Annotated in this window: 78 protein-coding genes and 1 pseudogene; 35 read left to right on the top strand and 44 right to left on the bottom strand. The window is 70.7% G+C overall.

Translation table 11 applies throughout. The annotated features are described in order from the left end of the window. The first annotated feature begins 310 nt into the window (after positions 1 to 310). Complete coding sequence (locus IEZ19_RS11090; protein ID WP_189310944.1) at positions 311 to 1,192, top strand: DUF4389 domain-containing protein; 882 nt, start codon at positions 311 to 313, stop codon at positions 1,190 to 1,192. A gap of 458 nt (positions 1,193 to 1,650) precedes the next feature. Here the strand turns inward: IEZ19_RS11090 and IEZ19_RS11085 are convergent, their stop codons facing one another. From IEZ19_RS11085 to IEZ19_RS11065, 5 genes are read right to left on the bottom strand one after another with little or no spacing between them, the layout of a single operon-like run. Next, positions 1,651 to 2,904 carry a styrene monooxygenase/indole monooxygenase family protein gene (locus IEZ19_RS11085; RefSeq protein WP_189310943.1) on the bottom strand — a complete coding sequence of 418 codons (1,254 nt, stop codon included), beginning with the start codon at positions 2,902 to 2,904 and terminating at the stop codon, positions 1,651 to 1,653. Positions 2,905 to 2,929: 25 nt separating this feature from the next. After that, positions 2,930 to 3,574 (bottom strand): GTP-binding protein, encoded by a 645-nt coding sequence (locus IEZ19_RS11080; protein WP_189310942.1) that lies wholly within the window; start codon positions 3,572 to 3,574, stop codon positions 2,930 to 2,932. Further along, entirely contained in the window at positions 3,555 to 3,968 is a 414-nt protein-coding gene (locus tag IEZ19_RS11075) for a DUF742 domain-containing protein (RefSeq protein WP_189310941.1), read from the bottom strand. The genes IEZ19_RS11080 and IEZ19_RS11075 overlap by 20 nt, the downstream gene beginning before the upstream one ends. Then, positions 3,965 to 4,468: a roadblock/LC7 domain-containing protein gene (locus tag IEZ19_RS11070; protein WP_189310940.1), complete on the bottom strand. Its 504-nt coding sequence runs from the start codon at positions 4,466 to 4,468 to the stop codon at positions 3,965 to 3,967. The genes IEZ19_RS11075 and IEZ19_RS11070 overlap by 4 nt, the downstream gene beginning before the upstream one ends. Continuing rightward, entirely contained in the window at positions 4,465 to 7,206 is a 2,742-nt protein-coding gene (locus tag IEZ19_RS11065) for a sensor histidine kinase (protein ID WP_189310939.1), read from the bottom strand. The genes IEZ19_RS11070 and IEZ19_RS11065 overlap by 4 nt, the downstream gene beginning before the upstream one ends. 373 nt (positions 7,207 to 7,579) lie before the next feature. Between IEZ19_RS11065 and IEZ19_RS11060 the strand changes: the two genes are divergently transcribed. After that, the gene (locus IEZ19_RS11060) at positions 7,580 to 8,368 is read left to right on the top strand and encodes a protein phosphatase 2C domain-containing protein (protein ID WP_189310938.1); all 789 of its coding nucleotides are present in this window, start codon (positions 7,580 to 7,582) and stop codon (positions 8,366 to 8,368) included. Positions 8,369 to 8,380: 12 nt separating this feature from the next. Here IEZ19_RS11060 and IEZ19_RS11055 read toward each other — a convergent pair whose 3' ends face one another. After that, positions 8,381 to 8,872, bottom strand: a complete 492-nt coding sequence (locus IEZ19_RS11055) for a MarR family winged helix-turn-helix transcriptional regulator (protein WP_229840179.1) — start codon at positions 8,870 to 8,872, stop codon at positions 8,381 to 8,383. Between the two features lie 214 nt (positions 8,873 to 9,086). Here IEZ19_RS11055 and IEZ19_RS11050 point away from each other — a divergent pair, with 214 nt between their 5' ends. Next, on the top strand, positions 9,087 to 9,911 hold the full coding sequence (locus IEZ19_RS11050) for a lysozyme (RefSeq protein WP_189310937.1): 825 nt from the start codon (positions 9,087 to 9,089) through the stop codon (positions 9,909 to 9,911). Positions 9,912 to 9,990: 79 nt separating this feature from the next. Here IEZ19_RS11050 and lon read toward each other — a convergent pair whose 3' ends face one another. Together lon and IEZ19_RS11040 are read right to left on the bottom strand one after the other, a co-directional pair. After that, the gene (gene lon / locus IEZ19_RS11045) at positions 9,991 to 12,414 is read right to left on the bottom strand and encodes an endopeptidase La (protein WP_189310936.1); all 2,424 of its coding nucleotides are present in this window, start codon (positions 12,412 to 12,414) and stop codon (positions 9,991 to 9,993) included. A 141-nt stretch (positions 12,415 to 12,555) separates the two neighbouring features. Beyond that, positions 12,556 to 13,434: a rhomboid-like protein gene (locus tag IEZ19_RS11040; protein WP_229840178.1), complete on the bottom strand. Its 879-nt coding sequence runs from the start codon at positions 13,432 to 13,434 to the stop codon at positions 12,556 to 12,558. Between the two features lie 167 nt (positions 13,435 to 13,601). Between IEZ19_RS11040 and IEZ19_RS11035 the strand changes: the two genes are divergently transcribed. From IEZ19_RS11035 to IEZ19_RS11020, 4 genes are all read left to right on the top strand, one after another. Beyond that, on the top strand, positions 13,602 to 14,279 hold the full coding sequence (locus tag IEZ19_RS11035; protein ID WP_189310935.1) for a spermidine synthase family protein: 678 nt from the start codon (positions 13,602 to 13,604) through the stop codon (positions 14,277 to 14,279). Between the two features lie 113 nt (positions 14,280 to 14,392). Continuing rightward, positions 14,393 to 15,130 carry a response regulator transcription factor gene (locus tag IEZ19_RS11030; RefSeq protein WP_189310934.1) on the top strand — a complete coding sequence of 246 codons (738 nt, stop codon included), beginning with the start codon at positions 14,393 to 14,395 and terminating at the stop codon, positions 15,128 to 15,130. Continuing rightward, positions 15,127 to 16,236: a sensor histidine kinase gene (locus IEZ19_RS11025; protein WP_189310933.1), complete on the top strand. Its 1,110-nt coding sequence runs from the start codon at positions 15,127 to 15,129 to the stop codon at positions 16,234 to 16,236. Before IEZ19_RS11030 ends, IEZ19_RS11025 begins: the two co-directional genes overlap by 4 nt. A gap of 281 nt (positions 16,237 to 16,517) precedes the next feature. After that, positions 16,518 to 20,327, top strand: coding sequence for a multifunctional oxoglutarate decarboxylase/oxoglutarate dehydrogenase thiamine pyrophosphate-binding subunit/dihydrolipoyllysine-residue succinyltransferase subunit (locus IEZ19_RS11020; protein ID WP_189310932.1), 3,810 nt, complete (start codon positions 16,518 to 16,520; stop codon positions 20,325 to 20,327). 87 nt (positions 20,328 to 20,414) lie between these two features. Here IEZ19_RS11020 and fxsT read toward each other — a convergent pair whose 3' ends face one another. The 8 genes from fxsT to IEZ19_RS53420 form a co-directional block, all read right to left on the bottom strand. Next, positions 20,415 to 23,426: an FxSxx-COOH system tetratricopeptide repeat protein gene (gene fxsT, locus IEZ19_RS11015; RefSeq protein WP_189310931.1), complete on the bottom strand. Its 3,012-nt coding sequence runs from the start codon at positions 23,424 to 23,426 to the stop codon at positions 20,415 to 20,417. A 128-nt stretch (positions 23,427 to 23,554) separates the two neighbouring features. Next, entirely contained in the window at positions 23,555 to 24,973 is a 1,419-nt protein-coding gene (locus tag IEZ19_RS11010; protein WP_189310965.1) for an aKG-HExxH-type peptide beta-hydroxylase, read from the bottom strand. After that, positions 24,973 to 26,163, bottom strand: coding sequence for an FxsB family cyclophane-forming radical SAM/SPASM peptide maturase (locus tag IEZ19_RS11005; protein WP_229840176.1), 1,191 nt, complete (start codon positions 26,161 to 26,163; stop codon positions 24,973 to 24,975). Before IEZ19_RS11005 ends, IEZ19_RS11010 begins: the two co-directional genes overlap by 1 nt. Positions 26,164 to 26,268: 105 nt before the next feature. After that, positions 26,269 to 26,433 carry an FxSxx-COOH cyclophane-containing RiPP peptide gene (gene fxsA, locus IEZ19_RS11000; protein WP_189310929.1) on the bottom strand — a complete coding sequence of 55 codons (165 nt, stop codon included), beginning with the start codon at positions 26,431 to 26,433 and terminating at the stop codon, positions 26,269 to 26,271. A gap of 22 nt (positions 26,434 to 26,455) precedes the next feature. Continuing rightward, complete coding sequence (locus IEZ19_RS10995; RefSeq protein ID WP_189310928.1) at positions 26,456 to 29,809, bottom strand: SAV_2336 N-terminal domain-related protein; 3,354 nt, start codon at positions 29,807 to 29,809, stop codon at positions 26,456 to 26,458. Positions 29,810 to 29,816: 7 nt separating this feature from the next. Further along, positions 29,817 to 30,839: an AAA family ATPase gene (locus IEZ19_RS10990; protein ID WP_189310927.1), complete on the bottom strand. Its 1,023-nt coding sequence runs from the start codon at positions 30,837 to 30,839 to the stop codon at positions 29,817 to 29,819. 144 nt (positions 30,840 to 30,983) lie between these two features. Next, entirely contained in the window at positions 30,984 to 33,110 is a 2,127-nt protein-coding gene (locus tag IEZ19_RS10985) for a VMAP-C domain-containing protein (RefSeq protein ID WP_189310926.1), read from the bottom strand. Further along, positions 33,107 to 33,985 carry a CU044_2847 family protein gene (locus IEZ19_RS53420; protein WP_373296948.1) on the bottom strand — a complete coding sequence of 293 codons (879 nt, stop codon included), beginning with the start codon at positions 33,983 to 33,985 and terminating at the stop codon, positions 33,107 to 33,109. Before IEZ19_RS53420 ends, IEZ19_RS10985 begins: the two co-directional genes overlap by 4 nt. A 203-nt stretch (positions 33,986 to 34,188) precedes the next feature. Here IEZ19_RS53420 and IEZ19_RS10975 point away from each other — a divergent pair, with 203 nt between their 5' ends. Next, entirely contained in the window at positions 34,189 to 34,368 is a 180-nt protein-coding gene (locus IEZ19_RS10975; RefSeq protein WP_189310925.1) for a DUF6104 family protein, read from the top strand. A 251-nt stretch (positions 34,369 to 34,619) separates the two neighbouring features. Here the strand turns inward: IEZ19_RS10975 and IEZ19_RS10970 are convergent, their stop codons facing one another. Beyond that, a complete protein-coding gene (locus IEZ19_RS10970) occupies positions 34,620 to 35,471 on the bottom strand; it encodes a hypothetical protein (RefSeq protein ID WP_189310924.1) in 852 nt (283 codons plus the stop codon). Between the two features lie 153 nt (positions 35,472 to 35,624). Between IEZ19_RS10970 and IEZ19_RS10965 the strand changes: the two genes are divergently transcribed. Both IEZ19_RS10965 and IEZ19_RS10960 read left to right on the top strand, forming a co-directional pair. After that, the gene (locus tag IEZ19_RS10965; RefSeq protein ID WP_189310923.1) at positions 35,625 to 36,605 is read left to right on the top strand and encodes a DUF4097 family beta strand repeat-containing protein; all 981 of its coding nucleotides are present in this window, start codon (positions 35,625 to 35,627) and stop codon (positions 36,603 to 36,605) included. Between the two features lies 1 nt (position 36,606). After that, entirely contained in the window at positions 36,607 to 37,695 is a 1,089-nt protein-coding gene (locus IEZ19_RS10960; RefSeq protein WP_189310922.1) for a PadR family transcriptional regulator, read from the top strand. 92 nt (positions 37,696 to 37,787) lie between these two features. On the opposite strand, the gene IEZ19_RS10955 is transcribed toward IEZ19_RS10960, so the two are convergent. The 4 genes from IEZ19_RS10955 to IEZ19_RS10940 all read right to left on the bottom strand — a co-directional run bounded on the left by IEZ19_RS10955 (position 37,788) and on the right by IEZ19_RS10940 (position 41,125). Then, positions 37,788 to 38,372 (bottom strand): Clp protease N-terminal domain-containing protein, encoded by a 585-nt coding sequence (locus tag IEZ19_RS10955; protein ID WP_189310921.1) that lies wholly within the window; start codon positions 38,370 to 38,372, stop codon positions 37,788 to 37,790. Beyond that, positions 38,372 to 38,581, bottom strand: a complete 210-nt coding sequence (locus IEZ19_RS10950; protein ID WP_121405930.1) for a helix-turn-helix domain-containing protein — start codon at positions 38,579 to 38,581, stop codon at positions 38,372 to 38,374. The genes IEZ19_RS10955 and IEZ19_RS10950 overlap by 1 nt, the downstream gene beginning before the upstream one ends. A 113-nt stretch (positions 38,582 to 38,694) precedes the next feature. Next, the gene (locus tag IEZ19_RS10945) at positions 38,695 to 39,660 is read right to left on the bottom strand and encodes a zinc-binding dehydrogenase (protein ID WP_189310920.1); all 966 of its coding nucleotides are present in this window, start codon (positions 39,658 to 39,660) and stop codon (positions 38,695 to 38,697) included. 241 nt (positions 39,661 to 39,901) lie between these two features. Then, complete coding sequence (locus IEZ19_RS10940; protein ID WP_189310919.1) at positions 39,902 to 41,125, bottom strand: NAD(P)-dependent malic enzyme; 1,224 nt, start codon at positions 41,123 to 41,125, stop codon at positions 39,902 to 39,904. Positions 41,126 to 41,656: 531 nt separating this feature from the next. Between IEZ19_RS10940 and IEZ19_RS10935 the strand changes: the two genes are divergently transcribed. From IEZ19_RS10935 to IEZ19_RS10925, 3 genes are read left to right on the top strand one after another with little or no spacing between them, the layout of a single operon-like run. Continuing rightward, a complete protein-coding gene (locus IEZ19_RS10935) occupies positions 41,657 to 42,613 on the top strand; it encodes an ABC transporter substrate-binding protein (protein ID WP_189310918.1) in 957 nt (318 codons plus the stop codon). Positions 42,614 to 42,642: 29 nt separating this feature from the next. Next, on the top strand, positions 42,643 to 43,572 hold the full coding sequence (locus tag IEZ19_RS10930) for an amino acid ABC transporter permease (protein WP_229840174.1): 930 nt from the start codon (positions 42,643 to 42,645) through the stop codon (positions 43,570 to 43,572). Beyond that, positions 43,569 to 44,357, top strand: coding sequence for an amino acid ABC transporter ATP-binding protein (locus IEZ19_RS10925; protein ID WP_308428944.1), 789 nt, complete (start codon positions 43,569 to 43,571; stop codon positions 44,355 to 44,357). Before IEZ19_RS10930 ends, IEZ19_RS10925 begins: the two co-directional genes overlap by 4 nt. Before the next feature lie 65 nt (positions 44,358 to 44,422). Here the strand turns inward: IEZ19_RS10925 and IEZ19_RS10920 are convergent, their stop codons facing one another. The 3 genes from IEZ19_RS10920 to IEZ19_RS10910 form a co-directional block, all read right to left on the bottom strand. After that, on the bottom strand, positions 44,423 to 45,166 hold the full coding sequence (locus IEZ19_RS10920) for a hypothetical protein (protein ID WP_189310917.1): 744 nt from the start codon (positions 45,164 to 45,166) through the stop codon (positions 44,423 to 44,425). Then, positions 45,163 to 45,657 (bottom strand): sigma-70 family RNA polymerase sigma factor, encoded by a 495-nt coding sequence (locus tag IEZ19_RS10915; RefSeq protein WP_189310916.1) that lies wholly within the window; start codon positions 45,655 to 45,657, stop codon positions 45,163 to 45,165. Before IEZ19_RS10915 ends, IEZ19_RS10920 begins: the two co-directional genes overlap by 4 nt. A 132-nt stretch (positions 45,658 to 45,789) precedes the next feature. Then, positions 45,790 to 46,560, bottom strand: a complete 771-nt coding sequence (locus tag IEZ19_RS10910; RefSeq protein WP_189310915.1) for a class I SAM-dependent methyltransferase — start codon at positions 46,558 to 46,560, stop codon at positions 45,790 to 45,792. 115 nt (positions 46,561 to 46,675) lie between these two features. Between IEZ19_RS10910 and IEZ19_RS10905 the strand changes: the two genes are divergently transcribed. After that, positions 46,676 to 47,305, top strand: a complete 630-nt coding sequence (locus IEZ19_RS10905; protein ID WP_189310914.1) for a CGNR zinc finger domain-containing protein — start codon at positions 46,676 to 46,678, stop codon at positions 47,303 to 47,305. On the opposite strand, the gene sodX is transcribed toward IEZ19_RS10905, so the two are convergent. After that, positions 47,209 to 47,643, bottom strand: coding sequence for a nickel-type superoxide dismutase maturation protease (gene sodX, locus IEZ19_RS10900; RefSeq protein WP_189310962.1), 435 nt, complete (start codon positions 47,641 to 47,643; stop codon positions 47,209 to 47,211). The two genes, IEZ19_RS10905 and sodX, sit on opposite strands and share 97 nt — an antisense overlap. 145 nt (positions 47,644 to 47,788) lie before the next feature. On the opposite strand from sodX, the gene sodN reads away from it, so the two are divergent. Next, a complete protein-coding gene (sodN, locus tag IEZ19_RS10895; RefSeq protein ID WP_004983535.1) occupies positions 47,789 to 48,184 on the top strand; it encodes a superoxide dismutase, Ni in 396 nt (131 codons plus the stop codon). A gap of 7 nt (positions 48,185 to 48,191) precedes the next feature. On the opposite strand, the gene IEZ19_RS10890 is transcribed toward sodN, so the two are convergent. Then, a complete protein-coding gene (locus tag IEZ19_RS10890; RefSeq protein ID WP_189310913.1) occupies positions 48,192 to 49,346 on the bottom strand; it encodes a tyrosine-type recombinase/integrase in 1,155 nt (384 codons plus the stop codon). A 24-nt stretch (positions 49,347 to 49,370) separates the two neighbouring features. Further along, positions 49,371 to 49,871: a helix-turn-helix transcriptional regulator gene (locus IEZ19_RS10885; protein ID WP_189310912.1), complete on the bottom strand. Its 501-nt coding sequence runs from the start codon at positions 49,869 to 49,871 to the stop codon at positions 49,371 to 49,373. A 121-nt stretch (positions 49,872 to 49,992) separates the two neighbouring features. Between IEZ19_RS10885 and IEZ19_RS10880 the strand changes: the two genes are divergently transcribed. From IEZ19_RS10880 to IEZ19_RS10865, 4 genes are all read left to right on the top strand, one after another. Continuing rightward, positions 49,993 to 50,187 (top strand): helix-turn-helix transcriptional regulator, encoded by a 195-nt coding sequence (locus tag IEZ19_RS10880; protein ID WP_189310911.1) that lies wholly within the window; start codon positions 49,993 to 49,995, stop codon positions 50,185 to 50,187. Between the two features lie 700 nt (positions 50,188 to 50,887). Next, complete coding sequence (locus IEZ19_RS10875; RefSeq protein ID WP_229840203.1) at positions 50,888 to 52,063, top strand: DUF3631 domain-containing protein; 1,176 nt, start codon at positions 50,888 to 50,890, stop codon at positions 52,061 to 52,063. 315 nt (positions 52,064 to 52,378) lie between these two features. After that, positions 52,379 to 52,954 (top strand): MobC domain-containing protein, encoded by a 576-nt coding sequence (locus tag IEZ19_RS10870; protein ID WP_189310961.1) that lies wholly within the window; start codon positions 52,379 to 52,381, stop codon positions 52,952 to 52,954. Further along, positions 52,944 to 54,656 carry a relaxase/mobilization nuclease domain-containing protein gene (locus tag IEZ19_RS10865; protein WP_229840172.1) on the top strand — a complete coding sequence of 571 codons (1,713 nt, stop codon included), beginning with the start codon at positions 52,944 to 52,946 and terminating at the stop codon, positions 54,654 to 54,656. Before IEZ19_RS10870 ends, IEZ19_RS10865 begins: the two co-directional genes overlap by 11 nt. 26 nt (positions 54,657 to 54,682) lie before the next feature. Here the strand turns inward: IEZ19_RS10865 and IEZ19_RS10860 are convergent, their stop codons facing one another. Beyond that, positions 54,683 to 55,492 carry a leucine-rich repeat domain-containing protein gene (locus tag IEZ19_RS10860; RefSeq protein ID WP_229840171.1) on the bottom strand — a complete coding sequence of 270 codons (810 nt, stop codon included), beginning with the start codon at positions 55,490 to 55,492 and terminating at the stop codon, positions 54,683 to 54,685. 111 nt (positions 55,493 to 55,603) lie between these two features. Here IEZ19_RS10860 and IEZ19_RS10855 point away from each other — a divergent pair, with 111 nt between their 5' ends. Further along, entirely contained in the window at positions 55,604 to 56,737 is a 1,134-nt protein-coding gene (locus IEZ19_RS10855; RefSeq protein ID WP_229840169.1) for an SMI1/KNR4 family protein, read from the top strand. A gap of 2 nt (positions 56,738 to 56,739) precedes the next feature. Here the strand turns inward: IEZ19_RS10855 and IEZ19_RS10850 are convergent, their stop codons facing one another. Both IEZ19_RS10850 and IEZ19_RS10845 read right to left on the bottom strand, forming a co-directional pair. Then, positions 56,740 to 57,558, bottom strand: a complete 819-nt coding sequence (locus IEZ19_RS10850; protein WP_189310909.1) for a class I SAM-dependent methyltransferase — start codon at positions 57,556 to 57,558, stop codon at positions 56,740 to 56,742. Further along, positions 57,555 to 58,892: a helix-turn-helix domain-containing protein gene (locus IEZ19_RS10845; RefSeq protein ID WP_189310958.1), complete on the bottom strand. Its 1,338-nt coding sequence runs from the start codon at positions 58,890 to 58,892 to the stop codon at positions 57,555 to 57,557. The genes IEZ19_RS10850 and IEZ19_RS10845 overlap by 4 nt, the downstream gene beginning before the upstream one ends. A gap of 104 nt (positions 58,893 to 58,996) precedes the next feature. Here IEZ19_RS10845 and IEZ19_RS10840 point away from each other — a divergent pair, with 104 nt between their 5' ends. The 4 genes from IEZ19_RS10840 (at position 58,997) to IEZ19_RS10825 (ending at position 61,659) form a co-directional block, all read left to right on the top strand. Then, a complete protein-coding gene (locus tag IEZ19_RS10840; RefSeq protein WP_189310908.1) occupies positions 58,997 to 59,497 on the top strand; it encodes an ATP-binding protein in 501 nt (166 codons plus the stop codon). Beyond that, complete coding sequence (locus tag IEZ19_RS10835; RefSeq protein ID WP_189310907.1) at positions 59,494 to 60,609, top strand: hypothetical protein; 1,116 nt, start codon at positions 59,494 to 59,496, stop codon at positions 60,607 to 60,609. The genes IEZ19_RS10840 and IEZ19_RS10835 overlap by 4 nt, the downstream gene beginning before the upstream one ends. Next, the gene (locus IEZ19_RS10830; protein ID WP_189310906.1) at positions 60,606 to 60,959 is read left to right on the top strand and encodes an ASCH domain-containing protein; all 354 of its coding nucleotides are present in this window, start codon (positions 60,606 to 60,608) and stop codon (positions 60,957 to 60,959) included. Before IEZ19_RS10835 ends, IEZ19_RS10830 begins: the two co-directional genes overlap by 4 nt. Before the next feature lie 112 nt (positions 60,960 to 61,071). Continuing rightward, positions 61,072 to 61,659 (top strand): Imm21 family immunity protein, encoded by a 588-nt coding sequence (locus IEZ19_RS10825; protein ID WP_229840165.1) that lies wholly within the window; start codon positions 61,072 to 61,074, stop codon positions 61,657 to 61,659. Between the two features lie 1,139 nt (positions 61,660 to 62,798). Here IEZ19_RS10825 and IEZ19_RS10820 read toward each other — a convergent pair. Further along, entirely contained in the window at positions 62,799 to 63,029 is a 231-nt protein-coding gene (locus IEZ19_RS10820; RefSeq protein ID WP_189310904.1) for a hypothetical protein, read from the bottom strand. A 16-nt stretch (positions 63,030 to 63,045) separates the two neighbouring features. Further along, positions 63,046 to 64,200 (bottom strand): inorganic phosphate transporter, encoded by a 1,155-nt coding sequence (locus IEZ19_RS10815; protein WP_189310903.1) that lies wholly within the window; start codon positions 64,198 to 64,200, stop codon positions 63,046 to 63,048. A gap of 107 nt (positions 64,201 to 64,307) precedes the next feature. Here IEZ19_RS10815 and IEZ19_RS10810 point away from each other — a divergent pair, with 107 nt between their 5' ends. The 3 genes from IEZ19_RS10810 (at position 64,308) to IEZ19_RS10800 (ending at position 65,995) form a co-directional block, all read left to right on the top strand. Then, positions 64,308 to 64,706 (top strand): helix-turn-helix domain-containing protein, encoded by a 399-nt coding sequence (locus IEZ19_RS10810; RefSeq protein ID WP_189310902.1) that lies wholly within the window; start codon positions 64,308 to 64,310, stop codon positions 64,704 to 64,706. Positions 64,707 to 64,785: 79 nt separating this feature from the next. Next, entirely contained in the window at positions 64,786 to 65,202 is a 417-nt protein-coding gene (locus tag IEZ19_RS10805; protein WP_189310901.1) for a VOC family protein, read from the top strand. A 43-nt stretch (positions 65,203 to 65,245) separates the two neighbouring features. Continuing rightward, positions 65,246 to 65,995 (top strand): VOC family protein, encoded by a 750-nt coding sequence (locus IEZ19_RS10800; protein WP_189310900.1) that lies wholly within the window; start codon positions 65,246 to 65,248, stop codon positions 65,993 to 65,995. A gap of 15 nt (positions 65,996 to 66,010) precedes the next feature. On the opposite strand, the gene IEZ19_RS10795 is transcribed toward IEZ19_RS10800, so the two are convergent. From IEZ19_RS10795 to IEZ19_RS10775, 5 genes are all read right to left on the bottom strand, one after another. Beyond that, positions 66,011 to 66,343 carry a DUF952 domain-containing protein gene (locus IEZ19_RS10795; RefSeq protein ID WP_189310899.1) on the bottom strand — a complete coding sequence of 111 codons (333 nt, stop codon included), beginning with the start codon at positions 66,341 to 66,343 and terminating at the stop codon, positions 66,011 to 66,013. A 9-nt stretch (positions 66,344 to 66,352) separates the two neighbouring features. Then, positions 66,353 to 67,570, bottom strand: coding sequence for an RNA polymerase sigma factor (locus IEZ19_RS10790; protein ID WP_189310898.1), 1,218 nt, complete (start codon positions 67,568 to 67,570; stop codon positions 66,353 to 66,355). An 8-nt stretch (positions 67,571 to 67,578) separates the two neighbouring features. Further along, positions 67,579 to 67,992 carry a YciI family protein gene (locus IEZ19_RS10785; protein ID WP_189310897.1) on the bottom strand — a complete coding sequence of 138 codons (414 nt, stop codon included), beginning with the start codon at positions 67,990 to 67,992 and terminating at the stop codon, positions 67,579 to 67,581. An 85-nt stretch (positions 67,993 to 68,077) separates the two neighbouring features. Next, positions 68,078 to 68,272, bottom strand: coding sequence for a hypothetical protein (locus tag IEZ19_RS10780; protein WP_189310896.1), 195 nt, complete (start codon positions 68,270 to 68,272; stop codon positions 68,078 to 68,080). Positions 68,273 to 69,023: 751 nt separating this feature from the next. Continuing rightward, positions 69,024 to 70,430 carry a family 2B encapsulin nanocompartment shell protein gene (locus IEZ19_RS10775; protein WP_189310895.1) on the bottom strand — a complete coding sequence of 469 codons (1,407 nt, stop codon included), beginning with the start codon at positions 70,428 to 70,430 and terminating at the stop codon, positions 69,024 to 69,026. Between the two features lie 256 nt (positions 70,431 to 70,686). On the opposite strand from IEZ19_RS10775, the pseudogene IEZ19_RS10770 reads away from it, so the two are divergent. Together IEZ19_RS10770 and IEZ19_RS10765 are read left to right on the top strand one after the other, a co-directional pair. Beyond that, a pseudogene (locus IEZ19_RS10770) lies at positions 70,687 to 71,040 on the top strand (N-acetylmuramoyl-L-alanine amidase); the annotation flags it as partial. A gap of 58 nt (positions 71,041 to 71,098) precedes the next feature. Then, positions 71,099 to 71,998: a 1-aminocyclopropane-1-carboxylate deaminase/D-cysteine desulfhydrase gene (locus tag IEZ19_RS10765; RefSeq protein WP_189310894.1), complete on the top strand. Its 900-nt coding sequence runs from the start codon at positions 71,099 to 71,101 to the stop codon at positions 71,996 to 71,998. 383 nt (positions 71,999 to 72,381) lie between these two features. Here the strand turns inward: IEZ19_RS10765 and IEZ19_RS10760 are convergent, their stop codons facing one another. Beyond that, positions 72,382 to 73,977, bottom strand: coding sequence for a Na+/H+ antiporter (locus IEZ19_RS10760; protein WP_189310893.1), 1,596 nt, complete (start codon positions 73,975 to 73,977; stop codon positions 72,382 to 72,384). A 60-nt stretch (positions 73,978 to 74,037) separates the two neighbouring features. Between IEZ19_RS10760 and IEZ19_RS10755 the strand changes: the two genes are divergently transcribed. The 3 genes from IEZ19_RS10755 to IEZ19_RS10745 all read left to right on the top strand — a co-directional run bounded on the left by IEZ19_RS10755 (position 74,038) and on the right by IEZ19_RS10745 (position 76,066). Beyond that, positions 74,038 to 74,298: a UBP-type zinc finger domain-containing protein gene (locus tag IEZ19_RS10755; protein ID WP_189310892.1), complete on the top strand. Its 261-nt coding sequence runs from the start codon at positions 74,038 to 74,040 to the stop codon at positions 74,296 to 74,298. 263 nt (positions 74,299 to 74,561) lie between these two features. Next, on the top strand, positions 74,562 to 74,975 hold the full coding sequence (locus IEZ19_RS10750) for an ATP-binding protein (protein WP_006136266.1): 414 nt from the start codon (positions 74,562 to 74,564) through the stop codon (positions 74,973 to 74,975). 17 nt (positions 74,976 to 74,992) lie between these two features. Next, entirely contained in the window at positions 74,993 to 76,066 is a 1,074-nt protein-coding gene (locus tag IEZ19_RS10745; RefSeq protein WP_189310891.1) for an RNA polymerase sigma factor SigF, read from the top strand. A 28-nt stretch (positions 76,067 to 76,094) separates the two neighbouring features. Here IEZ19_RS10745 and IEZ19_RS10740 read toward each other — a convergent pair whose 3' ends face one another. Further along, positions 76,095 to 76,553: a hypothetical protein gene (locus IEZ19_RS10740; protein ID WP_189310890.1), complete on the bottom strand. Its 459-nt coding sequence runs from the start codon at positions 76,551 to 76,553 to the stop codon at positions 76,095 to 76,097. Positions 76,554 to 76,669: 116 nt separating this feature from the next. Here IEZ19_RS10740 and IEZ19_RS10735 point away from each other — a divergent pair, with 116 nt between their 5' ends. Continuing rightward, entirely contained in the window at positions 76,670 to 77,638 is a 969-nt protein-coding gene (locus IEZ19_RS10735; RefSeq protein ID WP_189310889.1) for a diacylglycerol/lipid kinase family protein, read from the top strand. A gap of 320 nt (positions 77,639 to 77,958) precedes the next feature. After that, positions 77,959 to 78,216, top strand: a complete 258-nt coding sequence (locus IEZ19_RS10730) for a WhiB family transcriptional regulator (protein WP_016639615.1) — start codon at positions 77,959 to 77,961, stop codon at positions 78,214 to 78,216. Positions 78,217 to 78,430: 214 nt separating this feature from the next. On the opposite strand, the gene IEZ19_RS10725 is transcribed toward IEZ19_RS10730, so the two are convergent. Next, a complete protein-coding gene (locus tag IEZ19_RS10725) occupies positions 78,431 to 79,897 on the bottom strand; it encodes a sensor histidine kinase (RefSeq protein WP_189310957.1) in 1,467 nt (488 codons plus the stop codon). A 599-nt stretch (positions 79,898 to 80,496) separates the two neighbouring features. Between IEZ19_RS10725 and nagB the strand changes: the two genes are divergently transcribed. After that, complete coding sequence (gene nagB / locus IEZ19_RS10720) at positions 80,497 to 81,282, top strand: glucosamine-6-phosphate deaminase (protein WP_189310888.1); 786 nt, start codon at positions 80,497 to 80,499, stop codon at positions 81,280 to 81,282. 80 nt (positions 81,283 to 81,362) lie between these two features. Here nagB and IEZ19_RS10715 read toward each other — a convergent pair whose 3' ends face one another. The 4 genes from IEZ19_RS10715 to IEZ19_RS10700 form a co-directional block, all read right to left on the bottom strand. Beyond that, positions 81,363 to 82,889, bottom strand: coding sequence for a glycoside hydrolase family 3 protein (locus tag IEZ19_RS10715; protein WP_189310887.1), 1,527 nt, complete (start codon positions 82,887 to 82,889; stop codon positions 81,363 to 81,365). A 9-nt stretch (positions 82,890 to 82,898) separates the two neighbouring features. Continuing rightward, positions 82,899 to 83,750, bottom strand: a complete 852-nt coding sequence (locus IEZ19_RS10710) for a carbohydrate ABC transporter permease (protein ID WP_189310886.1) — start codon at positions 83,748 to 83,750, stop codon at positions 82,899 to 82,901. Further along, positions 83,747 to 84,733 (bottom strand): carbohydrate ABC transporter permease, encoded by a 987-nt coding sequence (locus tag IEZ19_RS10705; protein WP_189310885.1) that lies wholly within the window; start codon positions 84,731 to 84,733, stop codon positions 83,747 to 83,749. Before IEZ19_RS10705 ends, IEZ19_RS10710 begins: the two co-directional genes overlap by 4 nt. A 130-nt stretch (positions 84,734 to 84,863) precedes the next feature. Next, positions 84,864 to 86,144, bottom strand: a complete 1,281-nt coding sequence (locus IEZ19_RS10700) for an extracellular solute-binding protein (protein ID WP_189310884.1) — start codon at positions 86,142 to 86,144, stop codon at positions 84,864 to 84,866. Positions 86,145 to 86,194 lie beyond the last annotated feature (50 nt).

Here is an 86,194-nt window from a genome sequence, read left to right as displayed (position 1 = left end):
GTGCCCGCCCACAATATCTGATCATTTCGGGGCGTCTCACCCGACGATGTCAGAGAGGGTCCTGGTCAGCGCGCCTTGGGTCAGGGTCTTGAAAGCCGTCGTGTGGCGCGTGCCAGTGAACCTTGGGTTATTGACAACGAAGCTCTTGCGCGCAGGCCCGAAGCCTGCGCGATCCGCCGGGGCGGTTCGCACCCTCAACCGGGAGCAACCCGGTCACCCGGTTGGTCCTCACCGCGCGTGCACCGGGCCGACCGGCGTGATCCTGAAGCCCTGAGCCGAGCGACAGTCGCGGACCCGACAGGAACTGGCTATGGCAGACCATACGTGGGCGCCGCGCCCCGCTCCCCCGCCGGAGGTACTCCCGGAGTTGGATCTCCCCGAGCCCGGCCGGCAGCGCCGCTGGACCGTGCTGCTGCGCTGGCTCCTGCTGATCCCCCAATACATCGCCCTGCTCTTCCTGTGGGTCGCCGCGTCCGTCGTCTTGGTCGTCGGCTGGTTCGCCGCCCTGATCACCGGACGGCTGCCCGAACCGATCGCCTCGTTCCTGACTGGCTACCTCGTCTACTCGACCCGCGTCACCGCCTACGCGATGCTGTTGGTCGACGCCTACCCGCCGTTCGCCTTCCTGGCGCCCGACTACCCCGTCCAGGTCGAGGTCCATCCCGGGAAGCTCAACCGCCTCGCCGTCTTGTTCCGCATCATTCTGCTCATCCCCGCCACCGTCGTGGTGGAGCTGCTCATCTTCGGCTGGTACGTGCTCTCCCCCATCTTCTGGCTCATGGTGCTGATCCGCGGCCGGATGCCGCGCACGCTGTTCGAGGCGACCGCCGCCACCGCCCGCTACGACATGCGTCTATACGCCTACCTGATGATGCTCACCGCGGCCTACCCCAAGCGGCTGTTCGGCGACGCGCCCGCCCCTAGCGAGCAGCCCGGCTCAGCTACCCGCCCGCTGCTGCTCAGTGACGCGGGCAAAGCCCTGGTCGTCTGTTTCCTCGTCCTTGGGGCCGCGCTCTTGATCTTCAACAACTTCATCAGCGCCACCAACAACACCAGCACCACCTCACAGCCTTCAGCCGCCTCCCAGGCCAGCCCCAGTGAAGGAGTGATGACACGACTTGGCGTACGCCAACCCGTACGCCAACAGCAGCGCACAACCACGGCTGTCGGCCCTCCCCGGCTTCCTCTATGATCAGGCCGCGCCCCGCCAGGACGCGGCCTGAAAAGCGGAAGGTCGCCGGTCCCTGGCCGCAGCTACCTGCGCGGTGCGTCGAGCACTTTCTCTGACGCGCGAGGGTGATCCGGACGGTTGGCGACGCCGTCTATCAGCTCGAAGGAGACTGGGGAGCCATCGAGGTCGTGTCTCAGGAGCCGATCGTGCGGATCATCGGCAGTTGATCTGCGGTACAGCAGAGAAGTACAGCAACGGTGGCGACCGCAGGCGAACGTCCCTACTCGTTGCCACCCCTGTAATCAGGTCGGGAGACCTCAGCGACCTCCCCGCCCGTAGTTCGCATCGAGGGGCTGAGCCCCAGTGAGACACCGACGGCCCCGGCAGAACAACCGGGGCCGTCTCTGGGCCGTCCGAGCGCGACCAGCAGCGACCGACGACGACAGGTGACGACGGTCGAATCGCTGGTCATAAGCCCATCAGACTCCCGCGACCGAGGCCAGGTACGCGCCCGTCTTCTCCGACTCATAGAAGAAGTTCTCGAAATCGGCCGGGTCGTTGAACGCGTTGGCGAATCGATCCGCCACCGGCTGGAGCTGCCCGGCGGCGCCGATCAGATTCAGCACGTGCTCCGGCGGCGGCGCCAGCATGGCGTTCGTCCACTTGGTGACGTGCGCCGCCGTCTCCCAGTACCGGTCGAAAGCACCCCGCATCCACGCCTCGTCGAACTCCTTGTCCCCGTGCTCGAGGATCGACGCGAGATACGACGCGGCGCACTTCGACGCCGAGTTGGACCCCTGCCCGGTGATCGGGTCATTGGCCACGACGACATCGGCCACACCGAGGACCAGCCCACCTCCGGGCAGCCGGCCAACGGGATTGCGAACCGTGGGCGCGTAGCGCCCGGCCAGCGTGCCACCGGCGTCCGTCAGCTCGACGTTCTTCGTCCGCTCGTGCTCCCAGGGCGTGAACTTCTCCATGAGTTCCAGGGTCAGGGAGAGGTGCTCGGCAGGGTCCTTGACGCCGTTGAAGACGTCGAGCGGGCCGCCGGGTATGCCCTCCCAGAACAGGATGTCCGCACGTCCGGAGATGGTGAAGGTCGGCATGATGAACAGCTCGCCGACGCCGGGCACCAGGTTGCAGCGGACCGCGTCGAACTCGGGGTGCTCCGGGCGCGGGGCGAGCCCGTGGACGTACGCCACCGCGAGCGCCCGCTGCGGCTCGCTGTACGGCGAACGCGAGGCGTCGCGGCCGAACATCGACACCAGCTCGCCCTTGCCTGCCGAGACCAGCACCAGGTCGTACGTGCGGGAGAAGTAGTCGAGGTCGGAGACCGCCGCGCCATGGATGACGAGCTGACCGCCGCGCTGCGCGAACGTCTCCATCCAGCCGGCCATCTTGACCCGCTGGTCGACCGACTGCGCGTACCCGTCGAGGTGCCCCACCCAGTCGATCGCCCGCTGCGTCGGACCGGGGTCGTGCGAGCCGGGGGCCGCGACCGAGACGCCGAGTCCCTGGATCTTCGGGGCCTGGGACTCCCAGAAGTTCAGCTGGAGATCGCGCTCGTGCTGCAGTGCCGTGTGGAACATGCACTGCGTCGACATGACCCGGCCGGAGCGGATCTCGTCCGCGGTCCGGTTCGACATCAGGGTGACTTCGTATCCGTGCGACTGGAGGCCGAGGGCCAGCTGGAGACCGGACTGGCCGGCTCCGACGACGAGTATCTTCCGCATATGGGTGGTGGCTCCTAAATCGGGACTACTCGGGGGTTTCGTCGAGCGCGTGGCCGACGAGGGCCAGGAGGGTCTCGATCACCGAGATCCGGCGCCGCGCATCCATGATCATGACAGGTATGTGCGGGGGGATCGTGAGGGCCTCCCGCACGTCCTCCGGTTCGAACAGATCGGTGTCGTCGAAGTGGTTGACGGCCACGACGTACGGGAGCCCGCAGCTCTCGAAGTAGTCCAGCGCGGGAAAGCAGTCCTTCAGTCTGCGGGTGTCCGCCAGGACGACCGCGCCGATCGCGCCACGCACCAGGTCGTCCCACATGAACCAGAACCGCTGCTGGCCCGGCGTGCCGAACAGGTAGAGCACCAGGTCGTCGTCGAGCGTGAGACGGCCGAAGTCCATGGCCACGGTGGTGGTCAGCTTGCCCGGCGTGGCGGTGAGGTCGTCTGTGTCCTCGCTCGCCTCGGTCATCAGCGCCTCGGTCTGCAGCGGCGTGATCTCCGAGACGGCGGTCACCAGCGTGGTCTTGCCGACCCCGAAGCCGCCCGCCACGACTATCTTCGTGGCTATCGGGGCACGGGTGCGGTCCGTCTGCCAGGACCTCAGGTTCTCGTCGTCTTCGACGAGGGGGGAGACACCGACGGAGGAGTCGGCATCAGAGACGACGGAGTCCACTCAGCACCCTTTCCAGCAGAGCGCGGTCCGGCCGGCCCACCCCGTGGCCTGTTCCGGTTCCGTACACACGGATCTTTCCCTGGTCCGCAAGATCGCTCAGGAGCACGCGGACGACACCGAGCGGCATCTTCAGCAGCGCGGCGATCTCAGCCACCGTGCGCATACGGCGGCACAGTTCGACGATGGCCCGCATCTCGGGCATCACCCTAAGAGAGCCTGTCGTCAGTTCCTTGCGCTCCTCGGCGGCGTCGAGCGCGGCCGTGCTCGCGACGAACGTCTCGACGAGCAGGACATGGCCGAAGCGGGTGCGGCCGCCGGTGAGCGAGTAGGGGCGGACGCGGGCGGGTTTGCGGTCACCGCCGCGCACCGGGAGCTTCTTGGGCGTACTGCTCATCGGGCACTCCCCGTCGACTCGGACTCCAGGGATTTTCGGAGCTCGTTGCGGAGTTCGGGCGTCAGCACATGGCCGGCCCGGCCGACGAACAGGGCCATGTGGTACGCCACGACGCTCATGTCGCACTCCGCGGACCCGTGCACGCCGAGCAGCGAGCCGTCGCTGATCGACATCACGAAGAGGCTGCCCCCGTCCATCGCGACCATCGTGTGCTTGACCTTGCCGTACTCCATCAGCTTGGCGGCGCCCACGGTGAGGCTGCCGATGCCGGAGACGATCGTGGCGAGGTCGGCGGCGGAACCGCGGGGGCCGCTGGAAGTGGTCGCTCGGGCCTCGCGCGCCTCGGCGATGCGGCTTGCGTCCGAGGACAGGAGCAGCAGGCCGTCGGAGGAGACCACCGCGACCGACTGGATGCCCGGCACCTCCTCGACAAGGTTCGTCAGCAGCCAGTGCAGGTTGCGGGCCTCACTGCTCAGTCCGAAGGTACTGGGCGCGGTCAACTGCTTGCCTCCTCGACTGTGCCCCCCGTGGCTTCTTCGGCTGTGCGCTCCGCGGGGTGGGCCACGGGTTTCCTCGTCCGGCCCGTCCGGTCGGTGATCTCCGCCTCGACGTCGCGATAGCCCGCCTCCGCGCCCCGGCGGAATCCGCCGAGCCTGCGGCGCAGGGCCTCGGCGTCGACGGAGCCGGACCGCTGACGCGGGGCCTGGACCGGTGTGCTGATCCTGGGGGTGCGCTTGGGCAGGCCCTTGTCGGTGACCTGCTCGTCCGTCTCGTCCGCCGCGCGCTCGTGGGTGTCCGGGCCGATGGCGTAGCGGTCCGGAGCGGGCTCCGGCGGCTGCGGGACCAGGAGTTCCATCGTGGTCTCGGCGGGGGTCGGTTCGTCGGCGAGCCGCGGCTCAGGCGCGGCGGCCGGCGTCTCGGTCTCCGGCTCCGGCTCCGGCTCCGGCTCGGGTACGGCCTTCTCCGCTACGGCGTTCTCCGGTTCGGCGTTCTCCTGTACGGCCCGCTCGGCCAGGGCCACCAGCGGGTCGCCGTCGGTCGCGCGGCCGTGCAGCACGTTGGAGTTGACCTCGGCGTCCGCTCCCGGCAAGGAGACGGTGGGGCCGCCGGCCACGGTCGCGGGCGCCGGGACGGCCGTCGTCGGGGCGTCCGCCAGCAGGGCCCGAGGGAGGACCACGACCGCCGCGACGCCGCCCTGCTTCTGCTGGCGCAGCTGTACGCGGGCGCCGTGACGGTGGGCGAGGCGGGCGACGACGTACAGGCCGAGGCCGAGACCGTCCTCGGCCTCCGGGTCGTACGACGCCTCCGGGTCGAAGTCGGCGAGGCGGGAGTTGAGGCGCTCCAGGCGTTCGGAGGTCGTGCCGATGCCCTCGTCCTGCACGGAGAGCATCACCTCGCCGCTCTCGAGCAGCCAGCCGGAGACCTCGACGGGCATGTCCGGCGGGGAGAACGAGGTGGCGTTCTCCATGATCTCGGCCAGCAGATGGGAGAGGTCGTCCGCCGCGAAGCCCGCCACGTGCGCGTGCGGGGGCAACGCGGCGATGCGGACGCGCTCGTAGCGCTCGATCTCGCTGACCGCGGCCCGGACCACGTCCACCAGCGGCACCGGGCCGGGGTTCTGCTGGACGTGCTCGGTGCCGGCCAGGACCAGGAGGTTCTCGGTGTGCCGGCGCATGACCGTGGCGAAGTGGTCGAGCTTGAACAGGGTGGCGAGCCGGTCCGGGTCCTGCTCGCGCTCCTCCAGGCCCTCGATGACGGCCAGCTGCCGCTCGACCAGGCCCAGGGTGCGCAGCGCGAGGTTCACGAAGGTACCGCCGATGCCGGTACGCAGCCGCTCCAGCTGGGCTGCGGAGTCGGCGAGTTCGGCACGCAGTTCCTCGCGGGCGTCGGCCATCTTCTGGCGCTGCCCGACCAGGTGCCTGCGGTCGGTCTCCAGGGTGGCGACGCGCTGGTGGAGTTCGACGGCGTGCGCGTGCAGTGCGTTGACGGAGCGGACGACCTGGGCGAACTCGTCGTTGCGGCCGGTGAACGTCACCGGTTCCTCGGCCGCCGGGTCCTCGGCGTCGGCCAGTCGGGCGGAGCCGCGGCGCAGGACCGACAGCGGGCGGGTCAGGGTGCGGGCCATGGCGGTGGCGATGCCGACGGCGACCAGCATCAGGGCGCCGAGGATCGCGATGCGGATCTCCAGCGCGGTGACGTCGTCGTCGCGCAGCGTGGCGAGGTCCTTGGTTCGGTGGTCGTAGAGGGAGGACTCCACGCCGCGCATCAGCTCGACGCGGGCGGACAGGGCCGCGTCCAGCTTCTTGGTGTCGGTGCCCAGTTCGCCGTCGCCGAGGGCCGGCTGGTCGGTGAGGGCGGCGAGGTACTTGTCGGCGTTGTTGACCTCGGGGCCGGTGACCGTCGAGTCGTACGTCGTCACGGCCGACTTGGGCGCTGTGTCGTGGAAGTCGGCGACGGCCGCGTCGGCGCGCAGACGGGCCTGCTGGGCGGCGGCCGCGAGGGCGTCGCGCTGCTTGCGGTCCGCGTCGGTGGTGATCGTGGTCGTCGTGGGCAGCCCGGTGATCGGGCTGATGATCGTCTGGGTGGTGGACGGCACACTCAGGGCCGCGAGGAGCAGTCCGCGGGCGGCGGCGGACTGCTGGACGGCGGCGTCCAGCTCGGCCAGCGCGTAACTGCCGGAACCGGCCCTGGGCGGCATCTGCTCGGCCAGGTCCTCGGCGAGGCGGTGCAGCTCGGTGATGGCGCCGGAGTAGGCCTGGTGGGCCTCCAGGGCCGTGCTCTTGCCGGTGAGCGCGGAGCGGCGCAGCGCCGCGATGCCGTCCAGGTCCGTGCGCAGCCAGCCGGGTGTGTCCGGATCGGCACGCAGGTCCTCGACCTGCCGGTCGACCCGCGCGCTGCGCTGCTCGGAGGGCGCCTTGTCCTTGGGTCGGCCGGCCGCGACGTAGGCGGTGACCTCGTCGCGCTCGTCCGACAGGGAGTGGGCGAGCGCGAGGGCGTCCTCGGTGCGCCCGGCCAGGGTCACCAGGTCCTGGGAGTCGCTCACCTGACCGGAGGCGGCCAGCAGCGACGGGGTGCCCGCCCCGGCTATGGCGGCGGCCACCACGGCCACCGCGACGATCAGCCGGTTGCGTACGTGGGTCGGGCGGCCGGTGCCGACCGGGGTGCGCTCGGCGCCCCGTTCGGGGGCCGTCTGCCTGCCTGTGCGCCGAGGCCGCTTCATCTGCACCGGTGCTCGCATTCCTGAACTCGTGTACCCATGGGCCCGGGTGGCACCCCGTCACCTCGGTGCCAAGGGTTGCGTACGCCCGGTACGGTCCGTGCCCCGACCCTCCCAGTGCCGGTGGTCAGTGGTCGCGCATCATCTGACCCGCCACCCGAAGGAGTGAACATCGGAGGGGAGTTGGCGGGCAAGTTCCTCGGGTGGGTGCGGGCGCGTCGCGCGGCGGGCCGGTTGGACGCGGACCGCTGGCTTTGGCAGTATTCGCCGCCACGCTTTCGCGGAGCGCGCCATTCCCTCCCAAAACAGGCGCCTGACCTGCGATGCTGCACCATTTCGACAGTCGTTGCGACCCTTTGGCGAACCCTGTGAAGGGCTCGTGCAGACTGGCCGAATGCGTACTGAAGTCGTTTCGGAGCCCGGCGACCCGTCCCGCCCCAACGAGGACTTCGCCGGTGTTGGACTACCGGCCTGCGGACAGGGCGGTTGCGTGATCGTCCTGGACGGGGTGACCCCGCCGAAGGGCGACACGGGGTGCCTCCATTCGGTGCCCTGGTTCACCGCGCGGCTCGGTGGGGCCCTGACCGAACTGACCGTTTCCGGCCGAGATCTGACGCTCTCGGAGATCCTCTCCCGGGCGATCCGCCGCACAGCTGACGCACACGCGACGACCTGTGACCTTTCTCACCCGCGCACCCCACAGGCAACCGTGATTCTGGCGCGCTGGTCGCAGAAGTCGCTCGAGTATCTGGTGCTGTCCGACTCGACGCTTCTGCTGCGCTCCCCCGACGGCACGGTCACGCCGGTCCAGGACGACCGCCTGTCCCGGCTGCCCCGGTCGGCGCTGGCCACGGACGCGCTGGTGGACGCGACGGTCCGGAACCGGGAGGGCGGCTTCTTCACTGCGGCCGCTGACCCCGAGGTCGCGTCCCGCGCGGTCACGGGTACGGTCCCGCGCACCGAGGTCCGGGCCCTGGCCGCCCTCACGGACGGGGCGACCCGCTGGACGGAGAAGTTCCACGAGGGCGACTGGCCGGACTGCTTCGAGGTCGTGCGCAAGGAGGGCGCACGGTCCCTGATCGAGCGCGTACGGGCCCTGGAGACGGCGGACCGGGAGGCGCGGGTGCGTCTCGGCCGCAGCAAGACCCATGACGATGCGACGGTGGTGTACGTGGAACTGTGAGGATCCGGCCGGTCACTTCTCCACGACGCCGTTCAACTCGTGCAGCAGACGGGCCAGTTCCGCGACCTCGCGGCGGTTCCAGTGGGCGAGCTGGCTGACGTAGCGGGCGCGACGGGCGTCGCGGACCTTGCCGACCCGGGTGCGGCCGGTCTCCGTGAGGGCCACCAGCCAGGCGCGGCCGTCGGCGGGATCCGGTTCGCGGGCGATCAGCCCCAGTTCCTCCAGGGCGCGTAGCTGGCGGGACATGGTGGCCTTGCCGACGCCGATGTACGCGGCCAGTTCGGTGGCCCGCTGCGGGCCGTGCTCCTCGAGACGGGCCAGCAGTCCGTACGCCGCCGACTCCAGGTCCGGGTGGACCTCCCGGGCCATCTCCCCCTGGCTCGCCCGGGCGCGGCGCAGGAGTACGGTCAACTCGCGTTCCAGAGCCAGGAATTCCTGGTCTGCACCACTAGGCGACATCTGCCCGGCGCCGTGCGGTCCGTCGCCGTTTCCGTCCTCGTGCACGTCAGCACCCCTGATCGGTTTCGCGGTCCTGAAAGTTTCTGCCAAACGCCGCCATTGCCGCAGCTCCGTCAGTATTTCGCAGGCGTAGACCAACGGCAGCCCCCAGACCCCCTTCCCAGCTCCGGTCTACGTGCGTAGCGTCTCTGGCGGTACATGACATGACCACGCCAGCAAAGCGACCGCGGTCCCCCCACCACTCCCCCGGAGGCACGTCATGCCCGTGCACAGACCCGGTTCAACCCGCCGACACACGCTCACCGCACTGCTGGTGACGCTTCTGTCGGCCCTCGCTCTCACGCTGCCCCTCTCCCCCGCCGACGCCGCGACCACGCCCGCCCGCGGCTCCGCGTACATGGGCATGGGCGTCCTGGCCCACGACGGCCGGGACGGCTCGCCCACCACCGGTGACGCCACCCAGACCGAGGGTGTCGACGTCGCCAGCTATCAGGGCAACGTCGCCTGGTCGACCCTGTGGAGCAGCGGGGTCAAGTGGGCGTACACGAAGGCGACGGAAGGCACGTACTACACGAACCCCTACTTCGCCCAGCAGTACAACGGCTCCTACAACGTCGGCATGATCCGCGGCGCGTACCACTTCGCGACCCCGGACACCACGAGCGGCGCCACCCAGGCCAACTACTTCGTCGACCACGGCGGCGGCTGGTCCAAGGACGGCAAGACCCTCCCCGGCGCCCTCGACATCGAGTGGAACCCGTACGGCGACGCCTGCTACGGCAAGTCGGCGAGCGCGATGGTCAGCTGGATCGCCGACTTCCTGAACACCTACCGCTCCCGCACCGGCCGCGACGCCGTCATCTACACGGCCACGAGCTGGTGGACCCAGTGCACGGGCAACTACAGCGGCTTCGCCTCGAGCCACCCCCTGTGGGTCGCGCGCTACGCGTCGGACGTAGGGACGCTCCCGGCGGGCTGGTCGTACTACACCATGTGGCAGTACACCTCGTCCGGCCCGACGGTCGGTGACCACGACAAGTTCAACGGCGCCCTCGACCGCGTCGTCGCGCTCGCCAACGGCTGACGAACTCCCGCACGCGGACACGCGGAAGGCCCGGGCCCCCCTCACGGGACCCGGGCCTTCCTTCATCCGGTCGCGTCCGTCACGCCGCGACCGGAACCTCCGGCGTCGCGCCGTTCGTGGCCGACGCGAGCGCCAGCTCGAGGACCTGGCGGACGTCGGTCACGGTGTGGACGTCGAGCTTGTCCAGCACCTCGGCCGGGACGTCGTCCAGGTCGGGCTCGTTGCGCTTCGGGATGATGACGGTCGTCACGCCCGCCCGCTGCGCGGCGAGCAGCTTCTGCTTCACGCCGCCGATCGGGAGGACCCGGCCGGTCAGCGAGACCTCACCGGTCATCGCCACGTCCGTGCGTACCAGCCGCCCGGACAGCAGCGAGGCCAGCGCCGTCGTCATCGTGATGCCCGCGCTCGGGCCGTCCTTGGGCACCGCGCCCGCCGGGAAGTGGATGTGCACACCCCGGTCCTTCAGGTCGGCCACCGGCAGTTCCAGCTCGGCGCCGTGACTGCGCAGGAAGCTCAGCGCGATCTGCGCCGACTCCTTCATCACGTCACCCAGCTGACCGGTCAGGGTCAGGCCCGCGCCGCCCGTCTCCGGGTCAGCGAGGGACGCCTCGACGAACAGGACGTCACCGCCCGCTCCGGTCACGGCCAGGCCGGTCGCCACGCCGGGGACCGCCGTACGGCGCTCCGCCGGGTCCTGCGCCGACTCCGGCACGTGGTGCGGCCGGCCGATCAGGCCGCGCAGCTCCGCGTCCGTGACCGTGAACGGCAGCTCCCGCTCGCCGAGTTCGTGCTGGGCCGCGACCTTGCGCAGCAGCCGCGCGATCGAGCGCTCGAGCGTACGGACTCCTGCCTCGCGCGTGTACTCGCCGGCCAGCTTGCGCAGCGCGCTCTCGTCGATCGTGACCTCGTCCTTGCCCAGGCCCGCCCGCTCCAGCTGGCGCGGAAGCAGGTGGTCACGGGCGATGACGACCTTCTCGTCCTCGGTGTAGCCGTCCAGGCGTACCAGCTCCATACGGTCGAGCAGGGCCTCCGGGATGGCCTCGAGGACGTTGGCCGTCGCCAGGAAGACGACGTCGGACAGGTCCAGTTCGACCTCCAGGTAGTGGTCCCGGAAGGTGTGGTTCTGGGCCGGGTCCAGGACCTCGAGCAGCGCCGCGGCCGGGTCGCCCCGGAAGTCGGAGCCGACCTTGTCGATCTCGTCGAGCAGGACGACCGGGTTCATCGAACCGGCCTCCTTGATCGCCCGGACGATACGGCCCGGCAGCGCGCCGACGTACGTACGCCGGTGGCCGCGGATCTCCGCCTCGTCCCGGACACCGCCGAGCGCGACGCGGACGAACTTCCGCCCCATCGCGTGCGCGACGGACTCACCGAGCGACGTCTTGCCGACGCCGGGCGGGCCGACGAGCGCGAGCACGGCACCGCCGCGCCGGCCGCCGATGACACCGAGGCCCCGCTCGCTGCGGCGCTTGCGCACAGCCAGGTACTCGGTGATCCGCTCCTTCACGTCCTCGAGGCCCGCGTGCTCGGCGTCGAGCACCACCTTGGCGCCGTGGATGTCGTACGCGTCCTCGGTCCGCTCGTTCCACGGCAGTTCGAGGATCGTGTCGAGCCAGGTGCGGATCCAGGAGCCCTCGGGCGACTGGTCGCTCGACCGCTCCAGCTTGTCGACCTCCTTGAGAGCGGCCTCACGGACCTTCTCGGGCAGGTCGGCGGCCTCCACGCGGGCGCGGTAGTCGTCGGACTCCTCGGCGGAGTCCTTGCCGTTCTCACCGTTCAGCTCGCGCAGTTCCTTGCGGACGGCCTCGAGCTGGCGGCGGAGCAGGAACTCGCGCTGCTGCTTGTCGACGCCCTCCTGGACGTCCTTGGCGATCGTCTCGGCCACGTCCTGCTCCGCGAGGTGGTCGCGCAGCTGCTGCGTGGCGAGCTTGAGCCGGGCCACCGGGTCGGCGGTCTCCAGCAGTTCCACCTTCTGTTCGGTGGTCAGGAACGGCGAGTAACCGGAGTTGTCGGCAAGGGCGGACACGTCGTCGATGGCCTGTACGCGGTCCACGACCTGCCATGCGCCGCGTTTGCGCAGCCAGGCGGTGGCGAGGGCCTTGTACTCCTTGACGAGTTCGGTCACGTGGCCCGGCTGGGGCTCGGGCGCGCTCTCGTCGATGCGCGTCCCCTCGACCCACAGCGCGGCACCCGGGCCGGTGGTCCCGGCGCCGATCTGCACGCGGCCGCGGCCGCGGATCAGCGCGCCCGGGTCACCGTCGGCCAGCCGGCCGACCTGCTCGACGGTGCCGAGCACACCGGTGCTCGGGTACGACCCGTCGATGCGCGGGACCAGGAGGACCTTGGGCTTCCCGGGCTCGGAGCGGGCGGCGGCCTGGGCGGCCTCCACCGCGGCGCGTACATCGGGATCGTTCAGGTCCAGCGGCACCACCATTCCGGGCAGCACGACCTCGTCGTCGAGCGGCAGCACAGGGAGGGTGAGCGGTGTGGACGTCGAAGCCATGATCTCCCCTTCGGCAGTCAAGTTGAGTTACGCCGACTCAATGCTTGGGCGACGCAGAATGTTCCCCACGCCGCGTTCGCTGTGAGCGATCCCCTCCGGGGGTATCGCTGACCTGCGAAAAGGGGCGCAACCACGGCCTGTTCAGCCGGTGGCCGGGGGGTCGGCGGCGGTCCGCTGCCACCGCCGGACGACCGGCCAGGTGCCGATGCCGACACACAGCGCGATCGGATGCCCCCAGTCGGTCAGCGGGTCGGTGAACGCGACGAGGGCCCCGGCGAGGGCGGCGCCGAGCACGGTGAGGAGCGGCCAGCGCAGCCAGGGGGTGAGCAGCCCGGCGAGGGCGCCGGCGGCCGCGGCCAGGCCGAAACTGACGCCGTAGTCGAGCCGGTGCAGCGAGCTGTCGGGCAGACGTCCGGCGAGAACGGCGAGCCCGACGGGCACCTCGGTGGCAAGGGTGGCCAGGACATGCCCGAGCAGAAAGACGAAGGCGGCACGAACGCCGCCGATCCGCCGCTCCAGCGCGGCGAGCACGACCAGCACCCCGAGCGCGTACGGCGTCAGGGCCCCACCCGCGATCCACAACGCACTGGCGAACAACACGACCACGGGAGTCCGCACGAGGTGCGCGACATCGGTACTGGAGCCCTGCTGGAGGACATGCACGAGACGCGGATCGGCGTAGGCGGCGAAGAGAGAGGTGAAAGCGAGCAGAACGGCGAAGCCGAAGGCGAAGGGCGTGGCGGTGGGGGTGGGCAGGAGCCGCCGGAGGAGCAGGATGCGCGGGAAGCGCGGAGCAGCTGGGTTCGCCGGGGCGGGCCTGGTGGCCGGTGCCGGTTCCGGGGCGGCGCCCATTCCCGCGCCCCGCTGACGCGGCATGGCGTCCAGCAGTCCGCCGCCGTCCGCGACCGCGGCTGCAATCCCGGCGGCGGCCGCACCCGCTGCGGCCCGGTCCGCCTCCGCCGCATCTCCGTCCGGAAGCCGCACACGCGAAGTCGTCGTGGTCCGCGCCGTTCGTTCCACGATGCCGCGCTCCCTCTGCTTCGGTGCCGTACCGGCGTTCCGGGCAACCGCTCGGGCGCCCCCCGTGTTCCCCCGGCGGTGCCCGCTCGCGGGTGAACCAGGGGGACGGTCGTCGGACCTCCGTAATTCCCGTGGTTGCAGTGGGGGGGTTCGTGCAGGATGAAGGCATGACCACCGGCTACGACATCCCCGAAGTCCTGGACCGTCGCGAGGGGCCCTACGGCGAGGTGGTGCTGCGGCGGCACGGAGCGTTGCTGCAGATCATCGCGAACGGATGCTTCCTGATGGACACCTCCGACGGGCGCTCGGAGCGGCTGCTCGTGGACGCCGCGTACGAGGCTCTCGACGGACGGGCGGAGCCTGACGTGCTGATCGGTGGGCTCGGCGTCGGATTCTCGCTCGCACACGCCGCCGCCGATCCCCGCTGGGGGCGGATCTCCGTCATCGAGCGGGAGTCCGCCGTCATCGGCTGGCATCGCGAGGGGCCGTTGTCCGAGCTGACCGCCGTCGCCCTCGCCGATCCCCGCACCCGGATCCTGGAGAGCGATCTGGTGGCGTACGTCAATGAGACTTCCGACACGTTCGACGCGCTGTGCCTCGACATCGACAACGGCCCGGGCTGGACCGTCACGGAGGGCAACGGCGGACTCTACGGACCCGCCGGACTGGCAGGCTGCGCAAGGGTGTTGAGGCCGGGAGGGGTGCTGGCGGTGTGGTCGGCGCAGCCGTCTCCGGAATTTGAAGGATCCTTGCGGAATGCCGGGTTCCAGCAGGTGCGTACCGAAGAGATCCCCGTTGCCCGGGGCGTTCCGGACGCGGTGCACCTCGCCGTACGACCTGGATAGCGGCGCAACCGTCCGTCCCCGTAATGTGCTTCCCTGACGCGGATCATTCAAGCGTCAAGCGCAGTCATGGGATCACCCCACGGGTTCCGGAAAGCACACATCAGGGGCGGGCGATGGAGCAGACACACACCTCGCACAACGGCACGACGGCGACACCGGGCGCGCAGCGCCGAGTTCTGGTCGTCGAGGACGACCCGACGATCGTCGACGCCATCGCGGCCCGCCTGCGCGCCGAGGGATTTCTGGTGCAAACAGCGGGCGACGGTCCGGCCGCCGTCGACACCGCCGAGGCCTGGCAGCCCGATCTGCTGATCCTCGACATCATGCTGCCCGGCTTCGACGGGCTGGAGGTCTGCCGCAGGGTGCAGGCCGCGCGTCCGGTGCCGGTGCTGATGCTGACGGCACGGGACGACGAGACCGACATGCTGGTCGGCCTCGGGGTCGGCGCCGACGACTACATGACCAAGCCGTTCTCGATGCGGGAGCTGGCGGCGCGGGTGCACGTCCTGCTGCGCCGGGTGGAGCGCGCGGCCCTGGCCGCCTCGACGCCCCGCTCCGGCATCCTGCGCCTGGGCGAGCTGGAGATCGACCACGCACAGCGCCGGGTGCGGGTGCGCAGCGAGGACGTGCACCTCACGCCGACCGAGTTCGACCTGCTGGTCTGCCTGGCCAACACCCCACGCGCGGTGCTCTCCCGTGAGCAGCTCCTCGCCGAGGTGTGGGACTGGGCGGACGCGTCGGGCACCCGGACCGTCGACAGCCACATCAAGGCGCTGCGCCGGAAGATCGGCGCCGAGCGGATCCGTACCGTGCACGGTGTCGGCTACGCGCTGGAGACACCGACGCCATGAGCGACGGGCGGTCGGCCGCACGGAGGAGCCCCGGGGCGCCCTGGGGCGGCGTACGCCCGTTCTCGATCAAGACCAAGCTGGGCACGCTGGTCGTCATCTCGGTGCTGATCACCACCGGTCTGTCCATGATCGCGGTGCACACCAAGACCGAGCTGCGCTTCATCACGGTCTTCTCGATGATCGCCACGCTGCTGATCACCCAGTTCGTGGCGCTGTCCCTCACCTCGCCGCTGGACGAGATGAACGCGGTGGCACGTTCCATCTCGCACGGCGACTACACGCGCCGGGTCCGCGAGAACCGCCGGGACGAGCTGGGCGACCTGGCCCAGACGATCAACGTCATGGCGGACGAGCTGGAGGCGCAGGACCGTCAGCGCAAGGAGCTGGTGGCGAACGTCTCGCACGAGCTGCGCACGCCCATCGCGGGGCTGCGCGCGGTGCTGGAGAACATCGTCGACGGGGTCACCGAGGCCGACCCCGAGACCATGCGCACGGCGCTGAAACAGACGGACCGGCTGGGCCGGCTCGTGGAGACGCTGCTCGACCTGTCGCGGCTGGACAACGGCGTCGTCCCGCTGCGCAAGCGGCGGTTCGAGGTGTGGCCGTATCTCTCGGGCGTGCTGAAGGAGGCCAACATGGTCGCCTCCGCGCGGGCGGGCATCGCCTCGGGCTCCGGCAGCCACACGCGGACGGACGTCCATCTGCACCTCGACGTGACGCCGCCGGAACTGACCGCGCTGGCCGATCCCGAGCGCATCCACCAGGTCGTCGCGAACCTCATCGACAATGCGGTCAAGCACAGCCCGCCGCACGGCCGGGTCACGGTCAGGGCGCGGCGCGGGCCGCAGCCGGACTCGCTCGATCTGGAGGTCCTGGACGAGGGTCCCGGCATCCCCAGGTCGGAGTGGCACAAGGTCTTCGAGCGGTTCAACCGGGGCGCCGTCAGCCGTCCGCACGGTCCGGGCAGCGACGGCGGTACGGGTCTGGGCCTGGCCATCGCGCGCTGGGCCGTGGAACTCCACGGCGGCCGGATCGGGGTGGCCGAATCCGAGCGGGGCTGCCGGATTTTTGTCACCCTTCCGGGAGAGCCTCCCGCGTCAAGTTGACGTAAAGTTCGAACCGTAACGACAAGATCCACGTGCGTTCCCGCCGATGGACACGTGTGATCAGCGATGGCCTGCGCCTATGGGGCGCCCAGGTCACGGTCGACGCGTACCCCACACCAGCGAACCAGGCTTGTTTCCCGCCATTTCCAGCCCCGAAACACGCTTTCCGATGTGACTTACGCGACGATGAACCGGCCCGACCTGACCTTCCCGGTCAGGGAGGCGTAGCCTTGATTCCCGCTGTCCATCACCTTGTGAAGCGGAAGAGGGCGGTTGCCGCCGTGTCGCCACAGTCCCCCAGTAACTCGAGTATCTCGACCGACGAACTAGCCGGGAAGAATCCCGCCGCTGCGTTCGGTCCCAACGAGTGGCTCGTCGACGAGATCTATCAGCAGTACCTCCAGGACCCGAATTCGGTAGACCGTGCCTGGTGGGACTTCTTCGCCGACTACAAGCCGGGCGCCGCTGCCGCCCCGGCTCCGGCGGGTACTGCGGCCGCGGGGGCCGCGGAGACCACCACGGCTGCTCCGGCCCCGGCCGCCCAGGCTGCTGCGGCTCCGGCCGCCCCGGCGGTGCCGTCCCCGGCGCCGGCCGCGCCGAAGCCCGCCGCCGCGCCGGCCCCGGCCGCGCCGAAGCCGGCCGCCGCTGCCGCCCCGGCGCCCGCGAAGCCCGCCGCGGCCCCTGCCGCCGCGAAGGCCGCGCCCGCGACCGAGGCCCCCGAGGGTCCGGAGTACGTGACGCTGCGCGGCCCCTCCGCCGCCGTCGCGAAGAACATGAACGCCTCGCTGGAGCTGCCGACGGCCACCTCGGTCCGCGCGGTCCCGGTGAAGCTGCTCTTCGACAACCGCATCGTCATCAACAACCACCTCAAGCGCGCCCGGGGCGGGAAGATCTCCTTCACGCACCTGATCGGCTTCGCGATGGTCCAGGCCATCAAGGCCATGCCGTCGATGAACTGGTCGTTCGGTGCGAAGGACGGCAAGCCGACCCTGGTCAAGCCGCCGCACGTCAACCTCGGCCTGGCCATCGACCTGGTGAAGCCCAACGGCGACCGCCAGCTCGTCGTGGCCGCCATCAAGAAGGCCGAGACCCTCAACTTCTTCGAGTTCTGGCAGGCCTACGAGGACATCGTCCGTCGCGCCCGCGACAACAAGCTGACGATGGACGACTTCACCGGGGTCACGGTCTCCCTGACCAACCCCGGCGGCCTCGGCACCGTGCACTCCGTCCCGCGCCTGATGCCCGGCCAGTCCGTGATCATGGGCGTCGGCTCCATGGACTACCCGGCGGAGTTCCAGGGCACCAGCCAGGACACCCTGAACAAGCTCGGCATCTCGAAGGTCATGACGCTCACGTCGACCTACGACCACCGGGTGATCCAGGGCGCCGCCTCCGGCGAGTTCCTGCGCGCCGTCGCGAACCTCCTCCTCGGTGAGAACGGCTTCTACGACGACATCTTCAAGGCGCTGCGCATCCCCTACGAGCCGGTCCGCTGGCTCAAGGACATCGACGCCAGCCACGACGACGACGTCACGAAGGCCGCCCGTGTCTTCGAGCTGATCCACTCCTACCGGGTCCGCGGTCACGTCATGGCCGACACCGACCCGCTGGAGTACCGCCAGCGCAAGCACCCCGACCTGGACATCACCGAGCACGGCCTCACCCTGTGGGACCTGGAGCGCGAGTTCGCCGTCGGCGGCTTCGCGGGCAAGTCCCTGATGAAGCTGCGCGACATCCTCGGCGTGCTGCGCGACTCGTACTGCCGCACCATCGGCATCGAGTTCATGCACATCCAGGACCCCAAGCAGCGCAAGTGGATCCAGGACCGGGTGGAGCGCGGCCACACCAAGCCGGAGCGCGAGGAACAGCTGCGCATCCTGCGCCGCCTGAACGCGGCGGAGGCCTTCGAGACCTTCCTGCAGACGAAGTACGTCGGCCAGAAGCGCTTCTCGCTGGAGGGCGGCGAGTCCGTCATCCCGCTGCTCGACGCGGTCCTCGACTCGGCCGCCGAGTCGCGCCTGGACGAGGTCGTCGTCGGCATGGCCCACCGCGGCCGCCTGAACGTCCTCGCCAACATCGTCGGCAAGTCGTACGCCCAGATCTTCCGCGAGTTCGAGGGCAACCTCGACCCGAAGTCGATGCACGGCTCCGGCGACGTGAAGTACCACCTGGGCGCCGAGGGCACCTTCACGGGCCTGGACGGCGAGCAGATCAAGGTCTCGCTGGCCGCGAACCCGTCCCACCTGGAGACGGTCGACCCGATCATCGAGGGCATCACCCGCGCCAAGCAGGACGTCATCAACAAGGGCGGCACGGACTTCACGGTCCTGCCGGTCGCCCTGCACGGTGACGCGGCCTTCGCGGGCCAGGGCGTGGTCGCCGAGACGCTGAACATGTCGCAGCTGCGGGGCTACCGCACCGGCGGCACGGTCCACATCGTCATCAACAACCAGGTCGGCTTCACCGCGGCCCCCGAGTCCTCGCGTTCCTCGATGTACGCGACGGACGTGGCCCGCATGATCGAGGCCCCGATCTTCCACGTGAACGGCGACGACCCCGAGGCGGTCGTCCGTGTTGCCCGTCTGGCCTTCGAGTTCCGCCAGGCGTTCAACAAGGACGTCGTGATCGACCTCATCTGCTACCGCCGCCGCGGTCACAACGAGTCGGACAACCCGGCCTTCACCCAGCCGCTGATGTACGACCTGATCGACAAGAAGCGCTCGGTGCGCAAGCTCTACACCGAGTCCCTGATCGGCCGGGGCGACATCACGCTCGAGGAAGCCGAGCAGGCTCTCCAGGACTACCAGGGCCAGCTGGAGAAGGTCTTCACGGAGGTCCGCGAGGCCACCTCCCAGCCGGCGGCGGCGTCGGTGGCTGAACCGCAGGACGGCTTCCCGGTGGCGGTCCCCACGGCGATCTCCTCGGAGGTCGTCAAGCGCATCGCCGAGTCCCAGGTCAACATCCCCGACCACTTCACCGTCCACCCGCGTCTGCTGCCGCAGCTGCAGCGCCGGGCGGCGATGGTCGAGGACGGCACGATCGACTGGGGCATGGGCGAGACCCTCGCCATCGGCTCGCTGCTGCTCGAGGGCACCCCGGTCCGCCTGTCCGGCCAGGACTCGCGCCGTGGCACCTTCGGCCAGCGGCACGCGGTCCTCATCGACCGCCAGACCGGCGACGACTACACCCCGCTCCAGTACCTGTCGGACGAGCAGGCCCGCTACAACGTCTACGACTCGCTGCTCTCCGAGTACGCGGTGATGGGCTTCGAGTACGGCTACTCGCTCGCCCGTCCGGACGCGCTGGTGATGTGGGAGGCGCAGTTCGGCGACTTCGTCAACGGCGCCCAGTCGGTGGTCGACGAGTACATCTCGGCGGCCGAGCAGAAGTGGGGCCAGACGTCCGGCGTCACCCTGCTCCTCCCGCACGGCTACGAGGGCCAGGGCCCGGACCACTCCTCGGCCCGTGTCGAGCGCTTCCTCCAGCTCTGCGCGCAGAACAACATGACGGTCGCGATGCCGACCCTCCCGTCGAACTACTTCCACCTCCTGCGGTGGCAGGTGCACAACCCGCACCACAAGCCGCTGGTGGTCTTCACCCCGAAGTCGATGCTGCGCCTCAAGGCCGCCGCGTCGAAGGCGGAGGAGTTCACCTCGGGCCAGTTCCGCCCGGTCATCGGCGACTCCACGGTCGTCGACCCGGCCGCCGTCCGCAAGGTCGTCTTCGTGGCCGGCAAGCTGTACTACGACCTGGAGGCGGCGCGCACCAAGCGCGGCGCCACGGACATCGCGATCATCCGCGTCGAGCGCCTGTTCCCGCTGCCGGGTGCGGAGCTCCAGGCGGAGATCGCTAAGTACCCGAACGTCGAGAAGTACCTGTGGGCCCAGGAGGAGCCGGCCAACCAGGGCGCCTGGCCGTTCATCGCCCTGAACCTGATCGACCACCTGGACCTGGCGGTCGGCGCGGACGTCCCGCACGGCGAGCGCCTGCGCCGCATCTCGCGTCCGCACTCGTCGTCGCCGGCGGTGGGTTCCGCGAAGCGCCACCAGGCCGAGCAGGAGCAGCTGGTGCGTGAGGTGTTCGAGGCGTAGACCGCACGACACGACAGCCGAGGGGCCCGGTACCGGACCGATCCGGTACCGGGCCCCTCGGCGTGTGCGCCGGCCGCTGAGGCCCGCTCACGTCGTCTGCGGCTCGAAGTCCCAGTACGGCCGGTTGCGGGACCGGGCGGAGATGGTGTGGACGTGTTGGGGGCCGAGGGTCGCCGCCAGGTCGGAGAGGGCCTCCTGCTCGACCTTCTCGGCCTGTTGACGGTCCCTCAGGCCGCGGAGGTCGGCCGCGTGGGCGACACGGGCGGACAGGGTCAGGGGGTGGGTACGGCCCAGGGTCTCGGTGGCGCGGCTGATCGTGCCCCGGCTCAGCTCCGCCGCGGAGTCCGTCTCGCCGACCAGGTTGCGCAGGGCCGAGGCGTTGACGGCGCAGCCCAGGGTGTAGGGGTGGCTGTCGCCGACGGCCGCGGTCATGTCGGCGAGGGACTGCTCGATGAGCACGTGCGCGTGCTCGCGTTCACCGACGCTCCGCAGGACCAGGGCGTGGTTGGCGCGGGCGCCGATGATGAACGGGTGCCCTTCGGGCAGGAGCATCTCGTAACGGGCGATGATGGACTCGCCGGTCTCCCGGGCCTGGTCGATGTCGCCGTGCTCGCGGGCGAAGCAGTTCTGGCTGACGGCGGCGGACAGCGTCTCGAGGGCCGTGTCGCCCAGCTTGCGCTCGTAACCCTCCAGGACGTTCGTGAGGAGTTCCCCCGCGTCGGCGCGGTTCCCGCCACGCAGCAGGCACAGCGCCAGGTTGAGTTCGGCCCGCAGGGTCCCGGGGTTGTCCTTCCCCACGACGATCCGGCACTCGCGCACGTTCTTCGCCTGGACCGACTCTGCTTCGCCGTAGCGGCCGAGGAGTCTGAGGTTGATGGCGTAGGAGCCCTCGGAGAGAAGGGTCCAGGGGTGCCGGGCCTTCAGCAGCAGACGGCGCGCCTCCAGTGTCCTGCGGTCGATGTCCATGGACTCCTCGTACTTGCCGAGGAGCCGGAGGGAGAAGCCCATGTTGTTCAGGGCGTTGAGGGTCCGGGAATCCTGGTCGCCCAGCAGCTCCTGATAGGTGGGGTACAGCCACCGTTCCAGTTCGAGCGCCTCGTCGTAGCGGCCGAGGATCCGCAGGTCGGCGGCGAGTCCGGCGACCGTCCGCAGATACTCCAGGTCACGCTCGCCCCGTTCCTCGCGCAGCTGATCCGCCGCGGCCCGCTCGAGAGCCTCCGTCTCGAGGACCCTGCCCGTCGAGCGCAGCAGGTTGGCGTAGTGGAAGGTGGCCTCCCAGACCCGCGCGTGTGACTCGCCGAGCAGCCGTCGCCAGGTGTCCAGGGTCCGTTTGCCCAGCTTGACGCCCGAGTTGTACTCGCCCGCGAACCACATGTAGCGCAGGCAGTTGAGGACCAGGTTCTGGACGTTCCGGTCCGAGCTCTTGAGGACGTCCGCGTACTTCAGATGCGCGACGATCTCGGCGTAGGCGTCCCAGTTGCGGGTGTCGGTGGGGCGGCCGGGATCCGCCGCGGCCAGGGCCCGGCGGACCACGTCGATGTACTCCCGGCGCTCCTCGTCCGGCATGTCCTTGTGGACGATCTGGTGGACCATGCGGTGGAGGTAGACGGACTCGCCGGAGGCGGAGCCGGTCTCGTCGGCGGGGAACTCGTGGGACTCCAGGCGCACCACGGAGTACTGGCGCAGCTGGTTGACGGCCTTGTTCCACAGGAGCGGGTCGTCCAGGAGTCCGGAGAGCTCCTCGGGCAGGTCGTCGTGCGGCATCTCCTTCAGCAGGCGTACGGGGATGAAGCCCGGGGCGAAGAAGGTGCACAGCCGGAGCAGGGCGACCGACTCGGGGACGGTCTCGCGGAGTTTGTTCAGCAGTATCGACCACGCGGTCTGGAAGGCGAGCGGGAAGTCCGCGGAGACCTTGACGACGTCCTGGTCGATGCCGCCCTCCAGGAGGGCGATGTAGTCGTCGACGGAGAGGTCGGAGTCGTTGAGCCAGCCCGCCGTCTGGTCGAGCAGGAGCGGCAGGTCCTCCAGGGCGTCCGCGAGCTGGTCGGCCTCGGGTTCGGTCAGCCGGGGGGCACGGCGCCTGATGAAGGCCACGGACTCCTCCCGCGAGTAGACCGGTACTTCGAGGAGCTGGCTGTTGTGCTCGCCCCACTCCGGGTTGCGGGAGGTGATGATCACGTGGCCGGGTCCGGTGGGCACGAGGTCCCAGATCTGGTCGGGTTCGTCGGCCCCGTCCAGGATCAGCAGCCAGCGGGAGTACGGGTCTCCCCGGCGCAGGGAGTCGCGCACCGCGCGCAGCCGCTCGCCGTACTCGGCGCCGGTCGACAGGCCCAGCTTTGGGGCGAGTTCGGCGAGGAGGCGGCGGTAGGTCACCCGTTTCTCGGCGTTGACCCACCACACGACGTCGTACTCGGAGCCGAACCGGTACACGTACTCGGCCGCGAACTGGGTCTTGCCCACACCGGACATGCCGTGCAGCGTGAGGACGCCGGCGCCGGGCTCGCTGCCCTGAAGCCGGTGGTAGGCGTCGTTCAGGAGGCCGTCGCGGCCGGTGAAGCGGGTGTTGCGGCGGGGCACGCCGCCCCACACCTCGGGCGTGGCCGCGGGAAAGCGCGGTCCGCGGTGCGCCGCGCCCGTGGCGGGCTGGGCGTCGACCGGCAGGTCGAGCCGGTCGAAGAGCCGCCGTTCGGCCTCGTCCGCGCCCATGTTGGTCAGGTTGGCCGGTGCCAGGACGGCGGTGGCCGTGGGCAGCGAGGCGTTGGTGATCGACACGGCGGCGAACCGGGACGCCTCCGGCGCGACGACCTCGCGCAGAGCGGCGTTCCACTCCTCGTGGGTCCGCGGGCCGAGCTGGAAGTACCACTCGCTGACCAGGATGAGGATCCGTCCCTCGGCGAGGGCCAGATCGCGCAGCAGGTTCACCAGCGGCTCCTCCGCCGGTGAGTCCCAGCGCAGGTACACGACGCGCAGTCCGTGCTGCTCCAGTCTGTCCCCGATCCATGCCGCCCAGGCTCGGTTGAACCCCGCGAAGCTGATCGTGACGGTCTGCCTCGCGTTCCCCCGCCCGGTCGGACTGACCGGGGTACGAGCTTCAGACATGCAGCGGCCTCCAGCGCGTAGTCATAAAATCCTAGAACCTCGGCGCGGCTCTGGGGAGTCCGACGACCTCAAGAACGAACACCTCGGCTCGACGATCTTTGCGCAGTCAGAGGGGCGAGGTCGGCGATTCAGCGATTCGTGGGCGGCGCCAGGGGGTGGCGCTGCGTCCACAGGGCGCGAGCGGCCTTCACATATGCCTGGGCGCGCGCCGTGTGCCCCCGGGGCGCGGGGTTTTCGGCCATGCGCTCGTGAGCGGCGACCATCTCGTCCACGAACGCCCTTCCCTGCACGGTGAGATGGGGCGAGCCGACGAGGGCGGGCAGCGCCGCCCCGACCTGGGCCCGGTAGCGCGCGTGCTCGACCCATGCCGAGGCGCTCCGCTGCCGTTCCCGCTCCTGGCTCAGCGCACGGCGCTGGAAGAAGTCGGCGAGCCCCAGGTGCGCGTACGCGCCCTGGAGCAGTCCCTCGTACGGTCGCGGATCCGGACGCCAGGGCGCGAAATAGCGTGCTGTGCCATCCGATTGATGCAGCGTCACCATTTCCGACAACGCCGCCAGCTTGCAGTGCTGCAACTCGTGCACGAGTGTCGCGGCGAAGGCCACCGGCGTGGCCGGCACGCTGCTCAGGAGCGCGCCGAAGGCCTCGTGCCGGGTCGCACTGCAACCGCCGCCGTCCGAACCCGGAGGCGTCTCCAGCGGAACGAGACAGCGCAGCAGTGCGAGTGCCTCCGAGACCCGGTGTTCGCCGCCCGTCCGCAGCACGGCAGCCGCGCCGGACCAGGCCTGCAGCCAGCGTTTGCGCTCGGTGTCGTCGGGTGCCGCGGGGCCGCTCAGCGCGTACTGGCCGGGCTCACGCGGCGGTACGCGGTAGGGGTCGAGGTCGTCCAGGGGGACGGGTGCCGCTCCGGGGAGCAGTCCGGGCAGCGTGTAGGCCGGTGTCCAGGCGGGTGCGGCGGACCAGGCTCCGGCGTCCCGCTCCAGGTGCACGACCACGTCAGGGGCACCGGACCGGCGCAGGGTCATGACGCCGTTGTCGTGGACGGCTTCGACCGCCGCCTCGTCCGTGTCCGTGCGCAGGACACCCAGGGACGGCAGGGCGAGCAGGCCGTCACGGGGGGTCAGCCGGCTGGTGAAGGCCGTCCCGGCCCGCGCGGCGGCCACCGCGGCGAGCGTGCTGAAGTGGGCCAGGTCAAGGGCGAGTTCACGTCGCTCCGCGACCGTCGCAGCCGCCCTGCGCAACCCGCGCAGACACCGCCCGGCCCACGGTCCCGTCAGGGGCTGGGTGAGCCGCGCCCGCGCCGCCGAGGCCCTGCCCCGCGCCCGGTCCGTGCGGTCGGCCTCCGCGAGCAGGGCCCAGTCCTGCCGTAGCCGTGTCCGCTGGGCGGCGGAGCACACCTCCCGGTCGGCTGCCTCGGCCGCGTCGAGCACGGCACGCAGCAGAAGCAACCGTCTTGTGTCCTGGTCACGGACGAGGAGCGCGAGGGTGCCGGCGCCGCCTTCGGTGCGGCCGAGTTCGGCGAGGGCCCGGTTCGGGACCTCCGGAAGTATCACGGGGTGACCCCCTCGATAGAGACCGGGACCGGACTGGCGACTCCGGTGTCCCGCGCCAGCCGTGCGGCCACATGACGTATGAAGAGCTGCAGGTCCGCGCAGTACACGGAAGGGTTCCGGAAGCCGTGTCCGGCCCGGTAGCGGTGGGCGTAGTGGCCGCCGCCGCACACCTCGACCAGCGGGCAGACCCGGCACCGGTCCGCCAGGGACGCCACGCCCGCCTGCCGGGCGGCCACCCCAGGATGGTCGAGCGCCTCGTCGAAGGCGTGCCGGAAGACGTCCAGACCGGTGCGTGAGGCGCCCTCGTAGGCGGACTTGAGGGAGTCGACCTGCTCGATCGACCCGTCCGTCTCCACGACGAGCGCGTCGAAGGCGGCGAGGCCCAGGTACTCCGTGGCCGCCGGCAGCCCCAGCAGCAGCGCCAGGCACTCCTCGAACAGCCGCACCCGGGTCTCCCGGTGCCCGGCCGTCCACCAGCGGTCGAACACGGCGCACAGCCAGGCGCCGTGGCGCGCGCCCTCCCAATGCGGCGGGGGCGCCGACCAGTTGCTGTCAGGCAACAGCAAGTCCAGTGCGGGCGGACCCAGTTCGAGCAGGGACTCGTATGTCTCCACCGGATCGAGCACAGGGTCGACGACGGTGAGGATTCCGGCGTACGACGCCGGGAACCGCCCGGCGACCAGGCGGGCCCCGCGCACGGCGGCGGGCCAGGACGGGCGCCCGGCGTGGTCGAGTCGACGCGCGTTGTGCTCGGGCAAGCCGCCGTCGAGGCTGATGCCGATCCGGATGCCGTGCCGGGCGAGCACGGCGACGCGCTTCTCCGTCAGGAGTGTGCCGTTGGTCTGGACGGTCGCCTGGACGATGCAGTCGGCGGGAACACGGGCGCGTACGTCGTCGGTGAAGCGGGCGAGGGTGTCCGCGCCCGCGAGCAACGGTTCGCCGCCGTGCAGGACGAGCGAGACGGTCGGCAGGCCGTGGGCGCGGGCGTGCTCGGCGATGCGCTCGGCGGTGCGCGTGAGGACCTCGGACGGGGCGGCGGCGGGACGGGTGCGCCAGGTGTGGTCGGGGCCCTCGTAGAGGTAGCAGTAGCGGCAGGCGAGGTTGCAGCGGCCGTGCACCTTCACGATGAACTGCCGGAAGGGCGAGGGGATGGTGGACGCCGGAACGGGAGCCGTCTGTCCAGACACAACAGCACCCCCATGCCGTCCACCCGTCGTGGCGCGCATTCCCGGTCCGGGTGGGTACGGAAACCCCGCACGTCCGAAGTTGTCTCTTTCCGCTCGTTCTTCAGCTCACATGCACCGGCTGAAGCCCCACAGCATCTCGCTCGGCCGCTCCGCCCGCTCCCGCAGTCCTTCCAGCACCTCACGCAGCACCGGATGCTGGATCGTCCTCAGCTCCTCCAGATCCACCTCCAGCAGATCCGGCAGCACCTCGCCGGGTTCCGTGTCGCTCATCCCTGCCCTCTCCTCGTTGCGGTCACTCCAGTTCCGCCAACCGCGCCGCCGTCTCGGCCGCCGTCGGTCCTCCGGCGCTCACACTGCCCTCCGGCAGCCTGGACCACTCGGTGCGGGCGGCGCGGTACGCCTCGCGGGCGGCCCGTGGGCGGGCGGCCGCCTCGTAGGACATACCCCGCCAGTGGTGTGCCTGCGCACCCAGTTCCACCGCCTCCTGGCGGCGGCGGTCCGTGCGGGCCGTCTCCTCCGCCTCGCGGGCGGACTCCGCGGCCAGCCGGAAGGCGTCCACCGCGTCGTCGAGGCGGGCTAGTCGGGTGGGGCGGCCGAGACCGCGGTAGGCCTCGTACTGGGCCTGTCCCAGCTCGAGCCGGCAGCGCGCGGCCAGGAAGGGCTCCTCCGCGTCGGCCGCCGCGAGGCCGAAGAGGTACTCCGCCTCCCGCAGGTCGACGCGGTCACCGCGCAGCCGGTACCGCAGGATCAGCGCGCGGCCCAGCAACAACAGCCGGTACGCCATGTGTTCGCTGCCCGCCGGGGTCTCGGTACGGCAGTCCCGCAGCACGCGGACCGCCTGGGACAGCGGGTCCCCGGAGCGGACGCCGGCCTCCGACTGCGCCCGGCGCAGGAGCGTCTCGCCCCACTCGGCGAGGACGTCGGGGTAACCGGACGCGTCCCTCGGCATGTCCGCGGCCGCCGTCGCGAACGAAACGGCGGCGTCCTGGAGTTGGCGTGGGTCGCCCGTCTCGGCGTACCGGGCGGCCCGGATCCGTCCGGCGCGGACGTGCAGAGCCGCACGCTGGGTGCGCTTCTGGGCCATGGCCAGTGCCTCCTCGACGCGGTCCTGGGCCTCGTCGAGGTCGCCGTCCGAGCGGAGCAGGGCGTCGACGAGGTCGAGCACCACGCGTACCCGCTCGCGGAACGGATCGGCGGTCTCGGCCGCCAACGCGTCTCGCAGCGAGCGTGCCGCCTGCTCGGCGTAGCCGCGGGCCTGTTCCGGGTCGGTCGTGACGTCCGACAGGCGCAGCAGGATCCGGCCGTGCGCGAGCGGGAGTTCGGGCGGGCGGGCGCGGCGGTCCGGCCAGGCGTCGGCGAACGCCTCCAGCATGCCGACGGCGCCCTGGAGCAGTGCGCTGTCCCCGCCGAGGCGCCACTGCGCGTCCAGGGCGTTGACTCGTTCCAGGGTGAGCCGCAGCGCCTCCTGCTGGTCAAGGCCGGGGGCGGCACAGGCGACCGCGTACTCCCGGTCCGCGCGGCGCAGCAGGTCGAGGGCGCCGCGCGGGTCGCCGCGGCGCCTGCGGTCGGTCGCCGCGGCGTGCAGCACCCGGGCCAGCGCGGCCCGTTCGTGCTGGGCGTGCGGATGGGCGACGGCCCGCTCCGCGGCGGCCTCGGCCTCGCGCAGCAGCTCCGCGCCGCCCTGCACCTCCCACAGCCGCAGCGTGCAGCGCGCGTACTCGGCCCACAGCTCGGGGTCGGCGCCGGGCGGGCGTTCGTGCTCGGTGGCGCCGCGCAGCAGCTGTACGGCGTCGATCAGGTCCTGCACCATGCCCTCGTCGTCGAACCGCGCGAGCAGCGAGCGGGCCCGGGTGACCGCCGGGTGCGTGGGCCGCTCCCCGGTGGCGGTGCCGCCGCCCGTGCTGCCGTACATCCGGAACTGCTCGGGCAGTGGCATGAAGCGCTCCAGGACGCGGGCCGCGACCTCGGCGAAGGGCTGCGGGACGAGCGTGGCGTCGCCGTTGTCGCCGTTCTCACCGGGGTAGCCGGCGCCCGGCGAGTAGGCGCGTCCGGTGCCGGGGCCGGGCTCGCCGCCGAGCTGGGCGAGAGCGAGAGCGGGGAAGTTGGGTCCGCCCTTGCCGAAGCGCTGCTCGATGTAGGCGGAGCAGTGCTTGAGGACCAGGACGGCCTCGTCCCGGCCGAGCGTGGACAGCAGCGCCTCCTGCACGTCGGGCGGCATCTCGTACCACTGCACGCCGTCCGCGCCGATGTCCTCCCCGGCGCGGGTGACCAGGCCGCCGAGCAGGACCTCGGCGAGTTCGGAGGGGCCGGAGTCGGGCAGCATCGTGCGCTGCACCAGCTGCATCACCGGCAGGCACAGCGGGGCGGCCGCGAGGTAGACGGCGAGGCGGCCGGCGGCCGGGGAGGCGGCCGAGCGGAACCTGCTGACCCGCTCGACCGACGTCGGACGGCGGCCGGGGCGGGCCGGTGGCACCAGTGGCTGGTCCGCGCGCACCCAGCCCACGGCGCCCGCCACAGGTCCGGAGCCGGCTCCGGACAGCAGCCGCGCCCACGCGCCGAGCGCCACCGGTTCGGGCGGCAGCACCGGCACCGGGAGGGCGCCGCGCGGTCCGGTGAGCGGGGCACCCGCCGGAGTGCGCACGTGCAGCGCGGCGGCACCCGCCAGGGTCTCGCCACGGGTCAACTCGCCGTAGGTGACGGGCAGTCTGGTGCGGTTCCACAGGCGCTGCGGCAGCGGCTGGAGCACTGCGGCCGGGCCCTGCCGGGCGAGGTGGTGCAGGAGCCGGTGCGCATGGCCGCCGCGCCACAGCGGGCCCGCGCAGTCGCTGACCAGGAGGGTGATACGGCGCCCGGTGGGGTCGCTCAGGCGGTCGGCGGTGTGCAGCGGGGCCGCGCGCGCGTCGGGGCTGCGGCTGACGACGGGTTCGCCGTCCGGGTCCGCGTGCAGATGGCTGATCTGGATGTCGCCGAACGCACCCAACTGGCCGAAGACCTGCTGGAGTTCGTTGAACATCCGATCCCAGACCCGCATCGAGGGGGAGGCGTCGAGCACCAGTTGCAGCCGGGCGTCGCCGCGGGTCACGGCGCGGTGGACGGGCAGGATCAGCCCGCCGGCGCGGGCGCTCTGTTCCGCGGTCGCCGTCTCGTCGAGCTCGGTGCGCAGCGGCGGAGCGGCGCTGCGGTAGGCCTGCAACGGCCGTAGGGCCCGCTGGAGTTCGAGCGGTGCGGGCAGCACGGGGGCGGCGGGCACACCCACCGGCAGCGCCGTCACGTGTGCGGAGCCACGGCTGCGGAAGGCGCCGTCCTGCGGCAGCGGGTACAGGGCGACATGCCGGCCGGGTCCGGCCGTGGCGGGCTGCGGTTCCGGACGCGACGCGCGGCGGCCCTCCTCCGGTGCGGGGTGACGGCGGTCCGTCGGGAGTTCGCCGGGCACGCGAGGGAGCTGTACGCCGGAGCCGGTGTCCGGGTCGTCCGCGTCCCCGGCACCCGCGGGACGCGACCAGCGGGCCAGCCAGAGCGCGTCGCTCAGCCCCTCGGCGTCCGGGTCGAGACCGATCTCCCGCAATCGGAGGACCAGTTCGGCGATGGGGTCGCCGTCCCGGACGGTCACCGGTGGCGGACCGTGTCGCGCGGCAGCGTCGGGCATCGGCGCCTCACCTCGGACGGTCGAGCCGCTGGATGAGCTGGTCGGCGAGGCGTTCGCGGCTGGGCGGGGCGGCCGCGTCGGTGAGGTAGATGGCGTTCAGCAGCTGGTCGGCGGCGAGGAGTTCGCTGCGCGAGCGCTCCAGGAAGCGGCCGATCAGATCGTCGCCGGCGCGGGCCGCCTCGTCGCCGAGATGGGCGCGTACGAACGTGGCGAGCCGGTTGTGGTCGGGCCGGTCCAGCTCCAGATGGATGCAGCGGCGCATCAGAGGGGCCGGGAAGTCCCGTTCGCCGTTGCTGGTGAGGACCACGAACGGGAAGGCGTGGCAGCGCACCCGGCCGTCGCGGACGCGGACCTTGGTGCCGTCGGCGGTGAGCACCTCGGCCTCGCCGTCCGGCAGCCGGTCGGCGATGCGCTGCAGCTCGGGTATCTCGAACTCGCCCTCCTCCAGCACGTTCAGCAGGTCGTTCGGCAGGTCGATGTCGCTCTTGTCGAGTTCGTCGATGAGCAGCACGCGCGGGGTGTCCGAGGGGAGCAGGGCGGTGCCGAGCGGACCGAGCCGGATGTAGCTGCCGATGGCCTCGACGGCCCCCGGGCTGCCGGCCGCCGCGCCGTATCCGCCCTGCGCGGCGATCTGGACGTCCTGGAGCCGCGCGATGGCGTCGTAGTGGTACAGCCCGTCCTGGAGCGAGGAGCGGCTGACGATGGACCAGCGCAGGACGTCGCCGAGGCCCAGCTCGTACGCCACCGAGTGCGCGAGTGTGCTCTTGCCCGCGCCGGGACTGCCGGTGACGAGCAGGGGGCGGCGCAGATACAGCGCCGCGTTGATCATCTCCAGCTCCTCGGCGCCGGGCCGGTGGAGTTCGGCCAGATGCCGGTGCGCGCCCAGCCTGCGGTCCCGGGAGCCGTCGCCGCCGTCCGCCGCGTCCCGGCCGGAGAAGTCCCGCCAGGGCGGCGGCGGGGGAAGCCTGTTCAGTCCGTCGTGGGGTTCCCCGGCGCCTCGGTAGATGAGCCACTCACTGGATTCGGTCATGATCCGGTCCTCGTCGTCACTCGTCCCACCCCGGCAGCCGTAGCGTGTGCGTCACGGTCCGTCGAACGTGCATCACCGTATCGATCCACCGCGAGCCTGGTAAGGGGCCGGAAGGCGCACGCGGGCAGTCGCACGGGCCTCGCATCAGGGGGCCTCCAGCAGATCGCCGGTTCCGGGCAGCGGCTGATGCGGATCGTCGTACAGCAGCGCTATCCCGTCCGCCCAGAAAGCCTCCGTGAGCCCCTCGCGCACCTTCACGCGCAGTCCGTGCACCAGGTCGGGCAGCCGGGCCGCGCCGTCCCCGTCGTCGACCGCCTTCTTGGCACCCCGGTGGAACTCCCCGCACACGACCTCGGGTTGGCTCCGCCACCGGCGCCACAGAACCACCCCGAACCCGGCGTGCACGATCCGGCCGAGCGCGGCCGCGTCGTCCTCGTAGCGCTCATCACCGAAGCGGCAGAGCACGGGGACGGTGCGGGGTGCCAGGCCACGCAGCTCCGCCACGGCCGGCACCGGTTCGCGTACCCCGTCGTCGCAGTCCAGAACCTCGGCCAGCGCGTCGCGCGCGTGCAGCCGGTTCCAGCGGTCACGGCGCTCCTCGTCGCCGTCCTCGGCCGGGTACGCGTGCGTGCCGGCCGCCCGTGCCGCGTCGTCGCCGGGCACCTGGTCACGGTCCGAGCAGCGCACGACGACGGGCCGCTGCGCGCCCAGCGGCGGCCCGCCGGCCCTCGACTCCCATTCGTCGACGGCCAGTCCGAGCAGCCGGTGCGGCAGGGCGGCGTGCAGGGCCACGGGCCGGTCGGGCTCGTCGCAACGCCGAAAGGCTTCCGTGAGGGGGCCCACGACATGGGACGACAGCTCGTCCAGGGGCGTCCGCTCGGCCTCGTGGAGCCGCGTGACCTCGCCGTCGGCGCGAGCCACGGAGATCGACCAGTCGCACCGATCGGGTTCCCAGCCGCGCGGCAGCACTTCCAGCAGGACGCTCAACCGGGCCCCGGCGTCGCCCTTGCCCGTCCGGGCGTGCTCGGGTGTCCCGCCGACATCGAGGTACGTCCGGACCCGGCGCTGCCCCAGATGCCGGGCACGCTGCCGGGCGAGTCGGCTGCGATAACCGGAGTCCAGCCCCGTCGAGGCCTGCTTCACCCAGTCCCACAGGGCCTGTTCGGCGGCGAGGTTGCTGGGCGTGCCGGCGCGTTCGGCGGCCATGACGAGCATCGCGTAGTCGAGGACGAGCTTCAGCGCCCCGCCGCCGCGCGCGTTCTCGTTGAGCAGGCCCAGGCCGTCACGCCAGCCGCGGGGCGCGGGGATCAGGGACGGGGCCTGGAAGTTCGGCAGCGAGTCCAGGAGGTCGAGCAGGCTCCGGGTGGTGTCGGGCGGCGGCAGTTCGGCGAGCCGGCCGAGCAGCTCCGCGCGCTTGTCGGGGTCGAGGGCACGGCCGGGCCGGGCGCTCAGTTCGCCCTGGACGTCGGCCCAGGTGGAACGGCGGGAATCGGAGGGCTGCTGCCGGTCGCGGTGATAGCGGTCGTGTGCGTGGAAGACGGCGTGGTAGACGTCGTCGTGCTCGGTCCGTACGGCGCCGGGCGGAACCTGTAACGTCCGCAGGCGCTCGATGCCGGTGGAGGTGCCGCCCGCCCCGTTGTCGGCGCGGGACTTGAGGACGCCGATGACCTCGCCGTGCACCGGGTCGATCACGGGGCCGCCCGAGACGCCGTTCGGCAGGTCGTTCTGCCCCAGCCTCATCTGCACCCCCGACGACCAGCCACCGATGGTTCCCTGCACGGAGAGGAACCCGTCCAGCATCTGCAGCCGGCCTCCGGTCACGGTCCAGCCCGCGTAGAACACCCGGCCCTCGCCGTACTGCGCGGTGGGGCGCTCGGAGACGTACACACAGTCGTGGCCGACCGGTTCGCGCAGCCGGACGAGAGCGAGGTCCGGCGCGGGCCAGCCGCCGCGTACGCGCCGCCCGACGTGGACGTGGTCCGGGAGGGTCGCTGCCACGCGCCCGGCAACGACGGAGGGCCCCTCTCCGGGCGCGCTCTCGTACACCACCGCCACCTCACCCCCCTCCTCGCCGTCCACCACGTGTGCGCAGGTCAGAACCCAGTTCGGGGCGATGAAGAATCCGCTGCCGAGGAAGGTGTCGGGTTCGTCGAGGGCATACCCGACAGGGGTGCGATGAATGCGCACGGTGGCCGCCATGACGAGTTCACGCAGCGCATGGTGGGCGGCATGAAACCCCCCGGACGCGCCCCCGTCGTGCGGCCCACTCATGCCCCGCCCCCACCGACGGAAGCCCGGGCGCCCCCATGCAACAGGGCGCCGGTGAACGCGCCTGTGTGGGGGTGGTTGGCGTGGGTGGGGGCGGGAAGGGCGGAGGTGGATCTTGGCGGGACCGGGAATCGGGGGTGGGCGGTGACCTGGGTGGCCGGTTCCGGCTGTCCGTGCGGGGTGGGGGCGCTGCCTCCAAGGGGCTGCGGGGCAGGGGCCTGGGGTGCGGAGCCGGGTGGGAGCGGGGCGCCTCGCGGGGGATCGTGCGGGGCCGGGACGCGGCTGCCGGAAGCTTGCGGGGACGGGGGCCGACGTAGGGGCGTCTGCGGGACCGGGGCACCCTGCAGGGGCTCTCGCGAGGCCGAGCCACGAGTCGCGGAGGCGCGCGGGACCGGGACGCCCGGCGGCGGAGCCTGCGGAGCCGGAGTGCCGGTTCCGGGAGACGGCCGGGCCGGGGCGTCGCCCGTGGAGCCCTCCGGGGCGTTGCTTCCCGGCACCGGGTCCTGGGCGTCCGGAGTCGTGGGATCCGGCGGACCGCCGCCGTTCCAGGTCAGGGTCACCGTGATGGCGGCCTTGGCCTCGCCGTCCGCGAGCAGGCCCACGACCTTGCCGGCCTTGGCGGTCAGCTCGATCCCGAACTCGACGCTCACCTCGTCCGGCCGCACCGCGCGCAGCGGACCCGCCAGCGACCGCGCGACACCGGTGACGAGCGAGTGCAGGCTCTCGACGCTCCCCTCCACCCGCTCGGCGAACCCGGTGTCCGTGTACGACAACTCGCCCGACGGCACGGCCAGTTCCTCGGCCCCCGATATCCGGGCCCACACCGACGTACCGTCCGGCAGTTCGACCCGCGCCACCCGCGTCACTTCCCGAACCATGGCGTTCCCCCGTTCCCCCGAGTCCCCACGGAGAAAGACTCCTTCCCCCGCCCGGCGACGCCAACCCCTCCGGCGAGACGCCCCGGGCGCCGGTTGCTCTTCCCGGCCTCGCCCGCCGTCCCTGACGTGCGCGTCTTCCGGGTCCGTCGTCGGCCTAGGCTGGTACGGAGCCGACACGCACGCATCTACTCAGGAGAGCAGCCATGTACTTCACCGACCGCGGCATCGAGGAACTGGAGAAGCGGCGCGGCGAGGAGCAGATCACCTTCGAGTGGCTGGCCGAGCAGTTGCGCACCTTCGTCGACCTGAACCCCGACTTCGAGGTCCCCGTGGAACGCCTGGCCACGTGGCTGGCACGACTGGACGACGAGGACGAGGAGTAGGGATCGCGACGCCGGCGCAGGCGGGAGGGCGGGCGGCAGACGGGCAGACAGGTACGCCGGTCACCGCGCCCCAGGCCGTCCGGCGCACGCAAGCGCCACTGACAGCCGTCCGGCCAGGTGAGGAGCGGGGCGTCTCCGGCGGGCCGACAGGCGTACGGTCCGGCAGGCAGGCGGCGAGCATGCCGGACACCACCCCCTGCCACGTCTCCGCGCACCGGTGACGGCCGCCCGATCAGCCGCGCGCCGCCCGCTCAGTCCCGCGGCCGTACCACCTCGTACGCCAGCCCCACCGCCCCGTACGCCAGCAGCAGCGCCCCCGCCGCGACCCAACCGGCACTGCGTCGCCGTACGCCGAACACGGTGACCGGCACCCCTCCCACCAGCTGCGCCAGCGCGAGCGCCCGGGCGCGGGGCTCGCCCGACCACGGCAGCCAGGGGCCGATGCGGCCCCTCTCCACCGCGTCGAGTCCGGCCCGGACCAGGTCCCGCCACCTCTCGCCCTTGATCCGGCGCGCATCGGACCGGCCAACGAGCACCTCACGGAGCCGCTCGCCGGGTTCGCCGGGCGCGAGGCCCACGGGCAGGGACAGGCCCGCGTGCGTGAGGACGGCGAGCAGCCCGTGCAGCCGGGCGCGCGCGTCGGCCTCGGCGTCGGGCTCCGTCAGCCCGTCGAGGGACTGCACGTCGAGAACGGGATCGAGCCCCAGGCGCGCGGCGAAGGTGCGCATCGCCTCGCTCTCCCCGGCCGGCGTCCCGTCGGCCAGCCAGATGTAGCCGACGGGGCGGCGGAAGCCGGACGCGAGGGTGCATCCGGCGCGGTCGGCGTCCCACCACAGCGCGACGACGGGCCAGGGCACGCCGACGGCCAGGGCGGTGGCCCAGCCGGTCAGCACCCGGTCGACGGGTTCGCCGCCGTGCAGCCACGGCCCGCCCTCGGGGACGAGCACGCTCCACGCGTCACCCGCACGCGTGAGCAGCATGCGTTCGCGCAGCAGTCGGGCGGCGGGGGCGACAGAGTCCGGCTCCGCCCGGCACAGCAGCAGCGCTCCGGAGGCGGGCGCACCCGGGGAACCGGAACCGGCCTGGAACGCATCCCTCGACATGCTCACACGCTAGGCAATTCGCCCCCTTCGCGCCCGATATGAGCCATCGGGCCGTCACGCGAACGAGTGCCTTGACTTTGCGCGGCCACGATATATCGTGTTTCACGGAAGACGCGATATGGCGCGTTGCGCCCCGTCGAGGAGGTCAGCACCATGTCCGAGTGGTCCGTCGCCGAGCCCAGGAAGCTCACCTTCGACGATCGCGTGACCGATCTGCACGTACGCATCGTCAACGGAACAGTCAACGTGGTGGGCACGGACGAGGGTTCCGCTCGTCTGGAGGTCTCGGACATCGAGGGCCCGCCCCTGGTGGTCACTCACGAGCAGGGCACGCTCACCGTGGCGTACGAGGACCTGCCCTGGAAGGGCTTCCTCAAGTGGCTGGACCGCAAGGGCTGGCGGCGCAGCGCGGTCGTCTCCCTCGCCGTCCCGGCGGACACACGCGTGGAGGTGGGCGTGGTCGGCGCCGGCGCGGTCGTCTCCGGCATCCGCGGCACGTCGGTCGTCAAGGGCGTCACGGGCGACACGACCCTGGTCGCCCTCTCGGGCCCGGTGCGCGCCGACACGGTGTCCGGGAACCTGGAGGCCCAGTCCGTCACCGGCGACCTGCGCTTCAACTCCGTCTCGGGCGACCTGACGGTCGTCGACGGCTCCGGCTCCGCCGTGCGCGCCGACTCGGTCAGCGGCTCGATGATCGTCGACCTCGACCCGGACGGCCCGACCGACGTCAGACTGACCAGCGTCTCCGGGGAGATCGCGATCCGCCTGCCGCATCCGGCGGACGCGGAGGTCGAGGCGAACACGGCCAGTGGCACGATCTCCAACGCCTTCGACGGACTCCGGGTGCACGGCAGTTGGGGCGCCCACAAGATCACGGGCCGCCTCGGCGCGGGCACCGGAAAGCTCAGGGCCACGACGGTGTCCGGTTCGATCGCCCTGCTGAGCCGCCCGCCGAGGGAGGACGAGGACGACACCTGGGACGACCCGGGACCGGATCTGGCGTCGAGCACCGACGCAGGTGCAGGGACCGTGTCCGACTCGGGGTCCGCATCGGGGGACAATTCCGTTTCCGGTCAGGGCGCCGACACCGGCGGCGCCCCGGCCGACGGTACGACCGACAAGAAGGTGCTCTGACATGCCCCCCGTCTTCGCCCACGGCCGCCTCCGCCTCTACTTGCTCAAGCTGCTCGACGAGGCCCCGCGCCACGGCTACGAGGTGATCAGGCTGCTCGAGGAGCGCTTCCAGGGGCTGTACGCACCGTCGGCGGGCACCGTCTACCCGCGGCTGGCCAAGCTGGAGGCCGAGGGCCTGGTCACCCACACCACCGAGGGTGGCCGCAAGGTGTACGCGATCACGGACGCGGGCCGCGCCGAGCTCGCCGACCGCAGCGGCGAGCTCGCCGATCTCGAACTGGAGATCCGCGAGTCGGTCGCCGAACTCGCCGCCGAGATCCGGGCCGACGTACGCGGCGCGGCGGGCGACCTGCGGCGCGAGATGCGGGCCGCCGCCTCCGAGGCTCGGCACGGCACCAGGGCGGGCGCCGGCGAGCGCGGCTCCTTCGGGGAGTACGGCGACCTCGGCGACAAGGAGGCCTGGCGTGCCGCCAAGGAGGAGATGCGGCGCGTCAAGCAGGAGTGGAAGGAACAGGCCCGGCGCGCGAAGGACGAGAGCCGCCGGGCCCGCGAGGAGGCCAAACGGGCCCGTGACCAGGCCGAGGAGGCCCAGGCGCGGGCGCGTGCCCAGGCGCAGGAGGAGATGCAGCGCATCGCGCGGCGGGTCCAGGAGCAGGTACAGGACCATTTCACGCGGGGCGACTGGCCCACGGGCGTGCGCGAGGGCCTGACCGAACTCGCGAAGGAATTCGGCGAGTTCGGGAAGGACTTCGGAAAGGAGTTCGGCAAGGACTTCGGCTTCGGCCGCACCGGCACGGGCAGGGCGACGACGGACAACAGGGCCGGCACGAACAGGTCGGGAACGGGTCCGGACTTCTCGAAGACACCGGAGGACTTCCCGGCCGAGTACGAACCGTCCTGGGCCCACGAGGACGCCGGCACCGGCGACCCGGCCCGCGACCTGGACCGCCTCCTCGACCGCTTCCGCGACGACATCCGCGACGCGGCTCGCGACCACGGCGTCACGGCGGACCAACTCCGCGACGCCCGCCGCCATCTGTCGACGGCGGCGGCCCACATCGGAGCGATACTCCGCCGCCCGAAGGTCTGACGCGCCAGAGGCCCGCGCTGTCACAGGCCCGGCCCGCCCACGGTCCGGCCCACCCGCACGAGCGGCGCCCGGCACGTGACCGGGCGCCCAGGTCAGCCCGCCTTCGCCTCTCCCCCTCCACCGAGTCCTTCGTGGCGTCCGTAGAGCACCCGCGTAAGCGACTCGTACGTCACCCCGTGATCGGCGAGGACCTCCGCGGGGACGCCGGGGAGAGCGGTAAGGGCGAGGAGGAGGTGTTCGTCGCCGATATGCCGATCACGGTGGGCCAGGGCGATGCGCAGGGATCGTTCGAGGACGTCCTTGGCACCCCGGCTGAAGGAGCGGCGCCCCGACCACCAGCCCTTGTCGCCGGGGTCGCCGGACATCGCCCCGACGCCGTGCGCCTCCTCGACCCGCTGGACGATCTCCGTGACGTCGATCCCCAGCCCGGCGAGGGCATCGGTGTCGGCCCGGGACAGCCCGCCGAGCCGCCGCGCGGCGTCCAGCGCCTCCCGTACGGAGTCCTTGCGGTCCGCGAGCCCGAGCGCGGCCAGCGCGAAGGAGACACGGCTCGCCTCGCGGTCCAGCAGGGCGAGCAGCAGATGCTCGGCGTCCACCGACCGCGCCCCCGCACGTTCACCATGCTCTACCGCACCCCGTACGACGTCACGGGCATGCTTCGTGAACCGTTCGAACATCACTGCCTCCCGTACTTCTTGTGCACGGCCTGCCTGCTGACGCCGAGTTCGGCGGCGATCTCCTGCCACGACCAGCCCTGATTACGCGCACTGCGCACCTGCACCGCCTCGAGCTGCTCCAGCAGCCTGCGCAGTGCGGACACGGCCCGCAGTCCGACCCGCGGATCGCGGTCGCCCGCGCGCTCGGCGAGATCCGTTGCTTCGGTCATGACGTCAACATAGGTTGACACCATGACTCTTGTCAACCACGGTTGACGCGCGTCAAACGCCCACGGCCGGTCCGGAACCCGGACCGGCCGTGGGACGGCGAACGCGGCAGGAGTCAGCCGTTGGTGAGCACGATCTTCCCGAACTGATTGCCGGACTCAAGCCGTTCGAAGCCCTCGCGGGCCCGGTCGAGCGGCAGCACCTCGTCGATGACGGGCCGTACGCCGGTGGCGGCACAGAAGGAGAGCAGGTCCTCCAGTTCCTCCTTGGTGCCCATGGTCGACCCGACCACCTTCAGCTCCAGGAAGAAGATCCGGGTCAGCTCGGCATGGGAGGGCCGGTCGCCGCTCGTGGCGCCGGAGATGACGATGGTGCCGCCCGGCCGCAGGGACTTCACGGAGTGGGACCAGGTGGCGGCGCCGACGGTCTCGATCACGGCGTCCACGCGCTGCGGCAGCCGCGCGCCCGACTCCACCGCCTCGACGGCGCCGAGGTCCACGGCCCGCTTGCGCTTCGCCTCGTCTCGGCTGGTGGCGAAGACGCGCAGCCCGGCCGCCTTGCCGAGCACGATCGCGGCCGTGGCGACACCGCCGCCGGCGCCCTGCACGAGGACCGAGTCGCCGGGCCGCACTCCGGCGTTGGTGAAGAGCATCCGGTACGCCGTCAGCCAGGCCGTGGGCAGACAGGCGGCCTCCGCGAAGGAGAGCTCCTTGGGCTTGGGCAGGATGTTCCAGGTCGGCACGGCGACCTGCTCGGCGAAGGTGCCCTGGTAGCGCTCGGTGAGGATGGAGCGTGGCTCCCTCGGTCCGACGCCGTGGCCGGTCTGGCCGATGACGGAGTGCAGGACGACCTCGTTGCCGTCCGCGTCGACCCCGGCGGCGTCGCAACCGAGGATCATCGGGAGTTTGTCCTCGGCGAGGCCCACCCCGCGCAGGGACCAGAGGTCGTGATGGTTGAGGGAGGCGGCCCTGACGTCGACGGCGCTCCAGCCGGGGCGGGCCTCGGGGGCCGGGCGCTCCCCCAACTCGAGGCCGGAGAGCGGCTGGTCGCGGTCGATTCGGGAGGCGTAGACAGCGAACATGACCATGACGATAGGTTCCAGCCCCGGTCGACGGAACCGGGCAGTCGTGTGACACAGGCCCTCTTGCCATCCGGGCCGGCATCGGTCAGCCCGTCCGGCGTTGGAGGACGAGGCCGTTCAGGCCGAAACGGTTGTCCGGGGGCGACAGGCCCCAGGAGACGGTGCCGTGAAATCACCCGGCCGGGCGGACGGATGGAGAAAATGGCCCCGCCCGAACGGACGGGGCCACGAAAACACACCGTCAGCGACGTGCAACGCCCTCCGCGCGAGCCGCGGCAGCAACCGCCGCGGTCACGGCCGGAGCAACCCGCTCGTCGAACGGCGACGGGATGACATAGTCGGCGGCAAGATCGTCGCCGACGACAGCGGCCAGCGCCTCCGCCGCCGCGAGCTTCATCCCCTCCGTGATCCGCGAGGCCCGCACCTGCAGCGCGCCCGCGAAGATCCCGGGGAACGCGAGCACGTTGTTGATCTGGTTCGGGAAGTCCGACCGCCCGGTGGCGACGACCGCCGCGTACTTGTGCGCGACCTCGGGGTGCACCTCGGGGTCAGGGTTGGCCATCGCGAACACGAAGGCACCCTCGGCCATCGAGGCGACGGCCGCCTCGGGGACCGTACCGCCGGAGACGCCGATGAAGACGTCGGCGCCCGCCAGGGCGTCCTCCAGCGACCCGCTGATGCCGGCCTTGTTGGTGAAGGAGGCGACCTCGCGCTTGACCGGCGTCAGATCGTCACGGTCGGCCGACACGACCCCCTTGCGGTCGGCGACGGCGACGTCCCCGATGCCGGCCTCGATCAGCATCCTGGCGATGGCGACACCGGCCGCGCCGGCGCCCGAGATGACGGCCCGCAGGCTGCCGATCTCCCGCCGGCTCAGCCGCGCCGCGTTCCGCAGCGCCGCCAGCGTCACGACGGCCGTACCGTGCTGGTCGTCGTGGAAGACCGGGATGTCGAGCCGCTCCTGGAGCCTGCGCTCGATCTCGAAGCACCGCGGCGCCGAGATGTCCTCCAGGTTGACCCCGCCGAAGGAAGGGGCGAGCCGAACGACGGTCTCCACGATCTCGTCGACGTCCGTGCAGTCGAGCGCGATGGGCACCGCGTCCACGCCGCCGAACTGCTTGAACAGGATCGCCTTCCCCTCCATGACCGGAAGGGAGGCCTGGGGGCCGATGTCTCCGAGCCCGAGGACGGCCGTACCGTCGGTCACGACGGCGACCACGGACGACTTCCACGTGTAGTCGTTGACCAGATCCGGCTGCTCCGCGATCGCGGAGCACACGCGCGCGACGCCGGGCGTGTACGCGAGGGACAGGTCGTCCTTGTCACGGACCGGCACGGTGGCCTGCACGGCCATCTTGCCGCCGCGGTGCAGCGCGAACGCCGGATCGAAGGAATCGAGGGGCTCGGCCCCGCCGTCCTGCTCCGTATTGCTGTCGCTGCGAGGATTGACGATCTCCGCTGCCACTTGGTTTTACCCCTTAAGAGTTCATGGTGTGAGGGTTGACCACTCCGGGTGAAGAGTGAATGGGACCGCATACGACCCGATTGACCGATACGGACGGGTTCGCACACGACGGGCGCGCCGCACACGCGCCCTGGGCCCCGGATGAGGGGTGCAAAGAACCTTCTTACCGGACGGACGGCTGCGACGACGAGTCGAATAGGCCGAAGGTCACATCTGGTGCTCGAAGGTCACGACCTGATCACGCCGTGAACCCCCTGCACCATCGCGAACGTTCCGGCAAGAACCGACCACATGGTGAGATACGCCGAAGATGTTCCGGCGAGGAGGGGGGAAGCCCGCAGACGATCCGGCTCTGTGTACCGAACTGATGCGGTTCGGGGGTCACCCGTTATCCGATTTTGACATGGCGAGTCCCCTGAACGGTGCAGCCCGAATGGCAAAATGCCGTAAACCCACGAGGTCGCGACACCCAAAGGTGTGTGTTCTCGTCGACCCATCGGCATCGCCACCCATCCGCCGGAGGAACCCACGATGGCCGCAAGCTCCACCCCTCGTACGATCGCCGTTCGCTCCCGGCTGGCTGCGGTCGGCGCCCTCGCGGTCGCGGGCGCCCTGGTACTCACCGGCTGCGGTGACCAGACCGACAAGAAGGACGACAGCGCCTCGACCGCGTCGTCGGCTCCGCTCGCCGCGAAGCTCCCCGCCGACATCCGCAAGGCGGGTGTCATCAAGGTCGGCTCCGACATCGCCTACCCGCCGGTCGAGTACATGGAGGGCGGCAAGGCCGTCGGCATCGACCCGGACGTCGCGGACGCCCTCGGCAAGCAGCTGGGCGTGAAGTTCACGTTCCAGAACGGCAAGTTCGACCAGCTCATCGTGGGTCTGCAGGCCAAGCGGTTCAACGTGATCATGTCGGCGATGAACGACACCAAGGACCGCCAGGGCGGCGTCGACTCGGACACCGGCAAGAAGGTCGGCGAAGGCATCGACTTCGTCGACTACTTCACGGCCGGTACATCGATCCTGGTCCAGAAGGGCAACCCCAAGGGCATCAAGACCCTGGACGACCTGTGCGGCAAGGTGGTCGCCCTGCAGCGCGGCACCACGTCCGAGGGCATCGCCAAGGAACAGAACAAGAAGTGCAAGAAGGACGGCAAGAAGGCCATCACGCTGCAGACCTTCGACACCGACCCCGAGGCTCTGCTCCGCCTCAAGCAGGGCGCGTCCGTCGCCGACCTGAACGACTTCCCGGTCGCCGCGTACAACGCGAAGACGTCCGGCGGCGGCAAGGACTTCGAGGTCGTCGGCGACCAGATCGAGGCCGGCCCGTACGGCATCGGCGTCAGCAAGGAGAACACCCAGCTGCGTGACGCCCTCCAGGCGGCGATGACCGAGATCATCAAGAACGGCGAGTACCAGAAGATTCTCGAGAAGTGGAACGTCACCGACGGCGGCGTCACCGAGGCGAAGATCAACGGCGGCTCCTGAACCCTGCGCGCCACTGAAGGGCAGCCCTCGTGACTGACACTGTCGACAAGATGCCGACGCCGGCACTGCCGCCGGACCAGATCAAGGCCATACCCGTACGGCACTACGGCCGCTGGGTGGCCGGCGCCGCGGTCGTCGCGGTCCTCGTGCTGATCGGGATCGCGTTCTCCAACGCGAAGATCAACTACAGCATCATCCCGGACTATCTGACGGACGGGACCATCCTGTCCGGCGTCTGGCACACGCTGTACATCTCCGTGCTCGCCATGGTGCTCGGCCTGGTCCTCGGCGTCATCCTCGCGGTGATGCGGATGTCGTCCAACCCGGTGACGAGCACCGTGGCCTGGCTCTACATCTGGTTCTTCCGCGGCACGCCGGTCCTGGTCCAGCTCCTGCTCTGGTACAACATCTCGCTCGTGTTCCCCATCCTCAACCTGGGGTTCTACAAGGACGAGATGAACCAGGTGATGACGCCGTTCCTGGCGGCACTGCTCGGCCTCGGCCTGAACGAGGCGGCGTACATGTCCGAGATCGTGCGCGCGGGCATCCAGTCCGTCGACATCGGGCAGACGGAGGCCTCGCACGCGCTGGGCATGACCCAGGGCAAGACGCTCAGGCGGGTGATCCTCCCGCAGGCGATGCGCGTGATCGTGCCGCCGACGGGCAACGAGTTCATCAACATGCTGAAGACCTCGTCGCTGGCCTACGCGGTGCAGTTCAACGAGCTGATCAAGCGGGCCACGGACATCTCCAGCACCTCGCTGGCCGTGGTGGAGATGTACTTCGTGGCGTCGATCTGGTACCTGATCCTGACCAGCGTCTTCAGCGTCTTCCAGTACTACCTGGAGCGCCGTTACGCTCGTGGTTCGACGCGCAACCTGCCGCCGACTCCGTTCCAGCGCCTGAAGAAGAACCTCCGACTGTTCGGTTCGTTCAGCCGCCCGGAGGTGGCCCGATGACCAGTTTCAGCAAGGGCACGAGCGGCCACCCCATGGTCAAGGCCGAGGGTGTGCACAAGTCGTTCGGACTCGCGCACATCCTCAAGGGCATCGACCTGGAGGTGAACCCGCGTGAGGTGTTCTGCCTGATCGGTCCGTCCGGCTCCGGCAAGTCCACCTTCCTGCGGTGCATCAACCACCTGGAGAAGATCAGCGCCGGCCGGCTGTACGTCGACGATCATCTGGTCGGCTACCGGCAGAAGGGCGACAGGCTCCACGAGCTGAAGGAGAAGGAGGTCGCGGCGCAACGGCGGGACATCGGCATGGTGTTCCAGCGCTTCAACCTCTTCCCGCACATGACGGCGCTCGAGAACGTCATGGAGGCGCCGGTCCAGGTCAAGCGCGAATCCAAGGCTGTGGCCCGGGAGCGGGCGGAACGGCTCCTCGACCGCGTAGGGCTCGGTGACCGTAAAGGGCACTATCCCGCGCAGCTCTCCGGCGGTCAGCAGCAGCGTGTCGCCATCGCCCGCGCGCTGGCGATGGAGCCCAAGCTGATGCTCTTCGACGAGCCGACCTCGGCCCTCGACCCCGAGCTCGTCGGTGAGGTGCTCGACGTCATGCGGGACCTCGCGGAGGACGGCATGACCATGATCGTCGTCACCCACGAGATGGGCTTCGCCCGCGAAGTGGGCGACTCGCTCGTCTTCATGGACGACGGCGTGGTCGTCGAGTCCGGGCACCCTCGCGAGGTCCTGACGAACCCGCAGCACGACCGGACGAAGTCCTTCTTGTCCAAGGTGCTGTAACGCACGCGGGAGAACGTGCGAAGGGGCGGTACGGGATCCTCGTACCGCCCCTTCGCCATGCTCCGCTACGGGCGCAGCTCCGGCCTCAGCGCCAGCTCACGCAGCTGCGACCGGCTCAGCGGGAACGACTTGAGCAGCGGTCCCTGTGAGCCCTGGCCGAGGAAACCGGTCGAGTCGTGAATGTCCAGCATCGTGCCGTCCTTCAGGACCAGTTGCGCGTCGAGCTCGCTGCCCCACCGCGTCGCGCTGTCCTCGTCCCAGTTCCACTGCCAGAGGTGGAGCACGCCGCCGTCGACCTGCTCGGTGGTGCAGTTCAGCTTCAGGGGCGTCTCGTGCGGCATGTCGCACGGCGCCGGGTCGGGTGTCGCGTGCTCGGCGGCGTGCACCGTGATGATGCCGACCCCACCGTCCCTCGCGACCGTGTACTCCCCGTCGTACGACCCGACCGGCTTCGGCTTCTTGCCGAACTTGCCGATGGACACGCCCTTGAGCAACGGGCCCAGCCGCACCTCCCGCACCTTCCCGACGTCCCCCGGGAGCAGCTTCGCGAACCCGGCCGCCCCACCGCCCAGCTCTCCCGCCGTCGGCGACGCGGCCACGTTCTCGCCCTGCCCCCCCGGCAGGACGCCGGAACCGACGACGACGCCCGCCGCGACGGCCGCCGCGACCATTCCCGTCGCCGCCGCGCGCCGGCGCCGGCGCACCCGGGACGCCCGCGCGAAGACGGCCTCGCTGCCCGGGCTCACCGGCACCGGCACCGTGTCGACCGCCCTCCCCAGCAGCTCTCGTACCACTTCGTTCTCGCTCATGCGTATTCCTCTTCCTCCCGCACCGCGGCCCTCAGTGCCGCGAGTCCCCTGGCCGTGTGGCTCTTGACCGTGCTCTCCCGCATCCCGAGCAGCTCGGCGGTGGCGGCCACGCTCAGGTCGTCCCAGAAGCGCAGCACCAGCACCGCCCGCTGTTTGGGCGCGAGTTGTGCGAGAGCGGCCCGCACCATCAGTCCGGTGTCGCTGTCGATCAGCTGCCCCGGAACGTCCGGCAGGTCGCCGTATGCGTGCTCCCGCCGCCAGAACCTGCGGCGGGCCGAGATGAAGGTGTTGACCAGCGTCCTGCGCGCATAGGCCTCGAGGTTCTCCAGCCGCCCGTGCCTGCGTGCGCCGAGGACGACCTTCACAAGCGTCGTCTGGACGAGGTCCTCCGCCTCGTCGCGGTTGCCGCACAACAGGTAGGCGCTGCGGAACAGCGCCGTGCGCCTGCCCTCGACGAAGGCGTGCAGAGCCGCTTCCGCGCCCCGCGTCATCCCTCCCCCTCTCCGCCGGTCCCCCGGCTCCACGGACCGTCTCACCCGTACCAGTGCGGCGGGACCCCTCCCAGGACGCAGCAGAGGCGGTACGGATTTTCCGTACCGCCTCGATCCCGCCGTCCCGGGGTCCTACTTGAGCGCGAGGAGCAGCGTGTCCGAGGGCGAGCACCACACCGGCCGGGCCTCCGTGAAGCCCTTCTCGCGCAGTACGCGCGCGTGCCGCGCGGCGGAGGGCATGTCGCCGTCCGCGTGCTCGCCGTAGATCTCGAAGCGGCGGGCCGTGGGACCGGCCAGGACCGGGTCCTGGCCGGCGACCTCCCACCACTCGGCCCAGTCGAGCGCTCCGTCCCGCTTGGCCTGATCCATGCGCCCGTGCCGCTGGGCGCGCTCGGCGGCGTTGATCCGGGGCGTGGTGTCGTCGATCATGTGGTCCGCGTTCATGAAGACACCGCCGTCGCGGACGAGTTCCGCGACCTGACCGTAGAGGGCCGCGAGGGGTTCGCTGTGCAGCCAGTGCAGGGCCGTGGCGGTCAGGACGGCGTCGTACGCGTCATACGGCAGTGCCGCCGCCCAGTCGGGGTCCTTGAGGTCGGCCGTGACGAAGGAGACACGCTCGTCCCCCTCGAACGTGCCCCGTGCGATGGCGAGCAGGGCCGGGTCGAGGTCGACGCCGGTGCTGGTGGCGTCGGGGAACCGGCGCAGCAGCCGGGCGGTGATGCTGCCGGTGCCGCAGGCGAGGTCGAGGACGCGGGGTGCGGTCCCGACGAGCGCCTCGACCATGTCGAGCATGATCCGGAAGCGTTCCTCGCGGTCCGGCATGTACCACTCCTGCTGCCGGTCCCAGCTCTCCTGCCACGCGGCCCAGTCGGTGCCGGTCGTGGTCGTCCGCGCGTCCGTCATCGCAACTCCTCCACAGCGAAGATCCCGCAATACCCTGGAAGTAATACCCTGTAAGCACGACCGTCTGTTACCCGACCGCAGTCACGACCATAGAGTGCCTCCGTAAGGACTACAAGTGGAACTGGCCTATTACTCGGATTACGCCGTGCGCCTCGTCAACAGCGAGGAACCGCTCCGGGGCAAGGACTCGCTGACCTCGGTCGAGGCCGTCCGCGACCTGTTCGGCGGCAACCAGTCCGCGGCCCGGCGCGCCACGGACGCCGACGTCACGCGCTTCCGCTCGGTGCGGACCCGGCTGCGCGCGGTCTTCGAGGCCGCCGACCAGGGCGACGAGACCCTGGCTGTCGACCTGCTGAACTCGCTCCTCCTGGAGTTCCCGGTGAGCCCGCAGATCTCCGGGCACGACCACCGGGACGACGACGGCCGCCCGCTGTGGCACATGCACCTGGCCGACCACCCGTCGAACGCCACCGCCGGGTACGCGGCGATCGCCGCGATGGGCCTGGCGTTCCATCTCACCGAGTACGGTGTGGACCGCCTGGGCCTGTGCGAGGCGGCCCCCTGCCGCAACGCCTACCTCGACACGTCCACGAACCGCTCCCGGCGCTACTGCTCCGACCGCTGCGCGACCCGTGCCAACGTGGCCGCCTACCGCGCCCGGAAGCGCCTGGAGGCCGACCGGTCGGAGAAGACGGGCCTGGCCGCCGACAGCGCCCAGCGCACCAGCGCGAGCGGCGACCGCTGATCGGCCCGGCGCGGCCGGTACCGGAAGCGCACCCGCCCCAGCACCAGATCCTCCGGTACGACCCCGTAGTCGGTGCTGTCCCCACCCGCGTAGGCGTTGTCCCCGAGCACCCACCAGCCGCCCTCGCGCAGCTCCACGGCGCGCTTGACGACCAGCAGGTCCTGCTGGAACGGATGACGCAGGACGACGATGTCACCGGGCCGGATCATGGCGCCGTACTGCACCACGAGCCGGTCCCCGTGATACAGCGTCGGCACCATGGACGGCCCCGTCACCTCGGCCAGTCCGAAGGGCAGGGCCGCCCTCCCCCGCTCGGTCTCCTGCGACAGCTCCGGCATCGCCGGCACCTCCCCGGTCCGTTCCTCCACCAGTCCCAGTCTGACCCCGGACTTTTGTCCTAAGCCCTAGGGGGCACTCGAGAAAACCCGCCTTCCAGGGAGTAATGTCCCACCTGAGAAGACGATCACGAGGAAGGAATGCTCCATGCTTTCCCGCCTGTTTGCCCCCAAGGTCAAGGTCAGCGCGCACTGCGACCTGCCCTGCGGTGTGTACGACCCGGCCCAGGCCCGCATCGAGGCGGAGTCGGTGAAGGCCGTCCAGGAGAAGATGGCCGGCAACGACGACCCGCACTTCCAGGCTCGCGCCACCGTCATCAAGGAGCAGCGCGCCGAGCTGGCGAAGCACCACGTCTCCGTGCTCTGGAGCGACTACTTCAAGCCCCCGCACTTCGAGAAGTACCCGGAGCTGCACCAGCTCGTCAACGACACGCTGAAGGCCCTGTCGGCCGCCAAGGCGTCCACGGACCCGGCCACCGGCCAGAAGGCCCTGGACTACATCGCCCAGATCGACAAGATCTTCTGGGAGACGAAGAAGGCTTGATCTCTGCCTAGGCCGCCTGACCCGCACTTTCGCGGGTCACATCGCCTAGCTGTCCGCACCCGGTCCGCAGGCCGCCGAGCACGGCGTCCATGACGGCCCGGGTGCGGTCTTCTTCCCCAGGCCAGAGGTGCGCGTAGATCCGCAGCGTGATGACGGCGGACGCGTGCCCGAGGACCAACTGCACCTGCTTGACGCTCGCGCCGCCAGCAATGAGCGCGGAGGCGTAGAAGTGCCGCAGGTCGTGGGTCACCATGTGTGGCAGCTCGACGGGCTTGCGGCCCTCCCGCTCGGCGGCCTCGTTCTCGGCCGCCTGGAGCGTTTTTCGAGCCCCATTCCACTCGGTCTTCCACCGCCGGTAGTTGAGCGGCTCGCCCTCCTCCATCGTGAACAGCCACTCCCTGGACGGACGTGCTGCGAGATGCGCGAGGAGCGCATCGGTGACGACCTCCCCGACCGGGACCGTACGCCGGGACTTGGCGGTCTTCGGCGGGCCGATCTTCCCGGACTGAAGCCGCTGCCGATCGACCCGGATGGTGCCGGCCTTGAAGTCGACGTCCGACACCTTCAGGCCGAGCAGTTCACCGATGCGCAGCCCTGATCCGGCGAGGGTGACGATCGCCGCGCGGATGTACGGCGGCATCACACGCGCCATCGCCTCGACCTGCTCGACCGTCGGCGGGGTGACCTCCTCGTCCGGCATGGCCGGGAGGGTGATCCGGCGGCACGGGCTGGAGGCGATGACCTTGTCGTCCACGGCCGCCGTCATGACGCGTACGAGGACGTCGTAGACGTTCCGCACGCTGCCGGGGCCGAGCTGGTCGGAGAGGTGCTTGAAGAGCACCTGGATGTCGTTGCGGCGTATCGCCGCCATGGACCGGGCGCCCAGCGCTGGCACGAGGTGGAGCCGGAGCGCGTTGTCGGTGATGCGCTCGCCCGCCTCGCTGGCGATGAGCGAGCCCTCCCACTTCTCGGCGTACTTCTCGAACGTCACGCGGCCGGCGCGGGGATCGACGTACTGGCCGGTGACCATGCTGGCCGTGACCTCATCGAGCCAGCGCTGGGCATCGAGCTTCCGCTCGAAGTGGCGGGCGTGCTCTTTGCCGTCGAGGTCGCGGTAGCGGGCCCGCCATTTGCCGTTGGGGCGCTTCTGGATGTTGGCCAAGTGGCCTCTCCTTCGTGTCGGTTGTCAGTAGTGGCCGCCGTCCGCGATGTCGTTGCTGAGCGTGCGAGCGTCCCGCTCGTCGCCCATGAGGCGGAGGCACTGCTCGTGGATGGCCCGCGAGCTGTCGGGGTGGGCCTTGATGTGGTCGGCGATGGCGACCACGGCGTGGTGGAGGCGGTCGCGCGCGTCGCGGGCCTCGTAGAACGCTTCGACGGCCTCTTGGACGAGCCGCCGGCTGTCGATGTCGAGCCCCTCCAGGGGTGGCGACATCAGCTCTTCGAGGGGGAGCTCGAAGACGCGGGAGAAGGCGAGGGCCTCGTCGAGGTTGATGCGCCGGCGAGGGGTGCCGTTCTCGATGCGCCAGACCGCCGTCTGGTTCATCTTGACGCCGGCTCTGGTCACCCGCTCCGCCAACTCGGTCGTGCTCCACCCTCTGACCTCGCGCTCCAATGCCACGCGCGCGGCCACGTTCCCCTCGCTGTAGAGCAGCGGCACCTCGCCGCCCTCGGGCCTGTCGCCTGCCATCGAACCTCCATCACCACCGTCGCTATCCGAATTGAAACATGGGCTTCCCGATTTGGGTAACCGGGGATCGTCGGGTACAACTCTATGCAGATCGAATCGCCACCTAGCCGAATGGGAATGCATGCGATACCTGACCACCGCCGAGGTCGCCCAGCGCTACCGCACAGCCGAGAGCACCGTCCGCTACTGGCGCCACATCAAGAAGGGGCCGCGCGGCATCAAGGTCGGCAAGCGGGTGCTGTACCCCGAGGCCGAGCTGCTGCGCTACGAGCGCACGCTGATCGCCGGCCAGGAGGAATGGGGCCTGGCCTCGTGAGCCGCCGACGGGCCCGGACACAGCAATGGCCCCCGGCGCGCCAACGCCGAGGGCCGGAGATTCCCCTGCACGCCGCCCATCCCTGAACGAACGAACCGGTGAGGGGCGGGACCTTGCCTGTCCCGTCCTTCACCTGAGAGGAACGTCGATGGAGGACTCTACGTCCCCCGCCACCTCGAACACATCCCACAAGGTCGTCTGGCCTGCCGCTGCGGTCCCCGGCCAGGGCATCCCGTGGCACCGTCCGGACCGAGCGGACGACCGGTCCACCTCTCCGGGGACCGGCGACCGACCGGACCGTGCCGCTGGTCCGGTCGGTCCGGTCGGTCCGGTCGGTCCGGTCGGTCCGGTCGGTCCGGTCGGTCCGGTCGGTCCGGTCGGTCCGGTCGGTCCGGTCGGTCCGGAACGACCCGCGACCGAAACCCGGACCGGAGTTCCGGACAACCCGGACCAGGAACCCGGACCGGCGGAGAACGCGCAGCTCAGTGGCCTACCGGACCGGACCGGGAACCCGGGCCATGGACCCGGTCCGGAAGCCGAGGACCGGACGGAGAGTTCTGGTCAGTCGGCCGGCGAACCCGGACCGTCGGTCCGGGTTGACCACGGTGCTCCGGGGACGGTCCCCGAACCCGGACCGGGGACTGGGGGCCGCGAGGGTGCCAGCCTCAAGGCGGACCGGGACCAGGACGGGACCGTCGTACTGGACGAGCTGCGTGCCGCGATCGGCCGGTACGTCGTGCTGCCGAGCGAGGAGGCACTTACCGCGGTCACCCTCTGGGTGGCGGCCTCCCACATTCAGCCCGCCCTCCAGCACGCGCCGCGCCTGGCGGTGGTGGGGCCGACCAAGGGGTGCGGCAAGTCCCGGGTCCTGGACGTGCTCCACGAGACCGTTTCCCGGCCGATGATGACCGTGAACACCTCGCCGGCGGTGGTCTTCCGGATCATCGGCGAGGACCCGCCGACGCTGCTGGTGGACGAGGCCGACACCATCTTCGGCCCCAAGGCCGGCGACAAGGAGGACCTCCGGGGCCTGCTCAACGCCGGACACCAGCGCAACCGCCCCGCCTGGCGGATCTCCGGCCCGGAGCACAAGCCCACCGCGTTCCCCACCTTCGCCATGGCCGCGCTGGCCGGGATCGGCGACCTGCCGGACACGATCATGGACCGCGCCGTCGTGCTCCGTATGCAGAAGCGCAAGCCCGGCGAGAAGGTCGCCCCCTTCCGCTCCCGGCACTCCGTCCCGGAACTGAACGCGCTGCGCGACCGGCTGTCCGCATGGCTGACACCGCTGCGCGGGGCAGCGCACCGGCTGGTGCCACCGATGCCGGTCGAAGACCGGGCTGCCGACACCTGGGAGCCCCTGGTGATCGTCGCCGACCTGGCCGGCGGGCACTGGCCCTCGCGGGCCCGTGCCGCCTGCCTGGCGATGACGCGCAACGAGGTGGTCCAGGACGAGCAGACGACGCTGAAGACGCGGCTGCTGCGCGACGTCCGCCGCGTGTTCGAGCAGGAGGGCCACAGGGAGGCTCTGCGCAGCCAGGACCTGCTCGCCGCCCTCATCCAGGACGCCGAGGCGCCATGGGCCGAGTACGGCACCAAGGGCCTGAACGCCTACCACCTGGCCAACCTGCTGCGCGACTTCGGCATCAGCCCGGCCAACCACCGCTTCGAGAACGGCCGGCAGGCCAAGGCGTACGCCCGCAACCAGTTCCTCGACGCCTGGGCCCGCTACTGCCCCGACCCCGCCCAGCCGGCCCCCGCAACCGGCGAAGCCGCGCCCACACGTCGGGCCCAGGGCAAGCCACTGGCCCCTCCGTCGGGGACGTTGCCCATCGGCCCGCCTGGCGGGCCTGCCGGCCCCAGGCCCACGCGCTGACACCAGCTCCGTATCAATCCGTCGCATCCGTCCCTGCGCAGGTCAGCGCGGGGACGGAGTTCCTCGCCGATACGGATCACTCCGTACCTGCGACCGCCTCCGTACCTGTCCTGACCAGCTACGGGACGGATGCAACGGACGTGACGAAGCCCCACCCCACACGACTACCGGAGCAGCACCATGCCCGAAACGAGCACCGAGAACACCCCCACCCGCCGCCGCAAGGGATTCTTCGGCCTGACCCGTCGATCAGCAGCAAGCTGGAGCGAACGAGCCTCTAACGAGGCTTCGTCCGCGCTTGCCCCCGCCCCAGGGGTGGCGGAGGAGAAGGCCGAGCGCCAGGGGGCGCCCGAGCCGGAGGAGGGCACAGCCGAGACCAGCTGCCCGCCCGCGCCCGACTCCGCTGCCCCTCCCACCCAGCCGCCGGCCGACGTCCAACCGCCCGCCGAGCAGCCCTCCTGGCGAGACCTCGACGCCCCCGTCCTGCCCGCACTGATGAACCGCAAGCGCACCGTGGAAAAGCGCGACCAGGAGAAGACCATCCGCTTCACCCGGACCGCTGTAAGCGTGATCAGCGCCGCCGCTCACCAGCGCGGTCAGAAGTTCGCCGGCTTCGTCGGCGACGCCGCCCTCGCCGTCGCCCTCGGCGGGGCAGGACTGGTCGGCAGCCCGGAGGACGATCCCCTCCGCCCGCTGATCGAGGCCGTCGAGGCACACACGGTCGCGCTCAACCGCATCGGCGGCAACCTCAACCAGATCACCGCAGCCATCCATCGAGGAACGGTGCCCGAGCGTGCCGAGGCCGTGCTGGACCACGTCGAGCAAGCCGCCGAGAGCAGCTACCGACTGATCGACCAGCTCCTGGCAGAGGGCACCGCGCATGGTTCCTGACGTCTCCACCGGCTCCGACACCCGCGGACTGATCGCCTACCTCTTCGGCCCCGGCCGCCGCGACGAACACACCGACCCTCACATCGTCGCCGCCTGGGACATGGCCGGCGCCCCCGACCCCGGCCGCGACCCCAAGGCCACCTACTCCCAGCTCGCCAAGCGCCTCGACCACCACGTCGACCTGCGCACCCGCGAACTGGGCGGCAAGAAACCATCCCAGCACGTCTGGCACTGCCCGGTCCGCACCGCGCCCGGCGACCGCTACCTCACCGACGCCGAGTGGGCCGAGGTCGCCCGCCGCATCGTTCACGCTGCCGGCGTCGCTCCCGAGGCCGACGAGAAGGCATGCCGGTGGATCGCGGTGCGCCACGCGGACGACCACATTCACATCATGGCCACCACTGTCCGCGCCGACGGACGTCGCCCGCGCACCCACCGCGACGGACAGCGGGCCCAAGCAGAGTGCCGCAAGATTGAGGCCGAGTTCGGCCTGCGCCGCCTGAAGTCCGGCGACCTCACCGCGCCCCGCACCCCCACCGGCGCCGAACGCGCCAAGGCCGAGCGCCAGGGCCAGACGGTCATGGCACGGCACTGGCTGCGCGAGCGGGCCTATGCGGTCGCCGCCGCTGTACACACCGAGGCCGACTACTTCACCGTGCTGCAGTCCCTTGGCATCAAGGTCAAAACCCGCCACGGCCCCGAGACCGGCGACGTCATCGGCTACAGTCTCGCCGCCCCCGGCGACACCAACGCGGCCGGCGAACCCGTCTGGTACGGGGGCTCGAAACTCGCCCCCGACCTCTCCATCAACCGCCTACGCGAACGCCTCCCCAACCAGAAGGCGGCCGACCAGCCCCGGTGTGCGGCGGACTCCACCGACTCATGGCGGCACACCACCACCGCCATGCACCCGGCACGCACCGTCCTCGACTCCGGCGATGATGCCGCCGCCCAGGGCTACCTGGCCGCCTTCGGCGACACCCTGTACAACATCGCCAGCGCCACGACCGGCCCACACCGGGTGGAACTACGATCGGCAGCGATGGCGTTCCACCGCGCCCGCCACTCCGCCACCCACGCCGACCACCAGGCCGCCACCGCCCTGCGCAAGGCCGCCAAGGAACTCGCCTACGCCTCCAACGAGCCGGGCGGACTCGCCATCGCCCTGCTCTTCGCCACCGTGCACCTGGCCCGCGCCGCCGCCAAGTGGCACGAACAGCACGGCCACGAACAACAAGCGGCAGCAGCCGAAGAAGCCCTCCGCCACCTCCAGGCGGGCTACCAGCAGGCCGCCACACCCGTCCTGGCGGACCTGGCCCGCCGCACACCCCGCCCAGAAACCGCCAGCCGCTTCGAGGCCGCCATCCGCCACACCATCCCCGCCCAAGCCGACCGCATCCTCACCGACCCAGCCTGGCCCGCCCTCGTCACGGTCCTCGCCTACGCCGAGTCCGCCGGCCATCACCCTCGCCAGCTCCTGGCCCAGACCGCCTCCGAACGCGAACTAGACACCGTCGAGCATCCGGCCCAGGTCCTGATCTGGCGCATCACGTCCCAGCCCAACAAGCGGGTACAAGCAGCACGCCAACAAGGAACCGTAGGTGTCGGCCGACCGATGCCCGCGCCTCGCGCCGCATCCACCCCACCGTCCGTGAAAGCAAACGGAATACCGCCTGCGGAAGGACCACGCTTTCGACGGTGATGGAGCTTCCGAAGCCGTCTTACCGATCAGTCCCAGTAGGACGGCGGCTGATCTACTCGACCGCCCCTGTGGGGTGTGGGGATGTAGTTATCAGCACCGTCTGGGAGGGAGGCGACGCACTCCGGCGAGCAGGCGTTGACCAGCAGCGGCAACACGTCTGTGGCCACGCGCAGGGAGATCCACACCTGCTGAAGTCCGCCTTGTGCAATCGGGCCGTCGCAGACGCTGCAGCCTTGGAGGGCTGTGGGACCCCAGCGCCCGGGATCCAGACGTTCCGGATCAAGGCCCGTGAGTGAGTCCGGGGACGACGTTAGCTTCGGGAAGGGCGGCCGGAGCTTGAAGTTGCCGAAGAGGGCTCGCGTGCTCACCGTACTGCGGGTCAATCGTCGGCAGCGAGTGATCTCGTAGGGGAACCAGTGCAGCCGGTAGGAGGTGTACGGGGTGAATTCCTCCAGGCTGGTCATGGCCCCGATCTCAGGCGGGAGCCGGACCAGGTTGCTGCCGTAGAGCACGAGGTGTTTGACCGCCGTCAGCTTGGCGATGGTCGGCGGCAGGGTGACGACCTGCCGCCGCTCCTCCGGGCTCAGCTCGATCAGCGGCTTGAACTCCTCGCGCCCGTCGGCGGCGGCCTCCTCGACCAGCTCCAGCAGATGTCGCCAGCCCGGCGCGGTGGGGTCCTGCCGCTCGGCGTGGAACCCGACGCGGGCTCGCGGATGGGGCCTGGACTGGTCGAAGCAGGAGCAGAGGTCCCGGAAGGTCCCACGCCCTCCCAGCACTGGGTCCGAAACATCGGCCCATCGGTTCGCAACAACCTGCGGCTCTCCCCTGTCCGTCATGGCGCCACGGTATCGAGATCGTCGCAGGCCGTCGCAGCGAATATGCGACGGGATAGCGGACTGCCACAACCTCCGGCATATGCGGCCGTACCGCTCACTACGCTGGCAGGCGTGAACACGCCGTCGACCCCACGACTGACCCTGGACGCCGCCCGTGCCCTTCAGGGCATGCTCCGAACCGAGATCGGACCGGGGCTCACCGAGCGGGAGCTCGACGCGGTCGAGGCGCGGTTCGGCTTCACTTTCTCGGCGGATCACCGGGTCTTCCTCTCCGCCGGGCTCCCGCACGGCTCGTCGCGGTGGCCCGACTGGCGCGACGGCGACCCCGGGGACCTGGCCGGGCGGCTGGCGTGGCCGGTGGAGGGCGTGCTCTTCGACGTGGAGCACAACGGGTTCTGGCATCCCGCCTGGCCGTCGAGGCCGGCGGAGACATCCCAGGCACTGCGCGCCGCGAGGACCGAGCTGGGGAGCGTGCCGCAGCTGGTCCCGGTCTACGGGCACCGCTACCTGCCCGGCACGGAGGGCGAGCACGGTCACCCCGTCCTGTCCGTCTACCAGACCGACATCATCCTCTACGGGAACGACCTCACCGACTACATCCACCACGAATTCGCCGGCCGATCGAGCGGCCTCCTCGCCCACGCGACCGTCGACTTCTGGTCGTACTTCGTGGAGGGCGGACCGGGTATCGACGTCACCGCGCCCACGCCGTTCACTCCGTACGCCGTGACCGCGCAGGAGGCCGTCGACTGCATCCGGATGCTGGCCCTGGAACGCTTGATCGGCCGCCGACACCGCCCGGAGCAGCTCATCGAAGCCGGTCTCACGGCCCTGGTCCTCGGCGTCGAGACAGAGTCCCTCCCCCTCCTCGCCGGCCTGTCACGCTCCGAGCACGAGCAGGCCGACGCCCTTTTCAACCAAGTGCTGGGCGAACTCGGCCTGCTCCAGGACCTCCCGGCCGACACCACTGACCTCCCCTGGGAAGCGGCCCGCTGGGAACTCGTCCGCTGGTGGCTCCGGCTGATCGTGAACGGCAGCCTGGCCTCCGGCGCCGGCGCTGACCTGATCACATACGAAGGGTGGGGCGCACTGGCCCGCCCGCAGCAGCTCAAGCCACTGGTCGAGAAGACCGACGCCTACAACGACTGGGCGGCGATCCGACAGGGAGACCGGGAACACCTGGCGGAACAGATCGTCGAGGAGGCGGGCCGCCTGCTGGACGGGCCCTGGCCGCCGCTGGACTGATCTCAGCGGCGGCAGACGAGGATCCCTCCAAGGCAGGTGATCTCGTACGCGCCGTAGCGGACGATGTGGTCGGCAACGAGTGTGCGGGCGCGGTCGATGGTCGCGTCGAAGGGCACGTCGTGCTGATCCGCCCAGGCGCGGTACGAAGCCATGTGGGCGATGACAGGCTCCGGGTCGTGGACCGCGATGGTCCCCGGCAGTTCGACAACCTCTACGCGGCTGAACTCCTCGCCGAGGAAGGCCGGAGCCTTCTCCAGGGAGAAACGGGCGCTGAGCGAGATCCTGGCCGGCCCGCGGTCGATGCCGAGGACGTCGCCGGCGGCCCGCTGCCAGAGGTCGTCTAGTTCGGCCTTGTCGCGGTCGCCGTTGGTGGAGGCGACCACCAGCCCGTCGCGGGCCACGACCCGGGCCAGTTCCCTGACCGCCTGGGGGATGTCGGGCACGTGGTAGAGCATGTGAAGCGCGAGAGCGGCATCGATGCTCCCCGCCGCCAGCGGAAGCCTCGTCGCGTCCGCCACGGCAACCGGGCCGGGGACGCCGGCAAGGATTCCGGGGGCAATGTCGAGGCCGAGCAGGGACAGATCGGGGCGGTCCTGGCGGAGCCGCTGGATGAACTTGCCATTGCCACAGCCGATGTCGACGACGCGCCCGCGTACGTCGCCCAGCCGCTCGGCGACGAGGCCGGGCAGGTCATACCGAGGCGTCTGCCACTGGTAGAGCGACTGCCGGGCGGCCAGGTCCCGGTCTCCGTTGTAGGCACTACCCGCAAGGCGGCCCCGATCGGTGACGGCGGCGTCGTGGGCAGCGGACAGGTCGGTCACGTCGGCAACTCCGGAGGGTGGGCGGCGGGCAGGGACGCACGGACGGCCGTGTGCTGGAGTCGGTCACGCAGGTGTACCGCCTGCGCGGCTCCACCGTACTGCGGCCGTTCCAGCTCCCGCCCGAGAACAATGAGCCGGCGCACGATGCTGGCCGACATGCGCTCCGGCGAGGCTGTAAGGACGAAGCCGAGCATCTCCTCGGTGCCGTCCAGGTCACCCAGGAGCAGATGTCCATGGGCGAGGTCGAGGTGCGAGGCGAACAGGTCTCCCACGGACTGGTCATCGCCGTCCGCACCGCGATAGAGCCGGATCGCCGTTTCAGCGCTGACGATGGCCTTCTGAACGCGTTCCTGTCCGCCTACGGCCAGAAGGGTCGTCCCGGCGTAGGCGAACTGCTTGGCGACCGGAAAGTCGAAGACTCCCGGCACCTCGTCCCGACCCGAGACCGTCTCACGGGATCGTTCAGCATCTGACAGGGCGGCGAGCGCCCCAGCCGAGTCGCCGACTATCGCCAACGCCCGAGCCTCCAGACTCGCCAACCGTGCACCGATGCTGCCACTCGCCCTGTGGCGCAGACCGGCCTGCGCCAGCCGGGCCGCCTGCTCGTACCGACCGGTCCAGTACGCGATCAACGACTCCACGGCCCGTACCCAGGCCAGCATCCCTTCGTGCCCGGCAGCCTCGGCGCAGGCCCGTGCGGTACGGGCATGAGTGGCGGCGGAGTCGTAGTCGCCGAGGTCGAGGCAAACGTGCGCGGACAGGCCGCAGAGGCGAGAGGCGGAAAGGTAGAGGTCCGTGGTCTGCCTGGGGTGCTGGCGCCCGCGCAGCAGGTCGAAGACTCCGTCCCGTAACCGCCTGATCTCGACGTACTGCTCCATCAGCGGGTGGCTGACGTACGTACGGGCGAGCCGACCGACGTCCGCCTCCAACTGCTCGACGACGAACTCGTCAGCATTGCGGTGCGCGATGAACCGAGCGAACTCGGCCGAACGCACCGCATCCTCCGACAGTGGATCTCCACGAACGCAGGTGTCCTTGGGTGACGGCGCGGACAGCACGATCTCGGCATCGGTGGCGTCGGCCGCGTCACGCCGCCCCTTACTTGTGGCAACGGCCTGGTCGAGCAGGGCGACATCGACACCGAAGATCTGCGCCAGGTGCCTCCGGGCGTAGGGAATCGGGATCCGCGCTTCGCGCTCGTAGCGTCCGATCTCCTTGCCGGTCTTCGCGGAGCGCCCTTCCAAGGCGTTGAACTCGTCGGCGACCCTCTGCTGGCTCCAGCCGCGCGCGGTACGCAGCCAGACGAGCAAGGCGCCGATCCCGGTGTCGCCCATGCCGTCCCCCAGGAACACGTGACCTCTGGCCCCCATAGTGGCCCCCGTCTTGGCCCCCACGCTGGCTCCCGACCCAAATGAGTTAAGTCGCTTTGCTGTTGACCATGGCAAGCAGACTCACCAACCAGGCGACCGATGCCGCCCCAGACCTCCTTCCGGGCACGGGACGGCACCGCACCATGCTCTTCCCCCGTCGCCGGACCACGCCGCGTACCGCTCGCGACTTCGTCGCCGCCACGCTGACCGAATGGGGTGAGACGAGCCGCCTTGACGACATGCGGCTGTGCACCTCGGAGCTCGTCACCAACGCCGTGCTTCACGGGGTGCCTGTGGGCCGACTGGTCCTGGTACGGGTCGACTCCCTCGACGCGGAGCTGCGGATCGAGGTCCACGACAGCGGCGAGAACAGGCCGACGAAGCGCGTTCCCGAGGAGTCCGCCCTCGACGGGCGCGGTCTGCTGATCGTCGCCGCGACCGCCGACAGCTGGGGCGTGAAGGAGCGGACGGGCCCCGGAAAGTGCGTCTGGGCCGCATTCGACCGTGCCAAGAACGGGGCCGCGTCCCTGCCGCCCCACACCGCCGGCCCCCAGGGAGGCACCTCGTGACCACCCATCCCGTCTCTCCGAACACCGTTCTCGCCAACGCCCTCCACCACGCCGAGGACGTCCTGACCCCACGCATCCTGGCTTCCCCGCCCGAGCGGATCGTGCTGGTCGTCGGCACCCAGATCAACGGCGCTCCACACATCGGCACCTCGCTCGTGCAGTCCCTGGCCTTCGCCATGGCCGCCCGCCTGCGCGACCGCTTCGGACTCCCCACCGAGGTGCTCTTCAGCGCCCTCGACAACGCCCCGTACAAGCTGGCCACCGACCCGGCCAGCGGACACGGCTACCAGCGCGCCTACGCCCAGGCCCTCGGCGAGCAGGCCCTGCTCGACCTCGTCACCGCCCTCTACCAGCCCCTCTTCACCGCTCTGTCCAGGCGCCTGGGCATCCCTCACCGCATCGAGACGTACACCCAGCAGCAGGCCGGCGAGCACTACCGCCGCACTTGGCTCCGGCTCCTCCCCCGCATCGACGCCGCCCGCTGGTGGCTCGCCCCCTCCACAGGCACCCCGCACCTCCGCGTCCCCTGCCCGCACCCCGATTGCGGCTGGGCCGAGAAACACGCCGAACGCACACGGGCCCACCTCACCGGCCCCGAGACAGCGCAAGTCTCCGCCGTCTGCCTCCACCACGGCCCGTACGAGGCCACCATCACGCCCACCGCCGGCGGCTACCTCGACCTGGCCACGCTCTACCGCAACCTGGTCAAGGAACTCGCCCTGACCAGCCCCCAGGGCACCCTGCACGTCATGGTCAAGGGCGGCGACTGGGTCTTCGGCTCCCACCTCGTCGACGAGGCCCTCCAGGCCGTGGGCCTCACGCGCACCCAGCTCCCGGCCCGGCTGTTCTGCCCCCAGGTCGTCACCGACACCGGCGCCAAGCTGTCGAAATCCCTCATACGAGAAGGCCGTGCCCCCTTGCCCGAGGGCGCCGCCCCCTGGATGCTCGACACCCGGCAATGGCCCGGCACCGTCACCGAGTACGCCGACCAGCTGCTCGCCATGACCGAGACCCTGCTCTCCGACCCCCGCCACTTCTTCCGCTCGTACTCGGCCGCCGAGATCGGCCGCCTGATCACCGCACCGTCCCCCAGGAGCGTCCCGTCCCGATGACCGACCGCACTGCCCGCGTCCGCGAGCTCAACCTCTACCGCCAGTACTTCGAGCTCGTCGCCGCGGGCACCAAGACCATCGAGGTGCGGGTCAAGTACCCGCACCTCGCGGACCTCGCCGCCGGCGACACCATCCGCTTCCGCATCAAGGACACCGACGAGACCTGCGACGTCGAGGTCCTCCGCGTCACCGAGTACCCCGACTTCGAGGCCCTCCTCGATGGCGAAGGCCCCTCCAACGTGAACCCGACCGCTGCCCGCAACCAGCAGCTCGCGAACATCCGCACCATCTACGGCCCCGAAAAGGAAGCCCTCGGCGCACTCGCCATCGAAATGAAGCTGACTCACTGAATCGTGCATCCGCGAAGGGGGGTCCGCGGGGGCTATGCGTCCGCCACCTTGACCGAGGTCGGTATGTGGCTGCGGAGCGACCGCTGTCAGTGACGGAGGGCAAACTGCCGCTATGAGAGCCTCCTCTTCCACCGCACCCAATGACTCCCAAACCCCCCTTGTATGGGTGGAGTCAATGGGTGGCCCCTTGATCGTCATCCCCGTCTCCGCGCTGGACGCATGGCGCGGATGCACAGAGGACGGGATGGTCCTGTCTGACGGACCCGACCCGGACGACTACGACAGGGCCTGCGCTGTGAACGATCTGGCCGACACAATCACGGTCGGTGAAGAAGGAACGCAGGCCCTGGTGCTGGGGGACGAGCCAGCCACCACCTGCTACATCCCTGAGCATCGCGTCTTGGTGCGCTGGCTCGCCGCCAGCTCCGAGGCCGAGCTCAAGGCCGCAGCAGAAGCCATCCTCACCGATCCTGCCACCCCGTGGGAGGAATGCGGAACGTGGACCACAGACGGCCCCGCTGTGCTCATGGACTCCGCCGAAGCGGGCACTGATCTGAACGTGGAGTATCCGGATGGGGGACTTCCCGCACAGGCAGCGGTTTCCCTGCCCGCCGGCCACTGGAGGGTCCGCGCCATCCACGCCAAGGCCGACGAGGAGAACTGGGTCGGTCTAGTTCAGATGTTGCCCGCCGGGGACTGAGTCGAAAGAGACTGGGAGCCTCGGGAAACTGGGATGGCCAGGAGGTGCAGCTCGCGGTCTCACCTACCAACCTGACGCGGCCTGCTCGTCCGGTCCGACCCAAACAGACACCAGCCCAATCGCCTCTTCTTCTTGGGCACCCGGTCCCCAGCCACCCATCACTGAAACCCCTGGCCCGGGTTGCGGGTTCCCTGGAAAGTGCCTCGCACGCAGACCAAAGAAGAGCGGTTTCTCCATGCCCATCCGGTCAAAACGCAAGACTGGCGCACTGCGGAGGAACGGATAGCGCGCACTCATAGCCTCCTCGTCGGTGCCCGAAAACAAGGCAACGTGCAGCCGCGATGTTTCCTCCCCCGGCGCTGGAGCCACCACATCGACCTGTGGCCCAGCCGTACTCAGCGGGCGGTCAAGCATCGGAAGCCCTGCCAAGTCGAAGCACGTGATGGTTGCAATGTGGCCACCAGAAGGATCATCGAGTCTGGGGCCCTGGATGGGAGGCAAACGGAACTGCTTCTCGCGAGGACCAACGTAGGCGTGCGTCTGTCCGCTGTGGTGGAGCGAGAGCTTGGCCTCCCCGAATTTAGCGTCACGGTGCCGCTGTGCAGTCATCGTCGTCGTGCTGTTCGGCGCCACAGACGGCTCCACAGCACCCTTGGCCGTCCAGCCTCCACCTAGATAAGGGCGTATGTAGAGGCTCGCGTCACTCGGATTGGAAGGAGAGGCCCAGGACAGATGGGCAACCAGGGCATGGCCTCCCTGGTACGAGGAGACGATCTGAATGCTCTCTAGAGCATGTGCCGCGGCTTGGCTCGACAGTTCACTAGTCACAGCCTGGCACCGTAGCGCTTCATCTCCGGATGCGTCCCTCTACCGACTGGCAGCGCAACCGTCCCCGGCCAGTCCGCACACAGTCCGCAGGACACCCAATCAAGACCATCACGCCCCATCGCTACCCAACACCAAAAGGCCAGGTCAGCGACCTGCGGCCATCATCGCCGCAGGTCACCGACCCACCCCGTTACTAGGAGACCAAGAAGGCCTGAGCCCTCTTCCGCTCCTTGTCTGCTTGCGGAGGGACCCGGCCGGGAATCCGGCCGGGTCCCTCCGCCATGCCGGGGACCGTTCACCGGGGCCGCACCTCAGTGGAACTGAGGCACGATCAGACAGATCCCGTACGCCACCACCGCCGCGCAGGCCAGGAAGCACAGCCCCGCCTGGGCCATGCCGAGGACGGAGGTGCCGGAGTGCTCGCGGGTGTCCTCGTGGCGGGCGACGCCGAGGACGCCCACGGCGAAGACGACGACCACGGCGATGGTGACACCGATGCTCACCGCGGTGACCTCACCGAGTGCGGTCCAGTCCAGATGCATTGACAGCCTCCGTCGTTCAGGCGACCGGGCCGACGTGGCTCGGCGCCGGCTTGCGGATGGTGACCTCGTGGTGGTCGTTGACGTTGTTCGCGGCGACCGGGTTGCGGCGCGCCACGGCGAAGATGCCCGCGGCGACGGCGGCCGCGACCAGGGCGATGATCGCGGTACCGATGTCCCCGCCGTGCTTGACCACGCTCGCCGCGACGCCGCCGACCAGCGCCGCCGAGGGCAGGGTGATCAGCCAGGCCAGCGCCATCCGGCCCGCGATGCCCCAGCGGACCTCCGCCAGCCGTCGGCCCAGGCCCGCGCCGAGAATGCTGCCCGAGGCGACCTGGGTGGTGGACAGGGCGAAGCCGAGGTGCGCGGAGGTGAGGATGACGGTCGTCGAGGCCGTCTCCGCCGCGAAGCCCTGCGGGGACTGGATCTCGGTGAGGCCTTTGCCCATCGTGCGGATGATCCGCCAGCCGCCGAGGTAGGTCCCGAGGCCGATCGCCAGGCCGGAGGTCCCGATCACCCACACCGGCGGTCCGGCGTCGTGGCCCAGCGCCCCCGCCGAGATCAGGGTCAGCGTGATGACGCCCATGGTCTTCTGCGCGTCGTTCGTGCCGTGCGCGAGCGAGACGAGCGAGGCCGACGCGACCTGGCCGAGCCGGAAGCCCTTGGTGACGGACTCCTTGCGGGCCCGCGCGGTCAGCCGATAGGCGAGATACGTCGCGGTCAGCGCCGCCAAGCCCGCCACCACCGGCGAGGCCACGGCCGGGATCAGGATCTTCTCGACAACCTTGTCGAAGTTCACGGCGCCGGACCCGGCACCGACCCAGACGGCCCCGATCAGGCCGCCGAACAGCGCGTGCGACGAGCTGGACGGCAGCCCCGCCAGCCAGGTCACGAGGTTCCACAGGATCGCCCCGATCAGGCCCGCGAAGATCATCCCGGGCGTGACGAGGGCGTCGTTCACGATGCCGCCGGAGATGGTCTTGGCTACCTCGGTGGACAGGAAGGCACCGACGACGTTGAGGACGCCGCTGATCAGGACCGCGACTCGCGGCTTCAGCGCACCGGTGGCGATGGACGTCGCCATCGCGTTCGCCGTGTCATGGAATCCGTTGGTGAAGTCGAAGGCCAGAGCCGTGACGATGACGACCGCCACGAGGAACGTGATGTGGTCCATCTCACCAGGTAAGCAGGCCTGGACCAATGCCGGGCGGATGACAGGCGACGGGCTCTTCGGCAACACGCGCGGACCGGATGGAGGCACTCGCATGCCATGCTGGTGCGGTGACCATCGAGGATCTGGTCCGGCTGCGCCGGGCACGCGACCGCATGGACCGCGAGTACGCCGAACCGCTCGGCATGGCCGCCCTCGCGCGCACCGCCCTGATGTCCCCCGGTCACTTCCAGCGCAGTTTCCGCAAGGCCTTCGGCGAGACGCCGTACAGCTATCTCATGACCCGCCGCATCGAGCGCGCCAAGGCGCTGCTGCGCCGTGGCGACCTCTCCGTCACCGAGGTCTGCCTCGCCGTCGGCTGCACCTCGCTCGGCTCCTTCAGCTCGCGCTTCACCGAGCTGGTGGGCGAGACTCCGAGCGCGTACCGGGACCGCTCGCACGAGGAGAGCACGGTGATCCCGTCCTGTGTGGCCCGCACGTTCACCCGCCCACGCCGCAACCGCTACTGAGCCGAGCACGACCGATCCGAGCACGGCCGGTCCCGCCGACGGGCGGGCGTGAGCCGGGTCGGCGGCCTAGCGTGAGCACATGGACGTGAAACTCAAGACGTGCTTCATCGCCGTGGACGACCACGACAAGGCGCTCGCCTTCTACCGGGACGTACTCGGTCTGGAGGTGCGCAACGACGTGAGCTTCGAGGGAATGCGCTGGGTGACCGTCGGCTCGCCGCTCCAGCCGGACGTGGAGATCGTGCTCGAGCCGCCGGGCGCGAACCCCGACGCCTCCCCCGCCGACCGGCAGGCCATGGCCGAGCTGCTCGCCAAGGGCATGCTGCGCGGGGTCATCTTCTCCACCGCTGACTGCGACGCGCTGTACGCACGGGTCCAGGAGTCCGGCGCCGATGTGATCCAGGAGCCGATGGACCAGCCGTGGGGCGTGCGCGACTGCGCGTTCCGCGACCCGGCCGGGAACCTGCTGCGGTTCATGGAGCAGCCCCAGGTCTGAAATTCGGGGCGGGGGGAGGCGCCCCCGTGCCTACGATCACCGCATGAGCATCCGCTGGACCTACGCCTTCGCCGACCGGCCCATGGGCCTGCTCGACGAAGCCCGCACGTTCTGGACGGCCGTCACGGGCACCCGGCTCTCCGAACCCCGCGGTGAACACGGCGAGTTCGTGACCCTCCTGCCGGACGACGCCGACGCCTGCGTGAAGCTGCAGGGGACCGGCTCCGGCGACGGCGGGGCCCATCTCGACCTCTGCACCGAGGACACCGGCGCTTTGATCACGGCAGCCCGGCGACTCGGCGCGGGCATGGTGGCGGAGCACGAAGGATGGGCCGTACTGCGGTCGCCCGCCGGGTTGTTGTTCTGTGCCGTGCCCTGGCACGGGGAGGCGGTACGGCCGCCGGTGGCGGCCGGCAGCCGGCTGGACCAGGTGTGCCTGGACGTCCCTCCGTCCGCGTACGACGCCGAGGTCGCCTTCTGGGCGGCACTGACCGGCTGGGACCTGCTGACCAGCGCGCTCCCGGAGTTCCGGGTGCTCAGGCCGCCGGCCGGCATGCCGGTCCGCGTTCTGCTCCAGCGGCTCGGTGAGCAACGGCCCGCCTCCGCCCACCTCGACATCGCCTGCGCGGACATCGGCACGACGCACGCCCGCCACGAGACCCTCGGCGCCACCCGTGTCGCCGACGGCCCCCACTGGCGCGTGATGCGCGACCCGGCGGGCGGCACGTACTGCCTGACCGGCCGCGACCCGGAGACGGGCGGACTGCCGCGGCCACCGGTTCCCGCCGCCTGACCGCGCCCTGCCCCGTCACCCCCAGGGCTCGACGTCCACCACCGCGTCCACCGGGACTGGCCCGTACACGTGCGGGAACTCCTCGGCGCCCGGCTCCACCGCCTCGTACTTCACCGGCACCCCGAGCCGCCCCGGGTCCACGACCAGGACCACCAGTTCGTCCGGGCCGTCGTAGGAGCCGTACAGGAAGGCCGCCACGCGCGGGAGTTGGTCGCGGGTGGAGAAGTGGATGAAGCCCTGCTCGTGGAGCGTGCGGCCCCGGGTCGACATCTCGTAGGTGCCGCGCTCACGGGCCGCGTCCCACAGGGCGCGTTCGGTGATGTGGACGATGTACGGGAGTTTGGTCATGCGGCAACGCTACGGCCCGAGCCGCGCCGCCCGCGCCTGCAGATAACGCTGCTCGGGCAGGCTCAGGGTCTTGGCTGCCGCGGACTCGTAGGCGGCGCGGGCCTTGCTGTACGCGCCCGCACGCTCCAGGAGATGGCCCCGGACCGCGTCCAGCCGGTGGCCCACGCCCAACTCGCCCAACTCGTCCGCCAGGGCGTCGAGTTCGGCGAGGCCGGCGCGGGGTCCGTGCACCATGGCGACGGCGACCGCCCGGTTGAGGCGCTCGACGGGGCCGGGGACCAGGCGGACCAGGAAGTCGTACAGGCCGAGGATCTCCCGCCAGTCCGTGGCGGCCGCGGACGGCGCCTCATCGTGCACGGCCGCGATGGCCGCACGCAGCGCGTACGGCCCGGCCGGTCCACTCGACAGGGCCTGGGTGACGAGCGCGACGCCCTCCTCGACCGCCGCCTTCTCCCAGCGGTCGCGGTCCTGCTCGTCGAGGGGGATCAGCTCGCCGTGCGGGCCGGTGCGTGCCTCGCGGCGCGCGTCGGTCAGCAGCATGAGCGCGAGCAGGCCGGTCACCTCGCCGTCGTCCGGGAGGAGCCGGTGGACCGCACGGGTCAGCCGGATCGCCTCGCCGGCCAGGTCCCGTCGCATCAGGCTCGCGCCGGATGTCGCCGTGTAGCCCTCGTTGAAGATCAGATACAGGGTGTGCAGAACCGCGGGCAGCCGCTCGGCCCAGTTGTCGGGCCGCCCGAAGCGCACTCCGCGCACCTTCTGCTTGGCCCGGCTGATCCGCTGAGCCATGGTCGCCTCCGGCACCAGATACGCGCGGGCGATCTCAGCCGTGGTCAGACCGCCGACCGCGCGCAGGGTGAGCGCGATCTGCGCGGGCGGGGTCAGACCGGGATGGCAGCACAGGAACAGCAGGGAGAGCGTGTCGTCCTCGCGGGGAGCCCGGTCCTGCACGGTCACGCGCGCGGACAGCGCCGCCGCCCGCTCCTCGCGCTCCCGCCGGGCCGTGTCGGCGCGCAGCGTGTCGGTCAGCCGCCGCGCCGCGACCCTGATCAGCCAGCCGCGCGGATTGTCCGGCACCCCGTCGGTCGGCCACTGCCGGGCCGCGGCCAGCAGCGCCTCCTGTACGGCGTCCTCGGCGGCGTCAAAGTGCCCGTACCGTCTGACCAGCGCTCCGAGGACCTGCGGCGCATGACGACGCAGCAGGTCCTCGATCGCGGTCGGCTCGGTCATCGGGCGGTTCAGATGTCCCCGGCGCCGTCCATGATCGGCCGGATCACCACGGGGTAGTCGGTCAGCCCCTCGGGGCCGGGGCAGCGGGTGACCCGCTCGGCGATCTCCGTGACCCGCTCCAGGCTCTCGCACTCCAGGACCCAGTAGCCGGCCATCAGCTCCTTGGTCTCGCTGTACGGCCCGTCGGTGATCACCGCGTTCCCGTCCTTGCCGCGGGTGACCAGCCGGGTCTGCGCCGGCTCGGCCAGCCCCTGGGCGTCGACGAGTTCACCGGTCTCGGCGAGGTCGTCGTTGATCGCGCCCATGAAGGCGTACATGGCCTGCAGCTCCTCCTGGGTCCAGCTCGGGGCGTGCGGGCTCGCCTTGCCGCGCATGCCCTCGTAGTCCGCCTGCGTGGCCTGCACCATCACGAGGTACTTCATCGGTCCGCTCCTTCGGCTCTCCCCGCCCGGGGTGGGCGGTTTTCATGGGGGACGTCGGAGCCGGGCCGGGGTTCTCGACACGGTCTCAGGGTTTTTTCGCGGCGGATTCCCGGTGCTGCTGCTCCGCCTCGGGAACGTACTCGGCGCTGGCCTCGCACCGCGGGTTGCGGCACGGGCCGGGGCTCCACACCGGAACCCAGGCGCCCAGTGTCTTGTGTCGCTTGACGACGGTTTCGACGGGCTGTCCGCAGGTGGGACAGACGTGTTCTGCGCTGTCCATGTCCTCAGGGTAGGGCGGCCACGGGCCGTGCGCTTCCCTCCGTATGTCCGTGTACGTCCGTGCCGGCAGCCCGTCGTGAGGGGGGAAGGGGCGGGCGTCGAAGAGGCGAGTCCGGGGAACAGGCGCCGGACCTCGCGCACCGTGGGGATGTGCGGGACCCGGCCGGCCGGAGCCCCTGGTGACCGTGCGGGGTCAGGAGCCGCACGGTCCCGCAGGCTCCGGGCTCGGGGGTGGTCGGCCGGGGCCGGGTGGCGCCGGCCTCAGCTGCGGCGCCGGGTCACGAACTCGGCGAGCGCCGGCAGACTTCCCGCCGGCTCCGGGTCGGGGACCGCACGGGACAGCTCGTGCAACCTTGCCCGCGCTGCCCGCGGCCGGGGTGCCGTCGCTCTGTTCCCATCCGAAGTGGTAGAGCGCGATCCGGCGCATCGAGCCCGGGAGCGACTCCATGGCTGCCCTCGGCTCGGGGTCGGCCCAGGCGCGGGCGCGGGCGCGGTCCAGGATCGCCGTGGCCTCGTGCCCGTCGAGGGGACCCGGTCCGCCGTACCCGGCGGGCCTTCGGCGTTCACGTGCAGCCGGCGCCCCGGCAGGTCGTGGCACCCCGGTGCGACGCTGTTTCGCCTCCGTCATGAACTCGGCCATGGGCTCCCCTCGCCGAAACCACGGACGGTGACGCGTGCGCCCCGCCCCAACGCGTACCCCGGGGGTGTACCCGTCCCCAGACGGGCAGACACGGTCACGACGTGCGGGAACGTCACCTCCAGCGGCCGATCTCGACGTTCTCCAGGACACCGAGCGCGTCCGGCACCAGGACCGCCGCCGAGTAGTACGCCGTCACCAGGTAGTTGATGACAGCCTGTTCGTTGATGCCCATGAAGCGGACGGACAGGCTCGGTTCGATCTCGTCCGGGATGCCGGACTGCCTGAGCCCGACGACGCCCTGGTCCTCCTCTCCTGTTCGCATGGCGATGATCGAGGTCGTGCGCTCCGGACTGACCGGGATCTTGTTGCAGGGGTAGATCGGCACCCCGCGCCAGGTCGGGATGCGGTTGCCGCCGATGTCCACGCTCTCCGGGACGAGTCCGCGCTTGTTCAGCTCGCGGCCGAACGCGGAGATCGCACGCGGGTGGGCGAGGAACAGCTTGGTGCCGCGCCGGCGGCTGAGCAGCTCGTCCATGTCGTCCGGGCTCGGCACGCCGTCGTGGGGCTGTAGCCGCTGGTCGTACTCGCAGTTGTGCAGCAGCCCGAAGTCACGGTTGTTGACCAGCTCGTGCTCCTGGCGCTCCTTCAACGCCTCGACGGTGAGCCGGAGCTGCTGCTCGGTCTGGTTCATGGGCTGGTTGTAGAGGTCGGCCACGCGTGTGTGGATGCGCAGCACGGTCTGGGCGATGCTCAGCTCGTACTCACGCGGCCGTGCCTCGTAGTCGACGAACGTGTGCGGGATGTCGGGCTCGCCGCTGTGGCCGGCGGCCAGGTCCACCTCCTTCTCGCCGTACTTGTTGGTGCGCTGCTCCGGGATGGCCCGCAGCTGCCGCAGGTGGTCGCGCAGCGAGTCCGCGCGCTCCGCGACCTGCTCGAAGTCCCGGCGGGACAGGATCAGCACCGTGCAGGCCGTGTCCGCGCGGGCCGTGTACTCCCAGATGGCGTCCGGGTCGAGCAGCGCCTGTTCGCCGAAGTAGGCTCCGTCGGCGAACACGCCCAGGACCGCGTCGTCGCCGTACGGACCCGAGCCGATCTTCTCGATCCTGCCGTGCGCGAGCAGATACACCTCGTCGGTCTGGCTGCCGAACGAGGCGATCACCTGGCCCGGTCCGAACTCTCGCTGCCGGCACCGCTGGGCCAGCTCCGAGAGCACCTCCCCGTCCTCGTACGACCGCAGCGCGGGCAGTTCCCCCAGTTCGGCGGGGACGACCTCGACCCGGTCGCCCGTCTTCACGAAGGTGACACGGCCGTCGCCGACCGCGTAGGTGAGTCGCCGGTTCACCCGGTACGTGCCGCCCTGCACGTTCACCCAGGGCAGCGTGCGCAGCAGCCAGCGGGAGCTGATCTCCTGCATCTGCGGTGCGGACTTGGTGGTGGTGGCCAGGTTCCGCGCGGCCGCCGTGTCCAGAGACTGCTGCGGCTTGCCCTGATCCGCGCGGACCTCTTCGCCTACCGACATAGAGAATTGCCCTCCCAGTCGTGCAGCGGCGCCGAGCTGCGCCGCGCATCGTTCGGGTGACCAGCCTCCATCACGGAGCGTACTCGCGCCATTACCCGAAAGAGCGGGAATGGATCATCAACCGACGGGGCACGTGGCGCGTTCCGCCCGGGCGGGTCCGCGTGCCGCGGCGTGTCCGGATCGGCTCGCACACTGTGTGAACGATGCAGTCCGAGACGTCCGTTTTCGGGGGAAGCAGCGCTACGAGGCGGTCGCGGGGAGGGTCCACCTCGTCGGCTGCGGCCGCGCCGATCACGCCGGTCTCGGTGACGCCGACGTCCTGCGCGCGGTGATCGCCGAGAAGGTGCTTCCCCACGACAACGGGGCGGGCGCCGACGGCAACCGGCACTTCTACGGCTTCGAGTGCGAGAACCTCGGCAACGGGAAGGATCCCTGGCCCGAGGTCCGGCTGGAGGCGACCGAGAGGGCGGCAGCGGCGGTCTGCCGTCACCACGGCCGGACGGAACGCTCGGTCGTCGGCCACCTGGAGTGGCAGCCGGGCAAGGCGGATCCGCGGGGCTTCACGACGGCGCGGCTCAGGGAGTGGATCAAGGAGCGGCTCAAGCAGTAGCGGCGACGCGCTCCGCGGAAGGACGAGCAAGGGAAACGAGGCGGGCGACAATGAAGCGGTGACCGGCACCGACCTCCTCGCTCCCCGACTCCCGTCGCCCCTGCAGGAAGTCGCCGACCACCGCTTCGCCCGGCACGGCGTCCGTCTCCTGCTCAAGCGGGACGACCTCATCCACCCGGAAGTGATCGGCAACAAGTGGCGCAAGCTGGTGCCGAATCTCGCGGCGGCGCACGGGCGGACGATCCTCACGTTCGGCGGTGCGTACTCCAACCACCTGCGGGCCACCGCCGCGGCGGGCCGACTGCTGGGGCTGCCGACGGTCGGCGTGGTCCGCGGCCAGGAGCTGGCCGACCGCCCCCTCAACCCGTCCCTGACCCGGTGTGCGGCCGACGGTATGCGGCTGCACTTCGTCGACAGATCGACGTATCGATGCAAGAGCGAACCGGAGGCCCTGGCCCGCATCCTGCGCGCGGCCGGTGCCGAGGACGCGTACATCGTCCCGGAGGGCGGCAGCAACACCGTGGCGGTGCGTGGTTGCCGGGCCCTGGGCGAGGAGTTGCGCGGCCATGCCGATGTCGTCGCGGTCGCCTGCGGCACGGGCGGCACGCTCGCCGGCCTGGCCGCCGGGCTCGCGCCCGACCAGCGCGCCCTGGGCATTCCGGTTCTCAAGGGCGGCTTCCTGACAGGTGAGACGGAGGCCCTCCAAGAGCAGGCGTTCGGCGGCCGGAAGGGCACCTGGTCGCTCGACGACCGCTTCCACTTCGGCGGCTACGCCCGCACCGCCCCGGAACTGGACGCCTTCGCCACGGACTTCGAGAACCGCCACGGGCTGCCCGTCGAGCGTCTCTATGTCGCCAAGTTGCTCCATGGACTGGCCACCCTGGCGGACGAGGGCGCCTTCCCACACGGGACGACGCTCGCCGCGGTCATCACGGGCCGCCCCTTCCCGGAAGCCTGATCCACACACCGTTCGACCGCCGCCGGGCAGCCCACCGCCCTGAGCCCCACCACGCCAGGCCACGTCCCGCCGCCGCACCACCACGCCACGCCGTCTCCTGGCGGGCCGACTCCCGACAGGCAGCCGCCAGCGGTCCACCGCGCCAGTAGGCCGACTCCCGGCAGACCTCCGCCCGCCACGCCGCCACGCCGGCCGACTTCGCGGAGGCCTCCGCCGCCAGACCGCAGTCCGACAAGCCGCCGCACGAGGCCACCTCCCGCCAGACCATCGTCCGCCGGACCACCGCGCTACGCCGACTCTCGTCAGGCCCCCTCGGCGGGCCGCCCAGCGAGACCACTTCCCGCCAGACCGCCGCGTCAGGCCGCCTCCTCGCAGCCCCCGCTCTACGCCGTCTCCCGAAAAGCCGCCGCCTCTTCCAGGTCCAGTCGGCGCAGGAGTGTGCGCAGCATTTCGTCGTCGAGGTAGCGGTGGTCACGGAGGCGGACGAAGATCTCGCGTTCGGCACTGATCATCTCGCGGGACAGTCGCCGGTAGGTGTCGTCGGCGGTTTCTCCCGTGATCGGGTTGACCTGGCCGAGGCGTTCCCAGACGGCGTTGCGGCGGCGCTCCAGGACCGTGCGCAGGCGGTCGGCGAGCGGTGGCGGCAGGGCATTATGCTCGTCGGCGAGGAGTTCGTCCAGGCGCCGCTCGGCGGCCCGGGAGGCCTGCGCCTGGGCGTTGGCCTCCGCGAGCGTCGCGGCCTGCGGGTCGCGGGCCGGGAACTTCAGCAGGCGGATCAGCGGGGTCAGGGTAAGGCCCTGCACCACCAGCGTCCCGATGACCGTCGTGAAGGTCAGGAAGAGGATCAGGTTGCGCTGCGGGAAGGGCGCGCCGCCGTGCACGGTGAGCGGGATCGAGAAGGCGATCGCCAGCGAGACGACACCCCGCATGGCGGCCCAGGACGTGACGACGGGCCCCCTCCAGGTGGGGTTCTCCTCGCGTTCCCTGATCCGCGCGGACAGAAGGCGAGGCAGGAACGTCGCCGGATAAACCCATATGAAGCGGGTCACCACGACCACGAGGAAGAGGATGACCGCGTACCAGGCGGCGTCGGCGCCCTCGTAGTCGCCGAGACCTTCGAGGACGACCGGCAGCTGCAGGCCGATCAATGCGAACACCGCCGACTCCAGGAGGAACGCGACCATCCGCCACACCGCCTCCTCCTGGAGACGGGTGGCGAAGTCGACCTCCCACGCGCGGTGCCCGAGGTAGACCGCGACGACCACCACCGCGAGGACGCCGGAGGCGTGCACCTGCTCGGCGACGCCGTACGCGACGAACGGGATCAGCAGGGAGAGCGTGTTCTGCAGCAGCGGTTCCTTGAGATGGGTGCGCAGCCAGTGGATGGGCACCATCAGGGCCAGGCCGACCGCGACGCCGCCGACCGCCGCCACCAGGAACTCGGCGACCCCGCCGGCCCAGGAGGCGCCCTCGCCGACGGCCGCCGCGACGGCCACCCGGAAGGCGGTGATCGCAGTGGCGTCGTTCAGCAGGGACTCGCCCTGCAGGATCGTGGTGATCCGGGACGGCAGCCCGACCCGGCGGGCCACCGCCGCCGCCGCGACCGCGTCCGTCGGCGCCACCAAGGCGCCCAGTGCCAGCGCGGCGGGCAGCGGCAGCCCCGGCACGATCAGATAGGCGGCCCAGCCGACGACGACGGTCGCGAACAGCACGTAGCCCACGGACAGGAGCGCCACCGGCCGCAACTGCGCCCGCAGATCGAGGTACGAGCTCTCGACACCCTCCTTGTACAGCAGCGGGGGCAGCACGAGCGGCAGGACGATCTCGGGCTCGAGGGTGTAGTCCGGCACGCCCGGGATGTAGGAGACGGCGAGCCCGACGGCCACCAGCAGCAGCGGTGCCGGCACCGGGCTGCGCCGGGCGGCCGCGGCGACCGCCGTACTGCCCGCCACGAGCAACAGCAGCGGCATCACATCCATGTCCTCGCCCGCCCTCGTTTTCCGCGCGGTCAACCGCACGCCCGTCGTAATCTGGCAATCATGAAACAGTGCACGCACGCCGACGCGCTGCCGCACCCCGAACCCGACCCGCAGAACGAGACGTGCCCGGAGTGTCTTGCACAGGGCACACATCCCGTGCAACTACGGATCTGTCTGACGTGTGGCCACGTGGCGTGCTGCGACTCGTCACCGGGACGGCACGCGACAGGGCACCACAGCGAGTCCGGTCACCCGGTGATGCGGACGTTCGAGCCGGGCGAGACCTGGCGCTGGTGCTTCGTCGACCACGTACTCGTGTGACACTGCTTGAGGACGGCTCGTCGGTACGGTTCGACCGTCTGACGTCTGGGTACGTCAACCCGGCGCGCGCTCTTCCCAATTGGGTCCGCAGACCTCTAGACACGGAGCGTATCCACAGGTTTACTGTGAGTGACGGCAGGGGGTCGGGGTCCCGGAGACGGATACGTTCGGAGCGCGATAGCGTCACCGCTGAACCAGTAGTCGCGTTACCCCCGGGGGGCGACCCCCGGCCCCGAATAGCTTGTACCACCATGGAGGTGAGGGTGTCCCAGATCGCAGGCGAGCCCGCGACCCAGGACTTCGTGGAAGTCCGGCTGCCGGCTGCGGGTGCCTACCTGTCGGTGCTGCGGACGGCCACGGCCGGACTCGCCGCCCGCTTGGACTTCACCCTGGACGAGATCGAGGACCTGCGCATCGCGGTGGACGAGGCCTGCGCGATCCTTCTCCAGCAGGCCGTGCCCGGCTCGGTGCTCAGTTGTGTCTTCCGGCTCGTCGACGACTCGCTCGAGGTCACGGTCTCCGCCCCGACCACGGACGGCCACGCCCCGTCGCGGGACACCTTCGCCTGGACCGTGCTGTCGGCCCTGGCGGGCAAGGTCTCCTCGGCCGTCGACGAGGACAGGACCGTGTCGATCAGCCTCTACAAACAGCGCGGCGCGGGACCCGGGCCGGCGTGAGGAACGGGGACGGGCCGGTGCGGGACGAAGAACGCGGCACACGGGAGCTGCAGTCCGGGGGCGCGGACTCTCCGGACGATTCCCGACGCATGGCGGACGGCATCGACGGCATCCCCGAACAGGCCAGACCGCACCCGGAGGGTGACTCCGCCGGGGCGGATCGGGACGGTGCCGTGCAGAGCGCGCCTCCGGAAGGACGGAACGGGGTCGTGTCCCCAATCCGAGCGGAGGCGAGGGCTCGGAGAAGGGCGACGGGCGGGACGATGAGCGAGCACGAGCGATACTCCGAGGGCGAAACGCCGGGCGCGCACGGCGCACCGGCCACGACGCACGATCCTCAGGACCGGAGCGGGGCGCGCGCGATGTTCGTCGAGCTGCGCAAGCTGAAGGAGGGCAGCCCCGAGTACGCGGAGCTGCGCAACCAGCTGGTCCGTATGCATCTGCCGCTCGTCGAGCACCTCGCGCGCCGGTTCCGCAACCGTGGTGAGCCGCTGGACGACCTCACCCAGGTCGCGACCATCGGTCTGATCAAGTCGGTCGACCGGTTCGACCCGGACCGCGGCGTCGAGTTCTCGACGTACGCGACGCCGACGGTCGTCGGCGAGATCAAGCGGCACTTCCGCGACAAGGGCTGGGCCGTCCGCGTCCCGCGCCGCCTCCAGGAGCTGCGCCTCGCGCTCACCACGGCCACGGCCGAACTCTCCCAGCAGCACGGCCGCTCCCCCACGGTCCACGAGCTGGCCGAGAAGCTGGCGATCTCGGAGGAGGAGGTCCTGGAGGGCCTGGAGTCGGCGAACGCCTACTCGACGCTCTCCCTGGACGTCCCCGACACCGACGACGAGTCCCCGGCGGTCGCCGACACGCTCGGCGCGGAGGACGAGGCCCTGGAGGGCGTCGAGTACCGCGAGTCCCTCAAGCCGCTCCTCGAGGACCTGCCGCCCCGCGAGAAGCGCATCCTTCTGCTCCGCTTCTTCGGCAACATGACCCAGTCGCAGATCGCGCAGGAGGTCGGCATCTCGCAGATGCACGTCTCCCGGCTGCTGGCCCGCACGCTGGCCCAGCTGCGGGAGAAGCTCCTCGTGGAGGAGTGACGAGCACCGAGGCGCGAGGGCCGCAGGGCTACCGGCCCCTGGGCTCCTGCGTACGGCCGGGCCCCCGGATGCCGAGGGCCTCGGTCGTGGCCGGGTTGATCAGCAGCACCAGCGAGGCCACGGCGATCACCACGAGGGCGATACCGGCCGGGATGGCCGCGCTGTCGGCCTGGAGCAGGCTGTAGGCCACCGGGAGCGCCATGATCTGGGTGATCACGGCCGGGCCGCGGCTCCAGCTGCGGCACAGCAGCAGCCCGCGCGCGGCGAGCAGGGGCAGCAGCGCGAGTACGACGAAGGTGACGCCCAGGGTGACGGCCTGCTGCCGGTCGTCCGGTGCGCCGGTGAGGCCGAGGACGAGCGTCCACACTCCGCCGACGGCCAGCGCGAAGCCTTCCAGCGCGGCCAGCGTCGCCGCGCAGGTCAGTCGGCGCGGGCGGGGGGCGCCGGCTTCCGCGGGGTTCGGGGTGGGGTTCTGCTCGCTGCTCACCCCAGCAGGGTAGCCGTCGCCGTGAGACCCCGAGTGTTCAGGCTCACGCCAACTTCTCTTACCGGATCCCTACCTCGGTCTGGGCCCGGTACTTCCCGGTAGGTACGCTGCAATCCATGCGTGCACTTCTCGTGGTCAATCCGGCGGCTACCACCACAAGCGCACGCAGACGTGACGTGCTGATCCACGCGCTGGCGAGCGAGATGAAGCTCGAGGTGGTCACCACGGAGTACCGCGGACACGCACGCGACGTGGGCCGGCAGGCCGCGGAGGGCGACGTCGTCGACCTGGTCGTGGCCCTCGGCGGCGACGGCACGGTCAACGAAGTCGTGAACGGTCTGCTGCACGCGGGCCCCGATCCGGAGCGCCTGCCCGGTCTCGCCGTGGTCCCCGGCGGCTCCACCAATGTCTTCGCCCGCGCCCTGGGTCTGCCCAACGACCCGGTCGAGGCCACCGGCGCCCTGCTGGACGCGCTGCGCGAGAAGCGCGAGCGTGTCGTCGGCCTCGGTCTGACCGCGGGCACCCCCGGCACCGAGGACGAGGCCGTCCCGTCCCGCTGGTTCACCTTCAACGCGGGGCTCGGCTTCGACGCGGGCGTGGTCGGCCGGGTCGAGCAGCAGCGCGAGCGTGGCAAGAAGTCGACCCATGCGCTGTACGTGCGCCAGGTGATGCGGCAGTTCCTCGGCGAGCAGCACCGCCGGCACGGCACGATCACGCTCGAGCACCCCGGTGCGGACCCGGTCACCGGCCTGGTGGTCGCCATAGTCTCGAACACGTCCCCTTGGACGTATCTCGGCAATCGCCCCATGTATACGTCGCCTAAGGCCTCGTTCGACAAGGGCATCGACGTACTCGGTCTCAGCCGCCTGTCCACGGCCGCGGTTGCCCGGTATGGCACGCAGTTGCTCACTTCGTCCCCCGAGCGGGGACCGCACGGCAAGCACGCCGCCTCCCTGCACGACCTGGACCGCTTCACCTTGCATTCGAAGGTCCCACTGCCCCTTCAGATGGACGGCGACCATCTGGGACTGCGTACGAGCGTGACGTTCACAGGCGTACGCCGTGCACTGCGTGTGATTGTGTGAGTGGAACGGCCCAAAGTCCTTTCACTCGAACGTTTAGACCAGGGTCCACCCCATGGAAGTACGGCTGTGACCTAGTCGACACCGAGGAATCAAAAAAAACTTTCCGGAAGGGGTTGTATCCGCCGCTGAGGTTTGCGAGTCTCTACGTGGCGATCGGGACGGCCCGCAATACCGGCCTCCACTGATCACCAGAATCCCTCTTCAATCCACAGGACCCACGCCAGGGAACCTGGCTGTCGGCCCTTCACTTGTTGAGGGATTCGTGAAAGCGTTCACATTCACAAGCAACGAGTACGTAATACCAAGGAGAGGTAGCAGCCATGGACTGGCGTCACAACGCCGTTTGCCGCGAGGAAGACCCCGAGCTCTTCTTCCCCATCGGCAACACCGGTCCTGCGCTGCTGCAGATCGAGGAAGCCAAGGCCGTCTGCCGTCGCTGCCCGGTTATGGAGCAGTGCCTGCAGTGGGCGCTCGAGTCCGGTCAGGACTCCGGCGTCTGGGGTGGCCTCAGCGAGGACGAGCGCCGCGCCATGAAGCGCCGCGCCGCCCGCAACCGGGCCCGTCAGGCCTCCGCCTGACCGACCACCCCGCTCTGACAGCCTGAGCTTGGCGGCGCGTACAGCGAGTACGCATCTCCCGCCCCCGAGCCGCAGCGCGCAGTACCCCCGATGCGCTTAACGAGCAGCAACGAGCTTTGAGCCCCGGACCACCAAGTGGTCCGGGGCTCAAAGCTGTTCGGGTCCCGCCCGTGCATGGCCGCCGAAAGCAGCGGAGGGACCGCCGGGACCGGTGCTACTTCTGCGGCTGCACCGGCAGGTCCAGGATCACGCGCGTCCCCCGTTCGGGCGCCGGGACCATGTCGAACGTTCCTCCCAACTCCCCCTCGACCAGGGTTCGCACGATCTGCAGACCGAGGTTGCCCGAGCGATGCGGGTCGAAGCCCTCGGGCAGACCGACGCCGTCGTCCTGGACGGTCACGAGGAGGCGGGCCTCCTTGGTCGTGCCGCCGCGCACGGCCGAGACCTCGACGGTGCCGGTGTCGCCCTCGCGGAACCCGTGTTCGAGGGCGTTCTGCAGGACCTCGGTGAGGACCATCGACAGCGGGGTGGCCACCTCGGCGTCGAGGATGCCGAAGCGCCCGCTGCGCCGGCCGGTCACCTTGCCCGGCGAGATCTCGGCGACCATCGCGAGCACGCGGTCGGCGATCTCGTCGAACTCCACGCGCTCGTCCAGGTTCTGGGACAGCGTCTCGTGGACGATCGCGATCGAGCCGACACGCCGTACGGCCTCCTCCAGCGCCTCCCGGCCGCGCTCGGACTCGATACGGCGGGCCTGCAGGCGCAGCAGCGCGGCGACCGTCTGGAGGTTGTTCTTCACCCGGTGGTGGATCTCCCGGATGGTCGCGTCCTTGGTGATCAACTCCCGCTCGCGGCGGCGCAGTTCGGTGACGTCGCGCAGCAGCACCAGCGAACCGATGCGGGTGCCCTTGGGCTTGAGCGGAATCGCCCGGAACTGGATCACCCCGTCACCCGACTCGATCTCGAACTCGCGCGGCGCCCAGCCGCTGGCCACCTTGGACAGCGCCTCGTCCACCGGCCCGCGCGTCGGGGCGAGTTCGGCGGTGGTCTGCCCCAGGTGGTGGCCGACCAGGTCGGAGGCGAGGCCGAGGCGGTGGTACGCGGACAGCGCGTTCGGGGAGGCGTACTGGACGACGCCGTCCGCGTCGAGCCGGATCAGACCGTCGCCGACGCGCGGCGAGGCGTCCATGTCGACCTGCTGGTCGGGGAAGGGGAAGGAGCCCGCGGCGATCATCTGTGCGAGGTCCGAGGCGCTCTGGAGATACGTGAGCTCGAGGCGGCTCGGGGTGCGCACGGTGAGCAGATTGGTGTTGCGCGCGATGACGCCGAGGACGCGGCTCGCGCGCCGTACCGGGATCGACTCGATCCTGACCGGGACCGCCTCGCGCCACTCCGGGTCGCCCTCACGCACGATCCGGCCCTCGTCGAGCGCCGCGTCCAGCAGGGGGCGGCGGCCGCGCGGGACCAGGTGGCCGACCATGTCGTCCTGGTAGGAGGTCGGACCGGTGTTCGGACGCATCTGGGCGACCGAGACGTACCGGGTGCCGTCGCGGGTGGGGACCCACAGGACCAGGTCGGCGAAGGAGAGGTCGGAGAGCAGCTGCCACTCCGAGACCAGCAGATGGAGCCACTCGAGATCGGAGTCGTCGAGGGCTGTGTGCTGGCGTACGAGTTCGTTCATGGAGGGCACGTCTGTGAGCGTACCCGGCGGTTTGTACGGCCCGTAAATGCTCGGTGCCCGTAGACACCCGCGGGCCGCGGCGCCTGGGAGGGACCCTCAACCCTCCCGGCACCGCAGCCCGGAGCAACAACGGCCGTGGGGTGTGCGGTCCCGGTCGGCCGAAGGGTGAGGAGCCGGGGCAGTCAGGGCAGAGAGCGCCGGATCCTCGGTCCGCCTTCCTGTGCGGGGAAGACGGAAGTGTGCGGCTGTGGGTGCAGTCCTGCCGTACCCAGGCCTTCGTTCATTGTGGACTAGACCACGTTTGTGTGTCCATGTATTGGAGGCTTTTAACAGTCGGCGCATCGCAGCCTAACCCGACCGGGTCGCTCGCGGGGCCGGACGGCCATGGCGATGTCGGCGACTGCTTCCTCGGCCTCGGGCGTCGAGCAGCTACCGCCGTAGCCGCGCACACCCCCTCGAACAGCGCTCGCGGGTCGCCGCGCGGTCCCGTTCCACTTCCCCTGGAGGGGCGGCGCTCGCGCGGGGTGAGTGTTAGATTGGTCTAAACCACATAGTCCTTTCCCGGACCTTCCAGCCCTCTTCAGAACGGCAGGCCCAGCGTGGAAGTTGTCATCGTTCCTGACGCCGCGGCGGGCGGCGAGCTGATCGCCGAGGCCATGGCACAGCTCCTGAGGCGCAAGCCCGACGCCCTGCTGGGCGTGGCCACCGGCTCGACCCCGCTGCCCATCTACCAGGCGCTGACGGCGAAGGTGCGCTCCGGCGCCGTGGACACCGCGCGGGCGCGGATCGCCCAGCTCGACGAGTACGTGGGGCTGCCCTCGGAGCACCCCGAGTCGTACCGTTCGGTGCTGCGCCGGGAGGTGCTGGAGCCGCTCGGCATCGGGATGGACGCGTTCATGGGGCCCGACGGTACGGCCGAGGACGTGGCCGCGGCGTGCGTGGCGTACGACCGGGCGCTGGCCGAGGCCGGGGGCGTGGATCTCCAGTTGCTCGGGATCGGGACCGACGGGCACATCGGGTTCAACGAGCCGTGCTCGTCGCTCGCCTCGCGCACGCGGATCAAGACGCTGACCGAGCAGACGCGGGTCGACAACGCGCGGTTCTTCGACGGCGACATCGAGCAGGTGCCGCACCACGTGATCACGCAGGGCATCGGAACGATCCTGGAGGCCCGGCACCTGGTGCTGCTCGCGACCGGTGAGGGCAAGGCGGACGCGGTCGCGGCGACGGTCGAGGGACCGGTGGCCGCGGTGTGCCCCGCCTCGGCGCTGCAACTGCACCCGCACGCCACGGTGGTCGTCGACGAGGCCGCCGCGTCCAAGCTGAAGCTGGCGGACTACTTCCGCCACACATACGCCAACAAGCCGGAGTGGCAGGGGATCTAGCAGTATCGGGCCATGACGGAGGTGCCGGTCGCCCTGCGCGGGGACCGGCACCTCCGTCGTTGGGGATCAGGGATCAGGGATCAGGCACCGGGGTCGGGGGCCGGGGAGGGACCCGAGGGCCAGGCGCCGGCGATGACCTCCGCCGCGGCGATGGCGCAGACGCGGGCCGCGCCGTGCGTGGCGATGTGGAGGGCGCCCCGGGGCGGGGACTGGGGCACGCCCATCTCGACCACGATCGTGTCGGGGCGGGCCGTCAGGAGCGTGTCGAGGGCCGTCCCCATCCAGGCGTGCCGGTGTTCGTCGCGGACCACGGCGATCACGCGCCGCTTCCCCGCGGCGGACAGCGCCGCCTGGCCCGCCGTCGCCCCGGTGAAGCTGCCCGTCTGTGTGTCGGGCAGCGACCGGGCCAGCTCCGCCGCGAGCCCCCACGGCGTCTCGTCACCGACGGCGATGTTCGCGACCGGGGTGAAGGCGGCGACGTAGGGAGCCTCGGTCAGCGGTTCGTACGCCTCGGCACCGGTGACGGTCAGCGCCCGCCGGGCGGCGAGGAGCCCGACGTCGTGAGCCGGCCGTACGTACCCCGCGCGCGTTCCCCCCGATGCCGTCCACTCCGCCAGTCCGCGAACCCGTTCCGCCGCCTCAGCCAGACGTTCCTCCGCGAGGTCGCCCGACCGCACGGCGGCGACCAGGGCGTCCCGCAGGCGGCAAACCGTTTCCTCGTCCGAGAGGCCGCCGCCCACGCAGATCGCGTCCGCGCCGGCCGCGATGGCGAGGACGCTGCCGCGTTCGATGCCGTACGTCGCGGCGATGGCCTGCATCTCCATGCCGTCCGTGACGATCAGGCCGTTGTAGCCGAGTTCGCCGCGCAGCAGGTCGGTCAGGATCCGGTGGGACAGTGTGGCCGGGTGGTCGGGGTCGAGGGCCGGGACCAGGATGTGCGCGCTCATCACCGCCCGCGTACCGGCGGTGACGGCCGCGCGGAAGGGGGCCAGGTCACGGGAGTGGAGGACCACCGCGTCCACGTCGATGCGGGGCATCGCGTGGTGGGAGTCGACGGCCGTGTCGCCGTGGCCGGGGAAGTGCTTCGTGCAGGCGGCCACGCCGGACGCCTGGAGGCCCGCGACATAGGCCGCCGTGTGCCGGGCGACCAGGTCGGTGTCGGCGCCGAAGGAGCGCACGCCGATGACCGGGTTGTCGGGGTTGGAGTTCACGTCGGCCGACGGCGCCCAGTTGAGGTTCACGCCGCAGGCCGCGAGCCGGCGGCCGAGTTCGAAGGCGACCTCCCGCGTCAGCTCCACGTCGTCCACCGCGCCGAGCGCGTGGTTGCCGGGGAAGGAGGAGCCCGTGCTCACCTCGAGGCGTGTGACGTCTCCGCCCTCCTCGTCGATCGCGACCAGGACGTCGTCCCGTTCCGCGCGCAACTGGGCCGTGAGGGCGGCGACCTGGTCCGGGGTCGCGATGTTGCGGCCGAACAGGCCCACGGACGCCAGGCCTTCACCGAGCCGGCGCAGCACCCAGTCGGGTGCGGTGGTGCCGGTGAAGCCGGGCTGCAGGACGGTGAGGGCGTCCCTGGTGAGAGTGTCGGTGCCGTTGGCGATAGTCGTCATCGGATGGCGTCATCCCTTCACGGCACCGGCGGTCAGACCCGCGGCCATCTTGCGCTGAACGAGGAGGAACAGGGCCACGATCGGCACTGCCATCATGGTGGCTCCGGCCATCATGGGGGCGTACTCGGTGCCGTGCTTGGTGGTGAAGTTGCCGAGCCAGACGGTCGCGGTCTGGTGCTCCTGGCTGAGCAGCATGAGGGCGTACAGGTACTCGTTCCAGGCCTGGATGAAGCCGTAGACCGAGGTGGCGACCATACCGGGGGCCAGCAGCGGGAAGACCACGCGGATGAAGGCGGCCGTGCGGGAGCAGCCGTCCACCATCGCGGCCTCCTCCAGCTCCCGCGGGATGTTGACGATGAAGCCGCGCAGCGTCCACACCGTGAAGGGGAGGATGAACGTCAGGTACGTGATGATGAGGCCGGTGAGCTTGTCGTACTGCTTCAGGTCGTTGAGCAGCAGGAAGACCGGGATGATCATGGCGACCAGCGGGACCATCTGCACCGCGAGGATGCCGACGATCACGATCTTGCGGCCGCGGAAGGCGAACCGGGAGATGGCGAGCGCGGCCAGCATGCCGACGACGATGCCGATCGCGACCACGGACAGCGAGACGATCAGGCTGCGGCTGACCGGGCCCCAGAAGTCCGCGATGTCCAGCGCTCGGCTGAAGTTGGACAGAGTCAGCCCCGTCGGCAGCAGGCTCGGGTCCGGGTCGATGGCGTCCTTGGCGGGCTTGAACGCCGTGTTGAGCATCCAGTAGACGGGGAAGCCGGCCGTGACGAAGACGAGGAGACCGAGCAGGTTCCAGCCGAGCCGGGACGTTCGGCGGCCCTGCGGGGCGAGGGTGCTCATGCCGCTCATTCGACCTCTCCGATCTTCAGCATCTGGCGCATGTACACGGCGACCACGCCAAGGAGCAGGACGACGGTGATCAAGGCGATCGCCGAGCCCTGCGCATAGTCGTTGACCACGAAGGCGCGGTCGTAGGAGTAGGTGGTCAGCAGCTGGAACTCGGCCTCGGGGTGTCCGCCGCGCATCACGAAGACCTGCGGGAAGACGCCCATGTCCCAGATGACCGAGAGGGTCGTGAGCATCACGATGATGGGCTTGAGGATGGGCAGCGTCACGTACCGGAAGACGCCCCACGCGCCCGCGCCGTCGAGGCGGGCCGCCTCCTCCAGCTCCTGGGGGACCTGCGTGAGGCCGGCGCTGAGCGTGATGACCACGAAGGGGACCGCGCCCCAGACCACGAGCAGCATGATCACGGCCAGGCCCTCAGGCCCGCTCGCGAACCAGTTGTGGCCGATCAGATCGACGCCTGGCAGCTTGCTGATCAGGGCGTTGAGGATGCCGTAGTCCGCGTCGAAGAGCCACTTGAAGACGGTGGTGGCGACGATGACGGGCATGCCCCAGCTGGCCACGAGCGCGATGTTGACGAGGGTCTTCACCCAGCCGGAGACCCGCTGCAGCAACAGGGCCACCAGCATGCCGAGGACCATCGTGAAGATGACCGAGCCGGCCGCGAAGATCACCGTGCGCAGGACGACCTGCCAGAACTCGCCGTCGCCCAGCACCTTGGAGAAGTTGTCGAAGCCCACCGACTCGGGCGGCTGGAAGCCCCACAGCTGGGACTGCCCGAACTTCTGGAAGGACAGCGTGACCAGCCGGACCAGCGGATAGCCCATGACCAGGGCGAGGACCACCAGACAAGGGGCGAGCAGCAGCCAGGGGGTGGCGGATCCGCCCGACGTCCGCTTTCCGCGTGGCCGTTCGGGGACGCCCGGTGGCGGCGCCTGCCGCGGCGGCGGCACCTTGGCAGGGGTGGTCGTGTCTGCGGCACTCATCGCGCGCTCCTCGAAGGTCCCTCTGGTCGTACGAAGCAAGGCCGCGCGGCGCCGGACACCGCGCGGCCGTACAGGGAGCGGGGCCCCTCCCCCGATGACCTCCAAGGTCGAAGGGGCCCCACGGCTCGGGTCACTTGGTGTTGATGACCTTGTCGATCGCGGCGTCCGCTTCCTTCGCGGCGTCCTCGACCGACTTCTTGCCGGTGCCGATGTTCTGCAGCATGGTCTGCAGGACCTGGGCCTTCTCGACCTGGCCCCAGCCGGGGGCCATCGGGACGAACCAGTTGGACTCGGCCGCGGTGGCCGGGACGACGGTCGCCGGGTCGTTCTTGAGGGTGGCGAGGTCGGTCTTGTTGTTGGGCAGGTTGCCCTTGGCCATCAGGCCCTTCTGGCCCTCGGGTCCGGTGAAGGCGTTGATCCACTCGGCGGCGACGGCCTGGGCCTTCGACTTGACCGGGATGGCGAGGTCCGAACCGCCCAGGAACACCGGCATGTTCTTGCCGGACGGACCGGGCAGCACGAAGTTCTCGAGGTTGTCCTTGAGCTTGCCGGTCTTGTCGTTCTTCGGGTCGGCTGCGGTCGCGCCCTCCCAGGCGGCGCCGAAGATCAGGTCGGACTTGCCCTGGCCGTAGACGATGTAACGGTCGGACTCGTCCTTGGTCTTGTCGCCGTGCATGTACTTGTCGAGGATCGTCTTGAACTCGTTCAGGCCCTTGAGCGACTCGGGCGAGGAGAGGCTGGCCTTCCACTGGCCGCCCTCCTCCTTGGCGATGGAGCCGCCGGCGTCGTAGACGAAGGACATGGCCGCGTACCAGTCACGGGTGGGCTGGTACCAGGCGTTGAACTTGGCGCCCTGCTTCTTCTGGATCTTGTCCAGGTCGCCGGTCAGCTCGTCGTACGTTTTCGGGGGCGCCTTGATGCCGGACGCGGCGGCGATGTCCTTGCGCCAGGTGCCGACGCGGCCACCGGCGTAGTACGGCACGCCGTAGGTCTTGCCCTCGTACGTCACCGAGGCCTTGAGGCCGTCCAGCCAGGCCCCGGAGTTGCTGTACTGGGCCGGGTCGACGGGTGCGAAGGCGCCCTTGACCATGTAGCCGAGCATCTCGGTGTTGCCCATCTCGACCACGTCGGGGGCCTTGTCTGTGGCGAGGACGGCGTCCAGCTTGGTGTTCTTGTCCGGCCAGCCGTAGTACTCGTGCTTGATCTTGATGCCGGGGTGCTTCTTCTGCACGGCGGCGTCGGCGGCCTTCACCAGGTTGGGCCAGTTGTTCTGGGCGTCGACGGTGAGCCAGACGGTGAGCTCCTTGGCGTCCGCCCCCTGCGCCTTGTCGTCCTTCTTGTCACTGCCACACGCCGCGACGGAGACGACCATGCCCGCGATACCGATCGCGGCTATCAGCTTGCGCTTCACGCCACCCTCCTCAGGGATGCCACAATCCCCCCTGCCTCCCCGCGGTGACC

The organism is Streptomyces brasiliensis (assembly GCF_014647875.1).
Classification (GTDB): domain Bacteria; phylum Actinomycetota; class Actinomycetes; order Streptomycetales; family Streptomycetaceae; genus Streptomyces; species Streptomyces brasiliensis.
The sequence above is the reverse complement of the archived record's forward strand: the minus strand, read 5'-3'. Positions and strand labels throughout refer to the sequence as shown.

Bases quoted from the DNA above. Each gene is read 5' to 3' on its own strand.
- IEZ19_RS11090 (WP_189310944.1), top strand. From the start codon at position 311: ATGGCAGACCATACGTGGGCGCCGCGCCCCGCTCCCCCGCCGGAGGTA.
- IEZ19_RS11085 (WP_189310943.1), bottom strand. From the start codon at position 2,904: ATGCGGAAGATACTCGTCGTCGGAGCCGGCCAGTCCGGTCTCCAGCTG.
- IEZ19_RS11075 (WP_189310941.1), bottom strand. From the start codon at position 3,968: ATGAGCAGTACGCCCAAGAAGCTCCCGGTGCGCGGCGGTGACCGCAAA.
- IEZ19_RS11065 (WP_189310939.1), bottom strand. From the start codon at position 7,206: ATGCGAGCACCGGTGCAGATGAAGCGGCCTCGGCGCACAGGCAGGCAG.
- IEZ19_RS11060 (WP_189310938.1), top strand. From the start codon at position 7,580: ATGCGTACTGAAGTCGTTTCGGAGCCCGGCGACCCGTCCCGCCCCAAC.
- IEZ19_RS11050 (WP_189310937.1), top strand. From the start codon at position 9,087: ATGCCCGTGCACAGACCCGGTTCAACCCGCCGACACACGCTCACCGCA.
- lon (WP_189310936.1), bottom strand. From the start codon at position 12,414: ATGGCTTCGACGTCCACACCGCTCACCCTCCCTGTGCTGCCGCTCGAC.
- IEZ19_RS11035 (WP_189310935.1), top strand. From the start codon at position 13,602: ATGACCACCGGCTACGACATCCCCGAAGTCCTGGACCGTCGCGAGGGG.
- IEZ19_RS11030 (WP_189310934.1), top strand. From the start codon at position 14,393: ATGGAGCAGACACACACCTCGCACAACGGCACGACGGCGACACCGGGC.
- IEZ19_RS11025 (WP_189310933.1), top strand. From the start codon at position 15,127: ATGAGCGACGGGCGGTCGGCCGCACGGAGGAGCCCCGGGGCGCCCTGG.
- fxsT (WP_189310931.1), bottom strand. From the start codon at position 23,426: ATGTCTGAAGCTCGTACCCCGGTCAGTCCGACCGGGCGGGGGAACGCG.
- fxsA (WP_189310929.1), bottom strand. From the start codon at position 26,433: ATGAGCGACACGGAACCCGGCGAGGTGCTGCCGGATCTGCTGGAGGTG.
- IEZ19_RS10995 (WP_189310928.1), bottom strand. From the start codon at position 29,809: ATGCCCGACGCTGCCGCGCGACACGGTCCGCCACCGGTGACCGTCCGG.
- IEZ19_RS10990 (WP_189310927.1), bottom strand. From the start codon at position 30,839: ATGACCGAATCCAGTGAGTGGCTCATCTACCGAGGCGCCGGGGAACCC.
- IEZ19_RS10985 (WP_189310926.1), bottom strand. From the start codon at position 33,110: ATGAGTGGGCCGCACGACGGGGGCGCGTCCGGGGGGTTTCATGCCGCC.
- IEZ19_RS53420 (WP_373296948.1), bottom strand. From the start codon at position 33,985: ATGGTTCGGGAAGTGACGCGGGTGGCGCGGGTCGAACTGCCGGACGGT.
- IEZ19_RS10975 (WP_189310925.1), top strand. From the start codon at position 34,189: ATGTACTTCACCGACCGCGGCATCGAGGAACTGGAGAAGCGGCGCGGC.
- IEZ19_RS10970 (WP_189310924.1), bottom strand. From the start codon at position 35,471: ATGTCGAGGGATGCGTTCCAGGCCGGTTCCGGTTCCCCGGGTGCGCCC.
- IEZ19_RS10965 (WP_189310923.1), top strand. From the start codon at position 35,625: ATGTCCGAGTGGTCCGTCGCCGAGCCCAGGAAGCTCACCTTCGACGAT.
- IEZ19_RS10960 (WP_189310922.1), top strand. From the start codon at position 36,607: ATGCCCCCCGTCTTCGCCCACGGCCGCCTCCGCCTCTACTTGCTCAAG.
- IEZ19_RS10955 (WP_189310921.1), bottom strand. From the start codon at position 38,372: ATGTTCGAACGGTTCACGAAGCATGCCCGTGACGTCGTACGGGGTGCG.
- IEZ19_RS10950 (WP_121405930.1), bottom strand. From the start codon at position 38,581: ATGACCGAAGCAACGGATCTCGCCGAGCGCGCGGGCGACCGCGATCCG.
- IEZ19_RS10945 (WP_189310920.1), bottom strand. From the start codon at position 39,660: ATGTTCGCTGTCTACGCCTCCCGAATCGACCGCGACCAGCCGCTCTCC.
- IEZ19_RS10935 (WP_189310918.1), top strand. From the start codon at position 41,657: ATGGCCGCAAGCTCCACCCCTCGTACGATCGCCGTTCGCTCCCGGCTG.
- IEZ19_RS10925 (WP_308428944.1), top strand. From the start codon at position 43,569: ATGACCAGTTTCAGCAAGGGCACGAGCGGCCACCCCATGGTCAAGGCC.
- IEZ19_RS10920 (WP_189310917.1), bottom strand. From the start codon at position 45,166: ATGAGCGAGAACGAAGTGGTACGAGAGCTGCTGGGGAGGGCGGTCGAC.
- IEZ19_RS10915 (WP_189310916.1), bottom strand. From the start codon at position 45,657: ATGACGCGGGGCGCGGAAGCGGCTCTGCACGCCTTCGTCGAGGGCAGG.
- IEZ19_RS10910 (WP_189310915.1), bottom strand. From the start codon at position 46,560: ATGACGGACGCGCGGACGACCACGACCGGCACCGACTGGGCCGCGTGG.
- sodX (WP_189310962.1), bottom strand. From the start codon at position 47,643: ATGCCGGAGCTGTCGCAGGAGACCGAGCGGGGGAGGGCGGCCCTGCCC.
- sodN (WP_004983535.1), top strand. From the start codon at position 47,789: ATGCTTTCCCGCCTGTTTGCCCCCAAGGTCAAGGTCAGCGCGCACTGC.
- IEZ19_RS10885 (WP_189310912.1), bottom strand. From the start codon at position 49,871: ATGGCAGGCGACAGGCCCGAGGGCGGCGAGGTGCCGCTGCTCTACAGC.
- IEZ19_RS10880 (WP_189310911.1), top strand. From the start codon at position 49,993: ATGCGATACCTGACCACCGCCGAGGTCGCCCAGCGCTACCGCACAGCC.
- IEZ19_RS10865 (WP_229840172.1), top strand. From the start codon at position 52,944: ATGGTTCCTGACGTCTCCACCGGCTCCGACACCCGCGGACTGATCGCC.
- IEZ19_RS10860 (WP_229840171.1), bottom strand. From the start codon at position 55,492: ATGACGGACAGGGGAGAGCCGCAGGTTGTTGCGAACCGATGGGCCGAT.
- IEZ19_RS10845 (WP_189310958.1), bottom strand. From the start codon at position 58,892: ATGGGCGACACCGGGATCGGCGCCTTGCTCGTCTGGCTGCGTACCGCG.
- IEZ19_RS10840 (WP_189310908.1), top strand. From the start codon at position 58,997: ATGGCAAGCAGACTCACCAACCAGGCGACCGATGCCGCCCCAGACCTC.
- IEZ19_RS10830 (WP_189310906.1), top strand. From the start codon at position 60,606: ATGACCGACCGCACTGCCCGCGTCCGCGAGCTCAACCTCTACCGCCAG.
- IEZ19_RS10825 (WP_229840165.1), top strand. From the start codon at position 61,072: ATGAGAGCCTCCTCTTCCACCGCACCCAATGACTCCCAAACCCCCCTT.
- IEZ19_RS10820 (WP_189310904.1), bottom strand. From the start codon at position 63,029: ATGCATCTGGACTGGACCGCACTCGGTGAGGTCACCGCGGTGAGCATC.
- IEZ19_RS10815 (WP_189310903.1), bottom strand. From the start codon at position 64,200: ATGGACCACATCACGTTCCTCGTGGCGGTCGTCATCGTCACGGCTCTG.
- IEZ19_RS10805 (WP_189310901.1), top strand. From the start codon at position 64,786: ATGGACGTGAAACTCAAGACGTGCTTCATCGCCGTGGACGACCACGAC.
- IEZ19_RS10800 (WP_189310900.1), top strand. From the start codon at position 65,246: ATGAGCATCCGCTGGACCTACGCCTTCGCCGACCGGCCCATGGGCCTG.
- IEZ19_RS10795 (WP_189310899.1), bottom strand. From the start codon at position 66,343: ATGACCAAACTCCCGTACATCGTCCACATCACCGAACGCGCCCTGTGG.
- IEZ19_RS10790 (WP_189310898.1), bottom strand. From the start codon at position 67,570: ATGACCGAGCCGACCGCGATCGAGGACCTGCTGCGTCGTCATGCGCCG.
- IEZ19_RS10785 (WP_189310897.1), bottom strand. From the start codon at position 67,992: ATGAAGTACCTCGTGATGGTGCAGGCCACGCAGGCGGACTACGAGGGC.
- IEZ19_RS10780 (WP_189310896.1), bottom strand. From the start codon at position 68,272: ATGGACAGCGCAGAACACGTCTGTCCCACCTGCGGACAGCCCGTCGAA.
- IEZ19_RS10775 (WP_189310895.1), bottom strand. From the start codon at position 70,430: ATGTCGGTAGGCGAAGAGGTCCGCGCGGATCAGGGCAAGCCGCAGCAG.
- IEZ19_RS10760 (WP_189310893.1), bottom strand. From the start codon at position 73,977: ATGGATGTGATGCCGCTGCTGTTGCTCGTGGCGGGCAGTACGGCGGTC.
- IEZ19_RS10755 (WP_189310892.1), top strand. From the start codon at position 74,038: ATGAAACAGTGCACGCACGCCGACGCGCTGCCGCACCCCGAACCCGAC.
- IEZ19_RS10735 (WP_189310889.1), top strand. From the start codon at position 76,670: ATGCGTGCACTTCTCGTGGTCAATCCGGCGGCTACCACCACAAGCGCA.
- IEZ19_RS10730 (WP_016639615.1), top strand. From the start codon at position 77,959: ATGGACTGGCGTCACAACGCCGTTTGCCGCGAGGAAGACCCCGAGCTC.
- IEZ19_RS10725 (WP_189310957.1), bottom strand. From the start codon at position 79,897: ATGAACGAACTCGTACGCCAGCACACAGCCCTCGACGACTCCGATCTC.
- IEZ19_RS10715 (WP_189310887.1), bottom strand. From the start codon at position 82,889: ATGACGACTATCGCCAACGGCACCGACACTCTCACCAGGGACGCCCTC.
- IEZ19_RS10710 (WP_189310886.1), bottom strand. From the start codon at position 83,750: ATGAGCGGCATGAGCACCCTCGCCCCGCAGGGCCGCCGAACGTCCCGG.
- IEZ19_RS10705 (WP_189310885.1), bottom strand. From the start codon at position 84,733: ATGAGTGCCGCAGACACGACCACCCCTGCCAAGGTGCCGCCGCCGCGG.